This is a genomic window from Flavisericum labens (assembly GCF_045446075.1).
GTDB lineage: Bacteria > Bacteroidota > Bacteroidia > Flavobacteriales > Flavobacteriaceae > Flavisericum > Flavisericum labens.
Genome location: NZ_JBJJBQ010000002.1, coordinates 57,672 through 173,014, shown reverse-complemented (window position 1 = coordinate 173,014; position 115,343 = coordinate 57,672). Strand labels below are relative to the sequence as shown.

The following is a 115,343-nucleotide window of genomic DNA, read 5'->3' as shown; positions in this document are numbered from 1 at the left end:
AGCGCAAGTCTCGAGCTTTTATTTCTGTTAAAAAACGTTAAATATCAACATGTTATGCAATAATTTTGACTTTTTTACGTCTAACAGTTTAAGATTCTTCACATTAGTGTTAGTTGAAGTTGATTAATAGCTAGAGAACCCCAAAATTCAAAAGTTTTTGGGGTTTTCGATTTTTTAATGATAAACACCTGTTAGCTCCACTTTATTATGGCACTGGCCCAAGTGAAACCGCTACCAAAAGCGGCAAGAACTACATTGTCACCAGATTTAATTTTACCCTCTTCCCACGCTTCGGTAAGTGCAATAATTACCGATGCCGCGGTAGTGTTACCATATTTCATAATATTATTGAATACTTGGTCATCTTTAAGTCCAAATTTTTTCTGAATAAACTGTGCAATTCTTAAATTGGCTTGGTGAGGAATAAGCATATCAATATCGTCCTTTTGCAACCCATTTTTCTTCAGGCCTTCAACAATCACTTCACTAAAACGAACCACGGCATGTTTAAATACAAATGTTCCATCCATATACGGGAAATAAGAAGTATCCTCAGGGTTTTCTAAAATTTCAGGTACCCAATGTGCAATGCTTGGTCCTTCAACCATCAATTTATCGGCATATTTCCCTTCACTGTGCAAATGTGTAGACAAAATACCTTTGGCATTATCTTCTTCTCTTGAAAGCACACATGCCCCAGCACCATCACCAAATATAACCGTAACACCCCTACCACGGGTTGTTTTATCCAAACCGTTACTGTGGTATTCTGCACCAATTACAAGTACATTTTTATACATGCCCGTTTTTATAAATTGGTCGGCTACAGAAATGGCATAAACGAATCCAGAACATTGGTTACGAACATCTAAGGCACCAACTGTTGGCATATCAAGTAGATCCTGAACTTGGACACCACAGCCAGGAAAATAATAATCTGGGCTCAAGGTAGCAAAAACAATAAAATCAATGTCATCTTTGGTCAATCCCGAGCGTTCAATGGCTATTCTTGCCGCTTTAGCGCCCATAACAGCCGAGGTATCTTTACTCCCTTTTTCAATCCACCGGCGTTCCTTTATACCTGTCCGCTCTTGTATCCATTCGTCGTTGGTATCTATCAACTTGGACAAATCATGATTAGTTACGACGTTATCAGGCAAATACTTGCCTAAACCTATAATTTTAGAATTATACATATTAAACTCACCTTTTTTTGTGTATACAAGATAACCATATTTAATAAAATCAAAAAACAACATCATTTAAAAAGAGTAAATTGAGCTATTTAACTTTCCTTTAGTAACTATTGCTTTTATATTTATATAAATTTAGCTACATTAAAAAGTCAATAAAATGAAAAAAATATTTCTTTTTGGCTTTCTGTTGAGTGCTATGTTCCTGCCTTCACAGGAAAATTTAACTTACCAAAAGCCTTCCAATGAAATTTTAGAACTGGCTGAAGCGCCACTAGCACCATCAATAAGGATTGACAGTGATGGGAAAAACATTGTGTTTTTATACCGCAGTAAATTTAAAAGTATTGAAACCCTATCAGAAAAGGAAATGAGACTGGGGGGCCTTAGAATCAATCCAAAAACCAATATAAATAGCAGGCAACGTTATTACAACAATATAAAAGTGCGATTGGGGCGAAAAGGAAATGAAACAAATGTTTCTGGTTTACCAGACAATCCACGATTGGCCAATTTCTCTTGGTCGCCCAACCAAAAAATGATGGCTTTTACCAATACTACGCTAAATGGTGTAGAACTTTGGATATTAAACATTGAATTAAAATCAGTGAAAAAAATCACAGTTGATAACCTTAATGCCAATACTGCAATCCCCTTTTACTGGTTTAAAGACAATAATTCATTACTTATAAAAACCCTTTCGAAAGACAGAAAAGAGCTTATTGACACGAAAACTGCTGTACCGGTTGGGCCAACTATTTCAATAAGTGAAGCTGGAAAAAAAGCGCAAAATAGAACTTATCAAGATTTATTAAAAAACAAAACCGACGAGCATAATTTTGAACAATTGGTACTCTCAGAATTGCAAAAAGTAGATTTAGATGGAAATTTAACGCCTTGGATGAAAAGCGATTTGTACAGCAACGTTTCATTTTCACCAGATGGAAATTATATTATGGTTACCACCATTGAAAAACCGTTTTCCTATTTGGTGCCTTATTCAAGATTTCCTTCAAAAACCAATATATACAATACGAACAGCGACTTAGTAAATGCATTTTTAGAAGTGCCTCTAATTGAAGATTTACCTAAAGGCTTCATGTCTGTTAGAAAAGGAAAGCGGGCTGTATCTTGGCGCGACGATAAACCCGCTACCCTAGTTTGGACTGAAGCTTTGGACCAAGGTGATGCCGAAAAAGAAGTACCATTTAGAGATGAAATATTTCAATTAGAAGCACCTTTTAACGGAAAACCCGAAGCTTTGTTTAAAACTATCAATCGCTTTTACGAAATCCAATGGGGCAATGAAACAACGGCAATTGCCTACGATTATTGGTGGAATACGAGGAACCTAAAAACATATTTATTTAACCCTTCGGACAGCGAAAAAAAACCTGAAATTATTTCAGACAGAAACTACCAAGATGTTTACAACGACCCAGGACGTTTTGTTACCGAAAGAAACGAGTTTGGTCGTTATACTTTAGACATCATTAAAAACAACGCCTATTTAATTGGTGATGGCTATAGTGCCACGGGGAAGTTCCCTTTTGTTGACCAAATGAATTTAAATACCAAACAAATTTCTCGATTGTATCAATCAGCCTTAACCGATAAACTTGAAGATATTTCAATGGCGTTGAATATGAAAAAAGGTGAAATATTGGTCAGAATAGAATCTAAAAACGAATTCCCCAATTATTATATTAAAAACATAAAGAAACGTATTGCTCCATTGCCATTAACTCAATTTAAAAATCCGTTTAAAAGCATACAAGACGTTCATAAAGAAATTATAAAATACAAACGTGATGATGGTTTAGAATTATCGGGCACACTCTATTTGCCTACCAATTATAAATCTGGTAAAAAATACCCAATGATTATGTGGGCATATCCCGAAGAGTTTAAAGATAAGAGTAGTGCTGGCCAAAACACAAAAAACTCTAATGAGTTTACCTACCCATGGTACGGCTCTCCAATTTATTGGGTTACCAAAGGTTATGTGGTTTTAGACGATGCCTCTTTCCCCATTGTGGGCGAAGGTGACGAAGAACCTAACGACACTTTTATAAAACAACTGGTTTCTAACGCTAAAGCAGGCATTGATGCCGTCGATAATTTGGGCTATATAGACAGAAACAAAGTTGCTGTTGGTGGTCATTCGTATGGTGCATTTATGACAGCAAACTTACTTTCTCACTCCAATTTATTTGCCGCAGGCGTAGCTAGAAGCGGCGCCTATAATCGCACGCTAACGCCGTTTGGATTTCAAAGTGAAGAACGAAATTACTGGGAAGCTCCAGGGGTTTATTACAACATGTCTCCTTTTATGCATGCAGATACCATGAAAACACCACTTCTTTTAATTCATGGTGCGGCCGATAACAATTCTGGAACTTACCCCCTACAAAGTGAGCGCTATTTTAATGCCTTAAAAGGTTTGGGCGCCCCGGTTAGGTTGGTAATGTTACCAAATGAAAGTCATGGATATGCCGCAAAAGAATCCGTATTGCACATGCTTTGGGAACAGGATCAATGGTTTAAAAAGTATTTAAAAAATACGGAAAGCAAAGATTCAGACACAGATTAAACCATCTTACAAATTAATTTCAAAAGCCATTTTTTAAACAGAATGGCTTTTTTAATGCCACTTTGTCATTTTTCCTAAATTGGCATTTTTGTTGCCCTATCACGACCGTATCATAAACAATAATAAAACATTATAAATCATGACAAAAGGAAACATTAATGTATCGGTAGAGAATATCTTTCCACTCATTAAAAAATTCTTGTACAGCGATCACGAAATCTTTTTACGTGAGCTAATCAGTAACGCTACAGATGCCACGCTTAAACTAAAACACTTAACCAGTATTGGGGAAGCTAAAGTTGAATACGGCAATCCCAAAATTGAAGTTAAAGTAGATAAGGAAGGCAAAAAACTGCATATTATAGATCAAGGTGTTGGTATGACTGCCGAAGAGGTTGAAAAATACATCAACCAAATTGCATTCTCCGGTGCCGAAGAGTTTCTGGATAAATATAAAGACTCAGGAAAAGACACGGGTATTATTGGGCATTTCGGATTAGGTTTCTATTCCGCATTTATGGTGGCCGATAAGGTTGAAATCATTACCAAATCTTATAAAGGCGAACCAGCTGCCCATTGGTCATGCGATGGCTCACCAGAATTCTCTTTAGAAACTGCCGAAAAAACTGAAAGAGGAACAGAAATCATTTTACATATTTCGGAAGATGAAAAGGATTTCCTTGAAGAGACCAAAATCCGTGAACTTTTATTAAAGTATAATAAGTTTATGCCTATTCCAATTAAATTCGGAACCAAGGAAATAAACGACCCAGAACACGAGCCAGCAACCATTACCGATAAAGACGGTAAGGAAACCAAAGAACCGCACAAGAAAATAACGGTTGATGATATCATTAACAACCCAAACCCGGCATGGACCAAGCAACCTACCGATTTAAAAGATGAAGATTACAGCAGCTTTTACCGTGAGTTGTATCCCATGCAGTTTGAAGAGCCCTTATTCAACATTCACTTAAATGTTGATTATCCGTTCAACCTAACAGGTATTTTGTATTTCCCTAAGCTGTCTAACGACATGCAAATACAAAAGGATAAAATTCAATTGTACCAAAATCAGGTTTTTGTAACCGATAATGTGGAAGGCATTGTTCCTGAATTTTTAACCATGTTGCGCGGTGTAATTGATTCGCCAGACATTCCGTTGAACGTTTCACGTTCGTACTTACAGGCTGATGGTGCGGTTAAGAAAATTTCATCTTACATCACCCGAAAAGTGGCCGATAAACTTAAATCACTTTTCAACAACAATCGTGAGGATTTTGAAGCCAAATGGGACGACATTAAAATCGTTATTGAATATGGTATGCTTTCCGAAGAAAAATTCTTTGAAAAAGCGGATGCTTTTGCTCTATACCCGTCAGTTGATGGTAAATACTACACTTATGACGAACTATACAATAAAATAAAAGCGAAACAGACCGATAAGGATGATAAATTAGTTATTCTTTATGCTTCTGATAAGGATGCGCAACATAGTTACATTGAAGCGGCCAAAGCAAAAGATTACGAGGTATTGTTATTAGATTCGCCAATTGTATCGCATCTTATTCAAAAACTTGAAAGCAGCAAGGAAAATATTTCGTTTGCACGTGTTGATGGTGACCATATTGATAATTTAATCAAGAAAGACGAAAACACCATTTCAAAACTTGATGACGACCAAAAGAAAACCTTGGACGAGCTGTTGAAAGAAGTGATTCCTTCTGAAAAATTCATGGTGCAGTTAGAGGCTATGGACAGCAATACCAATCCGTTTATTATTACGCAACCTGAATTTATGCGCCGTATGAAGGAAATGCAACAAACCGGTGGTGGCGGTGGCATGTTTGGCATGGGCAATATGCCAGAAATGTACAACTTGGTGGTAAACACAAACCACGAATTGGTAAGTGAAATTTTAAACACTAAAACCAAAAAGAAACAAGAACGTTTAATAAACCAAAGTTTGGATTTGGCACGCCTATCACAAGGCTTATTGAAAGGTGAAGAGCTCACTAACTTTATTAAGCGCAGCTACGATATGATAAAATAGAACGTCATTGAGAGAAAGCAGTCTGCACTGAGCGCACTCGAAGTGCGGCAATCTCACTATATACAATCTATTTAATTTTAAGACTAAAAACCACTTTGCTAAAAACAAAGTGGTTTTTTTGTCAGAATCATTTTTTATGATAATCTTAACGCAACCAAACAATGAATTAATCATCTATGATAAAACCTAAAATTATAATATGAAAATTATCAAATCGCTATCTATACTATTTATCGCCGTCTTAATAACCGTATCGTGCAATTCTGAAAATACCGTAAAAACAGCAACCTATTGGGTTAATAGTTTTAAAACCGAATGCGACGCCGGAGCTGGAAAAGCGCAATGTCTTCTAGTATTTAACGGAGAGGGCTTAAACAATGAAAACTGGAATCTTTTTTATGCCGTCATCGAAGGTTTTAAATTTGAGCCAGGGTATATTCAGAAAATTGAAGTTAAAGAAACACAACTTGACCCCAAAGATGTTCAAGCCGATGCGTCTTCCATAAAATACGAACTCGTTAAAGTTTTAGAAAAAATGCAAGACAAGAAAATATTGCTCAATGATGTTTGGGCGGCGACACATATTAACGCAGAAGAAATCAACACCGATGACGCTAATCGCACGCCTACTTTAGAAATCAATTTATCAAAAATGCAAGTATTTGGTTCAGACGGGTGCAATAACTATTGTGGAAGTATTAAAAGTTTAGATTCTAACAAAATTGTTTTTGGCCCATTGGCATCAACACGCAAAATGTGCCTTGATATGACATTTCCAGACCAATTTAATCAAGCCATTACTCAAACTGCAAGTTACAAACAAGAACAATTAGCGCTTTATTTATACAATGAAGCGGGCCAGGAGCTCCTACGCTTAAAAAAAGTAGATTAAGCTAATATGAAGTATTCTATAACAAACCCTAAACTAAAACCAATGAAACACCTTTTAATAGCTGCCCTAAGTATTTTTATTCTTGCATCTTGCTCTAATGACGACGACAGAACACAAGTAGATTATTCGGCGCAAAACGATGCTGATATACAAACATATATTGAAGAAAATGATTTAAACGCCACCAAAACCGAATCTGGTCTTTATTACGTTATCGACGAACAAGGCGAAGGCGCACAGCCCACCGTAAATAGCGATGTGAACTTAGCCTACAAAGGCTATTTCTTAAACGGAGCCGTATTTGACCAAAGTGATGCCGAAGGCATTACATTTAATTTGCGACAAGTTATTGGCGGATGGACCGAAGGTATTACCTATTTTAACGAAGGTGGCAGTGGTACATTATTGGTTCCCGCCCATTTAGGATATGGCAGTTACAATTACAGAAGCATTCCCGGTGGTTCGGTATTGATTTTTGATATTGAATTGATTGCAGTTAATTAACCACAGCCATTAAACCATTAACTAAGCCACTTATTAACGAAGTGGCTTTTTTATGTTGCATAATTGAATTTGTGATAAATTTCGGGTATTTTCGTTTAAGCTTGAAAATAAATCTTAATGAATAGACCACAAACAATACAAATATTTCTACCAGATGGCTCGCCAAGAAGTGTAAAAATTGCAGAAATAACAAACAGAGTTGTAAAAGCAATTTTAGTTCCTAGAAATAAACTAGAATATGTATCATCTAGAAATGAACTAAACAATGTTGGAATATATTTTCTGTTTGGAGAATCTGTTGAAAAAGCAAAACCAATTGTTTATATTGGGGAAGCCGAAGATTGTCTAGACCGCCTAAAACAGCACAATAGATCGAAAGAGTTTTGGAATTATGTAGTTGTTATGATTTCTAAAATTAACGCATTTACAAAATCCCACGCAAAATACCTTGAACACATAGCTATCGACCAAGCCAGAGATTCAAATAGATATGAAACAGAAAATTTAACTGCACCTAGCAAACCATTTGTTACGGAATCAATGGAAGCTGATTTACTAGACAGCTTTGACACAATAAAAATTTTACTATCAACCCTAGGTTTTCCTGTATACGAAAAAGTCGGGAAAGAACAGACAACATCAAAGGAGCTATTAATTCTAAAAGGACGAAATATAAATGCTGAAGGAGATTTAATTGACGATGGGTTTGTAGTCTTTAAGGGTTCGCAAGTAAAAAAAGACACCGTTCCATCTTGTCATGAATATTTGATTAATTTAAGAAAAAAACTAATTCAAAACCAAATACTTGTTGAAAGAAATGGAAACTTCGAGTTTACGCAAGATTATGTTTTTAATTCTCCAAGCACAGCTGGAGGCGTTGTTCTGGGACGTTCAACCAACGGTTGGACTAAGTGGAAAAACAAGGAAGGGAAAACACTGGACGAACTAAAAAGAAAATAAAAATTGTAGTAGTTGATACAAAGAAACTAATACCCAATGCAAATCACCTCCACCAACATAGCAAAACCAGCCACCATCATCTGGAATGGCAAAAAAGTGGTTACTGGTATTTACAAAAAACCGACCACTACACCTATTTATTTGGGAAAAGATGATGTAAAACATGATGAAGTTACAGATAGAAAATACCATGGCGGTGAATTTAAGGCCTGCTATTTATTTTCTGAAAACCATTATTCCTACTGGAAAAACCTGTACCCAAATTTAGAATGGAATTGGGGCATGTTTGGTGAAAACCTAACAATTTCAGGCTTAGACGAAACCCAACTTTTTATTGGCGATATATACAAAGTTGGCGATGCACTCGTACAAATAACCCAACCGAGGGAACCTTGTTTTAAACTGGGTATAAAATTCGGATCTCAAAATATTCTTAAACAGTTTATTGAACATGGGTATTCTGGAACATATGTACGTGTATTAAAAGAAGGTTTTGTTAAAGCTGGTGATATTCTAGAGCTGGTAGAGCAAAATAGAAATAGTCTAAGCGTTTATCAATTCAATAGCTTGTTGTTTTCGCAAGAAAAAAACAAAAACCACCTAAAGTTAGCTATTGAAAACGAATCTATTCCTCTCAAAAAAAGGGAATGGCTTATTAATTTTTTAGATTAGACATTTTTATTTCTAATTCAAAATCTGTTTCATTTCAAATTCATTTTTTTGTATATTTAGGTTATGCGAACACTCATTGAAAAGTTAAAACTTAAAAAGTGTGACGATTTGTACATTCTGAATGTACCAGATAATTTTACGTCTGTTTTTAAAGATATCGAACATTCTGAATCTTTAGTCACTACCTCTTGTGTGCAGTGTGCCATTGTATTTTCCAAAACCAAAGAGGAATTTATTAATCAAATGCTCACCCTATTCCCCAGATTAATGGAAGGCTCTGTAATGTGGGTGTTCTATCCAAACGAGACAACCAAGGGCGAAATTTCAAAACTTCATTTAGAATACGACTGGGATTTTTTAGGCGATTACCGTTTAAAACCGACCAAACAAATTAATGTAGATGAGCAGTGGAACGCTATGAAGGTGAAACCTATTCGTACTTAAATTTGCAGTACCTTTGCCCAAAACAATTTAAATGTCCTTTAAAGACCTTCTATTAAACAAGCCTATTCTACGCGCCGTAGCAGAGTCGGGCTACGAAAACCCTACTACCGTTCAAGAAAGTGCTATTCCATTAATTTTAAACCATAAAGACCTTGTTGTCTCTGCACAAACGGGCACCGGAAAAACGGCAGCTTTTGCTTTGCCCATTTTACAATTGTTGTTTAACAAACAAGACAGCTCAAAAAAAGCAAAAAAAATAAAGGCTCTAATCGTTAGCCCCACAAGAGAATTGGCTATTCAAATTGAAAACAATTTTAAAACCTATGGAACATACACCAACCTAAGAACGACTGTGGTTTTTGGAGGTGCATCAATAGAGCCACAAAAGGATGTTTTAAAAAAAGGTGTTGATATTTTAATTGCCACACCCGGCAGGTTACTAGATTTACACAAACAAGATGTCGTAAACCTCGACTATGTCGAGATTTTAGTTTTAGATGAAGCCGACCTTATGCTAGATATGGGTTTTATTGACGATGTTAGAAAAATTGAGCGCCTTTGTACACGAGAAAAGCAAGTTCTATTGTTTTCGGCTACAATGCCACATAAAGTACAATATCTAGCCAATACCATATTAAATAACCCAGAACGTATTGAGGTAGAGCCCCACTCATCAACTTCAACTAATGTTAACCAACTGCTATTTTATGTTCCTAAGCGGAATAAGATTGAGCTTTGCCTCCATCTATTAAGGAATACTATAAAAGGGAACATGATTATTTTTAGACGTACAAAATTTGGTGTTGACAAACTTGAAAAAACACTGATTAATAATGGCTATAAAGTAGATAGCATTCATGGAGACAAAAGTCAAACCGGGAGACAAGAAGCGTTAGACCTCTTTAAAAAAGGGGAAATTAATATTTTAATAGCGACCGATGTCGCTGCCCGAGGCATTGATATTGACGAATTGGACGCCGTTATAAACTTCGATTTACCAAACATACCAGAAACTTATGTACACCGTATTGGCCGTACTGCGCGTGCCGGAAAAAAGGGAACGGCCTATTCGCTTTGTTCAGCGGATGAAAAAAGTTATGTAAAGAGTATTCAGGAGCTCATCGAACTGCAGATTGATGTGGTGGAAAACCATCCATATCCATTAGACCCAAAAGCCAAGCCCATAGTGCACAAGTCAAAAAAAAAAGGCAGCAAGCACAAAAAAGGCCGAAAAAGTGAAGCCTCAAAAAAGAAAAAGAAACGCTGGTATTAAATCTTATTCAACTGGAAAATCAAAATAAGTTTTTGGAAAAGGCTCACCTCGTAAGGTAAAATGCCACCATTCTTTTGGGTAATTTCTAAAGCCATATTTCAACATTATTCTTTGCAATAATTGACGGTTAGCTTTTTGTCTTTCGGCAATACCTTGATATGCCACCCAAGATTCTTGGCCAAAAAAATCATAGGGGCTACCCATATCTAAAGGCTCTCCTGTATTACCATCAATTATAGTTAAATCGACCGTACTGCCTTTACTGTGTCCCGATCTAGAAGCAATATATTCTTCCTTAAACAAGTTTTTCTTTTTAACATTTGGGTAAAATCGATGTTTATTTATAGTATCATTCCAATCTCTCGCCCAACGAATAAAATGATCTACAGCACGTTGTGGTCTATAACCATCATAAACCTTTAAACACAGGTTTTGTTCCTGTAACGCTTCATGAACTTGCTTTAAAGCTTGGACTGCAGCAGCGGTAAGTATTAATTTATTGGCATGATAGCCTTCAACAGGCTTTCCTACAAAGTTGTTAGAACCGTAATAGCGTAATTCTACATCTAAATCTGGAATAGAATCATTCACATAAACAAAACCTTCAGGCAACTGTGCCATCGCGCCGGTGAAAACCAATAAAAACAAAAACCTTAAAGTATGCTTCATTTTAAATTTGAATTATGCTAATTTAGAAAATAAAAGGCAATGCGATTGACTTCTGAAATTAATTTGAATTTAAAAGATGGTGATGCCTATTACTACCATAAATTCTTCAATAAACCAGAAGCCGACACTTTTTTAAAAAATCTTTTGACCGAAATAAAATGGAAGCAAGATAATATTAACATTTTTGGAAAAACTTACCCACAACCTAGGCTTACTGCTTTTTTTGCAAACAACAATCAACCCTACAGTTATAGTAATATCAAAATGAAGCCAAAGGATTTTATGGGTGATTTATTAACCATAAAACAAATTCTTGAAACTGAAATGGATATAAAATTTACTAGTTGTTTGGCTAATTTATACAGAGATGGACAAGACAGTAATGGTTGGCATGCCGATAACGAAAAAGAACTGGGCATTAACCCGATTATAGCTTCTATTTCTTTCGGAGCTGAACGCTTATTTCATTTAAAACACAAAAAAGATAATACACTAAGGACAAGAATTATTTTAGAACACGGAAGCTTATTGATTATGAAAGGAGCAACTCAGCATAATTGGCTGCATCAAATACCTAAAACGAAAAAGGATATCGAACAACGAATTAATCTAACCTTTAGAATTATAGCATAAAAAAGCCGGGTTCCCTCAAACCCGGCCTTTTTTCAATTTGCTTTTTAATATTATGAAGTCAGATTTGGGGTCTTCCATATCAACAACATAATGCAAATATTAATTAATTAATCCATTGAACTAAAAAGTATGTTATTTAGTACACTCCAAATATATAATTATTAAATATTTTACACCGATAAAAAACATATAAAATCGATGAAATACACTTTTTTTTAACAATTTAAGACGAAATATTACTAAATATCGATGAAATACACTTTTTTACATCTTATAAAAATCAAAATACACATTATTCCAAACCAAAAAAAGCACCCAAAATAGGGTGCTTTTTTACTAACTAACCAACCAAAATATGGAATACAATTCCTAAGTTTAAAGTAACTACTCAATAAACTATTTAATAGAATGTATCTGAAATTAGAATTGCAATTCTTGTGCCAAACTTTAGTACAATGTTTCTTTTTACCACTTCTTTAACATATTAAAAAATGAAAAGCTATTAGCTTATAACGTATAATTATAAGATATTTGTTCCCTTTAATATTTATTACTTCATGAGAAAAATTTCAGTTTTACTTCTATCCCTAGTTATAATGGCTTGTGGCAATGAACAGAATAATTTAATTGTAAAAGGAAACATTAAAGACTTAAAAAAAGGAACTGTTTACCTTAAAAAAGTTAGGGACACCAATCTGGTTACTCTAGACTCCATGGTTTTAAATGGAAACTCTGCTTTCGAATTACATAGCACTTTGGAAAGTCCTGAGGTATTCTTCCTATATCTTGATAAAAACAGCGCTGTTGAAGACAGAATTTCTTTCTTTGCAGATAAAGGTGTTACAGAAGTAAATACAACGCTAAAAAACTTTGTTTACGATGCTAAAATTATTGGTTCTGAACAACAAAAAACCTTTGAGGAATACAATAAAACTATTTCTCAAATTAACAATAGAAATCTTGATTTAATAAAGGCAGCATTTGAAGCGGAAAAAGCAGGCGACTCTGTAAAACTAGATTCGGTAAACAAAGAATCCAAAAGCCTTTTAAAACGCAAATACCTCTATACTGTAAATTTTGCTATAAATAATCGAGATAGTGAAGTCTCCCCATATTTAGCACTCTCTGAAATTTATAATGCCCGATTGGATTTATTAGATACCATAAATAAATCGCTCACTCCAAAAGTAAAAGCTTCTAAATACGGTATGGAACTTGATGAATTTGTTAAACAAATAAAAGAGACAGAAGGAGATTCAAAATAATAATTTTAGTATAAAAAAATACCTTTCAAAAAATGAAAGGTATTTTTTTTGAGCCGATAGAGGGACTCGAACCCACGACCTGCTGATTACAAATCAGCTGCTCTAGCCAGCTGAGCTATATCGGCGCTTACTTAACGGGTGCAAATATAATCTCAAAATTCATATTTGCAAGCTATACGCTAAAAAAATTATCCCAGATTGTTCACTTTTTCTATTAAAGCCCTACCTCTGCTCTCTAGCTCGTTTCTTACATCGTTAAAATGCGATTTAGGGTTTTCAATAGTTTTAGAGTTAACCTTTGCCATAAGTTCATCGAAAGTCTCAATAGACTCATCAATAATTGCTTCGCTTTTCTCTGTGCCTTTGTCTGTGTTTGAGAACTCCCAAACATATACAGCTTCAATAATATCACCTAAAACATAATTTATATCTTTTTTTAGGTCTCTAACATTTGCCATTTTTATATTATTTAAAATTTAAACAAAAATAGTTAATTAATTAACAGGATAGTTATGGTTTAACTTAATAATTAAAGTATAAACTTGAATGGTTTGAGGCTAGGTTTATCTATACATATACCTCTAATAATTTAGCGCGTTCGGCCTGTATTTCATAATCCTTTATTACTGCCGGAAGCAGTAATGTTTCGCCTTTTACAATTTTTTCAGAAAAACCGTTGGCTGTGATGCTAGCTTCGCCACCAACACAAATGTAAATATAAAACGAATCTTGCGTATTTTGCTTTTTTAGAAGTTCAGATACATCCAAATAATTGGTTGTAAAATACGGGCAGCTCACCATTTCATTGGACTGGTTAGGCGTTTTTGAATAATTTACCCTAAAGTTATCTGGCATATCAAAATTTATGGCATCGATGGCCAAATCGTTATGGAGTTCGCGTTCGTTACCTTGGTCGTCAACACGGTCCCAATCATAAACACGGTAAGTAATATCACTGGTTTGTTGTATTTCGGCGACCATTACCCCGGCACCTATGGCATGTACCCTACCTACTTCAATAAAATATGTATCTCCCTTTTTCACCTTATCGAAGTTTAGAATTTCGGTAAGGGTTTTATGCTCAAGATGCTTTAAATATTTTTCTGGTGTCACTTTTTGGTTGAAACCAACTATTAAATTAGACCCTTCATCGGCCTGAAACACATACCACATTTCTGTTTTCCCGAAGGAATTATGGCGTTTTTCTGCCAACTCATCGTTGGGGTGTAATTGAATGGATAAATCTTGTTTAGCGTCAATGAACTTAATTAAGAGCGGAAATTTATTACCAAAAACTTTATAATTCTTTTCACCTATTAAGTTGCCTTTTAATGTTTCTAACAGTTCCTTTAGTGATTTCCCTTCAAATTTACCATTATTAACAATCGAGGTATCACCCTCAACATCACTTATTTCCCAGCTTTCTCCCATATTTGGTAAATCTGCTTTTTTATTGAGAATGGTCTTTAATTTTTGACCACCCCAAATTTTATCTTTTAAAATAGGGTTAAATTTTAATGGGTATAATTGATTTGGCATAATACTATTTTTTACTGTTCTCCCGAAAAGGTTACAAAATTTCGAGGTGTTTCGTAAAGCGTTATTTCAAGGTCTAACTGTTCCTTTAGTTTTGGTTTTATTTTATTATATATCACTACGGCAATATTTTCGGCCGTGGGGTTTAAAGTCCTAAACTCTGAGACTTCGAGGTTTAAGTTTTTATGATCAAAGGCATCTTCAACTTCAGATTTAATAATGTCCTTTAAAATCTTCATATCGATAACGTAGCCAGTTTCTTTATCAATTAACCCCGTTACGCTAACAACAAGCTCATAGTTATGGCCATGATAATTGGGGTTGTTGCATTTACCGAAAACTTCATCATTTTTTTCATGGCTCCAATCTTTTCGATATAACCTATGCGCCGCATTAAAATGCGCCTTTCTACTCACCGTAACTTTCATGAATTTATGTTTATATGTTGGTAGAATTTATCAAAAATAACTTTAAACCACGCCGTATAGTGCTGAGGATTCTCAACAATATCGGTTTTAACATCATCTAGAGTTACCCAATTCCAGCTAGCTACTTCATCTGGATTGATGTTGGGTTCTCCATTGTACTTTCCCAATAAAATATGGTCATACTCATGCTCTGTTAAACCGTTATCAAAAGGCGCTTTGTAAATAAATGAAATGGATTCTTCCAAATCGGTTACAAACCCCATTTCTTCCATTAAGCGGCGTTTTCCGGCTTGAATATTACTCTCACCATCTCTTTGGTGACTACAACAAGTGTTGGTCCATAAGCCTGGAGAGTGGTACTTGCCCAATGCCCGCTGTTGAATCATCAATTCATTTTTATCGTTAAACACAAACACTGAAAATGCGCGATGTAAAAGCGCCTTTTCGTGCGCTTCCATTTTGGGCATTAAGCCAATTTGTTCATCCTTTTCGTTAACTAATATTACTTTTTCTTCTGTCATAGTCAAACAAAAATACCAAGTAAATTTTTAAAACCCTTATTTATAATTAGAAAATTAAAATGATGGTATAAGTTATATTTCTTAATGAACTATAAATATTATCTTTGCAACCCATTTGCAAAAACATTATGAACTTTTTAAAGGAAATACAACGTAGACGAACTTTTGGTATCATTTCGCACCCCGATGCCGGAAAGACCACACTTACCGAAAAACTATTACTTTTTGGTGGTGCCATACAAGAGGCAGGTGCTGTAAAAAGCAATAAAATAAAAAAAGGTGCCACCAGTGACTTTATGGAAATTGAACGTCAACGTGGTATTTCGGTAGCGACTTCCGTTTTGGCTTTTGAATATGACGGCATAAAAATTAACATTCTCGATACGCCTGGCCATAAAGATTTTGCTGAGGACACCTTTAGAACACTTACGGCTGTTGATAGCGTTATTGTTGTTATTGATGTTGCGAAAGGGGTTGAGGAACAAACGGAAAAGCTCGTTGAAGTTTGCCGTATGCGTAATATCCCCATGATTGTTTTCATTAACAAATTAGATCGGGAAGGAAAAGACGCTTTTGACCTGTTAGATGAAATTGAGCAAAAGTTAGGATTGAAAGTCGTTCCTTTAAGTTTCCCCATAGGTATGGGTTACGACTTTAAAGGCATTTACAATCTTTGGGAGAAAAACGTTAACCTATTTAGTGGTGACAGCCGAAAAGACATTGAAGAAACCATTGAGATATCTGATTTATCATCATCAGAACTTGATGATTTAGTTGGAGAAAAAGCAGCTGACACATTAAGAGAAGAAATTGAATTAGTTGAGGGTATTTACCCTGATTTTAATAAAGATGAGTATTTACAAGGAAACCAACAACCCGTATTTTTTGGTTCGGCATTAAACAATTTTGGTGTTAGAGAGTTATTGGATTGTTTTGTGGAAATCGCTCCTAAACCCAGACCAAAACAAAGTGAAGAACGACTGGTTGAACCCAACGAAGATAAGTTTACTGGCTTTGTTTTTAAAATCCATGCCAATATGGACCCTAATCATCGCGACCGATTGGCCTTTATAAAAATAGTATCTGGAAAATTTGAAAGGAATAAGCCTTATTTGCATGTTAGGCACAACAAAAATCTTAAATTTTCAAGCCCAAATGCTTTCTTTGCAGAAAAAAAAGAAATTGTAGATGTGTCTTATCCCGGTGATATTGTAGGTTTACATGATACAGGGAATTTTAAAATCGGTGACACCTTAACCGAAGGAGAGGAAATAAATTACAAAGGAATCCCTAGTTTTTCGCCAGAGCATTTTAGATATATCAATAACGCCGATCCGTTAAAATCAAAACAGTTAAATAAAGGCATTGACCAATTAATGGATGAAGGTGTGGCGCAATTGTTCACCTTAGACCTTAATGGTCGTAAAGTTATAGGTACGGTGGGAGCGCTTCAATATGAAGTCATCCAATATAGATTAGAACACGAATACGGTGCTAAATGCACGTATGAAAATCTAAACGTTTATAAAGCCTGTTGGATTGAGACTGAAGACGAGAAAAGTGATGAATTTAAAGACTTTTTGAGGGTAAAGCAGCGTTTCTTGGCAAAAGACAAAAGAGGTCAGCTCGTTTTTTTATCTGATTCGCCATTTTCTTTGCAAATGAGCCAACAAAAATACCCAAGTATAACATTTCATTTTGTTTCGGAATTTAGTTAAAACCAAGACGTATTTCATCGAAATTTATACTTTTCAACCATTTTTTTTGATTTTTAAACGATTTTTTGATTTTCTAATTGAAAGTGTGATTAACTTTAGATACCAACTAAATCAACCCCCAAATTGATTAAACTATGAAAATTAATGCGAAAAAATTTAGTAATGAAGAAATTACTGTAACCTACGACCCAATCGTTTGCACACTTTCTTGTAAATGTGCCAAAGAACTTTCTGAAGTATTTATGAACTCAGTAATACCTTGGGTAGACCTTAACGGAGCTTCAACCGATAGAATAAAGCAACAAGTGAAACGATGCCCCTCCGGTGCTTTAAAGTTTCATTTAAAGAAAAAACTAGAACTTAGTCTAGTCAGTAAATAATAAAAAGCCTTTGTTTAAACAAAGGCTTTTTATTATTTTTTTAAGCTTGACCAGTTGGACCAAAATTTAGTGGTATTGGTGGCTGCTCGTAATCTTTAATCTCACCATGAGCATTTTCAAACCTAGAAACATTATCACTCAAAGCTTTTAATAAACGTTTAGCGTGCTGTGGTGTTAATATTATTCTAGACTTTACCTTATTTTTAGGTACGCCAGGCATAATATTTACAAAGTCAACCACAAACTCTGAAACTGAATGATTAATGATAGCCAAATTGGAATACGTTCCCTCAGCTACCTTTTCGTCAAGTTCTATATTAATTTGTCCTTGCTTTGGTTTTTCTTTTTCGTCTGCCATAATTCTAATGTTTTAATATAAAAAAGCCTTCAAGTAAAATATACATGAAGGCTTTTATTTTAAAGATTCCTGCCTTCGCAGGAATTAGCATTTTTAGTTATAATTCAACTCTTGTTTAACCTGCATCATTTCATCAAACTCTTCTTTTGAGCCGACAATAATATCAGAATATCTTCTCATTCCTGTACCTGCTGGAATTCTATGACCAACAATTACATTTTCTTTCAAGCCTTCTAAAGTATCAACCTTACCAGCTACCGCTGCTTCGTTAAGTACTTTAGTGGTTTCCTGGAAGGATGCCGCAGAAATAAATGACTTGGTTTGAAGCGATGCTCTCGTAATACCTTGCAGTATTGGCGTTGCCGTTGCAGGCTGGGCATCTCTCGCTACCACGAGTTGCTTATCTTCTCTACGTAAAATAGAGTTTTCATCTCTTAATTCGCGAGGCGAAATTATTTGACCAGCTTTAAGATTTTCAGAATCACCAGCATCCTCTACTACTTTCATTCCGAAGATATCATCATTCTCCTTAATAAAATCTGCTTTATGAGCTAATTGGTCCTCTAAGAAGATGGTATCGCCAGAATCAATGATTCTAACTTTACGCATCATCTGTCTTACCACAACCTCAAAGTGCTTGTCATTGATTTTTACACCTTGTAAACGATATACTTCTTGTACTTCGTTAACTAAGTATTGTTGTACTGCTGAAGGTCCCTTGATATTCAAAATATCGTTTGGCGTAATAGAACCATCAGATAAAGGCATACCAGCTTTTACATAATCATTCTCTTGAACAAGAATTTGATTAGATAATTTTACCAAGTATTTTTTAACCTCACCTAATTTAGATTCTACAATTATCTCACGGTTACCTCTCTTAATTTTTCCGAAAGAAACCACACCGTCAATTTCACTTACTACAGCAGGATTTGATGGGTTACGTGCTTCGAATAACTCTGTAACACGAGGTAAACCACCAGTAATATCACCAGCTTTAGCAGATTTACGAGGTATTTTTACTAAGATTTTACCAACTTTAATTTTTTCTCCGTCATCAATCATTAAGTGAGCACCTACTGGTAAATTGTACGAACGTATGGTTTCTCCCTTAGAATCTTCAATATGAAGCGTTGGGATAAGCTTTTTATTTCTAGATTCTGAAATTACTTTCTCTTGGAAACCAGTTTGCTCATCAATCTCTACTTGGTATGTTACACCTTGCTCGATATTTTCATATTTTACTTTACCAGCAAATTCTGAAATAATTACACCGTTATAAGGATCCCAAGTACAAACAACATCTCCTTTTGATAATTCTTGTCCATTTTTAATATGTAAGAAAGAACCATAAGGAATGTTATTGTTACTTAAAACAATACCTGTTTTCTTATCTACCAGTTTAAGTTCAGAAGTTCTAGAAATAACGATTTCTACCTCATTCCCGTCACCGTCTTTACCTTTAACTGTTTTTAAATCTTCTATTTCGGCAACACCGTCAAACTTAACAACCAACTTGTTATCTTCTGAAATGTTTCCTGCAATACCACCTACGTGGAACGTACGTAATGTAAGCTGTGTACCTGGCTCACCAATAGATTGAGCAGCCACTACTCCAACAGCTTCACCACGTTGTACCATTTTACCTGTGGCTAAGTTACGTCCGTAACATTTAGAACAAATACCTTGTAAGGCTTCACAAGTTAAAGGAGAACGCACTTCAACTCTATCTAAAGGAGAAGCTTGGATGTTTTTCGCAATAGTATCACTAATTAATTGACCAGAAGAAACCAATAATTCATCAGTTAATGGGTTGTGTACATCATTTAATGATACACGACCAACTATTCTTTCTTGTAAAGTTTCAACAACTTCATCATTCTTCTTCAATGGCTCAACTTCAACACCTCTCAATGTACCACAATCTTCAGAATTGATAATAACATCTTGAGATACATCAACCAAACGACGTGTTAAATAACCCGCATCGGCTGTCTTAAGTGCGGTATCGGCAAGACCTTTACGTGCACCGTGAGTAGAGATAAAATATTCTAAAATTGAAAGACCTTCTTTAAAGTTAGAAAGAATTGGGTTTTCAATAATCTCTCCACCACCAGCATTAGATTTTTTTGGTTTTGCCATCAAACCACGCATACCGGTAAGCTGACGAATCTGTTCTTTAGATCCACGAGCTCCAGAATCAAGCATCATAAACACCGAGTTAAATCCTTGTTGGTCTTCACGAATACGTTTCATTGACAATTCCGTCAATTCAGCATTTGTAGAAGTCCATATATCAATAACCTGATTGTAACGCTCGTTGTTAGTGATAAGTCCCATGTTATAGTTTCCGGTAATACCGTCAACTAAACCATTGGCTTTATCAATCATACTTTGTTTTTCTGGTGGAATAATAATATCACCTAAACTGAATGAAAGACCACCTTGGAATGCGAATTTAAAACCTAAGGTTCTAATCGCATCTAAGAAATCTGCTGTTTCTGGTACAGAAGTTACTTTTAAAATATCTCCAATAATATCGCGTAACGATTTCTTATTCAACACTTTATTAATGAAACCTGCAGCTTGAGGCACGTGTTGGTTAAATAAAACTCTACCAACCGTGGTTTCAACAATCATTCTATCAAGTTTGCCTTCTTCGTTAATATCAATAGTACGAACCTTGATACTTGCATTTAAGTCAACACGCTTTTCGTTGAAAGCAATTTCTACCTCTTCTGGAGAATAGAACGTTAAGCCTTCACCTTGAATTGACACTTCAGGTGTAGATTTACGCTCTTTAGTCATATAATAAAGACCAAGAACCATGTCTTGAGAAGGTACCGTTACAGGAGATCCATTTGCTGGATTAAGGATGTTATGAGAAGCCAACATTAATAATTGACATTCTAAAATAGCTTCCGGCCCAAGTGGTAAATGTACCGCCATTTGGTCACCATCAAAATCGGCGTTAAATGCTGTACACACTAATGGGTGTAATTGAATAGCTTTCCCCTCGATTAACTTAGGTTGGAACGCTTGTATACCCAAACGGTGAAGCGTAGGCGCACGGTTTAGCAATACTGGATGTCCTTTAAGAACATTTTCCAAGATATCCCAAACCACTGGCTCTCTTTTATCTATAATTTTCTTTGCAGATTTTACCGTCTTAACAATACCTCTTTCAATTAACTTTCTAATTACAAAAGGTTTGTAAAGCTCGGCTGCCATGTTTTTGGGCAATCCGCATTCGTGTAATTTTAATTCTGGACCAACAACAATTACCGAACGCGCCGAATAATCCACACGCTTACCAAGTAAGTTTTGACGGAAACGCCCTTGCTTACCTTTAAGTGAATCGGATAACGATTTTAACGGTCTGTTAGAATCGGTTTTTACCGCTGATGACTTACGAGTATTATCGAATAAAGAATCCACAGACTCTTGAAGCATACGTTTTTCATTACGTAAAATTACTTCTGGAGCTTTTATTTCAACCAATCTTTTAAGACGGTTGTTACGGATAATCACACGACGGTATAAGTCATTTAAATCTGAAGTTGCAAATCGACCACCATCTAACGGCACTAACGGACGCAATTCTGGTGGGATGATAGGAATAACCTTCATAATCATCCACTCTGGTCTATTTTCTCTATTTTGATTAGACTCACGTAAAGCCTCCACCACTTGTAAACGTTTCAACGCTTCTGTTTTACGTTGTTTAGACGTTTCAGTGTTTGCCTTATGACGCAACTCGTAGGACAATGCCTGCAAATCGATTCTTTCCAATAACTCGATTAAACATTCAGCCCCCATTTTAGCCAAAAACTTGTTAGGGTCTGAATCATCTAAATATTGGTTCTCTTGCGGTAGGGATTCAAGAATATTTAAGTATTCTTCCTCTGTAAGGAAATCCATTTTTTGCAACGGATCACCTTCTTCATTTTTAGCATTACCTGGTTGAATTACTACATAACGCTCGTAGTAAATAATCATATCTAATTTCTTAGATGGTAAGCCCAATAAATAACCTATTTTGTTTGGTAAAGAACGGAAATACCAAATATGCGCTACAGGAACTACTAGATTTATGTGCCCAACTCTATCTCTACGAACTTTCTTTTCGGTAACCTCTACTCCACAACGGTCGCAAACAATACCTTTATAACGAATTCTCTTGTACTTACCGCAAGCACACTCGTAATCCTTTACAGGACCGAATATACGCTCACAGAACAAACCATCGCGTTCTGGTTTGTGAGTACGGTAATTGATAGTCTCTGGTTTTAAAACCTCACCTCTTGACTCTGCTAAAATAGACTCTGGTGATGCTAAACCAATTGAGATTTTATTAAACCTCTTTACTGTATTTTTATCTTGTTTTCTTGCCATTTTCTTAAGTTTTCAGTCTCAGTCTCAGTATTCAGTATCTAACATAAACTGCTAACTGCGACTGCTTACTATTTTTTACTCCTCTAACCTGATGTCTAAACCTAAACCTTTCAATTCGTGCATTAATACGTTGAAAGACTCTGGCAATCCTGGATCTGGCATTGGTTCGCCCTTAACAATACTTTCGTAAGTTTTAGCTCTACCAATAACATCATCAGATTTTACAGTTAAAATTTCGCGTAAAGTACTTGATGCTCCATAAGCCTCAAGTGCCCAAACTTCCATCTCACCAAAACGCTGACCACCAAATTGAGCTTTACCACCCAATGGCTGTTGTGTAATTAATGAGTAAGGTCCGATAGAACGCGCGTGCATTTTATCATCAACCATGTGTCCTAATTTCAGCATGTAAATCACACCTACAGTTGCTGGTTGATCAAAACGTTGACCAGTTCCACCATCATATAGGTAAGTATGTCCGTATCTTGGAATACCTGCTTCATCAGTAAGCTCGTTGATTTGATCAATGTTCGCACCATCAAAAATAGGTGTTGCGTATTTACGTCCTAGTTTTTGTCCAGCCCAACCTAATACGGTTTCATAAATCTGACCAATATTCATACGAGAAGGTACACCAAGTGGATTTAATACGATATCAACAGGGGTTCCATCTTCTAAGAAAGGCATATCTTCCTGACGAACGATACGAGCAACAATACCTTTGTTACCGTGACGCCCTGCCATTTTATCACCTACTTTAAGCTTACGTTTTTTAGCAATATAAACTTTCGCTAATTTGATGATTCCTGATGGTAATTCATCTCCAACTGAAATAGTAAACTTCTCGCGACGTAATGCCCCTTGCAAGTCGTTTTCTTTAATTTTATAGTTGTGGATTAAATCGGCCACCAAACTATTGGTATGATCATCAGTTGTCCATTTTCCAGACACTAAATGTGCGTAATCATCAACAGCGTTTAACATTTTAAGTGTAAACTTTTTACCTTTTGGTAATACTTCTTCACCTAAATCATTAAAGATACCTTGGGCTGTTTTACCATTTACTATTGCAAATAGTTTTTCAACTAACACATCTTTTAACTCGTCAAACTTTCTATCGTATTGCGCTTCTAAAGCTAAAATATCATCCTTATCTTGAGCTCTTTTACGTTTATCTTTTACCGCTCTAGCGAATAATTTCTTTTCAATTACAACACCATGTAATGAAGGTGAAGCTTTTAAAGATGCATCTTTAACATCTCCTGCTTTATCACCAAAAATGGCACGTAGTAATTTTTCTTCAGGTGTTGGATCAGATTCACCTTTAGGTGTAATCTTTCCAATAAGGATGTCACCAGGTTTTACTTCAGCACCAACGCGGATCATTCCATGCTCATCTAAGTCTTTTGTTGCCTCTTCTGAAACGTTTGGAATATCGTTAGTTAATTCTTCGTTACCTAATTTAGTATCTCTAACCTCTAATGAATATTCATCAATATGAATAGACGTAAAGATATCTTCACGAACTACTTTTTCAGAGATTACAATAGCGTCCTCAAAGTTATACCCTTTCCAAGGCATAAAGGCTACTTTCATATTTCTACCTAAAGCAAGCTCTCCTTTTTGAGTTGCATAACCTTCACATAAAACTTGGCCTTTCGATACTTTATCACCTTTAACAACAATTGGTTTAAGGTTGATGGAAGTACCTTGGTTTGTTTTTCTGAATTTTACTAATTGATATGTTTTAACATCAGAATCAAAACTTACTTTAGCTTCATCTTCTGTTCTATCATACCTTATTTTAATCTCATTAGCATCTACATAAAGTACTTCTCCTATTCCTTCAGCATTAATTAATACTCTAGAATCTGAAGCTACTTGACGCTCTAACCCTGTACCAACAATTGGTGCATCTACTCTTAATAAAGGCACAGCCTGACGCATCATGTTAGACCCCATCAAGGCTCTATTGGCATCATCATGCTCTAAGAACGGAATTAAAGAAGCCGAAATCGATGATATTTGGTTTGGTGCTACATCTGTATAGTGCAAATCAGTTGGTTCAATTACAGGGAAGTCACCTTCCATTCTTGCAATAACCTTATCATGTAAAATTTTGCCATCTCCATCAACTTCAACAGTTGCTTGAGCGATTAATCTATCTTCCTCCTCTTCGGCACTTAAGTATGTTGGTTCATTTTTTATATCAACAACACCATCAGTTACTTTCCTATATGGTGTTTCAATGAATCCCATAGAGTTCACTTTAGCAAAAACTGAAAGTGAAGAAATCAAACCAATATTTGGTCCCTCCGGTGTTTCTATAGGACATAAACGACCATAGTGCGTATAGTGAACATCACGAACCTCAAAACCTGCTCTCTCTCTAGATAAACCTCCAGGTCCAAGAGCCGATAGACGACGCTTATGAGTAATCTCCGCTAATGGATTCGTTTGATCCATAAACTGAGATAACTGGTTAGTTCCAAAAAACGAGTTGATTACAGAAGATAAAGTCTTCGCGTTAATCAAATCTATTGGCGTAAACACCTCGTTGTCACGAACATTCATTCGCTCACGAATGGTACGAGCCATACGCGCTAAACCAACACCAAACTGAGATGATAATTGCTCACCAACAGTACGTACACGCCGGTTAGATAAGTGATCAATATCATCAATCTCAGCTTTAGAATTGATAAGCTCGATTAAGTATTTTATGATGGTAATGATATCTTCTTTGGTAAGCACTTGCTTATCCATACCAATATCAAGACCCAGTTTTTTATTCATTCTGTAACGACCTACCTCTCCTAAAGAGTAACGTTGGTCACTAAAGAACAATTTATCGATAATACCACGAGCGGTTTCCTCATCCGGCGGCTCGGCATTACGTAATTGTCTATAAATATGCTCAACAGCTTCTTTTTCAGAGTTTGTTGGGTCTTTTTGAAGCGTGTTGTGAATAATGGCGTAATCACCTTGTTCGTTCGATTCCTTGTGTAAAAGAATGGTTTTTACATCAGCTTCAAGAATTTCTTCTATGTTTTCTTTGTCTAAAACTGTATCACGATCCAATACAATTTCGTTACGCTCTATAGATACAACTTCACCAGTATCTTCATCAACAAAATCCTCATGCCATGTATTAAGAACACGCGCTGCTAATTTTCTTCCTAAATATTTTTTTAACCCAGTTTTTGAAACTTTAACCTCTTCGGCTAAATCAAAAATCTCTAAGATATCTTTATCACGCTCAAACCCGATAGCACGGAAAAGTGTTGTAACAGGTAATTTTTTCTTTCTGTCAATGTAAGCATACATTACCTGGTTAATATCTGTAGCAAACTCAATCCATGATCCTTTGAATGGAATAACCCTTGCTGAATATAATTTTGTTCCATTAGCATGGAACGACTGCCCGAAGAATACACCAGGCGAACGGTGTAATTGAGATACTACTACACGCTCGGCACCATTAATAACAAAAGTACCACTTGGCGTCATGTAAGGTATAGTTCCTAAGTACACATCTTGAACAATGGTCTCGAAATCCTCATGTTCAGGATCCGTACAATATAACTTTAATCTTGCCTTTAGCGGAACGCTGTAAGTAAGTCCTCTTTCAATACACTCTTCAATGGCATATCTTGGCGGATCTACGAAGTAATCTAAAAATTCTAAAACGAATTGATTACGTGAATCTGTAATTGGAAAGTTTTCCATGAAGGTGTTATAAAGCCCTTCATCACCTCTTTCTTCAGATTTTGTTTCTAATTGGAAAAAATCCTGGAAGGATTTAATCTGAATATCCAAAAAGTCAGGATATTCCGTTCTATTTACAATAGAGGAGAAATTTAATCTTTCAGCTTGTGTTGATAACATCAATGGACGGAATTTTGATTAAAAAAATAGTGAAAGCATATATAATCATTATATACGCAAAATGGTTTAGGTCTTAGAGATTGCTCTCCAGACCTAAACCCTAATGTTTTTGAGTAATTAAGCTTACTTAAGCTCAACCTCAGCTCCAGCCTCTTCTAATTGGGCTTTAAGAGCTTCTGCTTCATCTTTAGCTACACCTTCTTTGATTGGAGATGGTGCGTCATCAACTAAACCTTTAGCTTCTTTTAATCCTAATCCAGTTAATTCTTTAACTAGTTTTACAACAGCTAGTTTAGAACCACCTGCTGCTTTAAGGATTACATCAAACTCAGTTTGAGCTTCTTCAGCTTCACCACCGCCAGCAGGACCAGCAACTGCAACTGCAGCAGCAGCAGCAGGCTCGATGCCATACTCATCTTTTAATATAGTTGCTAACTCATTTACTTCTTTTACAGTAAGGTTAACTAATTGTTCTGCGAAATCTTTTAAATCTGCCATTTTTCTACCGTTTTAATAATTTTTGTAATAATATAATTGTAATAAAGTGCGTACTGCTTTGTACTATCCTTCTTTTTCGGATAGTGTTTTAATAAGTCCAGCTAATGTACCTCCACCCGATTTAAGTGCAGAAATAACATTTTTGGCTGGAGATTGTAGTAATCCTACAATTTCTCCTAACAATTCGTCTTTAGATTTAATCTCTACTAAAGTTTCTAATTGTTCATCACCAATGTAAATAGCTTCCTCAATAAATGCACCTTTTAATAAAGGCTTTTCTGATTTTTTTCGGAAGTTTTTTATCAACTTAGCTGGTGCATTGCCTGCCTCGGCATACATCACTGATGTATTTCCTTTTAAAACTGAAGGAAGCTCTCCAAATTCTTTATCTGAAGCTTCCATCGCTTTTGCAAGTAATGTATTTTTAACAACTGCCATTCTTACGTTAGCCTTAAATGCGGCACGACGTAAATCTGAAGTAGCTCCTGCGTTTAATCCTGAAATATCGGCTAAATAGATATTTGGGTTCTCGGCTAATTCTGCAGTTAAGTCCTCAATTACTTGTGATTTTTCTTCTCTTGTCATAATAAAAGTTTTAACTTAAATTAACCAATTTTAGGATCAACAGCTATACTAGGACTCATGGTAGAAGACATAAAAATGCTCTTTACATAAATACCTTTTGCAGTTGTTGGTTTTAATTTAATTAATGTTTGTAATAATTCATTTGCGTTTCCTGCAATTTTATCAGCACTGAAAGATGCTTTTCCAATAGCAGCGTGAACGATACCGTATTTATCAACTTTAAAGTCAATTTTACCAGCTTTCACCTCGCTAACTGCTTTTGCAACATCCATAGTTACTGTACCAGTCTTTGGGTTTGGCATTAAGCCACGAGGGCCTAATATACGTCCTAAAGGACCTAATTTACCCATAACACTTGGCATAGTAACGATAACATCAACGTCTGTCCATCCGCCCTTGATTTTTTCAAGGTATTCGTCTAAACCAACGTAATCTGCTCCAGCTTCTTTAGCTTCGGCTTCTTTATCTGGTGTTACTAATGCTAATACTTTCATGTCTTTACCAGTACCGTGAGGAAGTGAAACAACACCTCTTACCATTTGATTAGCTTTACGTGGATCTACACCCAAACGTACCGCCAAATCAACTGATGCATCAAACTTTGCATTGGTAATTTCTTTAACTAAGGCAGATGCTTCATCTAATGAATACACCTTCCCATTTTCAATCTTCGCTAAAGCCTCTTTTTGCTTTCTTGTTAATCTTGCCATTTTTTAATGCTTTAATAGATTAAGAAGGAAATTTTCCTGTTACGGTTATTCCCATCGATCTTGCTGTACCAGCAACCATTTTCATAGCAGAACCAATTTCAAATGCATTTAAATCTTGCATTTTGTCTTCTGCTATGGCCTTAACCTGGTCCCAAGATACTTTAGCTACTTTTTTTCGGTTTGGTTCACCTGAACCTTTTTTCACCTTGGCCGCTTCTAATAATTGTACTGCAGCTGGAGGAGTTTTAATAACGAAGTCGAAAGACTTGTCTTTATAAACAGAGATAACTACCGGTAAAACTTTACCAGCCTTATCTTGGGTTCTAGCATTAAATTGCTTACAGAACTCCATAATGTTAACTCCAGCAGCACCTAAAGCGGGTCCAACCGGTGGCGACGGATTCGCAGCACCTCCCCGAACTTGTAACTTAACTACTTTACCTAATTCTTTTGCCATTTTTAATAATTTAGTCTGATACGCTTTCCATTGGAAGCAAAAAACATATCAATTTATATAGTGTAACAATTATTATACTTTTTCAACCTGCATATAACTTAACTCCAATGGTGTTTTTCTTCCGAAAATCTTCACCATTACTTCAAGCTTACGCTTTTCTTCGTTTATTTTTTCGATTGTTCCATCAAATCCATTGAATGGCCCATCGATAACTTTTACTGTTTCTCCTTTTGTAAACGGTATGGCCACATTCGCACTTTCCTCTACGGCTAGCTCATCGACCTTGCCTAACATTCTGTTTACTTCAGATTGTCTTAACGGCACCGGATCCCCTCCTTTTGTTTCACCTAAGAAACCAATAACGTTTGTTACCGATCTAATTATATGAGGAACTTCACCTGTTAAATTAGCCTGAATCATAATATATCCAGGAAAAAACACTTTTTCTTTATGGATTTTTTTTCCGTTACGGATTTGAACCACGCGTTCTGTAGGCACTAATACTTGGTCAACATAATCCTGCAAACCCAATCGTGCTATTTCATTTTCGATGTAGGTTTTAATTTTGTTTTCTTGACCACTTACAGCACGAACTACGTACCATTTTTTTTCACTTACTTCAGACATAAATTCTTCTTTTTTCTGCTTGTTTTAACCAATCCATTGAAAGTAAGCTGCAATCACTTTACTGAACACAGTATCTACGCCCCAAATAGCAAGAGAAAATATAATTGAAAAAACAGCCACTAAAACCGTTAAGCTTTGTCCCTCTGCCCATGTTGGCCAAGTCACGTTGTTTTTCAGTTCTCCGAATGATTCTTTAATATAGTTTACAATTCCTGCCATTTTATTTTTGTTTTATAAATTGAAAAAAAAGAGTTCAACTTATTATCGCACGGGTTGAGAGACTCGAACTCCCGACACCTGGTTTTGGAGACCAGTGCTCTACCAACTGAGCTAAACCCGTAAATATAAGTCAAGGTATTCCGTTTTCCGGAATACCTTAACTTTTATATTTAATTAAACTGTATTAGTCTAATATTTCAGTTACCTGACCTGCACCTACAGTTCTACCACCTTCACGGATTGCAAAACGTAAACCTACGTTCATTGCAATTGGTTGAATCAATTCAACAGTGATAGTTAAGTTATCTCCAGGCATAACCATTTCAACTCCATCAGGAAGAGAAATGTTTCCAGTTACATCAGTTGTACGTACGTAGAACTGAGGACGGTAGTTATTGTGGAATGGAGTGTGACGTCCACCTTCTTCTTTTTTAAGAATGTAAACCTCCGCTTTAAATTTAGCGTGAGGAGTTACAGATCCAGGCTTAGTAATAACCATACCTCTAGAGATTTGAGTTTTCTCAATACCTCTTAATAAGATACCAGCATTATCTCCAGCTTCACCTCTATCTAATATCTGACGGAACATCTCGATACCAGTAATAGTAGAGTTTAATTTCTCAGCACCCATACCAATAATCTCTACAGGATCACCAGTTTTTGCAATACCCGTTTCGATACGGCCAGTTGCTACAGTACCACGACCAGTAATTGAGAATACATCCTCGATAGGCATTAAGAAAGGCTTATCCATATCACGTACAGGCTCTTCAATCCATGTATCACATGCTTCCATAAGTTCCAATACAGTATCCACCCATTTTTGCTCACCGTTAAGTGCGCCTAAAGCAGAACCAGAAACTACAGGACCATTGTCTCCATCGTACTCGTAGAAGTTCAATAAATCTCTAACTTCCATATCAACAAGCTCTAAAAGCTCTTCATCGTCAACCATATCAACTTTGTTTAAGAAAACAACGATACGAGGAATACCTACTTGACGACCTAATAAGATATGCTCACGAGTTTGTGGCATAGGACCATCAGTAGCAGCTACCACCAAAATAGCACCGTCCATTTGAGCAGCACCAGTAACCATGTTCTTCACGTAATCCGCGTGACCTGGACAGTCAACGTGCGCATAGTGACGATTTTGTGTTTGATATTCTACGTGTGAAGTATTAATTGTAATACCTCTTTCTTTTTCTTCTGGTGCGTTATCAATTTGATCGAATGATCTTGCTTCTGAGAAACCTGCATCAGCTAATACTTTAGTAATAGCAGCAGTTAAAGTTGTTTTACCGTGATCTACGTGTCCAATTGTACCAATATTTAAGTGTGGTTTTGAACGATCGAAAGTTGCCTTTGCCATGTTTTTAAATAATTTTTAATCTTAGTTATATAATAATATTAGTGTATCCTAATTTCTAATCAATAGAGCCAATGACGAGATTTGAACTCGTGACCTCTTCCTTACCAAGGAAACGCTCTACCCCTGAGCTACACCGGCATTTTGTGTTTCAGGTTTTGTATTCAAAGCTTCAAGTTTTGATCTAAAAACTAGCTTCTTATACAACTTGAAACCTTTAACTTCAAGTTTTGAGTGGGAGACCGGGTTTACTTCGACTCTGCTCAGTATAAACTTCCCACCCTACTCGTTAATACAATATAAAAACACCTTATTTTAAGTGTTCTTAAATTTGAATGAACTTTTTGAGCGGGAGACCGGGTTCGAACCGGCGACATTCAGCTTGGAAGGCTGACGCTCTACCAACTGAGCTACTCCCGCAATATTTAATTTTTATAAGTTTAATGTGGGGAGAGCAGGATTCGAACCTGCGAAGTTAAAAAACAACAGATTTACAGTCTGTCCTCGTTGGCCGCTTGAGTATCTCCCCGATAAACTTAATTTCAATTTTTTAAAGAACTTGAGCCGATGGAGGGACTCGAACCCACGACCTGCTGATTACAAATCAGCTGCTCTAGCCAGCTGAGCTACATCGGCATTTTTTATACTTTTGAGCATAAAAAAAAGCCCGTTATTTCTAACGGACTGCAAATGTATAGATTTTTTATTTTATTCAAAACATTTTTAAAGAAATTTTATTATAAATGTGTTCTTAATTTTTCTTTTCGTTTTTTAAGCTGTCTTTCTAGGGATGCAACAGCCATATCAGTACCCTCTTCAAAACTTTTACATTGTTTTTTTACCACAAAACTATCACCAGGAACACTCACTCTCGCTTCAAAAATTTTATTTTCTTTTTGACTCGTATTTTCAACCTTTAAAAACACATCTGATTTTATAACCTTATCATAAAACATATCCAATTTATCCATTCGCTTTTGGATAAAGTTTATCAATTTCTGGTCTGCATTAAAATTCACTGATTGCGTGTTTACTTTCATACTAATACTCTTTTTGGTTAGACAATATACATCGCGCTACTTTTTGCTTCTTGGGTGCGCATTAACATGTACTTTTTTTAATTCTGCTATACTATTATGGGTATAAACCTGGGTAGCAGCTAAGCTAGAGTGCCCTAAAAGTTCTTTAACAGCGTTTAAATCTGCACCTTGGTTTAACAAATGCGTGGCAAAAGAGTGCCTGAGTATATGCGGACTCTTTTTTACTTTTGACGATGCCAAACTAAAATAATCATTTATTATTCTGTACACAAGCGTTTCATATATTTTAACTCCCTTTTTCGTTAAAAGCAAATTATTCTCATCTGAAATACTTGGAAGATTAATCCTTTTCTCTAAATAATCAAACGCCGTTTTAACTACTGAATTTAATAACGGAACGATGCGTTCTTTATTTCGTTTTCCTAAAACTTTTAAGGTTTTATTATCAAGATCTAAACTTGACAGCTTTAGCTCTACCAGTTCTATCCTTCTTATACCCGTTGAATAAAAGAGCTCTATAATGAATTTGTTACGTACGCTATCAAAATCATCTCCAAAATTCAAATCGTCCAAAACTGTTTTTATTTCGGCTTCTGAAAATGGCACCTGCACTTTTTTACTGGTTTTTAATGCCCGGTGCTTTCCCAATGGATTGAGATCAATGTCACCAACCTTTAAAAGAAATTTATAGTAGGTGCTTAATGCCGACACTTTTCGGTTAACACTTCTATTGCTCACACCATTTTCTACCAATTGAACAATCCAACTTCTTATCTGCTGATAATTAATCTTTTGGATGGATTTGGTCCCATATTCAGCTTCAATAAATTCCGAGAAACTCTCAATATCCGTTTGGTAAGCCCTAACGGTTAATTTAGAGTAGTTCTTTTCTAACAACAAATAATCTATAAATGGATTTAAGGACATAAAACGTGATAAAGGTTTAAAGTTAAAAGTTTAAAGTGCAACTCACAACTTTAATTTGATTGTGTTCTAATCTGATAATTTGAAGCAAAAAAAATCCCGCTCAAGGCGGGATTAATATTATTCAAAAGATAAATTTATATATCTTCTGCATCTCTTAACTGTTGGATGTACTGTGCTTTTTGAACTTGAGCTCTACGTAAAACAGAAGGCTTATTAAATTGCTTGCGAGACTGCAATGCACGTTTTGTTCCGGTTCTATCGAACTTTCTTTTAAAACGCTTTAACGCTCTATCTATATTTTCTCCTTCTTTAATGGGTATTATTAACATAGTGTCTTAACCTCCTCTCTTTTAGAATTTTCAGGCTGCAAATATAAAAACTAATTTTAAATCTACAATTAAACATTATTTTTTTATAGAAAAAATTAAATCCAGTTTTCACCAAAGGCTTGACAAAGAAAAATTTATACCCTATATTATGTTTATGTTCAACTTGTTTTACCCCCTCACTACTTATAAGTAATAATCTAAGAAATGAAAATAAATATTGCAATCAAATTAATCATAGCCTGTTTTTCATATTTCAATTTTTATGGACAAAACTTGGAAACCCATAAATGGAAGCACAGAATAGTGATTATAAAAGCATCAGAAATAGATTCGAATACATCTCAAAAACAACTTCAAGAGTTTAGGAATTCAACTAGGGAACTAATTGATAGAAAAATAGTAATGTATAAAATTACTGGGGACAAATTTCAATATATTGATTATTCAAATAGTAAGTTAAACCATTCTGGCAAGATATCTGAAACATTGACCAAACGAGTATTGAACAAAAATATAAAGTTTGAAGTACTTCTAATCGGGTTGGATGGAGGAATAAAACTTCAACAAAAAAAGGTTTTAATCAAAGAAAAACTCTTCGAAATAATCGACTCGATGCCCATGAGACAGGCCGAATTAAAAAAACGAGGTTAATTGCAGACGCTTTAAAGAGCTCTACCTAAGTCGCTGGCTTAAACTCCTTTTTATAAACAATAATTTCGGCTAATAATGTTATAACATTTTCGCCAAAACAACAATCATCTTACTTTGTAGCTGGTCGATATTCTTTCTTATCGATTATGATTTTAGCGATAATTTCACGTAAAATTTCTGATGTTCCACCACCAATTGGCCCTAATCGGCTATCACGGAACAAACGAGCCATAGGGTAATCTTCCATATAGCCGTAACCGCCCAAAAATTGCAAACATTGATAAATAACCTCATCGGCCATTTTCGTTGATTTGAGTTTAGACATAGTAGCTTCCTTCACCACATACTCTCCCCTATCCAACCTAAAGGCAACGGAATAATTAAAAGCTTTACAAACCTCCATTTCGGTATATAAGTCCGCAATCGTATGCCTTAAAGCCTGAAACTTATCAATTGAATGACCAAAAGCATGGCGTTCGTTCATATATTCCAGAGCGTACTCTAAAGCATATTCAGCACGGGCATGAGCATTAACTCCCATAATTAAACGCTCTAATGAAAAGTGCTGCATAATATAAGAAAAGCCCTTACCTTCTTCTCCCATTAAATTGTCACTCGGTATTTTTACATTATCAAAAGCTATTTCACCAGTATCAGAAGCACGCCAGCCCAACTTATCCAATTTCGTGGCAGATACCCCTTTGGTTTCCCTATCAATTAAAAATATACTTATACCTTTATTGCCCAACTCTGGGTTTGTTTTGGCAGCTACTACCAAATAATCGCTAATCACCCCGTTAGTGATAAATGTTTTTGAACCATTTATAATGTAGCCGTCGCCATCTTTAACCGCCGTAGTTCTCATTCCTGCTACATCGCTTCCGCCGAAAGGCTCTGTAATGCACAAGCAACCAATTTTATCTCCAGTGATACTTGGTGCTAAATAGTTTTGTTTAATGTCTTCACTTCCTTCTACATTTAAATGCGTCATAGCCAAATAAGCGTGCGCCCAAATAGCGGCAGCAAAACCACCTGAGTTTATTTTTTGAAGTTCTTCAAGTAGAATTACGGTGTAAAACAAATCCAGATTCATTCCTCCATAGGCTTCTGGATAGTTGATACCGAAAAAGCCCATATCGCCAAATTTCTTCCAAATAGAACGGTCGATATTTCCTGTTTCTTCCCACTTTTCTATATGAGGCACCACTTCTTTATTTAAAAAATCTTGTAGGCTTTTTCTAAAAAGACCATGCTCTTCGGTGAAGTACATACTATTCATCTATTTTCTTTTTCAAGATGCAAATATAATTCAATTATCTTTATTTTATTTGAAGGAAAGTTTTTTACTTTATTTAATTCGTCCATTGTTTGAAAGCCTTCGCGCAATTTACGCTGTTCTAAAATATCGGCAGCTAAATCATAATCAATATGTGGAACAGTAACCAATTGATTAACGTTGGCCGTATTTAAATCAATTTTTTCAATATTACCTGGAGTTTTTACTGTAAAATCACTTGTTATTTTCTGAATGACCTCTGGGGTTAAACCGTAAACATCATAAAGCTGAACATCGGCAATAAAACCACCTCCAAGTTTATTTCTAAACTTTAAAATACGCTCTGAAAGCACTTTGCCCAAACCATTTACTTTTTGAAGTTGTTGAGCTGTTGCCTTGTTAAGGTCTATCTTTTGGGCATATGTTTTTGGCTTGTTACTATAAGTTGAATAGTTTGATGTTCGTTTGGGATTGGCTACCCAATCAGGAAATTTAAAATATGGCGAAATAACTGCTAATAAAGAGTCTGAAATTTGAGTAACTTCTTGAAATTGTTCAGGAGAATTAACCCATTTATCCTGTTTTCTAAATTCCAACAACCTATCAATTTCTTCGTTGCTCATTCCTAAAGTTGAGCCTTTAAAATCTGTTATAAAATTGGGGTTAAACGGATAGATTTTTGGCTTGCTCTCTTCTATTTTCACTTGTTTGAGCGAATCTATCTCTTTGATGAATTTTGATAGTTCTTTTTGGTCAACTTGAATGTCCTCAGAAGAAAAGTCGACAAAAAAACAAACACACTGAAATACAATGATAAGGAAGAGCAATAAAAAAATCCCATTTCGCTGTTCTTTAGAAAACTTGAAATGGGATTTCATAATATATTTAGTTTAGTTATTACATATGCTTAGTAAGGTCTTCAGCACCTTCCTCCATAGCTTCTTTCTTTACATTTATGGCTTTCATGTACTTTTTGAGTTCCTTGCTAATAACTGGCGATAATACAACAACGCCGATTATATTCGGCACTACCATGGCAAAAATCATAGCATCAGAGAAATCTATTACTGCTCCAAGACTAATGGATGCTCCCACAACTACAAAAAACAAAAACAGTATTTTATATGCTAAATCACTAATTTTTCCTTTTCCGAACAAAAACACCCAACCTTGCATACCGTAATAAGACCAAGATATCATGGTAGAAAATGCAAATAGAATAACTGCTATGGTCAATATGATTGAGAAATGTGGTATTACCGAATCGAAGGCTGATGCCGTAAACTCAACACCTTCTTTTATTGGGACACCGTATTCCATAAACTGGCCATCAAAATTGGTGATTACAATCACTAAAGCAGTCATGGTACAAATAACCACCGTATCAACAAAAGGTTCCAAAAGTGCCACAATACCCTCACTAGCTGGGTATTTTGTGCGAACGGCAGAGTGTGCAATGGCAGCACTACCAACCCCTGCTTCGTTAGAAAACGCGCCTCTTCTAATACCTTGAATCATCACACCAACCAATCCGCCGGCAATACCTAATCCTGAAAAAGCACCTTCGTAAATCAATCCGAAAGCATCATCAATTAAGTGCCAATTTGCACCCAAAATTATCAATGCCGCCAATACGTAAATACCAGCCATAAATGGCACTACTTTTTCGGTTACCGAGGCAATTCTTTTTATACCTCCTATGATAACGATAGCTACAAAAAAAGCCATTACAATACCAAAATACATGCCTGCGTTTGCACTTTGAAAATCAAACAATTTGATAAATTGCGCCGCTGCTTGATTGGCTTGAAACATATTTCCGCCGCCAAATGACCCTCCAATAACAAAAATGGCAAATAATACGGCGAGTACCCTACCGAAACCTTTCATGCCTTTTTCACCAAAACCTTTGGTTAAATAATACATAGGGCCACCATAAACAGTACCATCGTCACCAACATCTCTATATTTTACACCTAAAGTACATTCGGCAAATTTTGAAGCCATTCCCAAAAGCCCCGCCATTATCATCCAAAATGTTGCGCCTGGGCCACCAATAGATAATGCCACGGCCACACCTGCAATATTTCCTAAACCTACGGTTGCAGAAAGCGCTGCCGTTAAAGCCTGAAAGTGCGATACTTCGCCTTCTACACTTTCATCTCTTATCGTTTCAAAAACATCTCCGCCAGGAGTTTGGTCTCCATATAGGCTATCAACCCCATGCTTTTCGATATCTTCATATTTGCCCTGAACTACACGTATGGCCGTTCTAAAACCAGTAAAGTTTATAAACCTAAAATAAAGCGTAAAAAATACTGCTCCACCAACTAGAACAATTAAAACCCAAGGAATTTGATAGGTTTCTGAAAACGGAACTTCGTAAAAAATAGCATCTACAAACCAACCAGTGTAATCTTTAAAAATCCTATCGATTTTTTCAGAGGTTGTTTCTTGCGCAAAGGTTAAAAATGGAATTAATATTGAAAATATAGAAAGAAGATATTTCTTCATAAATTGTATAATTAGTAAATTATATTTAAAGATTTATTTTAAAAAGTAGCAATATGCTAAAAAAAAATGATCTGTTAAAACTAGTTCTGTTAAAATAGGCAATCCGCTAATCTATGTCGTACTCCGAATTTAGAGCTTCTATTTGCTCTGGGCGACCCAACACAATAATTTTAGAATTTGGAGCTAATCTTAATTCAGCCTCGGGGTTCACAATATATTCACCATTTTCGTTTTTATAACCTATAACAGTACAGCCCGTTTTTCTTCTTAAGTCTAAATCCTTTATTGTTTTGGGTTCTTTGGTGTTGTATAGTTTTTCTACGGCAACCTCTTCTATATTAATATTTGATTTACCAACGATGGACAAATTATCAATAAACTCCATTAAACCGGGCACGACAACTAAGGATGCCATGTGGTCTCCCCCAATTTTATCAGGTAAAATTACATTGTTGGCTCCTGCAAACTTCAACTTCTCATAAGATGATTCATTTGATGCTCTGCTTATAATGCTTATCGACTTATTAAGTTGTCTAGCAGAAAGTACCACGAACAAATTATCAGCATCATTTGGCAAAGCTGAAATAAAACACGAAGCCCTATCTACCCCCGCCATGTTAAGCACCTCATCTTCATTGGCATTTCCAATAACATATGGTACATCGTCAAGTTGAAGACGCTCTTCCACCTCTTTATCCTTTTCAATTACAATAAACTGTTTGTTGTAAGCTCTAAGTTTTCTAGCGGCCTGCTTACCGTTTCTTCCATATCCGCAAATAACAATATGGTTAATATAACTATCTATTTGTTTTTGCATTTTTTTGTATTTTAATTCTTCAATATCGTTTTTGCTTAAAATGTATTCGGTAATAATAGACAGGGCATAACCTACAATAACTACGCTTGCTAAAATTAAGAAAATCGTAAAAATCTTGGATGTATCGTTAAGCGGAACCACCTCGCCAAAACCTACGGTAGTCATAGTAATAACAGTCATGTATAGGGCATCTACCCAAGAATACCCAGAAATCATTTTATATCCGGCAACACCAATTAACAAAATGATTCCAAGTAGAAATACAGCAGTGTAAATTTTGGTTCTAAAGAATCTAATTAGTGGGTTCATAAAGATTACAAATCAAATACCGATGAGCGTTTTGTGTAAACCAAATCTTTTATGCGCATCCAGAAAGCCAAAAATAAATAAAGCGCAAACCCAAAACCAAGTGTTACAAAGGTTAAATACATAAAAGAAGTTCGCACTACTTTTGCCCGAATACCCAATCTATCAGCGATACGCTGACAAACATAGTACCCATGCTTTTGAAAAAACAATAATGGTTTATAGATGTTTTTCATGCTGCAATTTAATATTTAGTTTATTGCTTTAAAAGTTTATTTGTTTAAAAGTTGATTGCCTACAGCACACTGCAAGCATTTATGTTTATCACAATAGCTTGTTTTAAGTTGAATAAGCGCTTGTGAATCGAGTGCAGATTGCGAAATAGAACGTAACCCATTAAACTTTTCTACAATACTATTTTTTTCAGATTTTATGGCTGATGCTACTTTAACTATAGCATCCACTTTGGACTCACCTTTATGTTTAGCATAGCTAAGTTTTAAAGGCAAAATGGTATTGATGACTAATAAATCAATAAATGATTTTGTTAACTTCTTTTCTGAAGATTTGGATTCTTTTTTAAAGGTGTAGTGGGTTTTCCAAAAGTCGGAAGTTGACACATTGAAAATATCATAAAAGTCATCTAAACATTTGGCCTCATTAACTTTTGAAAACAAATTTTGGTGCTCATAGTATAAATTTGCCAATTGAGACAAGCGGATGGTTGGAAAGTTTGGAGGACGCAATCTAAAAAACTGCACGGGGGCAACTTGCCTGTTATTCAATTTAAATTTTTGTTTTAAAAAGTTGTATTCATCCACCAAACTTTTATGGTAAGTTCCTTCGGCATCAGTACTTAACAAGTCGGATTGACCTATAAACAAGGCTTCCAAGGTCAGTAAATTTGATTGTGTTTTCCTAAGAATAGAAAAATCAAATGATTGTGCCATGCTCATAAACGGTTCTCCGTTTACTTTTAGTCCAAAATTTTTGGCTAACATTTTAAACAATACTGCTTCCCAGTCATTTTTTGATGCATCCAGTAATGTTTTAATAGTTTCCGATTTTCTTTCCAAACGTTCAAAAAACAAACGCTCCTTCCAATGGCTTAGAACAAAATCATCAACAGAATTAAAATCATTTTCGCAATTAATCCATCTGTTTTGTCTTGAAAATAACTTATTGTAATTGTCTAAAATGTCATCATCTACATAATCCTTTAACTGGAGAGTTGGAATGGGCGTATTGTCTTTTCTAAACACTTCAGTATCATGCTCCCAAACCACATGTAAAATCACATTATCGTATATAGGGTCTTGCTCGTGGTTATGCAAAAACCAATCGGACGATTTTACATGAATTTCAACATTACCAGCCCACAGTTGGTCATCGATTTTTAATTGGGCATTAAAAAAATCTGGTCCCGAATTAAAATTATGTTGCCCTGTGGAAACCACAGCAATATACTCTCCAGAAGTGGTATTGAAGTTACTAATTTGAAATTTCCTATGTTTCCAAATATAATGTAGGAAGTCTTCTTGCATGTCACTAAAATAGAAAATATTGGGAGTTTTACTTTGAAGTTCTCTAAATTTGAAGAAATTTTTATAATGGAACAACTCACCTTAACCACGCCAGCACTTTTATTTTCGGCCATTTCGCTAATTATGTTGGCCTACACCAATAGATTTATTGCCTATGCAGCTGTTATCAGGGATTTACACGATAAATACTTGAAGAAAAAAGATGAACGGTTAATAAAACAAATAAGGAATTTAAAGAAACGATTGTATTTAACACGAAGCATGCAAATTGCGGGCATTAGCAGTTTGCTTTTGTGTGTACTCACCATGTTTTTAATTTATATCGAGCAGCACATTGTTGCTATTTGGGTATTTGGTGTGGCACTCATTTTACTAATTTTTTCTCTAGCCTTATTAATAAAAGAAATTCAGATTTCTGTAAAGGCCTTGGAACATCATATTAGTGATATTGAGAACGGATAGAATCCCTGTTGTCAAATTGAAGTTAGCATTCGGTATTTATAGATTGGGCCACCAAAGCTAAAAATTCAAACCTAAATAAAATTATTTTATTTTTTCCTTCATGGCCTCAACGATGTTAAAAGCTGCCGGGCAAATGGCCACATTCTTTAAAGTTAAATTAGAAATTTGCTGAAACTTTTTTCGGTCGGTATGAGGAAACTCACGGCATGCCTTTGGCCGCACATCGTAAATGGAGCAATAATTATCCGCTCCTAAAAACGTACATGGCACGCTTTGCAATACATAATCGTTTTCGTCATCAACTCGTAAATAATGCTCAATAAATTGCTGCGGCTTTAACCTAAAGTGTTTTGCAATACGCTCAATATCTTTATCGGTAAACAAAGGCCCAGTAGTTTTACAGCAGTTGGCACACTCCAAACAATCGGTTCGCTCAAATTCGTCGTCATGTAACTCTTGCATCACGTAATCCAAATTTTTGGGTGGTTTCTTTTTTAGCTTCGCGAAGAATTTTTTGTTTTCGTTATGTTTATCTTTGGCGAGCTTTGGGAGATTTTCTATGAAGTCCTGCATGGCACAAAAATAGCACTTTATATGAGATGCTGAAACAAGTTTAGTTTTACAAATTATGAAAGACCTTTTCGGAAAAGCACTGCTCGATTACCAAAACGGAAATTACACCGAAGACATCGTAACCTCAACCAGTATATCGGATGAAGACGAATTGCCCCTGCCCTATTTATTTCGTAATTTTTCTGAAATGCCTAAAATTGAACAGAGAGCGTTAAAACTTTGTAAAGGCTCTGTGTTAGATGTGGGTTGTGGTACAGGAATCCACAGTTTGTACTTACAGGAAAAAGAGCTTAAAGTAAAAGCGATTGATATTTCTGAAGGTGCCATTGAAGTTGCCAAACAACTTGGTGTTTTAAATACTGAAAACATTTCAGTTTTAGATGAAACCGAAACTTTTGACACCATTTTATTACTCATGAATGGCACTGGCATTTTTCAGGAATTAAAGCAAGTTTCAAAATATTTAGAGCATTTAAAAAGCCTTTTGAATACTAGCGGACAAATTTTAATAGACTCGTCCGACATCAAATACATGTACGAAGATGAAGATGGCGGCTATTGGATGGATATGAATTCTAGTTATTATGGCGAACTCGATTATTTTTTAAGCTATAAAGGCGAAAAAGAAACCCCAATGAAATGGCTGTACTTAGATTTTGATACTTTAAAGCTAGCTTGTGAAACCGTTGGACTGAAATGTGAGCTCATTACCAAAGGAGAGCATTTTGATTATTTGGCGCAGCTGGGTTAATCTGTCATTCCCGCGCAGGCGGGAACTAGAAATCAAACTTATAAGTTGCTCCAGCTAAAAACTGAATGCTCTGCACCGGGAAATTCTGCCATTTTTGGTAAGCTTTGTCCGCTATATTATTCACTTTTGCAAAAATGGAAAATTGCTCGTTTATGTGGTAGCCCACATGTGCATTGGCATCAAAATAACTATCTAAAACTGTTGGCTCAAACGAAGTTGGCGTTAACCCCTGCAACTCTAAAATGTCTTTGCGTTCGCCAATATAAAATAAATTAGCTCCAGCAAACCAGCTTTCGTCAATTTGATAATCCATAAATAACGAACCTTTAAAATCTGGCAGGTTCCACGCTTCGGCTTCACCATCGGTGTCATAAGCAAAATACTCAGCCTTTAATCCTAATTTAAAATTTCGATTCACATCAGCACTAATTTCTCCCGAAACACCAAAGGTATCCACATTATCATAAACAATTCCAAATGAATTTCCGTAGTCATAATCGTTTTCTGGGGCAACATCCTTTATTACATTGGTTTTATAAAGCGCTTTATTTCTTTCGGAAATATATTTTCCAGCAATATTATAGCTCATGTTACTAGAAATCTTACCCTTTAAACCTACATAAGCGTTGTAAAGTTGATCGGTAGGCATTATAAACAAGGTTGGCGAAACAAACGAATTTGCATTAGCAAAACCATGATAAGAATTTTGAATTAAATCCCCTTGAATACCGCCGTAAGCAATTAATACATTGCTCACCAAACGATACGATGCTGTAATATTTGGATAAATATAAAACTTGCTTTCACCAGAAGGCCTATCGTTTAAATAGGCTAAAGACACACCCAAATTAAGCGTTAAATCGTCTTGCTTTATTTGATAAGTTGGTGAAAGGTTTATGGTGAAATTACCATATTCCAAAGTTTCATCAAATGTATAACTCCTATCAAACTCGCCACCCAAATAATCAATTTTTAATTCGGTTGAAATTTCTTCATCATTGATAGGCACATCTACTTTTCCTTTTAAAACCAACCTATTTTCACCAGAGCCCTGGTTATCGCTAAACCGTCTAAACAGAAAACTTCCGGAATTAATATATGTATCTTCAAACGAGATATCGCCACCAAAATGGGCATCAAAAAACGAGTGTCCAACATCAATGTCATTTGTCTGTGCTTGAGTAATTTGAGATTCAGGAACACCATACCAATTGTACATTTGGTGTTGAAACCCTACCTCGGCATTCCATGACAAATACCTCAATCTGCTCGAATAATTTACGTTTACCTTTGAATTTGAAAAATTATCTTCAAACTGAACACCTTCAATGTCTCCGCCAGACGAATGATGACTCACATAACCGCCAACACTTTCGTTTCGGCTTATGGCATGGTTCAAATATACTTCGCCCAAAAGAGTGGTATAACTGCCCAAACCGAGGGTGGCATAATTATCAAATAGTTTAACGGGTTTTACTTTTTCAACCACTGCTGCTTTTCCTTTTGCTGGCGTAAAGGTTGATGCTACTGGAAACGAAAAAATGTTATACTTAACGTCCTTTTTTGTTTCGGTGGTTTCGTCATCCAATGATGGGGTTTCCTTTACCTTAAAGGCATCCGAAATGGTTGGCGTATATGGTTTTACCACGTCGATAACGCCAGTTTCTAGTGTATCAGAGGCTTTTCTTTGGGAAAATGCCAAAACGACATTTAGTAAAAAAACAACGGTAAATATATGTTTTGGGTACTTGCGCATACTTTATTTTTTAATCTTAGGATTGATGAATTTTTCTATTATTTAGATTCCAAGAAAACTAATCTTGTGGTTGGATTGATGAATTGGTTTTGGCTTCCTCTGTTTTTATTTTATTTAATTCGGTTTTGGCTTCGGCCACTACTTCATCAAACTCTGGAAAATTTTGAATAACACTTTCTAAAATATAAGTGGCTTGAAAAGCGTCATTCAACGCATAAAAATTCTTAGCCATAAGTACCAAACCTTTAGCACTGTAATATTTATATCCTGAAAAATCTTTAGCTAATTTTTGAACTGTTGCATTTGAAGTTTCATATTCCCCTTCCTTATTTTTATAGTAAGCATTGAAGTATAAGGCTTCGGCAGCAGTTTCACCTGTAGCAACTTTTTCAACTTGCGTATAGGCATTTTTCGCTTTAGACTCATCACCCGTTTTCATGGCAGAGCGTGCTATAATGATGTGAGCGTCACCTTTTATCTTGTTATCTATTTTTGAACTTCCCAGTACTTTTTCGGCATAAGAAACCGCTTCAACATAATTTTCCGATTGGTAATGGGCTTTCATCATGTTAGATTGCGCAAATATCACATTTTGAGGAAAATTGGCCTCTCCCTCCAATCTCCGTAAGAGTGGCATGGCTTTTTCCCAGCTTTTCTTTTCTAAATAAAACTGCGATAGTCGGGTTAAGGCTTCCTCGGTATATTCACTTTGCGGTGCATCAACGATGTACTGGTAATGTGGCGCGGCATTTTCTTTCAATCCTTTTTTATAATAAAGTTGCGCCACATAGAAGTGAGCATTTAAGGCGTGCAGACCATTTGGAAATTGGCTTAAATAGCCATTAAATTGTTTGATGGCCTTATCGGTATTGTTATCCAAATATTGTTTTTCTGCAGCTTCGTAGGTGGTATCGTCCAACTCTTTATCGGTTACCTCAACATAATCCAAGGTTTTTACCCATGCAGCATAATCGTCCACCCAACCTAAATCAATATAAATTAATCGCGCTGTTGAAACGGCTTGAACCGCTTCAGGTGAACCCGCATAATCCCCAGCCACTTTTTTAAACTTGGTTAAAGCTCGCTCATTTTCGCCACCGTTATAGTAAACCAAACCTTGGCGCAATAACGCTTTGGGCACAAACGAACTCATACTATATTCGCTGGTCAATTGGTCGTAAGCCTGCATAGCCTTTTGGGTTTCATTGGCTTTCACATAAGAGTTCCCCAATTCATAAAGTGCATCGTCACGTAATTTCGATTTTGGATAATCTGAAATAAAACGCTGTAATTCATTAATTTTTTGGGAAGATTGCCCTGTATAGCCCACGCTAATGGCCTTTTGAAAGGCTGGGTAATCAGATTCTATTTCGCTAAGCTGAATAGCATTTTGATAGGCTGAAACGGCATTTTGGTATTGGCTGGACACAAAATAGGTATCGCCCAAACGCAGGTAAGCATCGTTTCGTCTTAAGTTATCGCCTCGTTTTTCTGTAATAAATTGATTGAAATGCTCGATAGCTTTTCCATAATTTTTCAATTTGAAATAGGTGTAAGCCAAATTATAATCTAAATTTTCAAATTCAGATGCTGATGAAGCTTCCGTTTGCTGCTTAAACTGCTTAAAACCGATGAGAGCGTCATCGTAATTAGTTAAATTATAATCAGTTTCTGCTTTCCAAAATGTTGCCCGTGCCGTATAAATAGCATCTTGTGGTTCACTTAACGATTCATCAAAAAGTGCTTCTGCTTCTAAAAAATCGCCTTCGTTATAAAGTTCCAGTCCTCTGTAAAATGCTACTTTTTGGTAAGCCACTTTGTTATCAAAACTCTTTTTGTTTTTTAAAAGGTTTAACGCTTCCTTATAGTTTTTTGAAGTGATATACGAATCAATCAGAAGTGTTTCAACTTCTTCTTTATAAGCAGTATTGGGATATTTCTCTAGATAGCCAGCCAACACCTGAGGCGCTGGTTGGTAAGGGTTGCCAATCTCGTAACTTATTTTTGCGTAATTGAGCCATGCATCCTCTTGAATTTTTATATTGAAATCCATTTGAGAGGCATTTCTAAAGGCATTTAATGCTTCTTGCTTTTTATCTAAATTAATATAACTTTCTCCCAAATGATAGTAGGCATTTTGCGCAATGGCATTGGTACCACCCACTATTTTATTGAATTCTGAAATAGCATTTTCGTAATCTTTTTGCTTGTAACAGGCATAACCCAGTTGGTAGTAATCGGTGTTGTTCCATTTACCGCTTCGGTCTCTGGCTCCCTTTTTTCCTTTATATTCCTTTAAATACGGAATAGCCTCGGCATATTGCTCTAAATTGAAGTAGCTTTCTCCAATAATCTTTGAGAGTTCTGAAACTTCGTTTTCGTCGCTTTTATTTAATTGCGCTTTGGCCAATTCAATGGCTTTTTCAAAATTTCCGAGTTTAAAATTTAAATCGGCTTGGTAATAGGACAGTTTTTCTTTGTATCGCTCCTGGTCTCTTACTTGATCAAAATACTCGTTAGCTTGCTCATAATCATCCCCCTCATAGGCCATAAAACCAATATAATATTTAGCCTGCGAACCATATTCTTGTGAACTTTCAACACGGCTTAAATACTTTTGTGCGTCTTTATATTGCTTCGTGGTGAACGCTGTGTAGCCATTATTGAAATAGAACTTTTCCTTTTCTTTTCTGCCTAAACCGTTTTCATCTACCTTATCGTACCACTTTCTGGCGTACGCGTATTTTCCGTTGGCAAAATAATAATCGGCCACATCTACATAAGCCGTATTTGTTTTAGTACTTGTTGGGTACTCTTCAACGAAATCTTCAACCAACTGGTCGGCATTTTGCTGGTTTAAACGTACAGCACAATTCGCAATGTAATAGGCACAATCTGATTGTAAATTGTTTTCCTTAGTGGTTTTTTTTACGTTTTTGAATAGGGTTTGTGCCGCTTGGTATTGCTGATTATTGAAAAGCGACAACGCCTTTTGGTAATCTACCAAGTTACTGGTATATACAGCAGACTTCTGGGCTATTATATGAAAACTAAAACTGATTATCGCTAGAAACGATATGATGCTTTTTTTAGCCATTAATGATTTTATTTTTTATTTGAACCAAAGATAAATTAATCTGAAATCTATAACGAAAGAATCGTGCCATAATTATAAAACGAAATTTTAAATATTAATTTTTGAGCAAAAAATAAACCAAAGTTTTGTGCGTTAGCTTTATGGTTTAACATTTTAGTAATACATTTACACAGCTTAAAATCAAATTATTTATCACATGTCCAATCCGATTTTAAAATTAAAAGACGCATCTATTTTTCAAGGTGATAGCTTGGTGCTTTCCAATGTTAACGTTGATGTTAACAAAGGCGATTTTGTTTATTTAATTGGTAAAACGGGAACTGGAAAAAGTAGTTTTATGAAAACCCTTTATGGGGATTTACCTTTAACTGAAGGAGAAGGCCATATTGTTGATTTTGATTTAAAAAATTTAAAAGAAAAAGACATCCCTTTTTTACGGCGTAAATTAGGCGTAGTTTTTCAAGATTTTAAGTTACTTACCGATAGAACCATAAACGATAATTTACTTTTTGTTCTAAAAGCTACTGGGTGGAAAGATAAAGAACAAATGAACACCCGTATTGAAGAAGTTCTAACCAAAGTGGGCATGAAAACCAAAGGATTTAAGTTTCCCCATGAACTTTCTGGAGGTGAACAACAACGTGTTGCCATTGCGCGAGCATTACTCAATAATCCAGAACTTATTTTGGCCGACGAGCCCACTGGAAATTTGGACCCGCAAACCAGCGTGGAAGTTATGGAAGTTCTTCAAGACATCAACAAAAATGGCAATACCATACTCATGGCAACGCACGACTATGCTTTACTGCTAAAATACCCAAGTAAAACCTTAAAGTGTGACGACAATCAAGTTTATGAGGTCGTGCAAAGAAAAGCATAAGGTATGTACAATTCTTTAAAAAAAACATTAAAGGCCATTGTGCCGAAAAAGTTTTTATTTAAAAATGAAATGGTTTTAAGGAAGTTCTATGGCTTTTTCTATTTAGGAAAAAACCACCAATGCAATATTTGCGACCATAAACTAAAAAGCTTCATTGTTCTAAAAAATGGAGACCTACTATGTCCATTTTGTGGAAGCTTATCTAGAAATAGAAGGTTATGGGCCATGTTAAATCAGAACAACAAAAATGGCAATTGGCTACATTTTTCACCTTCTAGAAGTTTATACAGAAAGTTAAAGGCAAATTCAGAAATTAATTATTTCAGTACCGATTTTGAAGATGAATTTTTAGCTGACTTTAAATTCGATATTACTAAAATTGACCAAGAAAATGAAAAGTTTGATAGCATTATATGTTATCATATCTTGGAGCATATAGAAAATGACGATTTGGCCATGAAAGAACTTTATCGCGTTTTAAAACCAAACGGGAAAATTTATATTCAAACACCTTTCAAAGACGGCGAAATCTATGAAGATAAAAGTATCATAACACCCAAAGCACGCGAGAAACATTTTGGTCAGAATGATCATGTTCGGATTTATTCGGTAGAAGGGCTTAAAAAAAGACTAGAAAGTAATAATTTAATAGTAGAAGCAATCACTTTTGAGGAAAACGATAGCGATCTTTATTATGGACTTGATTCACCAGAAACGATAATAATTGCAAGAAAACAATAATTACTTTATTTTCCGAGTACTTAAAAAAGTGAAAATTTAATGCTTTCCATATTAATTCCAACATACAACTACAACGTTTACCCATTGGTTTGCCAGTTAGAAAAACAAGCTAGTGAAGCCAATGCTGTTTTTGAAATCATATGCATCGATGATGGCTCAAATTCAGAATCTAATCGAGAAAACAATAAAATAAACACACTATCTTCATCGCGCTTTATAGCAAACACAGAAAATTTAGGGCTAAGCAATAACAGAAATTTATTAGCCTCTAAATCAAAATATGAGAACTTGTTGTTTATTGACGGTGATTCTTTACTGCCAAATAATGATTTCATCAAAAATTATTTAGAAGCATTAAAACAAAAAACTCAAGTTGTTTATGGAGGAAGAGTTCACCCAGAAACGGTTGAGCCATCCAGAAAATTGCGCTGGAAATATGGAAGGTTTCGTGAAGACCAAAGCGCTGTTCAAAGAAATAAAAACAAATATAAGTGTACCCTATTCAACAACACATTGGTAAAAAAAGTACTTTTTGAAAAAATTGGTTTTGAAAAAAAAATTACTGAATACGGACATGAAGACACTATTTTTGCTTATGAACTAAGTTTAAGAAAAGCCAGAATTTTACATATTGACAATCCCGTTTTACATGGTGATGTAGACTATAACGAAACCTACTTTATAAAAACAAAAAAGGGTCTTCAAAACCTCAACTATATTTATAAAGCACAATTAGTAGACCCGTCTTTTATTACTTTTTTAGTATATTTTGAAAAGATTAAAAAAGCTAAAATGAATTATGTGCTATCCTTTTTTTACAAATCATTTTCTGGTCTTTTAAGAAAAAATTTAATTTCTAATCAACCTTCATTGCTTGTTTTTGATATATTTAGACTAAGTTATTTTTGCAGTATAAACCTAAGAAAATAGATGCCGTATTTTTCTGTTGTCATACCTTTATATAATAAAGAAAAATTTATTGAAGACACCCTTAAAAGTGTACTAAATCAAACTTTTAATGATTTTGAAGTTATAATAGTTAACGATGGCAGCTCAGATAATAGCTTATCCATAGTAGAGCAATTTAAAAGTGAAAAAATAAGACTTTTTACTAATAAAAACCGTGGCTTGTCTTACACAAGAAATTTTGGAATAAAAAAGGCAAAATCCCAATACATTGGGTTTTTGGATGCAGATGATTTATGGGCTAACGATTTTTTGGAAACTGTTTACAACTCTATAAAAGAACACCCACAAATTCTTGTTTACGCAACAAAAGTAAAACCTTTTCGTAACGGCAAGGACGTTTTAACTACAAAAAAAAATAAGTTTACAAAGGATATTGTTATTTCCGATTTTGCATCTCACATAAAATTTCCTCTAGGATTAAGTTCGTTGGTTGTCAAAAACACAATATTTAAAGAAGTTGGTTTTTTTGATGAGACCATAAATTATGGTGAAGAACATGATTTTTTTATAAGATGCTTTAAAAAGCACGATTTAGTTTACATTAACAATTGTAATTCGTATTATAGAATAGGTATAGATAATCAACTAACAGCTCCCAACAAGAATTTTAAACGCATCATTCCAGAATATGAATCGTACTTAATAGATAATACCAAACCAGGGCTTAAAATATACTTAGATAATATTCATTATCTTTTTATGGTTCTTTTTAAAGCAGAAAGAAGTAAAGAGAAAGTTCTTTTTTATAAAAAGAAAATAGATGTAAAAAACTTAAGTTTTGTTCAAAAAATAAAATACTACATACCTACTTGGGCATTCTATTACAGCAAAAGAATTTATATTTGGTTGCGAAAATGTTTGTTTTAAACTCAGCTTCAACAAGTTAATGAATACACCGCCTTTACTTTCCGTTCATGTATTAACCTATAATAGTGAGAAATATATTGAAGCTACCATCTGCTCTATTTTGATGCAAAAAACATCTTTTAAATTTGAGATTGTAATTGGCGACGACAATTCTACCGATAATACACCTAACATATTAACAAAGTTTTCAGAGGAACACCCTAATCTTATTAACTACAAACGTAACAAAGAACAATTAGGAATTCTTAAGAATTTTAAAACAACATTGGATCGGTGTAAAGGAAAATATGTTTTCGATATTGCAGGCGATGATTTATTAAAACACCATTACTCGCTGCAAAAATTTGTGGATGTTTTTGAAAAAGACAGTAGTTTGGGTTTTGTTGATAGTGGTTACGATGTCTATTTTGAAAAAACAAAAAACACAATAGTCTTTGCTAATAAATCGAATATTATTTGTTCAAAAAACGACTACAAAAATTTATTGCTTTTAGGAAGGATAACCCCCGCGGGCACATGTTATAAAAAACAGGCTCTGTATGACTTCGTTGAGTTTGATAAATACATTCGAAACGAAATAGCCTTTGAAGATTACCCCATATTGGTCGATCTTGCTATGAACACGAATTTTCACAGAATAAACGAATCATTACACATCTACAGAACACATAGCGAATCAGCTACGAACACCAAAAACTTTAATCATCAGGTACTTCTTAAAGACCAATTGCTTGAATTGGCTACATATTTTAGTAAAAAATACCATCTCCCACCAGATATTTTAAACAATCACAAAAAGGGATATTATCAGGGGATGTTATATTTAGCCGGACGATTTGGAAAAAGAAAACTAGGAAAAAAAATGTTTTTGAATCTTAAAAGGCCTTTAAACATTATGTTTTGGGGATATTTCTTGTGCAGCCAATTTAAATTAATTAGAGCCATAGCTGCTAGATTTAGAAAAATTTAGTCGATATTTTAAATTGAAATGTCCTTATATTTTAAATAATCATCAAAATCTCTTATATAGTCACTTTCATCAAAAACCTCGGAAGCTAAAACCAGACAAACAGCCCCAGATGAAAAATTTTTAATTTCCCTCCACACCCCTTTTGGAATTTGCAAGCCTTCATAAGGTTTGTTTAAAGTTATTACAGATTTACGCTCGCCATCATGTAAATAGACATCGAAACTCCCCGATAAAGCCACAAGAAACTGTTGCAGTTTTTTATGCGCATGCCCACCTCGTTCGGCTCCTGCAGGCACATCATACAAATAATACACGCGTTTAATATCAAAAGGAATTGTATCATTTTCAATAACTGAAAGGTTTCCTCTTCGGTCTTCTACTTTAGGTATTTGTATTAATTTATTTATCATTTTAGCTTTTAGCCCCATCAATGTTTGACTTACGGAGTTTTGATGTTTAATTGATCATTTTAAAAAACAAATGTATTCATTTTTATTTTGACAAACTTTGAATAAATAGGCTTTACCATGTTAAACAAAAACGGTATCTGATAAATAAAAAACAAAACGATATACTTTACATTAAAGGTTTTTACCGCCAAGAGTATATTTCGAGAAATATAAGCTCTAGTCAGTACATTTTTTTTAAAATCAACCAAAAAGTCCTTAGTTTTTTCCTTTTCCAATTCTGAATTGAAAGGGAAGAATTCCTGAATAGCAGAATACCCAAAATGGCTTCTAAGTAATTTTTCTTGTTCCTTGAAAACGTGCTTTTTAGGAATTTGATTTTGGTAAAGCAAATCGTATAATTTTTTGGACGTATTCAGAACATAAAAATTTTTAACCGAAAATGTTTTGGTTATTGCACTAGCGTTATCCTGTCTATAAAAGAAAACTCCTTCACTGAAAACTACTTTATTGCTCTTAAAAAAAAGTTTTCTGGTTATATACTCATCAGAATCAAAGGCGTCCTCTGGAAAGAATTCTCCTTTGACCAAAGTTGACCTAAATAGAGCGAAACCATGTATATTCCAATTTAACGATTCTACTAATGCTTGTTCACCAGTTAGTTCTTTCTTACGATTAAAATTTAAACCAACAATCCTTTTATTGCCCGACTTATTCTCGTGGTAAAACTCCATGTCTGGCAAAACGGTATCAGCTTTTGTCTCCATTTGTCTTATTACCATCTTTTCAATCAGGTCTTCAGAAAAAATATCGTCTTGGGAAGAATAATAAAAATACGCGCCTTTAATATATGGCATAACAAAATTCATTGTTTTGGGCACCATACCACCGCGTTCCTTCGAAAAAACCTTAAAGCGCTTGTCGGTTTGGGCGAACTTATTTAAAATGAGGAGACTTGAATCTGTTGATGCATCATCAACCAACAATACCTCTATGTTGGCATAAGTTTGTTCCTTTATAGATTGCAATGTTTTGGACAAGTATTTTTCTCCATTATACACGGGCATAACAATTGAAACTAAAAACGCCATACTTACGAAATATTCTTTTCTTTCTTTTTGAAACTAATAATCAAAATAATAATTACCATAATAAAATATAGAATATACCTAACAAAATTAGCTATAACTATACCCTCTGTTCCAGAAATATTAACTAGATAAATTCCTAATAAATAAAAAGTAACCACAGAAAACAACTCAGTAAATACAAAGGCTTCAACCATTTTCTTGGCCAAAAATTGAAACGCAATAATCATTGAAGCCAACCGGATAAAATCTGCTAAAAGCTGCCATTTAAACAAAGGCTCAACGCCTTTAAAACCGGGATAAACCAACTCAATAATTGTATTTCTAAAAACATAAACCAATACCAATCCAACCGCAAATAATGGTAATAATGTTTTATATATATAAAATACTTCCTTTTTAAAATCGCTAGCGGTTTTTAGACCTGCAAACTTGGGCAGCACATATATGGAAAAAATACCAGACGCAAATATCATATAGTTTTTAGAGAGGTTGGTCATTGCCGTCCAGTAGCCAGCCTCTTCTATATTAAGCTTTTTTATTATAATGTTTCGCAAATCTATTTCTACATAATTGAAAAGGATATGCCCTGAAATAGACATAACCGAAAACCCCAAAAGCGATTTAAAAAAAGGAGCCCTTAATGGAAAAAGATTGAATTTAGTTATGCGTTTTATAGCCTTTCCGTAAACACATAGCAAAACAACTAAATAAAAAAAGGGGCCAACGGCTATTGCTAAAAACACACCTTCTAAACTGTATTTAAGCAATGCTAAAACTAATATTATGCCCGTCAACACATAAGCTATTAACTCTGATATGGCGTAAACTTTATAAGCTATTAACCCGTTTACAACCCCCGCGCAAATGCGATAAAGCGCCATAAAAGGTACAACCAAAGCCACTAACTTTATTGCGTAGGCGTAGGTCTCTGTATTGAATAATTTTTCTGAAAAAAATGATGCACCAAAAAAAAGAACTATCATCGAAGTAAATGACGCCAAAACGGCAAAAACAAAGGTTGTTGAGAATAACTTTTCTAGCGTTTTTGAATCGTCCTTAGATTCCGATACATATTTTATGATACCGCTAAACGTACCCAGCGTTGAGAAGCTAGCAAGCATATCCATTAGGTTTCGTAGCTGACCTATTTTTGCAATACCGGCTTCGCCAACCCAAATAGCTAAAAGACGCTGAATGAACACCGAAATAGCCAGCTTAACCAAAATAACAACCGAATTTAACGACGTTATTTTTAGTACAAGATTATTGGATATAAAACTAGGTAGCCTCATATTGATTTAAAAAGCGTTAACCGCACTAATTATTTTGGACACCTCGCCTTCTGTTAACGCACTGTTGTTTGGTAAACTCAACACTTCTTGATGAATTTTTTCGGTAATAGGCAGCGATAAAGAATTCCATTTTCCTAAAGCATTTTGCTTGTGTGGCGGAATGGGGTAATGAATCATAGATTCAATATTATTCTTTAGCAAATGTTCTTTTAATTCATCTCTGTTTTGCGAACGAACTACAAACAAATGAAATACATGATTATCTGCCCCATTCACTCGAGGTAATATAATTTTATCATTATGTATTTCGGATAAATAGCGTTTAGCTATTTGTTTTCTTGTATTGTTTTCTTGGTCTAAAAATGGAAGTTTTTCAATTAAGAATGCTGCTTGAATTTCATCTAATCTAGAATTTAAACCAATGTATTCATTTTGGTATTTTCTAACCGTACCATAATTGCTCAGTTTTTTAACAGTTTCGGCCAATTTTAAATCGTTGGTTACAACCATGCCCCCATCACCAAGAGCACCTAAATTCTTCCCAGGATAAAAACTATAAGCCTTTGGGTTACCATGCTTTGCTAAAAGGTTGTTATGCTTTAAACCATGTGCTTGGGCTGCATCTTCCACCACTAATAAATTATGCTTCTGAGCAATGGCATTAATACTATCCATTTCGCACATTTGGCCATATAAATGAACAGGTAAAATAGCCTTTGTTTTATTTGTTATGTGCCCTTTTATCAATTCTGGATTAATGTTATAGGTTTCCAATCTGGGCTCAACCAAAACAGGAACTAATCCAGCATTTAATACAGCAATTATAGAAGCGATAAAAGTATTAGCTGGCACAATTACCTCATCGCCCTTTTGTAATTTACCGAGTTCTATATAAGCTTTAAAAATCAAGCTGATGGCATCAAGTCCATTACCTACACCAATTCCAAACTTATTACTGCAATACTTAGCAAAATCGGTTTCGAAGCCACTAACCTCTTCTCCCAATATGTAATTTCCGTTTTTTAAAAACTGACAGAATTTTTTCTGAAATTTTTCTTCAAAAGGTTGATTTAGTTTTTGCAAATCAAGAAACTTGATCATATTATTACAGATTTTAGCTTTTTGTAATTACCAACTTCCACACTATAAAATTCTTGCACAATAGATCTGGCTCCAAACCCCTCTTTCCAGAATTGCAAACCAGTATTTATCTTTTTACCGTTGTCTTCGTTTGATGAACCAAAATCAAAATACAATTTGTTTTCAAAAATATTTTTAATTAGATGCTCAAACAAAAAGTCTAAACTACCTAAAGTGTTTTTATCTGAATTACCTGAAATATATTGGCAATGCGCAACATTTTCAGTTAAAAACATAGTTGTTCCGGCTACCAGTTTTTGATTATGATACACATTGAATTGTTTAATGTTTTCTGGAAATTTACGCTTTAAATCTGATATTTCAGCTAGAGAATGTACGGGCGACACGTTGTGCTTTTTACTTAAATTTGGAATTAAAACTTCATTCCAAAACCCTTCAAAAGTATTTTCTTCAACAATCTTCAATTCGTTTTTGGCACCTCGTTTAACGCCTTCTAACCTATTTTTTGATATCTGCAAAGGGCTTTTTCTATCAATTACAGAAAGTACTTCTTTTTTTACTACTAGAGCATCCAAAATAAACAAGATATAATTAATCTCTTGAATAGGAATATTCGAATACATTTGGGGCAATAATTTTAATTCAAAAACGTCCTTTCCTTGTTGGCTTAAATGTTTAAGCAACTCATAAAAAACATAAAGTACGTCTTTAAACTTTAGGTCGCTTTTTAAAACTACCCCCCCGTAGCTTAAACCTTGGTGTGAATAAATGGTGTCTCCTTTTTGGTTTGCTGGAAGCACGGCAACTAGCTTATCTTTTTTATAAACCATTAAAGAACTATCCGTAAACCTGTCGCTATGGTAATCCATAAAATCTCTATGGAACAGAAATGTAGCATTTTTGGTCACCTTCAAAAAATCGTTCCATTTGTTATAAAAATCTGGAGTATACCTTACAACTTTATATGTGCCCATCCTTTTATCTTTCTATCTTTTCGTTAACAACATTTCCTTTTTCATCAATTAATTTATAGACAGACTTTCCTAAAGCACCCTCTATGCGCAATTGGTAACTGCCATCTTCTTCCAAGTGCTGTAAATATGACTTATTTTTGCTTAAAGCAGAAAACAATACCCTAAATAAATTGACGTTACTTTTTAATTTTTTATCAAACTGCGAATTTTCAATCCCGTTCCATTTAATGGCACATAGTGTACTGAAAATAGAATTTACAAGAACTTCATTAGAAGTAGAAAAAAAATCGTTGTAATTCTCTATGCCTACCCAGCCTCCATGATCGGCGGCAATAATAATTACAGCACTTCGATCTTTTTCATTAATGAGGTTTACCATTCTTTTAACAGACGTATTGGCTTGGTTTATTCTATTTAAATAATCTTTACGATCTGCTTCTATAGATAACTCAAAATGAACATGGTGTGGCATTACCTTTTCAATAAAAAAAAACTTAGGCTTACCCTCCGTAACGCCTTTATTGAGCACACTTTCTAAATCTTTGTAAACATCCTTCTTAATGTTTTCACCAGTACTAAAATAAGAAATGCTTTTTGAAGGTATATTTTGAAAATCATATTTATTCTCGACCAAGTTTACCTGAAAGTACTCATCTTCAACAATAAAATAATTTATATAACCATTGTCTTTCAGGATTTCAACAACACTGTTTTTCCCGCTTATTATCACCCTTGCCCTAGGCATCTCTATGGATGGGAACAAAGCATCGCCAAAATAATGCTGCTTCATTGAAAAGATAGAAGAGTTGGAAATCAACGAAGCAGAGTAGTTGCTCCTAAAGTTATCATACACTTTAAAACCATTATCTTCCAGCCAATCGTATAAAATACTGGTAGAGCCATAAAGTTGATTCTCTAACGTCTTTTTATTTACATAACCGTCTGGCTGGATAAAATAAATATTTGGTTTTTCTTTAAGCTTTACAGAAAGGATATCATCCGGTAAGTTAGTCCAATTATCATTTGTTAAAAAATGATTATACAAATCTGGAACTAATTTTGGAACGACCAGAAGTGCCATTAATAACTGGAAAACTATAACTTTTTTAAGATAGTTTTTTAATAAAAAGCTAAAAATTGTAGCAATCAAGGTACCTATTAATAAACTTTCATTTTTTATGCCCCAAGTGCTTATTATGATCAAAAAAGTGAAAAAATTAAAATTGATGAGCGTAAAGAATAAATCTTCGTGTTTTTTTACATCATTTAATTTAGCGCCTATAATTTTGATTAAATATGATACAAAAATGGGCAATAACAAAAACAATAAAACAAACACCACAAAATGGCTTACCGAATCCCTAAGTGTGAAATTAGAATTATAGTATTTCAAAAGAGGATAGGCACCAGCCGATAAACCTATCAGCCATGGTATATGTTTCGAATTGCTAAGAAAGTTTAAAATATATGTTCTTATTTTCTCAAGCATTTTTAACTTTTAGTAAATACATGACACGTTCTGAATCGTTAATTTCAACCTTTTCAACAATACTAAAATGCCCTGTATAAACTTCTTCAAAAGACTTAATATTGTAAAAATCAAAATGCTCCTTAAACTCTCTTTTGGAATTTAACAATCGTTTTACCCAAGAATCGTCCCTTTTTGGGAATTCGATTATTAAATATTTAGAAAATGAAGCAAAAAATTTGGCAGACATCTCAAATGGAATATTCCCCGACAAAGACATATGATGAATAACGGCCAAAGCCATGGTAAGCTCTGGCTTAAAAGCCTTTATTCTTTCTAAAAAAGACTGACGTTCCTTATTGTTAAAACCAATGGCCGGTGACGGACTAAGCACATCTAAGACAAAAGGTGTTATATGAGTTTCACCATTTGCCTTCAAAGTATTATAGTTGAAGTTTACCGCATTATTGTCTATATCACAAACTAGTACTTGATCTAAGTCACTGCTAATTTGCCTAACAAAAGTACCATCGTTACCTCCAATATCAATTAATGTTTTAACGTTTAAACTTTCTACCCAACTATTTATGATTTTTGATTTTTGAATAAAGGCAGATTCTGTATAATTAACTTTACTGTAATAATCACCCCATTCAGACGATTCTTTCAAGTCTATTTTCTTTATGAAATTATACAGACTTTTTATAATGTTTAATTGCGATTTTTTTGATAATGAAGAGGTTTTTGTTTTTCCTTGGTAGTCGTCTTTAAAATTATTTTCGTACTTGGCTAACAAGTGTACATTTGAATAAATAAATGGATTGATCTTGGTTTTGGAGGGTAACATAGAAGCCAAAACTTTAACTGGTATTCCATCAATAAAGGCACTCATCAACTGTAACATAGGTGCACCATGATATTTTGCAAGAAGAAGTGGCCCGAGAAAATGTGAAACAAACTGTTTAAATGCGCGCCATGGCTCATTTTCATGATAAAAATCAAAAGACAAGGTATCTATAAAAGTGGCTTTCCCATTGTGGAATGTAACATTAAAAGCCGAAGCATCTTTTAAAGACATATCATTATCCAAACAAAATTTTTGAATTCTTAGGGTTAATAGTGCAGCTTCCTTGTATTGATTCAAACTCCACTCATATGGATAAGTTATGAACGGAATCTGCTCGGGCTGAATAATGATTTCTGTTGAAGTTGAATGAAGCTCATTATGTTCCACCAATAAACCAGCTGAAAACAATTTCTTATAAAGTCCTCTTTTTTTTAAGGCCTTATATTGATCAAAATAAATAGGTTCTATTCGGCGTTTAACGACACCATTATCAACAAAAATATATCCTGATGGATCTCTGAATGAAGAAGAATGCTTTTGCTTATTTATCACTTTTAGATTCATTTTCCAAATCAGTATCCGGTATATCTATATCCTCATAAAAATCATTTTTCTTGGCTATACCTAAAAACACTTTTATTTTAAAAAATAAATTTTTTGAAAACAATAAAACCCCAGCCACACCAGCCACAATGGCCTGAACTATCATGGCTCCCAATCCTGGGTCAAAATAAAGAAATTGCATAGATTCTGTTTTGTTACAAAAGTAATCAAATTTAGTTTACAACCAGTAAACTAAACTCTTATGAAGAAAGTAAATAGATTACTAAGTTGCTTTATCACTGCTAGTTTCCACCCCAAAAAGCGAACTACCAAATATGAGAAGTATAATTCCAAAATACATTAAATAGCTAACGAAATGGGCTATTACAGCGCCTTTAGCGCCATCAATCAAATTAATAAAGTAAATACTGGTGGTATAAAGTATAATAACTAAAAAGGCCTCGGTTAAAACATAATGCCAAAACATTTTTTTTGCCAAAAATTGGTAGGCTATTACAATAGAAAGCACTTTAACAAAGTCCCCAAGTAACTGCCATAAAAACAAATCTTCAACAGGTTCAAATTCATCAGTAAACACGGTCAAAACGATATAATGCTTTAAAAGATAAATAATTAATAGCCCAACAAAAAGCAAAGGAACAATGGTTTTATAAAAGCTGAACACCTCTTTTTTAAATTCCTTCGTGCTATCAATTTCAGCAAAACGTGGTAACAAGTATAATCCTATCAGGGAACTGATAAGCATCAAGTAATATTTTGATATTCTGGTCATGGCTTCCCAAAACCCAGCATCTTTAAATCCAATATTTTCAATAATATATGTTCTAATAGCAATGGCTACAAGAGGCAATAATATAGCTGAAAACACAGCCATTAAAGAGTAGGCACCCAACTTTTTCAATAAACCAAAACTCAAATTATTCGCTTTTATAAGCGGCACCAAACTACGCCGGTTAATAATTCCAACTAAGGTTATTAAAAATATTAATGATTCAGCAATTACGACAGATATTAAAGCGCCATCAATCTTGTTTTGATAGATTAAAAGTAAAGCTATCGAAACACTTAAAACCTGACCAATAATATTGATGATTATAAGAATTTTATACTTCGAAAACCCGTTCATTATGGCAAACGACAACAAGTTTAAAGAATAAAAAGGAAGAACTATAGCAAAGATTTGGATGACATATGCATAGTCATTATACGTAGGAAATATGATATTATTTATCCATTCAGCTTCGAAATAACAGAAAAAAGATACCAAAACGGTTAAAATAAAACCAGTATAGTATACAGTAGAAATGGTTTTACTTAACTCATGAACATCATCCTTAAATTCTGAAATATATTTTACAGATCCTCTATAAAACCCGCCTGTTCCAATAGTTTGAAAAGCACTAACAAAATTACGCAAGTTACCAACTAAGGCTAATCCTACCGGACCTATAAAAACCGCAATCGCTTTAGATGTTAATATACCAGCTATAATTTTGGTGATTACCGAGGCAATCTGCAAGGATGCCATTTCAACTAAAACCTTGCTATTTATATAATTTATTAATCTTCTCAATTAATATGAAGTTTTCCCGTTGCTTATTAAACAATTTAAATCAATAAAACACTCAATTGTAACACATATTTGAGCTGTTTATTATTGCTCACTTTTTAGAGGAATCAAATATACAAAATGATTTAACCTTTAAGGTTTTGTTTGGATGAAACACACATTGAAACGATAGAAAAATCTGCAGAAGATTTTATTTTTTAAAAAGATAATATAAGTTAATGCCCAAGATAGCCACATTGGTAATTATTATAGGCTTTGAAATTGGAGTAAGCACAAAGCCATAAAACACAAATAGTAAACACCCAAAGGCATTTACTATTCGTAATTTATTAACAGATTTCATTAAAAATGAAACCAAAACAGTAGCCATGGCAGTATAACCCACCCATTCTACCCAAGGAATTCCTAAAAACTCCATTTTAAAATTTATATCGATTTGTTTCGCTTACGATCTACCTCTTTTAAATAGATTTTACGTAATCGCAAGTGGTTAGGCGTCACCTCAACATACTCGTCTTTTTGGATGTATTCTAAAGCTTCCTCTAGCGAAAATTTAATAGCTGGAACAATTTTAGCCTTATCATCAGCACCAGAACTACGTACGTTACTCAACTTTTTGGTTTTGGTAACGTTAACGGTCATGTCATCACCACGTGAGTTTTCACCAATGACCTGCCCTTCGTAAATATCTTCACCCGGATCGATGAAAAACTTGCCTCGTTCCTGCAACTTATCAATTGAATAAGGAATGGCCTGACCATTCTCCATAGAAACCAAAGAACCATTTTGACGCTCTGGAATTCCTCCTTTTAATGGTTGATATTCCTTAAAGCGGTGTGCCATAATAGCCTCACCTGCAGTTGCAGTAAGGAGTTGATTTCTCAATCCAATAATTCCTCTTGACGGAATTATAAACTCGCAAACCATACGCTCACCTTTGGCCTCCATGCTAAGCATTTCACCTTTTCTCATGGTTACCATTTCAATAGCCTTTCCAGAAACTTCTTCGGGTAAATCAATGGTCATTTCTTCAACTGGCTCGCATTTAACACCATCAACTTCTTTTATAATCACCTGTGGCTGACCAATTTGAAGTTCGTAACCCTCGCGGCGCATCGTTTCAATTAAAACCGATAAGTGCAATACACCACGGCCAAAAACCATAAATTTATCTGCACTATCCGTTTCTGAAACTCGTAAAGCCAGGTTCTTTTCCAGTTCTTTGGTCAAACGCTCTTTAATATGGCGAGAGGTTACATATTTGCCGTCCTTACCAAAAAACGGCGAATCATTAATGGTAAACAACATGCTCATGGTCGGCTCGTCAATAGCGATGGTTTTTAACCCTTCAGGGTTTTCCCAATCGGCAACCGTATCACCAATTTCAAATCCTTCCAATCCAACAATAGCACAAATATCTCCAGCTTTTACTTCATCTACTTTTAATCGGCCCAAACCTTCAAAAGTATGAAGTTCCTTTATTCTTGATTTTACAATACTACCATCTCTTTTCACTAATGAAATGTTTTGTCCCACTTTTAATTCACCTCGGGTTAAACGCCCAATAGCAATTCGTCCGGTAAACGATGAAAAATCTAGTGAAGTAATCAACATTTGAGTGGTTCCTTCTTCAATTTTTGGTGCTGGAATATGTTCAATAACCATATCTAAAAGTGGCTCGATATTTTCGGTTGGTTTTTGCCAATCCTCACTCATCCAATTGTTTTTAGCCGAACCATAAACGGTTGGAAAATCCAATTGCCATTCTTCTGCACCCAATTCGAACATTAAATCGAATACTTTTTCATGCACCTCATCTGGCGTACAGTTTTCTTTATCAACTTTATTTACCACCACACAAGGTTTCAAACCTAAATCAATAGCTTTTTGAAGTACAAAACGAGTTTGTGGCATGGGGCCTTCAAAGGCATCAACTAACAATAAAACACCATCAGCCATGTTCAAAACACGTTCTACTTCTCCTCCAAAATCGGCGTGACCAGGGGTATCAATAATGTTAATTTTTGTGTCCTTATATTGTACAGATACGTTTTTTGAGGTAATGGTTATTCCACGCTCACGTTCCAAATCGTTGTTATCTAAAATTAAATCACCCGTGTTTTCATTCTCACGGAATAACTGACAGTGGTACATAATTTTATCAACCAAGGTTGTTTTCCCGTGGTCAACGTGTGCAATAATTGCAATGTTTTTAATATTAGCCATAATTATAGTGCCTTATTTTAAGCCTGCAAAGGTAGGTGTTATTCGTTAAATAAATGTTATATTTAAAGAGTATTATAATTTAAAATTTGTGTTTTCGTTAATTTTATAAATAATTGATTTTCAAACAGAAAAGATTAAAACCATGCCGACTTTAATCAATAAATACACAAATTGTATTCCGTACTTATATTTTATTGCCATCTCTGCTTATTGGTTTACGGTAATAAATAGGGCTGACGGCATTACCGCTTATCCCATTTTGTTTTTTGCCATTCCCTTTTTATGGCAAATTATAAAGCCAAATAAAAAATTAAACTTTACACTGGGCATCACTTTTGTTTGCATATCGTCATATCTTATTTTGGCGTTTTTATCCGATATGCTAAAAATTATATCCATTTCTTATCCTTTAAACCAACTTACACTTTATGGTGGACTTATTCTTTTCGCCAATTTAATAATGGCCTTATGGATTATAAGAAATAGTTTAAAAGGATACATTTAATGTGTAACTTTACGCATTAAATTTTTTTCCAAATGAAACTTTCTGAAATACCCAAATTAAAACATACCAACTCCAATAATTTCTTTTTGTTATGCGGCCCATGTGCTATTGAAGGCGAAGACATGGCTTTAAGAATTGCCGAAAAAGTTGTTGAAATAACCAATAAACTGGAAATTCCTTATGTTTTTAAAGGAAGTTTTAAAAAGGCCAACCGAAGTAGAATTGACAGTTTCACAGGAATAGGTAATGAAAAAGCACTGAAAATTTTAAGAAAGGTTTCTGAAACTTTTGATGTACCAACCGTTACAGACATCCATGAAGTTAATGATGCTGCAATGGCGGCTGAATATGTTGATGTGTTACAAATCCCCGCTTTTTTGGTTCGACAAACCGATTTAGTGGTCGCTGCAGCAGAAACGGGAAAAGTAGTGAATTTAAAAAAAGGACAGTTTATGAGCCCTGAGGCCATGAAACATGCCGTACAAAAGGTGAAAGATTCAGGTAGCTACAAAGCTTGGATAACAGATAGAGGAACCATGTTTGGTTATCAAGATATGATTGTTGATTTTCGTGGCATTCCCACAATGAAGGACTATGCTCCAGTTGTATTAGATGTCACTCATTCCCTACAACAGCCCAACCAATCGGCTGGAGTTACAGGCGGAAGACCAGACATGATTGAAACCATTGCCAGAGCTGGTATTGTTAATAACGTTGATGGTTTATTTATTGAAACCCATTTTGAACCTGCCAAAGCAAAAAGCGACGGTGCCAATATGCTGCATTTAGATAATTTGGAAAAACTGCTTACCAATTTGGTTGCTATTAGAAAAACGATTAACAGCCTAACCTAAATAAACCACGCTTTTTTACTTGCTTTTAACAGCTTGGAAGCAGCATTTAATAACGCCACAAAGTTTTCCTGATCTAAATCTTCCAAGGTTTTCAGTTGGATGGAGCGCACTTGCTTTCTGTTGTTATCATTCTTTAATACGGGAAAGTCTTGTTCTAGAAGAACCCCTTGCACAAAAGCCACATCGACATAATCTTTACCATTTAGAACATTTAAATAAACCATGGGCTTTTTGCCAATATTATAAAACGGAATTTTGTAACTATACCGTTCATTTACTTCTGGCAGCGTATTTAAGATAACACTGCGCACATACAACATAATAGATTGAAATGGTTCTTTTTGGTTTATAAAATACTGGTCAACTGGTTTCACGATATTGACTTTATTTCAAACTTAACAAAAAATTATGATGCAAAATTAAAAATTATTTATTTACTTTGTATTTCAAAGTACTTTCATATGGAATCAAAAGATTATTTAAAAGACATCAGCGAGATAAAGGATTTAATGAACAAATCGTCTCGATTTATATCACTTAGTGGTTTATCTGGAATACTTGCAGGTGTTTATGCGCTTATTGGAGCTGCAATAGCCTATTGGCTGGTAACAACTTCAGTTAAAGGTTATTTAATATTGGATGGGCTTATTTTCAGAATTTGTTTATTAATCCTATGCATGGTAGCTCTATTAAGCATTATAACCGCCATTGTTTTAACAACAAGAAAAGCAAAGAAACATGGCGCAAAAATTTGGGATGCAACATCTAAACGCTTAGTAATTAATTTTTTTATTCCTTTAATTTCTGGAGGTTTGTATATACTAATTATTTTAAGTCAAGGAAAGTACGGCCATACTGGTGGTTTAATGCTTATTTTTTATGGTTTGGCTTTAGTTAATGCATCTAAGTATAGTATAGGAGACATTAGATACTTAGGCTACATTGAGATTATATTAGGGTTAATTGCGGCTTCGTTACCTGGTTACGGATTTTGGCTATGGGTTTTAGGGTTTGGAATCATGCACATCGTGTATGGCACTTGGATGCATTTTAAATATGATAGAACATAAGTTTTTACTGAGATTAAAAGTCGCAAGGGAAATGAAGACTGCAAACTGAATACTGCCTACTGAACAGTGAAATCATGAGCATAATAAACAACATTAATAAAGTATTTGACCACCGTATTAGACTCGGTATTATGTCTGTTTTAATGGTTAACGAATATGCCGATTTCAACACGTTAAAAGAACTTTTGGGCGCTACCGATGGTAATTTAGCCAGCCACACCAAAGCCCTTGAAAAAGCTGAATATATTAATGTTGAAAAACAATTTATTGGGCGTAAACCGAATACCCGCTACTCGACTACCAAATTGGGCGAACTGGAATTTAAAAAGCATATTGAAGCGCTTGAAAAATTAATTAACAAGACATAAATAGGATGGAAAATTTTGTAAATCAACATTCAATAGTCAGAAAAATTTGGAGTAAAAGTGATACCATTCTTTTGGTATTTGCTGGTGCATCCGCTGAGTTTGCACTCAATAAATCTGTAGACTGGCTCTATTTCACGGGAAAATTACCAAAAGACCCTATGGGCAGACTCTTTTCGACTGTTAATTATGCTAGGCGCATTGTTTTCTCTGAATATAAAACAGCCCTAAACGCGATAGATAATATTTCAGCAATACACAGCACTGTTGAGCACAATCGTGGTAAAGCTATTCCAGATTGGGCTCATAAAGATGTCCTATTTATGCTCATCGATTATTCCATAAAATCCTTCGAAGTTATTGAAAGACCTTTAACTTTTGAAGAAAAACAAGAAGTCTTAAATGTGTTTAAAAACGTTGGTGAGAGAATGGGCTTAAATAATCTTCCTCCTACTTACTTTCAATTTGAAATCGCCCGAAAAAATCATTTGGAAAAAAACCTGCATAATGGCAAATACACAAAAGATCTTTATAGGCAATACAGAAAACATTTGGGTGTTTTTAGATATCACCTACTTATTGAAACCCAAATTCTACTATTACCCAATGAGGCACGGAAATTATTAAAGTTTAGGAAGCGTTCTGTGCTGAAACCACTGGTAACCATCTATAAAATTTTTAGAAGTTTTAAATTAGATTGGGCGATAAAAGAAGTATTACTGCCTTCCGAATATAAAAGCGATATTAAACGCCTAAACATCATTTCAAAATAGAATAAAAAAATTTTAATCTTTTACTTTGAAAAACAAAGTACTTTAAATAAAATTAATATGAAAAAAGCATCACTAATTATCTCAGCATTAATGTTTAGTTCTCTTTTTTACGATAAAACCATCGGAATAAACCTATTACTATTTAGCCTTATCACCATAGCTATTATCTTCTTGAACAATAAAAACAGTTTTAGGAACAAGAACACTATTCTTTATTCGACCATATATCTTATTACCGGCTTAGCCGTTTTTTTCCATGATTCAATACTTACCATTATTGCCAATCTTGTATCTTTTTTGACTCTCATTGGAATGGTTTCTAAAACCAGGTCGTCTATTTACATCAATTGGATTAATGGTCTATACAGTACTATTGCAGGAATGTTTCATCGGAAATTTTCTGAAGAAGAAAAATACAAAGAACAGAAGGCTGATAAGGCCGTTGATTACATCCATCTCATAAAGATTATTGGCATACCGATAATTGTTGTCATAATTTTTATTGTTCTGTACAAAAACGGCAACCCACTTTTTAATGGTCTTATTGAAAAAATCGACTTTAGCTTTATCAATTTACATTGGCTATTCATGGTAGGTTTGGGTTATTACTTATTTTCAAACATTCATAAACCCGTAAATGTAGAACCAGCTACAGAACTCGATCTAAAAACTGGCAATTCACTATTTAAAAGTGATAAGTTTTCTGCAATCAAACTGCAAAAAGAAAATCAAATGGGTCTTGTTCTCATCAGTCTTTTAAACGCCCTAATCATTATATATCTCATTACCGATATTATGTTCTTAACTAATAATATGGATTTGAGAGCCTCGGTTTTTTCAATTCAGGTCCATAGCAGCATTAATGCTCTAATCGTTTCCATTGTTATAGCAATTGTTATACTGCTCTATGTCTTTAGAGGCGATCTAAATTTTTTCAAGGAAAACACAACTTTAAAGCAGTTGGCGCTATTATGGATTATACTCAATACTCTATTAGTCATCAGCATTGTTATTAAAAACGGACAGTATATCTATTATTATGGACTTACTTACAAGAGAATTGGTGTCATGGTTTACTTAGCACTTTCTCTCATAGGCCTTATTTCCACCCTAATTAAAATAACTCAATTAAAAAACACCTGGTATTTATTTAGACTTAACGTGAAAACGGTTTTTATCGTTCTAATTGCTTGCAGTACAATTAATTGGGATTACCAAATAACCAGTTACAATTTCAAGTACGCCCAATCCTTAGATTTTAACTATCTGGTTAAACTATCGGACAACAATACATTTTTGCTCAAGGAACTGACAGAGACAAAAAATATGGACAAAAAATCAATTTCCATAATTGAACGAAAATATGAGCGCTATATAAAAAGATTAAAATCTAACGCTTGGCAAGAACTGCTATACGACAATTTAAAAATCAAAGAAAACTAAAATGGTTGTACTGATTCTTGTTGCCTTTTCTGTTTTGTGTATAATTCATTTTGGAATACTTAGACTTAGTATTTCATGTATCTATTGGTTCTCGAAAAAACCAAATGACAAGCAAAGTGCTTTTAAACTATACTTTCCCTATTACATCATGACGCTTTTTTCATTATGTGTGCTATGTATTATAAAATTTGGTTTCTATATGGTTATCATTTATTACTTCGTTTCGGTTTACTTTTCTGCATTGTGCATTTGGTTTATTGATTTGAAAAAGCACATAAAAAATCAAGAAAAATTAACCCAATAGTCAAAAAACAAAACCACCAGTTTACCATGACCTACTTCTTGTTACAGAAAATAAAATCGCTGCGGAAACAACTTATTATTTTTCTCTTTAAGCACTCCCAAAAAATATACACCAATATGTTCAAAAACCATAATTCTTGGAATATCACAAAAGAAGATTTACTTAAATTCCCAAAACCAACCTTCGGCAGACATCTTGGGGCATTTCTACACGAAAACAATTTTGAACTTATTCCAAAAGTAGAACGCCACGACTGCTATCATGTACTTTGCGGTTATAGCACAAATGTTGAAGATGAAATTGCCCTGCAATGCCTTTGTTTCGGCAATGGTAAGCGCAGTATTTATCTATATGGCGCAATAGTTTTGGGTATTATTATTTTACCTGATTACATAAGGTACTACCACAAATCATATTGCATCGGAAAAAACGCCAATAGTTTTCATCATTATAATTACAAAAAACTCCTTGAGGTTTCTATTGATCAATTCCGAACCATTATTTTTTCTCGCAAACAAGTTGCACATATTAAACATTTGTCATAATGCTAAACAAGAAGCACTTTAAAAAAGTAATTTATTTAATCCTATTCGTAACAATCTATAGCGTTTGTTTGAATTTCTGGATAACCTATCAAGCTAAAAATTCAATCTATAACAATGTGGATAAAATCCCCAAAAACAAAGTTGGCCTTATTTTAGGTGCTAATAAATTTGCTGGTTCTGGCCGAATTAATCTCTACTATAAGTACAGGTTAAATGCCGCCATTACATTATATAAATCAGGTAAAATTGAATACATTTTAATAAGTGGCGATAATAGTCGGAAAGATTATGATGAACCCTCGTTTTTTATAAATGATTTAATCGAAAATGGCATACCAGAGAACAAGATTTATCTTGATTTCGCGGGGTTTAGCACCCGAGATTCTATGGCTCGAGCAAACAAGATTTTTGGATTAAATAGTCTCACGATTATTTCACAAAAATTCCATAACGAGCGAGCCATATACCTTGCCAAACATTCTAAAATAAAAGCTATTGCCTTTAACGCAACAGACTTAACTGGTCGCTACGGCGTTAAAACAAAACTTCGTGAGCATTTGGCAAGAACCAAAGCTTCAATTGATATTCTCTTTAATGTAGGCCCTAAATTTTTAGGCGAAAAAATAGATATAAAATGATTCTAAAACCTAACACACCTTACATCATCATCACGTTCTTGATTTTCACTACAGAGATACTAATAGCAACCTACCTAAAAACCGGCTTTATACGCCATACGTTTGGCGACTTTATGGTAGTTATTCTCATTTATACGTTTATTAAAAGTTTTTTAGATATCGAACCTTTTAAACTGGCCGTAGCCGTTTTAGTATTTGCATATTCCATTGAATTCCTTCAAATGGTAAACCTATTAAAAATACTGAATCTTCAGGATAGTAAGGCTGCCAATCTCATTTTAGGCAGCACCTTTCAAATTACAGATTTAGTAGCTTACACCCTAGGTGCACTAACGGTTTTAATTATAGAACTCAAACTCCAAAAATCATGAACGACATAAAATATCTCATTCTAAATAGATATAAAACAATCTCCATATTAACCACAACAATGGGGTTTAGCATTATTTTGCTAATGATTAGAATGAAACTCACCCATTCATTTTTCTATTTGTTTTTGGTATGGAACTTATTTCTTGCAATCATACCTTTTGCTATTTCAAGCTATTTGATGTGTATTCCCAAACCGTCAAAAGTTAGTCTAATTATTTGGCCTGGTGCATGGCTGCTATTTTTACCAAATGCCCCTTACATTATTACCGATTTATTGCATTTAAAAATTAGTAACACCCATTTACTTTGGTTAGATATTTTGGTTGTATCATCCTTTGCGCTTAATGGCATGTTAATGTTCTATTGGTCTGTTTTAGACATGGAGAAGCTGCTAAAGCTATTTATTAAAAAATCAATTGTTAAGCACTGTTTTATTTTCCTTTTCTTTTTTACAAGCTTTGGGGTTTATCTGGGCAGATTTTTAAGGTACAATTCTTGGGAAATTATTAGTAATCCCAAATACCTTTTAGCCGATATCGTAAACATTACCCTAAAACCCATGGCAAACTTTGAAGCATGGTTGTTCACATTACTATTCGGAACATTTTTAAGTATTGGCTTTTGGGTGTTTAAAACGCTTTCGACAAAAGAAAACTAAACAAATCAAAACGAGCTTTTAACCTACACCTTCTTTAGATTTTCGGGGCAATACTTCTTCTGGGAAAGGGAATAAAATTGTGGAATTCTTTTCGGCAGCAATATTAGATAGAGTTTGATACAACCTCAATTTAATTGCAGATGGCGATTGGTCAATAAGTTTACCGGCTTCCAAAAGCTTTCCAGCCGCTTGTTCTTCGGCCAAAGCCAAAATAATACGTGCACGTCTAGAGCGTTCAGCCTCGGCTTGATTTGCCATCATTCGCTTCATGTTTTCGGGCAGTTGAATATCTTTAATCTTCACATCTATAATATCTATGCCCCATTGTTTAGTTTCAACCTCAACAATCTTTTTTATATTGTTACCCATTTCTTCACGTTTTGATAAAATGGTGTCCAATTCAACCTTACCACAAACATCGCGCAAAGCCGCCTGGGATAACTGAGTTATAGCAAACGTATATTCTTCAACTTCCAACACCGCCATTTCTGGGTCTACAACCTTAAAAAAAACAACACCGTCAATACTACACGGTACGTTGTCTTCGGTCATGACTTCTTGGGAAACCACATTTATAGTTATAACCCTTATATCTACTATCTGTATGGTCTCTACTAAAGGAATAACCCATCTAAAACCCGGCTGTAAAGTTTTTATGTGTTTACCGAACCTAAATTTTAAGGCTCTTTTGTACTCAAAAATTATACGTATGCCTGATAACAGAAATACGACAATTAAAACCGTAAAAATTAATGGAGGATTCATGACACATATCTTTTAATTAACGACCAGTGAATTACCTTATAAGATAGTGCTTTTTTAGAAATTATAAAAGAATATTAATCAAAATAAATTGGCTATAATAAGCACAGAAATATCTGATTAATTAATTTTAGTCGGACAAGCTAAAAAGGGGTTATTATTCCTTTTCTCTATTTTTTTCCTGGATTTTTCTAACAATTGAAGTTGCCGCTTTCCGGGTTACCAACCTCGGAATTACGGCCAAGAATTTATTAAAGCTCCCAGGAATGGCATAGCTTTTCCCTCTTAACATAGCATTATACCCATATAACGCAACTGATTTAGCAGAAGCCATATTAAAAGTGATTCTATTATCGCGTGTATCGGAAGATACCGTTTTTTGAAAAGCGGTTTTTGTTGGCCCTGGACATAATGCCGTTACCGTAACGCCTGTGCCTTTAAGTTCATTGGCAATGGCCTCTGAAAATGACAACATGTACCCTTTTGATGCATAATAAATTGACATGAGTGGCCCGGGCTGGAATGCCGCAAGTGAAGACATATTCAAAATTTTACCCGAACCGCGTTTTACCATACCCTCTAGTACTAACTTGGTTAAATGAGTAGTTGTCAAAATATGTACGTGCAGCATTTCAGATTCGCGTTCCCAATCGGTGTCTACAAAAGAACCAAACAGACCAAATCCAGCATTGTTTATCAAAACATCAACAGGCTGGTTATTAATGTCGTCCATTATCTCTTGAGCTACATTTTTCCGGCTCAAATCTTTAACTATCGTAAAAACTTCAATTTTAAAATTATCTTGAATTTCGGTTTTAACTTTTTCTAACCGAACAGCATCAATATCAACCAAAAACAAGCTGTAATTGTCTTTCGCCAGTAAAAAGGCTAGTTCGTAACCCAAACCAGATGCCGCTCCTGTTACCAAAGCTTTTTTCGTCATAAATCAATTTAAAATGGATTGTTAGGCTACAAATTTATTCCTTTTCATCAATATAATCCTGCAAATACGAAAAACGTTTGGTAAGTTGCCCATTTTCGGTGATTTTTGCTCGATGTAGAACACCATCTTTATCGCCATTAAAAAAAGCAGGAATAACGTGTTGTAAAAACTGTTCTCCAAAACCTTCACTAGCATCTCTTGGCAGTTCACATGGCAAATTATCTACGGCCATTACGGTAATAGCCTTGTCATCTTGATGATCTATTTCGGTTTCGTTTTGTGGGTCGTAACCATAAATAGGCTTGGCAATAGTTGAAGCCCGAAGCGTTGTAGCCACTGGACCATTAATATCACAACTAATATCGGCCACTACTTTTATATTAAAATCAGGTGACTTCACATCATCACGTGTGTACAAATATGGTGCACCATCGCCATAAAAATGTCCAGCAATATAAAAATCGGTTACTTTGGCAAACCGCATAAAGTTAGAATCGTACGCCTCAGGATGGTTGAAAAAATCGAATACATCGTCAACTATTTCACCGTTCTTACGTTTGTTATAATCCAGAACATCAATTTTACAATACACCGGCTCATTAAATGTTTTATTGAGGTAATCTTTAACAATAACAGATTTTACCCCCATGGCATCCAACATTTCTTGCGCACCATTTGATACTTTGCCGCTTCCAGTTAATAATATTTTTATGTTTGGTAATTTAATACTCTTTAACTCTTTTATTAAAGCGGCTTGGTTGGGTAACGGCCCCGCTTTGGGCAAATCCCATGAATTGTATTTTAAACCCCATGCTCTAAATCCATTATATGTCCCTACTATGCCAGCGTATCGTCCAAAACCAATTAACCGGAAACCTTCTTTGTTTACAATGGTTTCATGATCGTAAAGCTCAATGTTTTTTTCCAATATAGCTCGTAGTAACTTGCGATTGTAAGGTTGTTTTTTTATGGTATGGGAAAAGAAAAAGTATTTCTTATTGGGAATCAAAGCCTCAATAGGAACTTCCTTGACGCCAATCATGATATCGCAATCTGAAACATCTTGGGTTACTTCAAAACCGGCTGTTTTGTATTCTTCATCTGAAAAAACTCGAATATCGGAAGATTCTACCTTAAAAACAGCTTTGGAAAACTGCTTTTGTGCTTCTTTTAATTTTGATGGTGAAAATACCACGCGGCGGTCGGGCGGATTTTTACGTTCTTTTATTATGGCAAATTTCATAGGTCTAAGCGCCCAATAAAGGCAAATGTTTTATTTTATGATAGGTTAATGCTAATACAATACAGTGTTTTAATGCTTCTTCTGGAAAGTTTTCATTCAATTTGAATACAATGGCTCGGTTGCCTTCAAAATTAAAGGTGTTTTTATAAACAGTTTTGAAGGTTGAAACAGGTCTTGATGTACATTGAAAATACATGGCATATTGTTCTGGGTATTTGGGTTTCCAATCCATTCTTAATGTACTGCCATGTTTTGTTACGTAACTGGGCTCGCCCCATTTTAGGGTTTCTTCTATTTTGGTAATCCCATCAATTGTTGATGCGACTTTAAAAACCAGTTCTCTTAAATGCAATATTTGCCCTTTTACCGATTTGGGATTATTGTTGAAAACATCTTCAACTTTTGGGTTACTGACAATTTGCATAAATATTGAAACTGGAATAATTATTGCTTTAAATTTACAGGAATTAAAACGAATTACAAACTTTTTGATACCTTTGCTACCCGCGTTAAGGATTGAGGCATTTGTTGGAGCTACTCGCAGAGAGCGACTGCCGAAAGCCTGACCCGACAGGGTAACGCCAAGTAAAATTGATGAGTTCCTGACATCAAAGATGCATGAATACCTTAGTTGAAATTAGGATTTATGAATAAACAAATTCAGGATGAATTCAATTACTTAAATTAAAAATTTACTATTTCATTAAGGGGTCGACTGGTTTTGACAGCGAGATTAATTAAACGGTAAGCACGTCGTGTAATGGTTTTGAGACACGTAAAAGGCTAGACCAAATTTTAAACGGCGAGAATAACTACGCTTTAGCTGCGTAATCTGAATTATAGTAGGATTGGCCTCGGTACACAAGGTGTACAAGCTAAATGTCTCCGGAAAGCCTTAGTTAGTGGCGTTCCTTTTTGAGGCATCGTAAAAATTAACTAAGATATGGTAGCGCTTTGATGCCATTTCGAGATTTAGAAGCTAAGTTGTAAGTAGGTTGTCTTTAACCAGCTTGCAATCGAAAAACCAAGAAAAGAATAAACGTGTAGAAGGCTCTTTGGTTACTTGTTTGGACGAGGGTTCGAATCCCTCCGACTCCACAGAAATTAAAAAACCCGTATAAATTAACATTTATACGGGTTTTTCGTTTAGAAGGAATTAAGTGGACTAACTAACTCGTTGCTTGTCTTTCATTTTTTCAAGCAGCATTAATTCGCGCTGTATTTCTTCTTTTCTTTTATTGAACTTTTCAACTTTTTCGTCGACAGTAGCTTGATGAGCCAAACGCCTTAGACGTCTCGCTTCTTGTTTCTCCTGCTCCTTCTTTTTCTGCTGTTTCTGACTCATTTTTTCTCGGTAAACCGATAGATACGAATACCCATACATACTTAAAAATAGCAGGGCTATTATTCCTAAAATCACGAATCCGCTTTCCATATTTTTTAAAATTATTAATTTAAAGACTTTGATAACTGAAAATATGTCAAAAATCATTTAAGTATTTTGCTGTTAATTAGTAAATGTTAAATAAAATTAAGAAATATGCACCCTAACCTAAAATAAAAAAGGTGAATTACTGAAAAAGTAGTTGAATGTTAATTACGCCACAAATTTACAGTAAAAAAAAGGTTTAGTTTAACGAGAAACTTTAAAACCTTTTGATTCCCAGTTTTTAATTCCGCCGTCCAGACTGTATATTTTACCAAAACCAAGTTTGAGGAATTCTTCAATACTTTTACCGCTTCGTTTTCCTGAACGACAATACAAATAAACTGGTTTTTCTTTGCTTAAAGAACTTATAAGTTCAACGAATTTCTCGTCAAAAAAATTGTAGTTCTTAGAGCCTTCTATATGCGACACTTTAAATTCTTCTGGAGTTCGGACATCAATAAGTTGAACACTATCCGACTCCGATAAAGTATCGTTAAGTGTTTCAGGTTCGATTAAGTATTCTTTATCTACTGCCGATTGGCAATTCATAATAAAAACTGACAGAAATGCAAGAAGCCAGACCCGTTTCATAAGTTTTAATCTTTATCTACAACATCACCTGTCCAGTCCAATATACCACCTTCTAGGTTATATGCATTTTCAAAACCTAATTGTTCCATAATTTGACAAGCTTTACCACTACGGTTTCCAGAACGACAATACACATAATAGTTCTTGTTTTTATCAAGGTCTTCAATCTCGTTTATAAATTCTTGACCTTTATAAATATCTATATGAATGGCGCTGGGGATAATTCCATCAGCAACTTCAGCATCTGTTCTTACATCCAAAACAACAGCATTATCATCGTTTGCCAATTGTTCCGCCCATTCTTCTTGAGTTAAATCTTCCATGTATTTTAAAATATTATTTTCTGCAAAATTAGTACATCTCTGTCTATAGACGAAAAAAAAACATATCAATTACACTTGCCAATTGCCTTAATAATGTATTAAAACTTTTATTTCTTTATGAATTAAAAAAATAAATCGTTTTTAGTTCTTCCATCATAAAACCTGATTTTAATCGTTATTTTTGCGACAAATATTTTATCTTTTGAAAACATTCTTCCGTTTATACTTTTTGGCAATTATTAGTTTTGTTTCAATAACAATCTCACATGCCCAAGAAAAAAGAAAAATAGAAATTAAGTATTCGGGTTTTTTAAACACCGATGAAGAGCAGTATCCTGGAGCAAAAGTCTTAACACGCGATGATTCCCAACAAGTTCATATTGAGCATAGCGGAACAGACATGTGGTGTGACAAAGCCATTCATTACAGCAAAGAAAATTTCATCGAAGCCTATGGCAACGTCAAGATAAATCAGGGCGACACTATAAATATGACATCCAAATACGTTGAATACAGCGGTATTACAGAATTGGCTTTTGCACGTGGCGATGTGGTTTTAACCGACCCGAATTCTGTTATTACATCAGACACCCTATATTTTGATAAATTAAACGAGCAAGCCTTTTATAAAAGTGGCGGTACTGTTGTTAAAGACACTACCGTTACTATTACCAGTAAAATAGGAAGGCATTATATGAATATGAACAAGTTTCAGTTCGTTGATGACGTTGTTCTGGTTAGTGAAGAATCTACTATAAAATCAAACTTTTTTGATTTTTATTCTGATACTGGTTACGCCTACTTATTTGGCCCATCAACCATTATAACCGAAACTAGTGAAACCTACTGCGAAAAAGGTTTTTATGATACTGAAAACAGTGTAGGATATGCCCTTAAAAATGCTGAAATAAATTATGACAACCGCATTATTGAAGGCGACAGTTTATACTTTGATGATGCTAAAAGTTTTGCTTCGGCAACTAATAATATTAAAATTACAGACACTATAAACAATAGTATAGTAAAGGGCCACTATGCTGAGGTTTTCAAGGAAAAGGATTCGGTCTTTATCACGAAACGAGCTTTGGCCATTACCGTTCAAGAAAACGATTCCATTTATATACATGCCGATAAAATTATGGTTACCGGCAAACCAGAAAACAGAATAATCAATGCTTATTATAAAGCGAAGATGTATAAATCGGACATGAGCGGAAAGGCAGATTCTATTTATTCCAATCAAAAAACGGGTATAACGAAATTTATAAATATTCCGAAGTTTTCAACGGGCGACAAATTCTCGGTGAAACGAAAACCTGTATTATGGAATTTGGAAAACCAAATGACTGGCGATACCATTCATTTAATTTCCAACAACGAAACTGAAAAAATTGATTCTTTATTGGTATTTAATAATGCCTTCATTATTAGTCAGGATACCATAAGCAAAACAGGCTACAACCAGATTAATGGTATGCGACTAGTTGGCTTGTTCAATGATGAAAACCAGCTACGAAAGGTTGATATAATCAAGAACGCACAATCTATTTTCTATGCACGTAACGACAAACAAGAACTTATTGGAATTGATAAGGCTAAATCCGGTAGTATTGAAATACTATTCTCCAATGGCGACATAGATGAGTATTCTAGATTTAACCAAGTGGATGGTAATTTGTACCCTGAATCGAAATACCCAGAAAACCAAAAATTACTTAAAGGATTCGATTGGCGTGAAGAAGAACGACCAAAAAGCGTAGAAGATTTATTTAGGGACGACGAACCTTATAATATGCCCGTTATAAAAGGGCTGGACGATTATGTGCCTCAAGACGCCTTTTTCAATGAAGCCATGATGGAACGTATTGAACAGGCTGGAAAAAATAATTTTGAAAATAAGGCGGCGCGGAACGTTCCCGCAATAGACTCTACACGAATTAACTTATTAAAATCATATCAAGATTTAAGTTTAAATGACTGGAAAAAAACCAATATTAGAACTGAAAAAATTGTTTCGCCACAACCTACTAACCAACAAAACGCTATAACAAAACTTACTTCTACAATAGAAAAAAATGGTTATATCTATTTGAAAGATATTGAGAGTGATATCAATATAAAATTTTCTATAATAGCCAGGGGAAAGGGAAACATCAATATTATTATTCGTGATAATGAAAATCAACAATCCAATATTACAAATCAAAACTTTAAGCTTACTCCATTATGGAAAACGTACTCAATAAAATGTAAAAAAACAAACCCTCAAAATAAAATAACTATAGTTATAGGTGACATCGACCAGGATGAAGACGTTTTTGTACAAGGTCCCGAATTAATTGAATTTTCTGAGGAATAAGATGAAGGAAGATTTCCTAAAATACCAGGCACAAACTACGCCACACCCGTTGGCCATGGAAATCTCCCATGCTGAAGGCTCTTTTATTTATGACTCTAACAACAAAGCGTATTTAGATTTTGTCGCTGGCGTATCGGCCACGCCATTGGGGCACAACCATCCCAAAGTGATTAATGCCATAAAAGCACAATTGGATAGGTACATGCATGTTATGGTTTATGGTGAATACATTCAAAAACCTGCTGTTGATCTAACTAAGCTATTAGCACAACATCTTCCTTCTTCTTTAGAGAAAACATACTTAACCAACTCGGGTACCGAGGCCATTGAAGGTGCTTTAAAACTAGGAAAACGTGCTACAGGCAGAAGTGAAATTATTGGGGCTAAAAATGCCTATCACGGTAACACGATGGGATCGATGAGTGTTATGGGGTACGAAGAACGTAAACAAGCTTTCAGACCATTGCTGCCTGATGTAAAGTTCATTAATTTTAACAATGAAAATGAGATTGACCAAATTACTAAAAAAACAGCCTGTGTTATATTAGAAACCATCCAAGGAGGTGCTGGTTTTATTGAGCCTAAAAAAGGCTATCTTAGAAAAGTTCAAGAGCAATGTACTAAAGTTGGGGCTCTTTTTATTTTAGATGAAATCCAACCAGGTTTTGGGCGTACAGGGAAACTATTTGGTTTTGAAAACTACGATTGCATTCCGGACATTTTAGTTACCGGAAAAGCTTTGGGTGGCGGCATGCCCATTGGTGCATTTACAGCTTCCAGCCAACTTATGGATTTATTGAAAGAACATCCTAAATTAGGACACATCACTACTTTTGGCGGTCATCCAGTAATTGCCGCTTCGGCATTAGCTACACTGACCGAAATAACAGAAAGCCATTTAATTGAAGAAACGCTTACTAAAGAAAAATTATTCAGAAAACTTTTGATGCATCCTTTAATTAAGGAAATACGAGGTAAAGGCCTTATGCTTGCTCTAATTTTACCTTCAGCCGAAATAACAAATCAACTCATTTTAAAATCCCAAGACCTTGGGTTAATACTTTTTTGGTTGCTTTTTGAGCCAAAAGCAGTAAGAATAACTCCACCTTTAACCATATCAAATAGCGAAATTGAGCAAGGTTGCCGTATAATTATCGATGTTTTAGATGAAATACATCAGCAAAAATAAACACATAACCTATTGATTTTCAATTGAAAAACTCTGAAAAAACATATAATTGGCACGAGTGTTGATTACTTTGTTAAAAACATTTGTTTAAATTTTAAGCAAAAAGCAAATAGAACGTTAAATTTATTCGAGTAGAATCCCACAAATGTGCGTATGGAGTTTAGTCATAACGACAACAACAATTTACCGCTTACCAAGTTTGAATCAATGTTGAAAACAAATCATGTTTTGTTCTTTGATTCAGAAGAGTTTGAAAACATTATTCACCATTACCTCAATCAAGGTAAAACAGCCTTGGCTAAAAAAGCCATTAAGCTAGGTTTGGGTCAACACCCTACTTCAGTTAACTTAAGGCTATTTAAAGTTGAAGTTTTTGTTTTTGAGGATAAATTTAATGAAGCGAATGACTTACTAAATGAGTTGTATAGCATTGACCCAAACAACGAAGAAATTTACATCCAAAAAGCCAATATTTTTTCTAAACAAGACAATCACCAAAAGGCCATTGATGTACTGAAACAAGCATTAACACTAACGGAAGATGTAGTGGATTTATACTCGCTAATTGGGATGGAATATTTGTTCCTTGATGAATATGAAAATGCAAAAGGCTATTTTATGAAATGCTTAGAGGCTGATATTGATGACTATTCTGCCCTTTATAACATAATTTATTGCTTCGAATTTTTAAACCAACATGAAGATGCCATTTCATACCTTAATATCTTTTTAGATCAAAATCCTTATTGCGAAGTGGCTTGGCACCAATTAGGTAAGCAATATTTAACCCTAAAAGAACACAAAAAGGCTTTGGCTGCTTTTGATTTTGCCATAATATCTGACGACACCTTTGTAGGCGCCTATCTTGAACGAGGCAAAGTTTTAGAAAAATTAAAACGCTTTGAAGACGCCATAGAAAACTATACCGTTACGTTAAAATTAGACGACCCCACCTCATTCGCGCTATTACGTATTGGCCACTGCCATGAAAAGTTACAAAATGATGAATTAGCCTTACAGTACTATGACAGGACAGTTCACGAAGACCCATTATTAGATAAAGGTTGGATTGCCATTACCAAATTCTACAACAAAAAAGGTAATCTGCAAAAAGCGCTGTACTACATCAATAAAGCTCTAAATATAGATTCTGAGAATGTAATTTATTGGAAACTGTATTCGCAAATCAACCAAAGACTGAATTTTTACGAAGAAGCTGAACGCGGTTTCAAGAAAACATTGGAATTAGGCAATTACGAACTAAACACTTGGCTATCTCGCGGAGATTTACTCATTAAATTAGGTGAAATAGAGGCTGCTATCTTTAATTTCGAACAGGCAATGGACTTCTATCCAGAAAATGCGGAAATCGAATACCGTTTGTCCGGCGCATATTTCACACTTAACCAAGACAACAAGGGTACATTTCACTTAAAAAATGCTTTGAAAATTAACGGAGAATATGCGTTTATTCTAGACGAGCTTTTCCCGAATATCATCAATAAAACAGCGGCAAAAAACTTACTTAACACAAAACTTTAACTAAACGTTTAATTAAAATACATACCTTTGGTTTTTGCTAAAAAACCTATGATGCAAAGACGTTTAAAAGACTACCTTATTATATCATTTAAAGGACTGGCCATGGGTGCTGCCGACGCGATTCCAGGAGTTTCAGGAGGGACAATCGCCTTTATTTCTGGCATTTATGAAGAATTGATAAACACTATCAGCAACATCAACATTTCACTGATAAAAGCCCTTTTCAAAGAAGGCATAAAACCATTTTGGCAACAACTTAACGGCAACTTTTTATTAGCCTTGTTATCGGGTATAGTAATCAGTTTTGTTTCATTCATGAGGCTGGCCAAATACCTCTTGGAGTATCATCCTATTTTAATTTGGTCGTTCTTCTTCGGACTTATTGTAGCCAGTATTTATTTTGTTGGGAAACAAGTCACCAAGTGGAACATGGCAACAGTTATATCTTTTGTTATTGGCGCTGTAATCGCATTTTACATTAGTAAATTACCTTCATTGGGCACAAACGAAAGTTCTTGGTTTTTATTCTTGGCCGGTACTATTGCTATTTGCGCCATGATTTTACCGGGTATTTCAGGCTCGTTCATACTCATTATTCTCGGGGCATATAAAACACTAAGCAACGCCATTCATGATATTGACATAAGAAAATTACTTATTTTTATTTCAGGCGCAGTAATTGGCTTACTTAGTTTTAGTCGCGTTCTAAAATGGCTATTTAAGCATTTTCATAATGCGACATTGGCTGTTTTAACCGGGTTTATCTTTGGATCATTAAATCGGGTTTGGCCATGGAAAAACACCATTACTTGGCACACCAACTCTAAAGGATTAAAATCACCTTTGATTCAGGAGAGCGTTTCCCCAATGGCGTTTGAAGGGAATAACCAATTAGTATTTGCCTTTATTCTCATGATTTTGGGTTTTTTAACTATTTTTATTCTTGAAAGACTAGGTTCCAAAAAATAAACATGCAAAGTACCAGAACATTTAGCGATAAACTTTTTTTAATCCTTAAAGGATTAGGTATGGGGGCTGCTAATAAGGTTCCTGGGGTTTCTGGAGGCGTTGTAGCTTTTGTTGCTGGCTTTTATGAGGAGTTTATTTATTCGTTAAAAAAAGTAAACGGTAAAGCCTTCAAACTACTTATAAATGGGCGCTTCAATAGTTTCTATCGCTATATTAACGGAAGGTTTTTAGGATTACTTTTTCTAGGCATGGTAGTTAGCTATTTTAGTGTTTCGAAAGCCTTAGATTACCTAATTAAAAACTACGAACTTTATGTTTGGAGCGTTTTTTTCGGAATGATTATTGGCTCAATATATTACATTAATAAAGATTTTAAGGATTGGAATTATAAAACCTATACCGCCATAATCGTAGGTATTATATTGGGTGTAGGTATTAGTTTTTTGAATCCTGCTAAGGAAAACGATAATTTATGGTTTGTTTTTTTCTGCGGAATTATTAGTGTATCAGGCATGACACTTCCAGGGTTTTCAGGGTCTTTTATCCTAATTCTTTTAGGAAATTATGTATTGCTTTTGGTGGATTCGGTGAACGCCCTTTACGATACGTTTTCAGATATTTTTAGTGGGGATTTCAGCTTTATTGAAAATACCGAGCGCATTAGAATGCTAACCGTATTGACCGTTTTCACCATAGGCTCCGTCACTGGCCTGGTTACATTTTCACACCTGCTAAGTTATATTTTAAAACATTATAAAAGTATTACCCTAGCCTCTATTATTGGATTTATTATTGGATCGCTAGGCGTCGTTTGGCCATGGAAAAAAACTATTTTTAAAACGGGAAACGACGGTGGTTTTATATTAGATTCAACAGGACAAAAAATCGTAAAAAACTACCAGCGCTTTTTACCAGAAGTAAATACAGAAACCTATTATGCCATCGGATTTGTAATTTTAGGCATTGCCATTGTTTTGGTATTAGAGTGGTACGGACAAAAAACTAGAAGAATAAAATGAACAAATTAGGACTTTTAGGAAGAAACATTTCATATTCATTTTCAAAATCTTATTTCAAAAAAAAATTTGAAAATGAAGGTATTCAGAACACTTCTTATGAAAACTTTGATATTGAAAACATCGATTTATTTCCATCAATCATAAAAAACACTGAAGACATAAAAGGGCTTAACGTTACTATTCCGTACAAAGAACAAGTGATACCTTTTCTTGACAAGATTAATAAAAAAGCAAAAGCTATTGGCGCTGTCAATACCATAAAAATGACTAAAAAAGGTAAATTGGTGGGCTATAATACCGATTGTTATGGTTTTAAAAAATCATTAAAACCACTACTAAGAAAACATCATAAAAAAGCACTGATTTTAGGAACAGGAGGCGCAAGTAAGGCTGTGGCTTATAGTTTGGACGAACTAGGAATTTCATACCACTATGTGTCGCGTACTCTAAAAAAAGGCGTAGCATTTAGTTACGACACATTAACCGAAGACGACGTTAAAAATCACCAAATAATTATTAATTGTTCGCCCGTTGGCACATTCCCAAATGTTAATGATTGTCCAAGCATTCCTTACCATTCAATTACCGAAAATCATATTTTATACGATTTAATTTACAATCCTGCAGAAACCCTATTCTTAAAAAAGGGAAAACAACATAATTCAAAAACCATTAATGGCCTGAAAATGCTAGAGTTACAAGCAGAAAAAGCATGGTCTATTTGGAACTTGGAATAAAATTAGCTCAAATCAATTAAAACTTTTTTATACCCTTTGTAAATACTTTACTTGTTAGTATCTTTAAGGTTCTTATATAACGAACCTTAACATTTTTTAAAATGTCTGATATTAACAAACCACAAGACGCAGAAGAAGTTGATAAAACGAGTTCAAACGAAAATTTATCTGAATTGGATACCACCCAAATAAATGATAAAACTTCGAATGTAGAATCTGAATCTAAGGAAGAAACCAAGCCTATTTCCGAGGAAAATAATGCAAAAAACCCTAGCGATTCAACTGATTCTGATTCGAATGAAGACGACAAGGTTTTGAATGAAATTGACGAATCAAACGCTGAAGATGCCGAAGACGAGGGTAATAAAGAAAGACATACCATAGAAGTTAAAGCCTACGATACCATGTCGTTGGAAGCACTCGCTATTGAATTGGAAAAATTGTTGAAAAATGAAAAAGTTCAAGCGATTCGTAACCACGTTAGCCAAATAAATTCAGAATTCAAAACAAAGTTTCAAGCGCTATTAGACGAGAAAAAGGAAGATTTTGTAAATGACGGCGGAAACGAAATTGACTTTTATTATTCTTCACCGGTTCAAAAAAGGTATAAAGATGCCTATAGAGAATACAGAAAGAAACTCAATGATCACTATCAAAATTTAGAAAAAAATCTAAAACAAAATTTAGCCGATAAACTCGAAATTATAGAGGAGTTGAAGGGCTTAATTAATGTTGAGGAAAATATAAACACCACCTACAAACACTTTAAGGAACTACAAGAACGTTGGCGAAATACTGGGCCTATTCCAAGGGACAAATACAACAACGCTTGGAATAGTTACCACCACCATGTAGAAATATTTTACGACTTTTTACATTTAAACAGAGATTTGCGCGATCTGGATTTTAAGCACAATTTAGAAAAGAAACTACTTATTATCGAACGCGCTGAAGAACTGGCGAAAGATGATAACATACAAAGGTCTTTTAGGGAACTTCAAGAATTGCACAAAATGTGGAAAGAAGAGCTAGGTCCAGTTGCGAGAGAACATCGTGAAGAAATTTGGGAGCGTTTTAAAGCTGCAACCAAAATAATTAACGATAAACGCCAGCTGTACTATAAAGAAATAGATAAAGTTTACGAAAAAAACTTAGAGAACAAGTTAGATATTATTGACAAAATCCAAGCCGTATCCTCCCAAGAGGGGAATACGCATGGTGCTTGGCAAAAAAGAATTCGCACTATTGAAGGACTTCGGGAAGAGTTTTTTAACGCCGGTAAAGTTCCTATAAAAGTCAATGAAGATACTTGGTCCAAATTTAAAGAAGCGGTAAGAACGTTTAACAGGAAAAAGAATGCTTTTTACAAAGGGCTAAAAAAGGAACAGTACAAAAACCTAGAATTAAAACTCGATTTAATTAAAATTGCCGAAGACAATAAGGAAAGTGAAGATTACGAAACCGTTACACCTTTGATGAAGAAAATACAAAGCGAATGGAAAAAAATTGGGCATGTACCAAGGAAAGACAGCGACAAAATCTGGAAACGCTTCAAGGCCGCCTGCAATCACTATTTTGATAGGATTCATGCCAAAAGAAATGCAGCCAGCAAAGAACAACTTGACGCTTTTAAAAGCAAGAACGACTTTTTAGCTTCGTTGAAAGATTTAAAATTACCCGACGACAAAGAAAAAAGCTTAAACCTTGTGAAACAACAGATTGCCGAATGGCAAAGTTTTGGGAAGGTACCCAACGATAAGCGCTACATAGAAGGCAAGTTTCAAAAAACCATTGACCAACTTCTTTCCAATTTGAAAATTTCTAAGAACGAAATTGAAATGATTAAATTCGAAAATAAATTGGATGTTCTCAATGCTTCTGACAATAATAGAGACTTGGATAATGAGCGTTCATTTATTCGCAAGAAAATTGATGAGGTGAAAAGTCAAATCAACCAACTTGAAAACAACCTACAATTCTTTACCAATGTTGACGACGATAATCCTGTGGTTAAAGAAGTTCGGGACAATATTAAATCGCATAAAGAATCTCTAAAAATTTGGAAAAACAAGCTGAGTAAAATCAAGGAATTGTACTAAGCTATTTTGGTCATCTTATCAAACTAAAATGACCACGATAGGTTTTCATTTCTCCAGAAATTTTGATTAACTCGGCTACAAACCAGTAATCTGAGTTTGGCAGGTATTGACCCTTAAATGTGCCATCCCACGAACCATTGGCTCTAAATTGTTTAATAAGTTGTCCGTAGCGATTATATATAGTAATCTTTGAGGCGTTAGTATAATCTGCTCCCAAGCCTTCAACTTTCCAAATATCGTTTTGACCATCATTGTTTGGCGTAAAAAATTTAGAAAAACCCAATATATATATTTCAATAGGAGGAGTTTCGCCACAGCCATTTTTATCTCTAACGTGAAGTATGTATTCTCCTGGTTTCAATTGATTAAAAAATGGGGAGTCTTGATAATTGCCACCGTTTAATGCAAATTCATAATCACCAATACCCAAATTATTATTCGTATTGTTTATAGAGATACTGTTATTTTCTGAGGCATCGGTAATGGTAACATCATCCAAATCTATATTTGCCCTTGCAGATTCTTTTACAGAAAAATTAACCGGCTCAGATTTACAGCCTAAACTTGAGGTTGCCAAAACACTATATTGCCCCCCCGAGGAGACCTCAACATAAGGCAAGTCACTTATAATTTGTCCGTTGGAATCAAACCATTGATAGGTGTAATTTTCAGCTTCATTATAGGTTGTCAACAAAACAGGACCTTCTTCCGTGCAATACGTCTCACTATTATCAACTTCAAACTTCGGTTCTTTATAAACAGTTAAATGTAAGGCAGGGCTAATACCAAAACAATGGCCATTATCTTCACTCTCTATACGAACATAAATTTCTTGATAAAATGCCTCTTTATTGATGTATGAACTTGGCTGTACTATTTCATTTACTTCCAATTGAGCATCCTGGGCATTTTCAAAATAACGTACACTTAAATTTTGACCTGTCGGAAATTGAGCCAAAAATGACGAGGAAATTTGCGTTAAATCAAATTCATGAAATCCATCAAAAATACCGTCGTCATCACAAGTATTTAATTCTTCAAAATAACCGATTGGGAACGAGGTTGTTGAAACCTTTAGATTAATCGTAGAAACTCGATAACATCCTTTGGAATCTTCAACCCGCGCATACACAGGGTTATTTTTTTGATTATTAACTGATGATGTCATAGGGTCATTTCCAATTTCGGCATCATTAAAAGTTGGATGATAGGAAATAGTAACATTTGATTCTGATGTGATATAGGGCGTTATTTCAGATAGATTAAACTCGGCAAAGCCATCCGCGACACCATCCACATCGCAATTTTTAAAATCAATCGAAGGTTCAGCAAAAGGCGGTTCATCTACTACAATGTTAAAAGAAGTTTCTGTGAGGCAGGAATTATTCATGGTATTCACAATTTTCACATAAATTGTTTGTCCACCTGCCACGGTGTTTATAAAATTATTTGGATTAGGTATAGGACTACTGTAAATGTCGTCTAAAAAATATTCAAAATAAAAATCTGATGGATTATTGCCGTTTAACAAATCCTGTTCATTAGTAGTTAAATCGAAATTGGTACGACCATTGGCATCGTTACCATCACTTAAATCGTCACATTCTGAATCCGTTAAAACAGGTGATAAAGGTGACACCACAGCCAAAGCATACAAATTTGTACTGGTAGATATATTTATAACTGGATCACCAGGCATGCCACCGTATTCTACAATGTATCCCTTCGGGTTATAGGGTCCTGGTCCATCTCCTGCTATTCTCAGGTCATTCCATGCTCCAGGTCTCCCAATAGAAGGGTCGGTAATATGTAAATAATCTTCACCTCCTCCTCCCCAGGCATTGTCAGGCTGATTAACGTTCCAATTTGCATAATTTGGTGATGACCCCATATTCCCTCCATTCCAAAAAACGGTTCCAGCTTCTGGTCCTGTCACCCATTTCCAAACCCCTTCTGTCTCTAAGTCTGTAGCGCCCAGCCATCCTGCTCCCGAGGCTTGCTCTCCAGCTAATTGATCTTCCTCAGGATAAAGTATTGTCGCCAAATAACCTTGTAATCCAAAATAAGTTCTGGCTTCTGCTTGTAGTTTTGCATCGGGCCACGAAATACCATTACTTGGCACAAATTCATAATAATGATCTGTTAGCGGCAAATAATTAGCATCACCAATAGTTATTGAAAATACTTTATCGTTTGGTTGAATACTAGAACTTTGAAAAACAATATCCTTTACGGCCGCAATCAAATCTACATACCCAACAGGGCTGGAAGCTATACCGCGTAATGTTAACTTGCCTTCTACTGCGCTCCATGAGGTCGTAATATTAGGATGCCCCGCAGGAAGCTGCAGTATATCATTACCTTGTTCATATCCGGTTGAAATCTGTATATATAATGCTTCAATTTCGGTATCATCAGGATCTACAATATTGAAATCTGTAACAATATTAATCTGGTTTTGTGGACAATAAGGCTGGTTACCCGTAGCTGTTAATATTGGCGCTATATTCTGAGACCAAGCACATTGGATTAACAAAATCCACAATAAGAATTGAAAAATGGAAAAATATGTTCGTTTGATAAACAACTGCTATTAATTTGCCTAAAGAAAACAAATATTTATTAAATACGGTACCAATTGGAAATGTTTAAGGCGAACAACAAGAATAGTACGATTAAGAGCCTGTTTAAATTTTTATGATAATAGCCCTAAAGGCTTTTGGCTTCTTCCCAAAACACATCCATTTCGGCCAATGTCATATCTTTTAATGGTTTATTGAGGCTTTTAGCCTTACTTTCCAAATATTGAAATCGTTTTGAGAACTTTTTGTTCGTTCTTTCTAAGGCGTTTTCTGGGTTTACATTCAAAAACCTAGCATAGTTTACCATGGAAAACAATACGTCGCCAAACTCGCTTTCAATGGTATCGGCATTACCACTTTTCACCTCAACCTTAAATTCGTTTAGCTCCTCTTCTACCTTCTCCCAAACTTGGCTAGGTTTTTCCCAATCGAAACCAACACCAGCTACCTTTTCCTGTATCCTATTCGCTTTCACCAATGCGGGCAAACTTTGTGGAACACCTTCCAGAACACTTTTTTTGCCCTCTTTAAGTTTTAAGTTTTCCCAATTTCGCTTTACGTCGTCTTCGTTTTCAACCTTTACATCGCTATAAATGTGTGGATGCCTACTAATCAATTTATCGCAGATACTGTTACAAACATCGGCAATATCAAAATCATTGGTTTCGCTGCCTATTTTCGAATAAAAAACAATATGCAGCAACACATCGCCCAATTCCTTTTTTACTTCTTCCAAATCATTATCTAAAATTGCATCGCCCAACTCGTAAGTTTCCTCTATGGTAAGATGGCGAAGTGTTTCCATGGTTTGTTTTTTGTCCCATGGACATTGCTCTCGAAGTTCGTCCATGATGGTTAACAATCTGTCAAAAGCTTTTAATTGATCGGCTCTGGAATTCATGATGAAGTGTTTTGGCAAAAATACAATTATTAATTGCTTTTTAGATTTACGCAAAATAGAAAAAGGCAGCCTAAAAATCAGCTGCCTTTTTGTAATTAACATTTACTATAAATTACTTAAAGAAATTCATAATATTTTCAATTTCATTTTCATCTATGTTGGCTTTTTGCATGGCATTTATTAAGGTTATCATTTTTTCGGGATTCATACCGTCTCCCAGAACCCTAACAATTCCAAAACCCAAATCTTTAGAATTACCGAATACCACAACCTCATCAGCTTCATCATCACCTATATATTTCACCACAATCCTGTTGCCCTTGTCATTAAATTCCATCAAGTCATTATACTTACTATTGCTTAAAATGGTTTTTACTTTGGCAAGTTCAGTGTTATAGGATTCTAAATCAGTTTCGCTGACTTTATATCCTAAAAAATTCAATTTATCAACCGATTCGTAAGCTTCGTTCTGTTCTGGCGTGAAATTAGATTTATCTATGTTTACCATAGACAAAGGAAAATCTTGCGATATAAAATTTTTGTTTTCTTGGTTATCTACATAATAACGCTGCAAACTCACCTCATTACCGCAGCTTAATAATAAAACTGCGGTAAATAATGTGAATACTAAATATAAAACTGTTCGTTGCATGATTGACGATTATTTATTTTTCTCAAGGTGCTGACCTCCAGGAATGTTCATTTTATCGGTAAGTTTTGATATTTCATTTAAATCGATATCGCCTGTTAACGATACAACTACTGTTTCGATTTTACGCTCCTTACCGTTAATTTCAATTTTATCATCCATAACCTTGTCTATACCGTTAACGAAAATTAAAAGCTCCTTAACATGGTCGGCATCTTTACCTTCCTTCACGTAGAAGTTTACATTGGTGCCGTCATCCCTAACTTCCATCAACTCCTCTAAACTACTTGAGCGTGATTTCACCCATTTGGCTATATCGCCAGAAATAGACTTGCTATCTGTTACAATAGTCTTAAAACTGGTGATGCTTTTTACCATGTCCATATAAGCCTTGGCTTCGGCATCATCGGTATCGATACCTATTTTGGCTATCATCTGGAACATTTTGGGTTTGATGTTTACATAAGTCACATCGTTGTTGTCGCTGTATTTTTCAAAAATATCCTTTTGTGCCAATGCCGTTAATGGTAGCAATAATAGGGCCATTGCGATTATTAATATTCTATTTTTCATGATTCTTGTTTTTAAGTGATTTAATAATTTCATTATTTTTTTTAATGCTCTAGTTTTTAAAAATGATACTTGTTGTGTTTTCAATCTCGTTAAGATAACCTAATGTTGAAGTACCTTTATTAACTTCATTTAAATATCCAACGGTTGAAGCGCCTTGGTTAAATTTTTCAGAAATCATTTCCATAGATTTTGAAAATTCATTGAAGGCTAATTCTGGGTCTTCATAGGTTCCTAAATTGTCACTATTTGACGATTTACTTATAAAAACCCCCAACATGATTACGGCTACGGCTGCGACACTAATCCATTTGTAATCATATTTACGTGTGGTTTTTAATGGAATGTCTTTAGTAAACTGTTCTTGTTGGTTTACCGAAAAATACGCGAACATGGGCTTGTAAACTTCTAAATGGGGTGCAACAGTGTCACTTGCAAAATAGTTTTTCAACACTTGCTCTTCCTTTAGCGTGGTTTCGCCGCTCTCGTACTTTTCAATTAGATTTTCTATATTATCTAACACCATAATTGTGTGTTTTAGTTAATTTTTCTCTTATCGTTTTTCGTGCTCTCGATAATGCTACTCGAATTGCCGTTTGGTTCATATCCAGCATTTTTGCAATCTCGTCATAATCATATTCTTCAATATCTCGTAATTGAATAATCATACGCTGTTGTTCGGGTAACTCTTCTATTATTTTGGCTACCCAGTTTACACTATCATTTAGCTCAACCTGTTTTTGTAATGCCGTTTGTTTGTCTTCGTAATTACTGTGTACCAATTTTAAATTTTGAGCTTGCTTCGATTTTAATTTATCGAAACAGTAATTCTTTGTCATCGTCATCGAAAAAGCTTCTACATTTTTATATTCTTGAATCTTTTTCTTGTTTTTCCATAATTTCAACAAAACTTCCTGCGTAGCATCTTCAGCTTCCTCGTTGGAAACCAACAAGCGTTTGGCCAGCCGGAACACCTTATCTTTAAAAGGCAAAACAATATTTAAAAACTCAGTTTGAGTCATTTTTTGGTTTGGTTTTATTAAAATAGCTTAGTTACGGCTATTTGATATTACGACGAACCACTTTCTGTTTTGTTACATACCACATAAATTTATTACCACAAAACATTAAATTATTAGTGTTTATGAGCCATAGATTCCCGTTTTCACGGGAATGACAACTTCAACTGAAACTTAAATTGAAAATTTAAGAGTGTATTTTAATTTTTTATTGAACAATAATGTAAGTAATTTTAGAGTTTTTTAGACTACATATTTTAAACTGTTATATGAAAAACTTTAAAACCCTAATTCTTCTTTTTGTCGTATTATTTGTTTCTGTAAGTTGTTTTGAAGACCAAGACGATGCACCTATTTCAACAGAAGAAATAAACGATTTTGTTTGGCGAGGCATGAACCTCTTTTATTTATATAAAGCCGATGTGCCAGATTTGGCCAATAACCGATTTTCGAGCGATGCAGAATACAATAACTATTTAAGCGGATTTCAATGGCCGGAAAACCTGTTTGAAAGCTTGATTTACGATAGAGAAAATGTAGACCGCTTTAGTTGGATTGTTGATGACTACATCGCTTTAGAACAATTTTTTGACGGCGTACTTAGTAGCAATGGTATGGAGTATCAACTTTTTAGATTTTCATCAACCAGCACCAACAGATATGGCGTAGTTACCCACGTATTACCAGGTACCAGTGCCGAAACCCAGGGAATAGAGCGGGGCGATATTTTTTACGGGATAGACGGAAACCAACTAACAACAACTAATGCTTCACAGCTTTTAAGTCAAAACAGCTATACCATTAATTTGGGAACCTACAACACAAATGGCACCGAAGAATTGAGTGACGATTCAATAGATACAACTTCAGAAGCCATTGCTTTAACCAAAGTACAATATACCGAAAACCCCATTTTAGTGAGTGATGTTTTGAATGTTAATACATCGAAAATAGCTTATTTAATGTACAACGGCTTTACAGGAACTGAACAATTCAACGCAGAGTTGAACGATGTTTTCGGTAATTTTAAAAATGCCGGGGCTACAGATTTGGTTTTAGATTTACGCTACAACCCTGGTGGTTCCGTTTACACCGCTATTGTGCTTTCCAGCTTAATTACCGGTCAATTTACAGGTGATGTATTTAGTACCGAACAGTGGAACGATGAGTTTCAAGAAGCCTATGAAAATGAAGATCCCGAGTTGCTAATCAATCGGTTTATTGACAATAATGAGGGCGCGCCACTAAATAGCCTTAATCTTTCAAAAGTATATATTTTAACATCCGGGAGAAGTGCTTCAGCTAGTGAACTGGTTATTAACTCGTTAAAACCTTACATTGACGTGGTTCAAATAGGAACCGCCACGGCCGGTAAATATCAAGCTTCAACGACACTGTACGATTCTCCTAATTTTAGGCGAGAAGGCGCCAACCCAAGTCATGCCTATGCTATGCAACCTTTAATATTTAAATCACTAAATGTCAATGGGGATACTGATTATTTTGACGGACTTACTCCAGATATTATATTAGGCGAACAAAATAACAATATGGGCATATTAGGTAATCAAAACGAACCACTTTTAGCAGAAGCTATAGCAGATATAACTGGGGCCGGGCGCTCCATAAATAAAAAAACGGAATATTTGGAAGTAACCCATGGCAGTGAAGATTTTGAACCCTTTGAAACTGGTATGTATATAAATAAAAATATTTCTGACCTCTTAAAACGTCCTGTTTTTGAATAAACATAAAACCTACTTCAACTGGAGCTCGGGCAAAGATTCTGCCTTGGCACTTTACCATTTGCTTCAAAACGAAAACTTTTTGGTAGACGAATTGGCAACCACAGTAAACAGCCATTACAATCGCGTTTCCATGCATGGACTAAGGAAAGACCTGTTGCTTGCCCAAACTAAAGCAATAAATATTCCCGCTAGTTTAATAGAATTGCCCGAAATGCCAAGCATGGAAGATTATGAAAGCATAATGAACCAAACCGTCTCCAAACTAAAAAGTGAAGGGTTTACCCACTCCGCCTTTGGCGATATTTTTTTAGAAGACCTTAAGGAGTACCGCGAAAACCAATTAGCAAAAGTGGGGTTGAAAGCCGTTTTTCCCATTTGGAAACGAAATACCAAAGAATTACTAAACGAGTTTTTAGACTTGGGTTTTAAGACCATTGTAGTTTGTGCCAACTCAAAATATTTTGATGAAGATTTTGTAGGAACCGTAATTGATGAAAACTTCATTGAAAACCTTCCCGAAGGTGTTGACCCTTGTGGTGAAAACGGTGAATTCCATACCTTTTGTTTTGATGGGCCTATTTTTAAAAATCCAATAAATTTTGCCATCGGCGAAAAAGTGTACCGAGAATACGATAATCCTAATACCGATGATTCCGTTTGTAAATCTGAAAAATATGGTATTTGGTATTGCGATTTAATTCCTATATAAAAATGCCCCCATTAAAGGAGGCATTTAAAATAAGTGGGAAGATTGGAGATGTTAATTTGTTCTACAAATTAATATTCAAACCTAAGTTTACGTTTCGTCCTTTGGTAGTATAACCCAAAATTTCAAAATAATCTTCGTTTAGTAAATTGGTTACACTTGCAAACAGCTTTACCTTTTGGTCAATTAATTTTTGGCTGAAATACAAATCCACTAAAGAAAAAGCACCTAATTCCTCGTTCATATAGGTCGCAAAGTTAGTATCGGTTCTACTACCTACATATTGATAGTTCAAAGAAGCAAAGGTGTTCTCACAAAAATCATATCCTATACTAGCATTCGCTTTATGCTTGGGTACTCTAAGGCGAACACCATCCTTTAACTCTGTAAAGGTATAATTGACATTAATCGATAGGTTTTCAACCAAGTTCATTTCAGCTTCAGCTTCCAAACCTTGCACCGTAGCATCCGTTGTAGTATTTTCATAAGCTGTGGTATAAACAACGGTATTCTCTTCTTTTCTATTGAAAAATAATCCGTTTACTCGAAAACCACTTTTAGTATTGTATTCTAAGCCAACTTCAATCGTTTTGTTTTCCTCAGGTTCTAAATCTGGGTTTGCTCCAAAAAAGCCGAACAACTGCGATAAGTTAGGCGCAATAAACGAAGTCGCATACGACCCAAAAACCTTGGCATAACCCATTTCAACAGGAATACTATACGATGGATTCAAACTATAAACAAAATGAGAACCATACTCGCTGTGATTGTTCAGTCTTCCTCCTACATTAATATTTAATCCAAAATCAGAAATATAAACGACATTCAAATAGGGGTCGGTGTTACTGAAACTTTCATCATTGGCAAAAACACTTTTGTATTCTCCATAATTTAAACCAACAACGGTGTGAAACGTTTCGTTAAAAATATATTTGTTGTATGCATCAACCAAATAGTTCTCTCCTTCGTTAACGGCACTAAAATCTGAAATGGTTTCTCGGTCTATTTTAGTGTAGGCCGCATTAACTTGAAAACTCCCATTTTTATATTTATACCGTGGAGAAACACCAACTCTTTTTTGCTGAGCCTTGTATATATCATCGGTATCTGCAAGGGTATAATTTGGTGGTGGAAATCCATCGATATCGGTTCTTAAATTATCGTAGCTTGCAAAAGCACTCAACTCAAAAGATTTACTGAATTCATACCCCAACTTTACACGGGTGTTGTTACGCGAAAATGGGTCTTTCTCTGGGTCATCTGATTTTGCTGCCGAAAGTCCATCGACATACCTATTAGCAAAACTAGCTACGTAATTAAACCTATTTAAACTACCATTAACGGTAACACTATTTGTAACATTAGAACCATTATAATTTTGGTCGTCTTGTGCTTGATTGGTGCCAACAACCGTTAAAAAACTAGCCGATATATTTTTATTAGAAGCTTTTTTTGTAACAATATTTATAACGGCGGTTGCTGCGGCATTTCCATAAAGCGTACTGGCCGCACCTTTTATGATCTCTATGAATTCAACAGTATTCAAATCCAATAATCTCAAATCAAAATCGCTGGACACAACCGATGGGTCATTTACCTGTACACCATCAATTAAAACCAAAACTTGGCGATTGTTACCGCCTCGCACATAATTTCCTAAATTTTGGCCATCTGTACTTCGGCTTCCATTAATTTCAATACCACTTTTGGTATTTATTAATTCTGAAATGGTACGCCCTTGATTGTTTTCAATTTCCTTGCTGGAAATTTTAATGACTGTTTTACCCGAATTTTCACGTTTTAGCTCAAAACGTGAATCTGAAATAACAACTTCATCCAGTTGTTCTACTTTTGTTGAATCTGCCTGATTTTGAGCAAACCCAACCATAGACATACACAGCATGCCTAAAAGACTTGTTTTTTTGTTCATTTAAATTAAAAAATTACTCGGAATCGCATGGATTTCATACGTAAACTTTTATCCCGAAAGTTCAACTTATTTGTTTTGAAAATGGCAGGTCTCCTGACTTGTTTTTATGTTACTTCACCTTCCCAGCACTTGGCCAGTGGTATTGTAGTTAATAACATCCTCTTAACGAGGTGCTGAAATGAATTCAGCATGAACTTACAGTTGCGGGAACAGTTCAAGAATGAAGAGTAACGATTTTTGATTTTTTGATTTTAGAATTTTTAATTCGTTAATCATCAACCTTAAATCATCAATCTTTTCACTTGATTCCCTTTTAATCCGTCCACGTGAAGTGTACAGAACCAAATATCGATACAAAAGTAATTTATTTATGAAAAGTGGCTCCTATTTAATCTATTTTTTCTTGTTCATTTTATAAATAAGGTAAATAAATCCGATAAGAAAATGAGCGATTATAACACCAGCTACTATATATATTGTTAAATTTGAACCGTCTCGCATAGGTATAATTTTAACCAAATTTAAACAACCACGGTATATTAAACCGTTATTATTGTTACATGGCATTTATGAAGCACTTTCTTCTTTACATAATCATTTTAATGTTAGGATATGGTTGTAAAAGCGAGCCGTCCAAACAATTGAAAGAAGACATCTTAGCCACCAACTTGAACCTAAAATACGCCAAAGGGTTTTCGGTTAAAGACTTTGGCACATATAAAATCTTAACAGTAGAAAAACCTTGGCCAGAGGCAAAAACCAATTACCGATTTGCTTTATTAAAATCGGGGTATGATGCTAAATTTTGGTCAACCGAAAAAGGACGTTTTGACGGCATCATTGAACTTCCTGTTAAAAAAATTGTGGTAACTTCAACCACCCATCTTCCGGCATTAAACCTCTTGGAAGAGACAGAAACTTTAGCTGGTTTTCCGGGTGTTGATTATATTTCATCTAAAAAATTTAGAGAGCGTGTCAATAATAAAACCATAAGGGAACTAGGAAAAAACGAAGGACTAAACACTGAAGTTTTGTTGGAATTAAACCCCAATGTTGTCATTGGTTTTGGTATTGATGGTAACAACCGTTCGCTCGAAACCATTAAAACATCAGGAGTTCCAGTAATTTTCAATGGCGATTGGGTGGAAGAATCGCCTTTGGCAAAAGCCGAATGGATTAAGTTCTTTGGCGCATTGTACAACAAAGAAAAAGAAGCCGATTCTATTTTCAACCATATTGAAAGCAATTATTTAAAAGCTAAAAAATTGGCTACTAACTTAAAAAAGAAGCCCACCGCATTAAGTGGTGCCATGCATAACGATGTTTGGTATTTACCCAACGGAACCAGCACCGAAGCCCAGCTTTTTAAAGATGCAGGAATTGACTATTTATGGAAAAATTCAAAAGGGACTGGCAGTTTAAAACTTAATTTTGAATCGGTTTTTGTGAAAGCTAAAAGTGCAGATATTTGGGTAAACCCGTCTAATTATTCCAGTTTACAAGCCTTAAAAAATGGTAATGAACACCATAGCATGTTTGATGCTTTTAAAAACAAACGAGTATATTCATTCACAAACACCACAGGAGATTCTGGTGGGGTACTATATTATGAATTGGGTATGACCCGACCCGATTTGGTACTAAAAGACCTTATTAAAATTTGTCATCCTGGTTTACTTGAAAATTACAAACCTAAGTTTTTTAAACCCCTGAAATAATTGCCTAAGCCAAATACATACAGACTTTCTTTTATTCTTTTAGTGCTCATACTGGCCGTTTGTTTTTTTGTGAATATTAGTTTAGGCTCAGTTTCCATTCCGTTAAAGGTTATTTTCAATAGCTTGATTGGAAACGCCACAGAGCCTGAAACCTGGCACCACATTGTAAAAAACTACAGGTTACCAAAAGCTTTAACTGCTATTATGGTAGGTTCTGGCCTTGGCATCTCTGGTTTACTTATGCAAACCTTATTTAGAAATCCATTAGCCGGTCCTTTTGTTTTGGGTATTAGCTCGGGTGCTAGTTTGGGTGTGGCTTTAGTTATTTTGGGGTCTAGCTTTTTTGGAGGTATTTTTGCAACACTTTTTGTTTCCAAGTGGGGTATTGTTATTGCAGCGAGTACAGGAAGTTTTTTAGTGCTATTGGCGGTTATGGCAGTATCCATAAAAGTGCGAGACACCATGGCTATTCTCATCATTGGGCTTATGTTTGCCAGTATCACCGCGGCCATTGTTAGTGTGCTTTCTTATTTTGGTTCTGCCGAACAATTACAACAGTACATTTTTTGGGGCTTTGGCAGTCTAGGTAATTTATCTTGGGAAGACCTATCTATCTTATGCTTTATTTTTGCTATTGGCATTACAGTAAGTGTTATTTCAATAAAATCTTTAAACTCATTATTGTTGGGTGAAAATTATGCCAAAAGTTTAGGGCTCAACATTCAAAAAAGTCGGCTGACCATCATTATAGCCACTAGTTTACTAGCTGGAACCATAACGGCTTTTACTGGTCCTATTGCATTTATCGGCCTGGCCATTCCGCACATCACTAGGCAAGTTTTTAACACTTCAAATCATAAAGTGCTATTACCGGCCGTTTTTTTATTTGGTGCCATTGTTATGCTTATTTGCGATGGCATCGCCCAGTTACCAAGCAGTGATTTCACTTTGCCCATCAACGCCATAACTTCGTTGGTTGGAGCTCCAGTAGTTATTTGGCTATTAATCCGAAAACGTAAAATGATATTTTAAATGACTCCAAAAGAAGAACATATCATTTTAAAAACCGAAAATCTTTCTGTTGGTTATACGTCCAAAAAGAAGACGACCGTTGTTGCTTCAAACATCCATATTGAATTAAAAAAAGGAGAACTTGTCGGGTTAATTGGTGCCAATGGCATAGGAAAATCGACACTTTTAAGGACGCTTACCAAGGTACAAAATCCGTTAGATGGATATATTTACATCAATGGAAAAGATACATCACACTATCCCCCCCTTAAACTGGCCAAGGTTTTAAGCTTAGTACTTACCGAACAAGTAGTCTCAAAAAATTTATCGGTTTTTGAATTGGTGGCTTTGGGCAGACAACCCTATACTAATTGGGTGGGAAATTTATCTGAAAAGGATATATCAATAGTTAAAAATGCTTTGCAACAAACCAATATTGAAGCATTAACAGACAAAAAATGCTTTGAACTAAGCGACGGCCAACTCCAAAAAGTAATGATTGCCCGCGCTTTGGCTCAAGATACCGAATTAATAGTCCTTGACGAACCTACCACCCATCTCGATATGTATCATAAAGCATACATTTTAAAACTCTTGCAAAAACTGGCTCAGGAAACTAATAAAACCATTCTATTTTCTTCACATGAAATTGATTTGGCTATTCAATTGTGCGATACATTAATTGTTATGGGCAACGACCAAGTGGTTTCCAACCAACCTTGCAAACTCATTGAAACAGGCGTTTTCGAAAATTTGTTTCCTAAAGATTTAATTGCTTTTGATAATAAAACAGGAAGTTTTAGGGTTAAAAAGTAGGCAAATAAAATTCTTTTGCCAAAAATTCACTATCTTTAATATCCGCTATCACCCCTGTATATCAACCTAATAAGCTTGCTATTTCAATTTTATCTCCTTAGAATTGACAACTAAAGGTTATGGTTATTTTAATAACTTAATTTTAAAATCATGAAAATTAAACTTGCCTTTCTAATAACCACAATTGTTGTCTTATTTACACTTATTTTTAAAGTATCACCCGATACAGCAATTGATTATTCAAAAAAAATTGGAGCGAACTCCATGAGCTGTACTCCTGCCAAGTTTTTGCTAAACGATGTTGATACCACAAAACAAATCGCTCCTTTATTTGAGAACTTAGGAAGCCATAGCTATAAAGTAACAACGAATAACACATTGGCCCAAAAGTTTTTTAATCAAGGGTTAAGGTTAACCTATGCCTTTAATCATGCTGAAGCACATCGCTCGTTTATGGAAGCCGCAAGGTTAGACCCAAATTGTGCCATGGCATTTTGGGGTCAGGCCTATGTTTTAGGTCCTAATATCAATGACCCATTTCCGGACGATGAACGCAAAACCAAATACAATGAGGCCATTGAAAAAGCCAAATCTTTAATCACAAAGGCTAATACAAAGGAGCGCGCTCTAATCAATGCTTTATCCCAAAGATACTCTACAAATTTGAAAACAGAAGTTGATTCATTAAACATGGCATACATGATTGCAATGGATGAAGTTGCTGAAACGTTTTCAACGGATGCAGATATTTTAACACTTTACGCTGCAGCCGTTATGAATACCGTTCCTTGGAATTACTGGGACAAGAAAGGTAATCCCTCACCTCATATTCCTGAGGCCAAAAATGCTCTAGAGCAAGCCATAAAAATAAATTCAAATCACCCAGGAGCACACCACTACTACATTCATATGGTTGAATTGCCTACGCCAGACTTAGCTGTGCCAAGTGCTGAAAAACTGGGAAGTTTAATGCCTGCAGCAGGACATATAGTGCACATGCCATCGCATATATATATTAGAGTGGGCAGGTATAAAGATGCCGTAACCGTAAATCAAAAAGCCATTTTAGCCGATGAGGATTATATTTCACAATGTTATTCACAAGGTATGTATCCGCTTGGCTATTACCCACACAATATTCATTTTTTATGGTCGGCATCGAGTTTATTAGGGGCAAGCGATATTGCTATAGAGGCGGCGAAAAAAACCGCTGAAAAAGTACCGGTAGGCGAGATGAAAGAACTTCATTTTTTACAAAATTTTGCATCAACCCCACTTTTGGCTTACACTAGATTTGGCAAATGGAATGACATTTTAACATTCCCTAAACCAAATGATGAGATAAAACATTTAAAACTTATTTGGCATTATGCCAGAGGCATTGCTTTTACGAGAAAAAACAACATCAAAGAAGCACAAGAAGAACTTGAAGCCATTGACAAACTCATCAAAGACCCAGAAATGGAAACGCTAATTGCTACTGGGTTCGATTCTGGAACTACCATAGCAAAACTGGCCTATGAAGTCGTTGCCGGGGAGATTGCCACAGCAAAAAATGATTTAGAATCGGCCATCTCCCATTTAGAAAAAGCTGTTAAAATGGAAGACTTATTAATATACAATGAACCTTCCGCTTGGCATATTCCTCCGAGGCAAAATTTAGGAGCGGTTCTTTTAAAAGCAAAAAAATATAAAGCTGCCGAGAGCATTTTTAAAGAAGATTTAGAAGTTCTTAGACAAAACGGATGGGCCTTAATGGGTTTATATAAAAGTTTAAAACTTCAAGGGAAATCAGGTGAAGCTGAAGGAGCCCTAGAAGAATTCCATGAAGCTTGGAAAGACAGCGACATAGAAATACATTCTTCAATATTGTAAATAACTTTTTCAAATTGATTTAGGATAGTGGCACTCATTATGGGCTAAAAATTTATCTTTGATATTATTTTTTCTGAATGAACGACAATCTTATTCTTATCCTATCAATTTTAATTTCGGCTGCCGTTGGCGGTTATTTAGGGATGCTTTTCACTAAATTAAAGAGCAAAAGTGAAAAAAGTACACTTGAAGAACGTCAAAATCAAATGAGATTAACCATTGATGATCTCAAACAAAATTTGAGCAAAATTGAATCTGAAAGAGAAGAAATTCGTCGTGAAAAAGACTTGTTGAATTCTGAATTGGCCACACGTAATGCAGAATACGAAAACCTTAAGCAATTAAATTTGCAACGCGATAAAGAACTGGAACAACGCCAAGAGCAATTACGAAAAGATTTTGAACTTTTAGCCAATAAAATCCTTGATGAAAAAACGAGTAAGTTTACCGAGCAGAACAAAGAAAACATCAAAAACATACTGAATCCGCTTCAAGAAAAAATAAAGACTTTTGAAGAAAAAGTGGATCTTACCCAAAAGGAAAGTATCAGTATGCATTCAGCCTTAAAGGAGCAGTTATTGGGGCTTAAAGACCTCAACCAACAAATGACCAAAGAAGCCACTAACCTTACGCGTGCTTTAAAAGGCGATAGCAAAATGCAAGGTAATTGGGGCGAATTGGTATTGGAGCGAGTCCTTGAAAAATCGGGGTTAGAAAAAGACCGTGAGTATTTTGTCCAGCAGAGCTTCACTCTGGAAAATGGTTCGCGTGTTTTGCCCGACGTGGTATTGCATCTTCCTGATGGTAAAATAATGATTATTGACTCGAAAGTATCACTTACCGATTACGAACGTTTGGTAAACGCCGAAGATGAAGAAAAAGCCCAGTTTCTAAAAGCGCACGTTAATTCTGTAAAAAAACATGTGGATCAACTATCTCAAAAAAGCTATCAGGATTTATATGATATAGAATCGCCCGACTTTGTTTTGATGTTTATCCCCATAGAGCCTGCTTTTGCAGTTGTGGTAAACGAAGATAATTCCATTTACAACAAAGCTTTTGAAAAGAATATTGTCATTGTTACACCTTCCACTCTTTTGGCAACTTTACGTACAATAGATACCATGTGGAATAATGAAAAACAACAACGAAACGCTATTGAAATTGCACGACAAGCCGGTGCCTTATACGACAAATTTGAAGGTTTAGTTATTGACTTAACTGGTGTTGGAAAGAAAATTGATGCTGCCAAAAGCGACTATTCTGCGGCCATGAACAAATTGGTTATAGGCCGAGGTAATATAGTAAGAAGCGTTGAAAAACTTAAAAAGATGGGAGCGAAAGCTAAAAAATCGTTGCCCGAAGCTATTATAAAACGATCTCAAGAAGAAGAATAAAATTTCACCCTAATATTATGTTTAAACACGCCAAAGAATCACAAGTAACAATAACACAATTAATGCTGCCTTCACACTCCAATTTTAGCGGAAAAATCCATGGAGGACATATTTTAAATTTAATGGACCAAATAGCCTTTGCTTGCGCCTCAAAACATTCCAGGAATTATTGTGTAACGGCATCGGTAAATCGTGTTGATTTTCTAAACCCCATAGAAGTTGGCGAATTGGTCACTTTAAAAGCATCCATTAATTATACGGGCAGAACCTCTATGGTAGTTGGATTGCGCATTGAATCTGAAAACGTTCAAACTGGAGATGTAAAACATTGCAATTCATCTTACTTCACCATGGTTGCCAAAGACGAAAACGGCAAAAATGTACCTGTTCCTGGCTTAATATTGGATAATGTACAAAGCGTAAGACGTTATGCCAGAAGTATTGCTCGCCAAGAGCAGGCAAAAACCAGAAGCACTAAATTCCATTCTTCAGAATTTAAAATTGAAGAACATTTAGATTTTATAAAAACTCAAAATGCGAAAATAGAACTTTAAGTTAAAAATGAATCCTAATGACCGCATTAGGCGTTATTTCTAGTGAGTATTGTTTGGTTTCAATAACACCATCACCACTTAACCTGTAAAAGTTATTGAGCTCATTTTTATTGCCCAAAACATTCCAGATTGACATACCAACCTTTGCTTTTGCTTTACCACTCAATTTAAACTTGTAAATAGCCGAAACATCTAAACGCATATAATCTTTTAAATTTGCGTCGTTAGTGGCTTGGTAGTTAATTTGGTTATTTACTATTTCATTACCCATTTGAGGTAATGTTGTTGGCTTACCTGAATGCCAATTGAAACCAGTAGAAATTTTTAAATTGGATAAGGCATAGGTTAAGCCAAAAGTCACAGTGTGAACAACATTATAATTACTCGGAAAGTAATCATCTTCTAAGGTTTTAAATAAATACCTATTATCAATGTATGAATAGCTTAGCCATGTATTAAAATTATTAAGATGCTTACGAAGTAAAAAATCAAAACCAATAGCATCATAACTTCCAATGGTCTTTAAAAATTCATATTGGTTTTGAAAACCTTGGCTTTGACTTGTAATACCGTCGACCAGCTTATAAAACCCATCTAAACCAGCCAACCAACCTTTGTTACTATAATTTAACCCAAAAGATATTTGCTTGCTTCTTAAGATAGGGATATCTTGATTATTAGATAGTTGCCACCTTCGTTTTTCTATTCCAAGAAAATCATTTTGAAAGTTAATAACCTGCGATGTGTTTTGGTTCTTAAACTCACCGAGCAGTTCTATTGAAAAATGATTAAGAAACTTATGGCTAATACTTAATCGGGGTTCCCAAATCGACTTTTTAAACTTATCAATATAATTGTACCTAAGACCCAGGTTTAAATTGGTATTTTTGCTTAAAGACAAAAGCTCTAATTGCGAAAAAACACCATGAGTTCTCAATACTTCTGAAATAAGCACCCTAAACAAAGGAACATCAACATCATCGAGATTAGTAACTTCGGTTTCAACAAAATGATAACCGCCCAAAAACTCTAAATGATTGGTTAATTTATACCTCGTTTTAAGCTTCATTCCTGTTTCAGAAACAATATTCTCCTGTAAAAATCGCTGTGAATCCAACAGATTTGCATTAATAGCCTTTAATTTATAATCGGTTTCGTAAACTTCAATTTTAGAATTCAATTTCTTATTCCAAATGCGGTTATAATGCAACGCACCTGCGATGCTATTTTGAGTTAAATTACTCTCTCGCGATTCAATATCACCATCTATTGTAGCATTTTCATTGAACTGAAGTTGATTGTGAACATTAATGAAGTTAAGTCGCAATTCTTCCTTGTCGTTTATTTTATAAATCCACCTCAAGGAGGTATCATAAAAATTAAAATCCTCATTAGTGTTAGTTATTGTAGCGGTGTTTGTCGCCACCTCTGTGTTCTGTGAAATTCTATCGAAAAAAGAGGTGTATGTAGGCGTTTCAACAAAATCGTTAATAGATTTTCTTGCGGCGACTTGTATAGAGGAAGATTTACCAATTGGTATATCTGCAAATCCACTTACATCTGTTAAATTAGCACCTATAACTCCTTTAAACTGATGACTTATAGCATGATTTGTTTGCATCATAATGGTTCCAGAAACACCATCGGTAAAACTAGCATCACTACCATTTTTGCGCAATGAAACTTTTTCTGTAATATATGGATTGTACATAGATATCAAGCCAAAAAAATGACCAGATTGATACATTTTAATGCCGTCCCAAAGTATTAAATTTTGGTCGTGGGTTCCGCCTCTAATATTAATGTTTGAGACCGTTTCATTTATGCTTTGTATTCCTGGGAATGCCTGAACTGATTGTAAAACGTCATTATCTATTAACCCTGGTAGTATATCAAAATCAGAAAAGTTTATTTCGTAAGAACCATCACTTATTTTGTTAATACCACTTGTAATATAGTTTGAAATCACCACCTTAGGCAATGACTGTAAATTAGGGGTTAAATAAATATTTGCGCATTCTTGATTTATAAACTCATTAAAAGACTTTGTTATGGTTTTATACCCTAAAAACCGTACCGTAAAGGCCTCATTTATATTTTCAATTTTAATTTGAAAATAACCTTTTTCGTCTGTAATTGTAGAACTATTTACTCCCTGAACAGTTGCCGCCGCCAACGATTGCATATTACTTTTATCCTTTACGTAACCACAAAAAAATAACTCTTTGGGTTTTATCAGCACAATAGTTTCGGTCATTTTTAAAAATGTCAACCCTGTTTTGGTTTCAAGATACAACATGACTTCCGTGAGCGACAAATCATTTGATGGAGGTATTACAAAAACGTTTTCAACGAGATCTTCTGCATAGTTAAATTGAACCCTATACTGTTTTTGCAGTGAGTCTATCACTTGAACTAACGATTCTTGTTTATGAGTAACTTGCGCATAAGTATTACATAAAACAAAAAATACTAAAATGAAAACTATATTTGTGCCTCTAAAGTTCCTTTCCATGAATAATTACCAAGTTTGAAGAACTCAATTCGTAGGTTATATTCATTGGCTGAGTTATAGCATTAAGGGCATTTTCAAGATTATCATGAGGAAATCCTCCTGTAAACAATCTGTTTTCGTCTGTATTTTCAATAGCAACTTCAATACTGTATTGTCTTTCAAGTTCAGATAACACCTCATTAATTGGAATGGCGTTAAACTCGCTCATATTATTCATCCATTTTGGTGACACATTTAAAGTATTTCCTTCGCTAAATTTACCATTGAGTATTTGGTAGGTATCTCCTGCCAACAACTTTCTAACAATAGTATCTGAGACCACTTTTACGACACCTTCAAAACACTTAACTTCAAAATAATTGTAGCGCTGCTTTACATTAAATTGAGTACCTATAACTGTCACCGTGCCACTAGAGGTTATAACATCAAAAACTTTCCCTTTAGCTACCTTAAAATAGGCTTCTCCTTTCAATTTTAAGATCCTATTGTTGGCCCAGTCTTTAGCATTATATTCTATGGATGACATGGCATTAAGCTCAATCTTGGACTTATCAGGCAGTTCTATAGAGGTTTTTTCCCTAGCTAAAGTTTCAATATAAGTGGTTGAGCTATAAAAAAATGTAAAACAAACCCCTAATGCTATTACAATAACACCGGCCATTTTTAAAAATGGTTTAAACCAACTTAATCGATTTGCACTATTTTCAGAAGACCTATATCTAGCTTTAAATGTATTAAAATCATCCAATTTGTTAAAATGAGATGCTTTAAAATGACTTGCATTCTCAATGATATATTTATTTAAGGAGGCATCATCTAGCTTATCGAAAATCTGTTTTTCGGATACAGTAAGCTCCTCATTTAACCATTTTTTTATTAAGTTTTCTCTATCCATCTATCCTTAACTTTATTATATAACAACTTAAAAATAAAATCTCCTCACTATTTTAATTTAAAACCTTCCAATTCTTTCTTTAAAATACTAAAAGCACTATATATTCTATATTCAACAACTTTTTGGGTTACCCCTAAAAACTCAGCAATCTCTTTATGTTTTTTTCCTTCAACTTTATTAAGTAAAAAAGCTACTCGCTGTTCTTTACTTAATTTTTCCAATATATATTGGTAACGCTGTAAAAATTGTTCTTTTTCTAAAAGAAACTCAGGCGTTTCGTTGTTATAACCTCTAGGTTTTTCTAAATGATATTTTAACACCACTTTTTGATGTTTTATTTCATTTAACATTAAATGATTCGCAACAGTAAACAAAAAAGATTTGGCTTTATTTAAACTTACCTTTTCACAATTGTTCCATAGTTTTATAAAGGCATCTTGCACTTTGTCAGTTGGGCTATATTGCGCTCCATACTTATAGTGTAAGAAGTTTTGCAGGTCTTGTGCATATGTATTATAAATATGCTCAAAAATCCTGTCTTCGCAAATGTTGTTATTAAGTTCTTTTGGCAAGGTTCTTATTTTTCAGGTTAAAGTTATGTAAAAAAACTTTAAAAAATTTCAGGAGTTTTTAGCCTATAGTTGTTTAATTATTAAAAGGCTCCTTAAGCTTTACAGACATGAATAAAATAATAATATTGTTTCTTAACTTATTAATTTGGACTTCATTTACTTCTTGTAGAACTGAAGAAAGCGAAATTATTGAAACTCCCGAAGAAGAGGCTCTTACCTCAAACTCAATCGTTGCTAATTTAATGCAAAAAACATCTACTAAAGATGGCTCTAACGATAATATTATTGATTTTGCCAATTGTTTCAGCATAAAACTGCCCGTTACGGTGACAGCCAATGGTCAAGAAATATCAATAAACTCTGAAGAAGATTATAAAATAATTGAATACATATTTGACGAAAATGACGACGATATAGATAGTATTAGCATTGCCTTTCCTATTACAATAATCTTATACAATTTTACCGAAGTTTCAATTAACAGCTACAGCGAACTTGTAAGTTATGCCAGTAATTGTAATGGAGAAAATGAAGCTGATGACGATATTGAGTGTCTGGATTTTAAATACCCCATAACTGCCTTTTTATATAATTCCAACAACGAAATAATTGATGCGGTAACTATAGATTCTGACAATTCCTTATACAATTTCATTAAAAACCTTGATAGCTTCGATTTAGTTACCATAGACTTCCCTTTAACCATAAACCTTTTGGACGGCACAGAAATAACAGTTAACAATTTAATCGAACTAGAAAACACCATTAATGAATATGAAGATTTTTGCGATGAAGATGATGACTTCGACTATAATGATGACGACTGCAATAATTGTAATCAAAACGACCTTATTGATTATTTAGTTAACTGTCCTGACTGGCAAGTTGATAAGCTTGAACGTTATGGTAATGATTACGATGATTATTACAAAGGCTACACCTTTAACTTTAGCACTGAGGGAACCATTTCGGTTTACTATGCGGGCGTTACAGATTATGGTACTTGGTCACTTTCAGGTACAGGTCAAGACATGATAATCACAATAAACATCCCGAATTTACCCTACTGCAACAATGATTGGATTGTACATGAAATATCCCAATATTCTGAATCAAAAATAGACCTGAGAGTTGGAAGCGACGATAGAATTAGATATGAAAATAATTGTAATTAAAATCAAACCCTAAAAACTAAAACCTATGAAAACAAAATTTATTTATGTGTTTTTAATCATGCTATGTTTCTCATTAATGTCATTTAGTTGTTCCAATGATGATGACGATATTATGACAAATGACAATAGTACTGAAATTAATGAAATAAAAAACACCATTCAAGCCAACAGTTGGACAATAACTAGTTTTGTGGATTCTGGTGCAGACGAAACAAACCACTATACAGGTTATAGCTTCACATTCAATTCAGATGGAACATTAACGGCAAGTAATGGAAGTAAAACGTACAACGGAACTTGGTCTATTACTGATGATAGCAACAGTAACGACGACAGCATTAGTAGTGATGATATTGATTTCAACATATACTTTGCATCACCAGCCATGTTTAATGACGACCTAACTGAAGACTGGGAGTTAGTTACACACAGTGCAACAAAAATTCAATTAATCCATATAAGTGGAGGTAATGGCGGTACAGACACCATAACCTTCGAAAAAAATTAAGCTAGTAGAAATACTTTTTATGAAGAAGAAAAATTTCAAAAATCAATATTACTTTCTGAGGCAAGTAACATTTTTGGTTAGCTAGCTAAACTGCTCCAGTAATAATCTACTGGGGCAGTTTAAAAACTTTAAAAAAATGAAAAAGTGGGGTACATTAATAGTAATTGTGATTATCGGCATTTTAGCCTATAACTACATATACCAAAAACATAGGAATATAAAAACCGAAAAAGCTGCATATGCATTATCAGCTATAGAAATCCGCGATGAGTTTAGTGTAAACCCTAATCAATCTGAATCAAAATACCTCAACAGAACCATAGAGATAAAGGGAGAGGTAACTGAAACATCGATTAACAGTATCACCTTAAACAATACGGTGTTCTGTCAGTTTTCAAATGAACTGGACACCTCATTAAAAATAAATTCCCAAATCACAATTAAAGGACGGTTTATTGGCTACGACGATTTGCTAGAGCAAATTAAACTAGACCAATGTTTAATAATAAATTAACTCCTAAAACAAAAGAAGCAATGAAAAAAACATTACTATTACTCGTATTTACTGCGCTTGGCCTTCAAGCGCAAACCACGCACGATCTTAACTGGGAGGTAGGAGTTGGCAGTAACGTCGATTTAACCATAACTGTTGGAGATATTGTTAGATGGACATGGACAGACAGCCAACCGCATACTGTTGAAAGCGAAGCGGGAAGTACCGAAAGTTTTGACAGTGGCACCTTAACGGGAAACGGCTCTACGTTTTCCTATCAGTTTGACCTGGTGGGCACAAACCCTTATTTTTGCGGCATACACCCTGCCATGAGAGGCACTATTACAGTTGAAGAAGGATTGAGTATTGACGAAGTTGCAAATAATGATTTTTCAATTTTACCCAATCCTGCTAGAACTCAAATCTTTTTAAAACTTCCGAGTGGTGTAAACCCTGAATTGATTTCTGTTTACAACTTGGTAGGGCAAGAAGTTTTTTCAATTGGAAAAATCGAAAATTCAATTGATATATCTAGCTTAAACAAGGGGCTATATTTTCTTAGTATCAGGTCCGAAACATTAAACCACACTAAACGATTTATAAAACTATAAAAACAACTACTCAAAATTAATTAATATGAAACACCTACTTTTCTTTATTTTATTCACTCCTTTATTAACTTATTCGCAAGATGACCTATTGGATGAAATCGATATTGACTCAACAGGAGTAGAATATGTTGATGCTACGTTTAAGGGCTTAAAAATTGTAAATTTTGAGTCAACAAAACTAGTAGCTAAAAACAATTTTACGTTTATTGTTGCGCATCGCTTCGGAAGTTTAAAAAATGGGGTTGACAGCTTTTTCGGGTTAGATGATGCGGTGACGCGACTAAATTTCATTTTCGGGATTTCTGATGGTTTAAACGTTAGTTTTTCCAGAAGTTCTTTTCAAAAAATCTACGAAGCAGCAGCTAAATATAGAATAGTAAGACAAAAAAATAATGGGTTTCCTTTTACGGTAGTGGGTTACAATTCTATTTTAGTTAATACAGGGTATGAAAAAGATAATTTACCGCTTCTGGAATTTAAGCACCGAGTAGGATATACAGCACAAGTACTAATTTCCAGAAAAATAACCAGTGATTTATCAATAGAGTTAGCACCAACTTTCTTTCATGATAATTATGTTGTAATAAATGAACAGGATAATTCACAATACGCTTTGGGTATTGGAGGACGTTATAAAATAAGCAAACGTATGTCGCTAAACATAGATTACGGGTGGCATTTAAATAGAGCGGATAACTCCCCTTTTAAAAACCCATTGTCTGTTGGTGTTGATATAGAAACTGGAGGGCACGTATTCCAAATGCACTTTACCAACGTACAAGGCATGAACACCAATTCTTTTCTGGGTCAAGGCTCCGGAGACTGGAGTGATGGCAATATTTATTTTGGTTTTAACCTAAGTAGAACATTTTAACCCCCTTTATACTATGAAAAATCTTATTTTAATCTTGTTTTTACCCTTAATACTTTTCAATTGTACTAACGCCAGCGAGGATGATTTGGTAGATGCCACCCCTTTACCTACAATTATTACTTATACTAATGATGTAAAACCAATTATAGATAACAACTGTTTAGATTGCCATGGCAATCCAACCAATAATGGTGCCAGTATATCGTTGGTTACTTATGATAATGTAAAATCTGCCATTCAAAACAATAACCTAATAAGTAAAATTAATGGTGAGGGTCCGGGAGGACAAATGCCTTTAGGAAGACCTAAATTACCTCAAAACTCTATCGATATTATCGAAAAATGGGAAACTGATGGATTCCAAGAAAACTAATAATTTAAAAATTTTAAAACATGAAAACTTTAAGAATACTTTTTTTACTTATCCTTTGCGGATTATTATTTAACTGTTCCAGTAGTAGCAATGATGACGATTATAACACACCTGACCCTGACCCCACTCCTACACCGGATCCAGACCCAACACCTATGGATGAAGTAACCTACGATGCAGATATAAAAAGCATTATAAGCAATAACTGCTTACAATGCCATGGCAGCCCGACAACAAATAACGCACCTATGTCATTAACCACCTATGCTCAGGTAAAAAATAATGTTGATAACATAATTAGCCGAATTAATAGTTCAACAAACCCAATGCCTCCGTCTCCTAATAGTCCTTTGTCGGCTAGTGAGAAAAGCTTAATTCAACAATGGAAAGATGACGGATTATTAGAAAATTAAATAAAATTAAAGCCGTTAAATAAAATACTATGAGAACTTTATTTTTTTACATCATTGTATGCTTTACGCTACATACCTATTCCCAAAGTAAATATATTACCAAATCTGGAAGTGTTAGTTTTGAAGCCTCAGTGCCTTCGTTTGAGGAAGTGAAAGCAGTAAACAATTCTGTAACGGCAATCACCAATATTGAAAACAACGAATTTGCCGCATTAGTGCTCGTAAAAGGCTTTCGCTTTAAAAACGCACTTATGGAAGAGCACTTTAATGAAAATTATGCCGAATCTAGCACCTACCCAAAAGCCACTTTTAAAGGTAAAATAATTCAAAAAAATAACAAGAATGAAATTGAAGGTGAATTAACTTTTCACGGTAAATCTAAATACATTAAAGGTATTCCCATAACTTATATCAAGAAAGATAAGTATATTGAAATAGCAGGTCATTTTACAGTAAGTGTTTCTGATTTTGACATAAAAATTCCGAAAATAGTTCAAAACAAGGTTTCTGAAAGTGTTAATATTACCTTTGTTTTTGACCTCGAGTCAAAATAAAAAAAGCCGCAAACTGCGGCTTTTTTTTATTTACTACTTACTCAAGTACATTTTTCGTCTGGAGTACAAATCGTAAAATTGGTCATCCTTTAGGCTATCTATAAACAAGATGCTTTCTCCTGTACTCTTCATTTCTGGTCCTAATGTTTTATCTACATTCGGAAATTTATTAAAAGAGAATACAGGCTGCTTGATGGCATATCCCTCTAATTTTGGGTTGAAAGTAAAGTCTTTTACTTTTTTCTCACCAAGCATCAATTTAGTAGCGTAATTTACATACGGTTCTCCGTAGGCCTTAGCAATAAACGGCACTGTTCTCGATGCTCTTGGGTTTGCTTCAATAATGTAAACTGTATCATCTTTAATTGCAAACTGAATATTTATCAAACCAACTGTATTAAGTGCCAAAGCAATCTTTTTGGTATGGTCTTTAATTTGCTGCATCACAAACTCGCCCAAATTGAACGGTGGCAACGTAGAGTTACTATCGCCCGAGTGGATACCACATGGCTCGATATGCTCCATAATACCTATGATGTAAACCTCCTCACCATCACAAATGGCATCCGCTTCTGCTTCAATAGCGCCTTCTAAATAATGGTCTAACAACAATTTATTATTAGGAATGCTGTGCAATAAACTCACAACGTGCTTTTCCAGCTCTTTTTCGTTAATTACAATTTTCATCCCTTGTCCACCCAATACATAAGATGGCCTTACTAGTATTGGAAAGTCTAACTCTTTTGCTACTTCCAACGCTTCGTCGGCAGTTTCGGCAGTATCAAATCGAGGGTATGGAATATTGTTTTCCTTTAATAAAGTAGAGAAACTTCCACGGTCTTCAGCTAAATCTAACGACTTGAAGCTTGTTCCGATGATTTTTATACCGTAACGATCTAATTTTTCGGCAAGTTTTAATGCCGTTTGCCCACCAAGTTGTACGATAACACCTTCTGGTTTTTCATGCTTAATAATATCGTAAATGTGTTCCCAAAAAACAGGTTCGAAATACAGTTTGTCAGCTGTATCAAAATCGGTTGAAACCGTTTCGGGGTTACAGTTTATCATAATAGTTTCGTAACCACATTCGGCCGCAGCCAATACACCGTGAACACAACAATAATCGAACTCGATACCTTGTCCAATTCTATTTGGCCCTGAACCTAAAACGATAATCTTTTTCTTATCGGTTACCACACTTTCGTTATCCGCATAACGGTTACCATCAGCCGTCTCCATATCGCTTTCAAAAGTAGAATAGTAGTACGGTGTTTTGGCCTCAAATTCTGCCGCACAAGTATCAACCAGCTTATAAACTCGGTTAATCCCTAATTCCTCCCTTTTATTGTAAACTTGACTTTCTAAACATTTTAGCATGTGAGCTATTTGTCTATCCCCATACCCCTTTTGTTTCGCCTCAAGCAAAAGTTCTTTTTCAATCGTATCGATATTGAACGTTGAAATTTCTTTTTCAAGGAAATACAGCTCTTCATATTGTCTTAAGAACCACATGTCTATCTTGGTGATTTCGTAGATTCTGCTTAACGGAATTCCCATTTTTATGGCATCGTAAATAATAAATACACGATCCCACGACGCAAATGTCAACTTTTCTATAATTTGTTCATAATTAGTATTTTCCTTACCGTCGGCACCTAAACCATTACGCTTAATTTCTAAAGATTGCGTGGCTTTGTGCAAGGCCTCCTGGAATGAACGCCCTATACCCATCACCTCTCCTACGGCCTTCATTTGAAGCCCTAAAGTACGATCAGACCCTTCAAATTTATCAAAGTTCCAACGTGGTATTTTAACAATCACATAATCTAAAGTAGGCTCGAACAAGGCCGAAGTAGATTTTGTGATTTGATTGTTTAATTCATCTAAATGGTAACCCAATGCTAATTTTGCAGCAATTTTTGCGATAGGATACCCCGTTGCTTTACTCGCTAATGCCGAAGAACGTGATACACGTGGGTTAATTTCAATGGCAATAATATCTTCTTTTTCATCTGGAGATACAGCAAATTGCACGTTACAACCTCCGGCAAAATCACCAATACTACGCATCATGTGTATGGCCATATCACGCATACGTTGATATGTTCTATCACTTAAAGTCATGGCTGGTGCTACCGTAATGGAGTCTCCCGTATGGATTCCCATAGGGTCCATATTTTCAATAGAACAAATAATAACCACATTATCGTTGGCATCCCTAAGAAGCTCTAACTCGTATTCTTTCCAGCCTAGTAATGCTTTATCTATCATCACCTCATGTATAGGTGAAATCTCCAAACCATGGCGCAATAACTTGTCGAAATCCTTTTCATCATAAACTATCGCGGCACCAGCTCCACCTAAGGTGAAAGATGAACGGATACACAACGGAAAACCAAACTCTTGTGCTATTTCTTTTCCTTTTAAGAAAGAAGTAGCCGTAGCTTGTGGCGCCATAGCCACACCTATTTTTTCCATTAAATTTCTAAACTGCTCTCTGTCTTCAGTAATATTAATGGCATCAATATCAACCCCTATAAGTTCTACTCCAAAATCTTCCCAAATACCTTTTTCGTCAGCTTCAATAGCCAAGTTTAGAGCCGTTTGCCCACCCATGGTTGGTAAAACAGCATCAATTTGAGGATGCTCTTTTAAAATTTTAATTAGTGATTTAGTAGTTAACGGTAACAAATAAATATGATCGGCCATGGAGGGGTCGGTCATAATTGTTGCTGGGTTAGAATTTATCAAAATAGTTTCTACTCCATCCTCTCTTAACGACCTTAAGGCTTGAGATCCTGAATAATCAAACTCACAAGCTTGTCCGATAACAATAGGTCCCGAACCAATAATTAAAATAGATTTTAGTTTTGAATTTTTTGGCATTTTCTTCTGGTTATATGTTGTATTTCAAATCGTTGCAAAAATAGTGATACCTAGGTATAAAAAAAGGCGTTACACTTAAGTAACACCTTTTAATTATGAACAATTGTTAATCATTATTTCTTATGTCTAACTTCAGATGACACAGATAATCTTTTTCTACCTTTAGCTCTTCTACGTGCTAAAACTTTTCTACCGTTAGCAGAAGCCATTCTTTCTCTAAAACCGTGCTTGTTTCTTCTTTTTCTTTTAGAAGGCTGAAATGTTCTTTTACTCATTATCTTGTATCTTTAAAATCTGAATAGTAATTTTTAACTTTAGGCTTTCCTAAAAACCGAGGGCAAATATACAAAGCCTTTATAACTTTGCAAACCTTTTTTAAAAATATTATTGAAAATATTCTATAAAACAACCCACCT

Annotated in this window: 112 protein-coding genes, 6 tRNA genes, 1 other RNA gene and 1 riboswitch; of the genes, 54 read left to right on the top strand and 65 right to left on the bottom strand. The window is 34.8% G+C overall.

The genetic code is table 11. From position 1 onward, the window contains the following. Nucleotides 1-191: 191 nt before the first annotated feature. Nucleotides 192-1,196, bottom strand: coding sequence for a 3-oxoacyl-ACP synthase III family protein (locus ACIEHO_RS04340; RefSeq protein WP_406969032.1), 1,005 nt, complete (start codon nt 1,194-1,196; stop codon nt 192-194). Nucleotides 1,197-1,353: 157 nt separating this feature from the next. Between ACIEHO_RS04340 and ACIEHO_RS04335 the strand changes: the two genes are divergently transcribed. From ACIEHO_RS04335 to ACIEHO_RS04300, 8 genes are all read left to right on the top strand, one after another. Beyond that, nucleotides 1,354-3,786: an alpha/beta hydrolase family protein gene (locus tag ACIEHO_RS04335; protein WP_406969030.1), complete on the top strand. Its 2,433-nt coding sequence runs from the start codon at nt 1,354-1,356 to the stop codon at nt 3,784-3,786. 139 nt (nt 3,787-3,925) lie between these two features. Then, a complete protein-coding gene (htpG, locus tag ACIEHO_RS04330) occupies nt 3,926-5,839 on the top strand; it encodes a molecular chaperone HtpG (RefSeq protein WP_406969028.1) in 1,914 nt (637 codons plus the stop codon). A 199-nt stretch (nt 5,840-6,038) separates the two neighbouring features. Then, nucleotides 6,039-6,731 carry a DUF4377 domain-containing protein gene (locus ACIEHO_RS04325; protein ID WP_406969026.1) on the top strand — a complete coding sequence of 231 codons (693 nt, stop codon included), beginning with the start codon at nt 6,039-6,041 and terminating at the stop codon, nt 6,729-6,731. Nucleotides 6,732-6,773: 42 nt separating this feature from the next. Continuing rightward, on the top strand, nt 6,774-7,235 hold the full coding sequence (locus ACIEHO_RS04320; RefSeq protein ID WP_406969024.1) for an FKBP-type peptidyl-prolyl cis-trans isomerase: 462 nt from the start codon (nt 6,774-6,776) through the stop codon (nt 7,233-7,235). Nucleotides 7,236-7,352: 117 nt separating this feature from the next. Next, nucleotides 7,353-8,195: a GIY-YIG nuclease family protein gene (locus tag ACIEHO_RS04315; RefSeq protein ID WP_406969022.1), complete on the top strand. Its 843-nt coding sequence runs from the start codon at nt 7,353-7,355 to the stop codon at nt 8,193-8,195. A 36-nt stretch (nt 8,196-8,231) separates the two neighbouring features. Continuing rightward, a complete protein-coding gene (locus ACIEHO_RS04310; protein ID WP_406969020.1) occupies nt 8,232-8,867 on the top strand; it encodes an MOSC domain-containing protein in 636 nt (211 codons plus the stop codon). A gap of 63 nt (nt 8,868-8,930) precedes the next feature. Beyond that, complete coding sequence (locus ACIEHO_RS04305) at nt 8,931-9,311, top strand: hypothetical protein (RefSeq protein ID WP_406969018.1); 381 nt, start codon at nt 8,931-8,933, stop codon at nt 9,309-9,311. A gap of 31 nt (nt 9,312-9,342) precedes the next feature. Further along, the gene (locus tag ACIEHO_RS04300) at nt 9,343-10,584 is read left to right on the top strand and encodes a DEAD/DEAH box helicase (RefSeq protein ID WP_406969016.1); all 1,242 of its coding nucleotides are present in this window, start codon (nt 9,343-9,345) and stop codon (nt 10,582-10,584) included. Nucleotides 10,585-10,587: 3 nt separating this feature from the next. On the opposite strand, the gene ACIEHO_RS04295 is transcribed toward ACIEHO_RS04300, so the two are convergent. After that, complete coding sequence (locus ACIEHO_RS04295) at nt 10,588-11,253, bottom strand: M15 family metallopeptidase (RefSeq protein WP_406969014.1); 666 nt, start codon at nt 11,251-11,253, stop codon at nt 10,588-10,590. Nucleotides 11,254-11,292: 39 nt separating this feature from the next. On the opposite strand from ACIEHO_RS04295, the gene ACIEHO_RS04290 reads away from it, so the two are divergent. Next, a complete protein-coding gene (locus ACIEHO_RS04290; protein ID WP_406969012.1) occupies nt 11,293-11,886 on the top strand; it encodes an alpha-ketoglutarate-dependent dioxygenase AlkB family protein in 594 nt (197 codons plus the stop codon). Between the two features lie 557 nt (nt 11,887-12,443). After that, nucleotides 12,444-13,151: a DUF4369 domain-containing protein gene (locus ACIEHO_RS04285; protein ID WP_406969010.1), complete on the top strand. Its 708-nt coding sequence runs from the start codon at nt 12,444-12,446 to the stop codon at nt 13,149-13,151. A gap of 51 nt (nt 13,152-13,202) precedes the next feature. On the opposite strand, the gene ACIEHO_RS04280 is transcribed toward ACIEHO_RS04285, so the two are convergent. The 5 genes from ACIEHO_RS04280 to idi form a co-directional block, all read right to left on the bottom strand. Then, nucleotides 13,203-13,276, bottom strand: a tRNA-Thr gene (locus tag ACIEHO_RS04280). Between the two features lie 63 nt (nt 13,277-13,339). Further along, nucleotides 13,340-13,609: a hypothetical protein gene (locus ACIEHO_RS04275; protein WP_406969008.1), complete on the bottom strand. Its 270-nt coding sequence runs from the start codon at nt 13,607-13,609 to the stop codon at nt 13,340-13,342. A gap of 109 nt (nt 13,610-13,718) precedes the next feature. Next, complete coding sequence (locus ACIEHO_RS04270) at nt 13,719-14,690, bottom strand: type I phosphomannose isomerase catalytic subunit (RefSeq protein WP_406969006.1); 972 nt, start codon at nt 14,688-14,690, stop codon at nt 13,719-13,721. A gap of 11 nt (nt 14,691-14,701) precedes the next feature. Beyond that, nucleotides 14,702-15,115, bottom strand: coding sequence for a 6-pyruvoyl trahydropterin synthase family protein (locus ACIEHO_RS04265; protein WP_406969004.1), 414 nt, complete (start codon nt 15,113-15,115; stop codon nt 14,702-14,704). Then, the gene (gene idi, locus ACIEHO_RS04260) at nt 15,112-15,636 is read right to left on the bottom strand and encodes an isopentenyl-diphosphate Delta-isomerase (RefSeq protein WP_406969002.1); all 525 of its coding nucleotides are present in this window, start codon (nt 15,634-15,636) and stop codon (nt 15,112-15,114) included. Before idi ends, ACIEHO_RS04265 begins: the two co-directional genes overlap by 4 nt. Before the next feature lie 128 nt (nt 15,637-15,764). Here idi and ACIEHO_RS04255 point away from each other — a divergent pair, with 128 nt between their 5' ends. Continuing rightward, the gene (locus ACIEHO_RS04255) at nt 15,765-17,354 is read left to right on the top strand and encodes a peptide chain release factor 3 (protein WP_406969000.1); all 1,590 of its coding nucleotides are present in this window, start codon (nt 15,765-15,767) and stop codon (nt 17,352-17,354) included. Nucleotides 17,355-17,488: 134 nt separating this feature from the next. Continuing rightward, nucleotides 17,489-17,734 carry a (4Fe-4S)-binding protein gene (locus ACIEHO_RS04250; protein WP_406968998.1) on the top strand — a complete coding sequence of 82 codons (246 nt, stop codon included), beginning with the start codon at nt 17,489-17,491 and terminating at the stop codon, nt 17,732-17,734. A gap of 40 nt (nt 17,735-17,774) precedes the next feature. Here the strand turns inward: ACIEHO_RS04250 and ACIEHO_RS04245 are convergent, their stop codons facing one another. The 18 genes from ACIEHO_RS04245 to rpsU form a co-directional block, all read right to left on the bottom strand. Continuing rightward, nucleotides 17,775-18,092, bottom strand: coding sequence for a DUF3467 domain-containing protein (locus tag ACIEHO_RS04245; RefSeq protein ID WP_406968997.1), 318 nt, complete (start codon nt 18,090-18,092; stop codon nt 17,775-17,777). Between the two features lie 93 nt (nt 18,093-18,185). Continuing rightward, on the bottom strand, nt 18,186-22,487 hold the full coding sequence (gene rpoC, locus ACIEHO_RS04240; RefSeq protein WP_406968995.1) for a DNA-directed RNA polymerase subunit beta': 4,302 nt from the start codon (nt 22,485-22,487) through the stop codon (nt 18,186-18,188). Between the two features lie 75 nt (nt 22,488-22,562). Continuing rightward, complete coding sequence (rpoB, locus tag ACIEHO_RS04235) at nt 22,563-26,375, bottom strand: DNA-directed RNA polymerase subunit beta (protein ID WP_406969841.1); 3,813 nt, start codon at nt 26,373-26,375, stop codon at nt 22,563-22,565. 123 nt (nt 26,376-26,498) lie between these two features. Beyond that, nucleotides 26,499-26,873, bottom strand: a complete 375-nt coding sequence (gene rplL / locus ACIEHO_RS04230; protein ID WP_406968993.1) for a 50S ribosomal protein L7/L12 — start codon at nt 26,871-26,873, stop codon at nt 26,499-26,501. 63 nt (nt 26,874-26,936) lie between these two features. Continuing rightward, nucleotides 26,937-27,458: a 50S ribosomal protein L10 gene (rplJ, locus tag ACIEHO_RS04225; RefSeq protein WP_406968991.1), complete on the bottom strand. Its 522-nt coding sequence runs from the start codon at nt 27,456-27,458 to the stop codon at nt 26,937-26,939. Nucleotides 27,459-27,478: 20 nt separating this feature from the next. Then, complete coding sequence (gene rplA, locus ACIEHO_RS04220; protein WP_406968989.1) at nt 27,479-28,168, bottom strand: 50S ribosomal protein L1; 690 nt, start codon at nt 28,166-28,168, stop codon at nt 27,479-27,481. Nucleotides 28,169-28,187: 19 nt separating this feature from the next. After that, a complete protein-coding gene (rplK, locus tag ACIEHO_RS04215) occupies nt 28,188-28,625 on the bottom strand; it encodes a 50S ribosomal protein L11 (protein WP_406968987.1) in 438 nt (145 codons plus the stop codon). A 72-nt stretch (nt 28,626-28,697) separates the two neighbouring features. Further along, nucleotides 28,698-29,252, bottom strand: a complete 555-nt coding sequence (gene nusG, locus ACIEHO_RS04210) for a transcription termination/antitermination protein NusG (protein WP_406968985.1) — start codon at nt 29,250-29,252, stop codon at nt 28,698-28,700. 24 nt (nt 29,253-29,276) lie between these two features. Then, on the bottom strand, nt 29,277-29,471 hold the full coding sequence (secE, locus tag ACIEHO_RS04205; RefSeq protein ID WP_406968983.1) for a preprotein translocase subunit SecE: 195 nt from the start codon (nt 29,469-29,471) through the stop codon (nt 29,277-29,279). Between the two features lie 48 nt (nt 29,472-29,519). Then, a tRNA-Trp gene (locus ACIEHO_RS04200) sits at nt 29,520-29,592 on the bottom strand. 63 nt (nt 29,593-29,655) lie between these two features. Then, nucleotides 29,656-30,843: an elongation factor Tu gene (gene tuf / locus ACIEHO_RS04195; protein WP_406968981.1), complete on the bottom strand. Its 1,188-nt coding sequence runs from the start codon at nt 30,841-30,843 to the stop codon at nt 29,656-29,658. A gap of 66 nt (nt 30,844-30,909) precedes the next feature. After that, nucleotides 30,910-30,981: transfer RNA gene (locus ACIEHO_RS04190), tRNA-Thr, on the bottom strand. A gap of 206 nt (nt 30,982-31,187) precedes the next feature. Next, nucleotides 31,188-31,260 (bottom strand) — tRNA-Gly (locus ACIEHO_RS04185). Nucleotides 31,261-31,286: 26 nt separating this feature from the next. Continuing rightward, nucleotides 31,287-31,369: transfer RNA gene (locus ACIEHO_RS04180), tRNA-Tyr, on the bottom strand. 33 nt (nt 31,370-31,402) lie between these two features. Then, a tRNA-Thr gene (locus ACIEHO_RS04175) sits at nt 31,403-31,476 on the bottom strand. A gap of 101 nt (nt 31,477-31,577) precedes the next feature. After that, a complete protein-coding gene (hpf, locus tag ACIEHO_RS04170; protein WP_406968979.1) occupies nt 31,578-31,880 on the bottom strand; it encodes a ribosome hibernation-promoting factor, HPF/YfiA family in 303 nt (100 codons plus the stop codon). Nucleotides 31,881-31,916: 36 nt separating this feature from the next. After that, a complete protein-coding gene (locus ACIEHO_RS04165; protein ID WP_406968977.1) occupies nt 31,917-32,807 on the bottom strand; it encodes a tyrosine-type recombinase/integrase in 891 nt (296 codons plus the stop codon). A 134-nt stretch (nt 32,808-32,941) separates the two neighbouring features. Next, nucleotides 32,942-33,136, bottom strand: a complete 195-nt coding sequence (gene rpsU / locus ACIEHO_RS04160; protein WP_406968975.1) for a 30S ribosomal protein S21 — start codon at nt 33,134-33,136, stop codon at nt 32,942-32,944. A 204-nt stretch (nt 33,137-33,340) separates the two neighbouring features. Here rpsU and ACIEHO_RS04155 point away from each other — a divergent pair, with 204 nt between their 5' ends. Further along, nucleotides 33,341-33,787, top strand: coding sequence for a DUF4174 domain-containing protein (locus ACIEHO_RS04155; RefSeq protein WP_406968973.1), 447 nt, complete (start codon nt 33,341-33,343; stop codon nt 33,785-33,787). 109 nt (nt 33,788-33,896) lie between these two features. Here the strand turns inward: ACIEHO_RS04155 and ACIEHO_RS04150 are convergent, their stop codons facing one another. From ACIEHO_RS04150 to ACIEHO_RS04125, 6 genes are all read right to left on the bottom strand, one after another. Continuing rightward, entirely contained in the window at nt 33,897-35,066 is a 1,170-nt protein-coding gene (locus ACIEHO_RS04150) for an acyl-CoA dehydrogenase family protein (RefSeq protein ID WP_406968971.1), read from the bottom strand. Next, a complete protein-coding gene (locus tag ACIEHO_RS04145; RefSeq protein WP_406968969.1) occupies nt 35,063-35,941 on the bottom strand; it encodes a ComEA family DNA-binding protein in 879 nt (292 codons plus the stop codon). Before ACIEHO_RS04145 ends, ACIEHO_RS04150 begins: the two co-directional genes overlap by 4 nt. A 19-nt stretch (nt 35,942-35,960) precedes the next feature. Next, nucleotides 35,961-37,577 carry an alanine/glycine:cation symporter family protein gene (locus ACIEHO_RS04140; RefSeq protein ID WP_406968967.1) on the bottom strand — a complete coding sequence of 539 codons (1,617 nt, stop codon included), beginning with the start codon at nt 37,575-37,577 and terminating at the stop codon, nt 35,961-35,963. Between the two features lie 106 nt (nt 37,578-37,683). After that, nucleotides 37,684-38,703 (bottom strand): potassium channel family protein, encoded by a 1,020-nt coding sequence (locus ACIEHO_RS04135; RefSeq protein WP_406968965.1) that lies wholly within the window; start codon nt 38,701-38,703, stop codon nt 37,684-37,686. 5 nt (nt 38,704-38,708) lie between these two features. After that, on the bottom strand, nt 38,709-38,936 hold the full coding sequence (locus ACIEHO_RS04130; protein WP_406968963.1) for a PspC domain-containing protein: 228 nt from the start codon (nt 38,934-38,936) through the stop codon (nt 38,709-38,711). A 36-nt stretch (nt 38,937-38,972) separates the two neighbouring features. Next, the gene (locus ACIEHO_RS04125; protein ID WP_406968961.1) at nt 38,973-40,244 is read right to left on the bottom strand and encodes a DUF2851 family protein; all 1,272 of its coding nucleotides are present in this window, start codon (nt 40,242-40,244) and stop codon (nt 38,973-38,975) included. A gap of 66 nt (nt 40,245-40,310) precedes the next feature. Here ACIEHO_RS04125 and ACIEHO_RS04120 point away from each other — a divergent pair, with 66 nt between their 5' ends. Continuing rightward, nucleotides 40,311-40,706, top strand: coding sequence for a DUF2721 domain-containing protein (locus ACIEHO_RS04120; protein WP_406968959.1), 396 nt, complete (start codon nt 40,311-40,313; stop codon nt 40,704-40,706). Between the two features lie 81 nt (nt 40,707-40,787). Here ACIEHO_RS04120 and ACIEHO_RS04115 read toward each other — a convergent pair whose 3' ends face one another. Then, on the bottom strand, nt 40,788-41,279 hold the full coding sequence (locus ACIEHO_RS04115) for a YkgJ family cysteine cluster protein (RefSeq protein WP_406968957.1): 492 nt from the start codon (nt 41,277-41,279) through the stop codon (nt 40,788-40,790). 55 nt (nt 41,280-41,334) lie between these two features. Between ACIEHO_RS04115 and ACIEHO_RS04110 the strand changes: the two genes are divergently transcribed. Then, a complete protein-coding gene (locus tag ACIEHO_RS04110; RefSeq protein WP_406968955.1) occupies nt 41,335-42,030 on the top strand; it encodes a class I SAM-dependent methyltransferase in 696 nt (231 codons plus the stop codon). Nucleotides 42,031-42,055: 25 nt separating this feature from the next. Here ACIEHO_RS04110 and ACIEHO_RS04105 read toward each other — a convergent pair whose 3' ends face one another. Together ACIEHO_RS04105 and ACIEHO_RS04100 are read right to left on the bottom strand one after the other, a co-directional pair. Further along, on the bottom strand, nt 42,056-43,786 hold the full coding sequence (locus ACIEHO_RS04105) for a porin family protein (protein ID WP_406968953.1): 1,731 nt from the start codon (nt 43,784-43,786) through the stop codon (nt 42,056-42,058). 58 nt (nt 43,787-43,844) lie between these two features. Continuing rightward, a complete protein-coding gene (locus tag ACIEHO_RS04100) occupies nt 43,845-46,883 on the bottom strand; it encodes a tetratricopeptide repeat protein (RefSeq protein ID WP_406968951.1) in 3,039 nt (1,012 codons plus the stop codon). Between the two features lie 196 nt (nt 46,884-47,079). Here ACIEHO_RS04100 and ACIEHO_RS04095 point away from each other — a divergent pair, with 196 nt between their 5' ends. From ACIEHO_RS04095 to ACIEHO_RS04075, 5 genes are read left to right on the top strand one after another with little or no spacing between them, the layout of a single operon-like run. Then, a complete protein-coding gene (locus ACIEHO_RS04095) occupies nt 47,080-47,763 on the top strand; it encodes a cell division ATP-binding protein FtsE (protein WP_406968949.1) in 684 nt (227 codons plus the stop codon). A gap of 3 nt (nt 47,764-47,766) precedes the next feature. Next, nucleotides 47,767-48,504, top strand: a complete 738-nt coding sequence (locus ACIEHO_RS04090) for a class I SAM-dependent methyltransferase (protein ID WP_406968947.1) — start codon at nt 47,767-47,769, stop codon at nt 48,502-48,504. A 39-nt stretch (nt 48,505-48,543) separates the two neighbouring features. After that, complete coding sequence (locus ACIEHO_RS04085; RefSeq protein WP_406968945.1) at nt 48,544-49,434, top strand: glycosyltransferase family 2 protein; 891 nt, start codon at nt 48,544-48,546, stop codon at nt 49,432-49,434. Beyond that, nucleotides 49,435-50,340, top strand: coding sequence for a glycosyltransferase family 2 protein (locus tag ACIEHO_RS04080; RefSeq protein ID WP_406968943.1), 906 nt, complete (start codon nt 49,435-49,437; stop codon nt 50,338-50,340). Between the two features lie 19 nt (nt 50,341-50,359). After that, complete coding sequence (locus ACIEHO_RS04075) at nt 50,360-51,310, top strand: glycosyltransferase family 2 protein (RefSeq protein WP_406968941.1); 951 nt, start codon at nt 50,360-50,362, stop codon at nt 51,308-51,310. Nucleotides 51,311-51,318: 8 nt separating this feature from the next. Here ACIEHO_RS04075 and ACIEHO_RS04070 read toward each other — a convergent pair whose 3' ends face one another. The 11 genes from ACIEHO_RS04070 to typA form a co-directional block, all read right to left on the bottom strand. Then, on the bottom strand, nt 51,319-51,720 hold the full coding sequence (locus ACIEHO_RS04070) for a sugar 3,4-ketoisomerase (RefSeq protein ID WP_406968939.1): 402 nt from the start codon (nt 51,718-51,720) through the stop codon (nt 51,319-51,321). A 59-nt stretch (nt 51,721-51,779) separates the two neighbouring features. Then, nucleotides 51,780-52,808, bottom strand: coding sequence for a glycosyltransferase family 2 protein (locus tag ACIEHO_RS04065; protein WP_406968937.1), 1,029 nt, complete (start codon nt 52,806-52,808; stop codon nt 51,780-51,782). Nucleotides 52,809-52,810: 2 nt separating this feature from the next. After that, complete coding sequence (locus tag ACIEHO_RS04060; RefSeq protein ID WP_406968935.1) at nt 52,811-54,100, bottom strand: O-antigen translocase; 1,290 nt, start codon at nt 54,098-54,100, stop codon at nt 52,811-52,813. A 6-nt stretch (nt 54,101-54,106) separates the two neighbouring features. Next, nucleotides 54,107-55,201, bottom strand: a complete 1,095-nt coding sequence (locus tag ACIEHO_RS04055; protein WP_406968933.1) for a DegT/DnrJ/EryC1/StrS family aminotransferase — start codon at nt 55,199-55,201, stop codon at nt 54,107-54,109. Further along, nucleotides 55,198-56,175, bottom strand: a complete 978-nt coding sequence (locus ACIEHO_RS04050; protein WP_406968931.1) for a GNAT family N-acetyltransferase — start codon at nt 56,173-56,175, stop codon at nt 55,198-55,200. The genes ACIEHO_RS04055 and ACIEHO_RS04050 overlap by 4 nt, the downstream gene beginning before the upstream one ends. A gap of 4 nt (nt 56,176-56,179) precedes the next feature. Next, nucleotides 56,180-57,664: a sulfatase-like hydrolase/transferase gene (locus tag ACIEHO_RS04045; RefSeq protein WP_406968929.1), complete on the bottom strand. Its 1,485-nt coding sequence runs from the start codon at nt 57,662-57,664 to the stop codon at nt 56,180-56,182. Next, nucleotides 57,657-59,042, bottom strand: coding sequence for a class I SAM-dependent methyltransferase (locus tag ACIEHO_RS04040; RefSeq protein WP_406968927.1), 1,386 nt, complete (start codon nt 59,040-59,042; stop codon nt 57,657-57,659). Before ACIEHO_RS04040 ends, ACIEHO_RS04045 begins: the two co-directional genes overlap by 8 nt. Next, nucleotides 59,032-59,235: a hypothetical protein gene (locus tag ACIEHO_RS04035; protein ID WP_406968925.1), complete on the bottom strand. Its 204-nt coding sequence runs from the start codon at nt 59,233-59,235 to the stop codon at nt 59,032-59,034. Before ACIEHO_RS04035 ends, ACIEHO_RS04040 begins: the two co-directional genes overlap by 11 nt. Before the next feature lie 81 nt (nt 59,236-59,316). Next, nucleotides 59,317-60,627 carry an O-antigen translocase gene (locus ACIEHO_RS04030; protein ID WP_406968923.1) on the bottom strand — a complete coding sequence of 437 codons (1,311 nt, stop codon included), beginning with the start codon at nt 60,625-60,627 and terminating at the stop codon, nt 59,317-59,319. Nucleotides 60,628-60,814: 187 nt separating this feature from the next. Then, nucleotides 60,815-61,042 (bottom strand): uroporphyrinogen decarboxylase, encoded by a 228-nt coding sequence (locus ACIEHO_RS04025; RefSeq protein ID WP_406968921.1) that lies wholly within the window; start codon nt 61,040-61,042, stop codon nt 60,815-60,817. A gap of 8 nt (nt 61,043-61,050) precedes the next feature. Then, the gene (typA, locus tag ACIEHO_RS04020) at nt 61,051-62,850 is read right to left on the bottom strand and encodes a translational GTPase TypA (RefSeq protein ID WP_406968919.1); all 1,800 of its coding nucleotides are present in this window, start codon (nt 62,848-62,850) and stop codon (nt 61,051-61,053) included. Between the two features lie 142 nt (nt 62,851-62,992). On the opposite strand from typA, the gene ACIEHO_RS04015 reads away from it, so the two are divergent. Then, nucleotides 62,993-63,355 carry a hypothetical protein gene (locus ACIEHO_RS04015; protein WP_406968917.1) on the top strand — a complete coding sequence of 121 codons (363 nt, stop codon included), beginning with the start codon at nt 62,993-62,995 and terminating at the stop codon, nt 63,353-63,355. A gap of 32 nt (nt 63,356-63,387) precedes the next feature. Next, entirely contained in the window at nt 63,388-64,209 is an 822-nt protein-coding gene (gene kdsA, locus ACIEHO_RS04010; protein ID WP_406968915.1) for a 3-deoxy-8-phosphooctulonate synthase, read from the top strand. Here kdsA and ACIEHO_RS04005 read toward each other — a convergent pair. Beyond that, a complete protein-coding gene (locus ACIEHO_RS04005; RefSeq protein WP_406968913.1) occupies nt 64,206-64,583 on the bottom strand; it encodes a DUF1801 domain-containing protein in 378 nt (125 codons plus the stop codon). The two genes, kdsA and ACIEHO_RS04005, sit on opposite strands and share 4 nt — an antisense overlap. An 87-nt stretch (nt 64,584-64,670) precedes the next feature. Between ACIEHO_RS04005 and ACIEHO_RS04000 the strand changes: the two genes are divergently transcribed. From ACIEHO_RS04000 to ACIEHO_RS03965, 8 genes are all read left to right on the top strand, one after another. Then, complete coding sequence (locus ACIEHO_RS04000) at nt 64,671-65,279, top strand: hypothetical protein (protein ID WP_406968911.1); 609 nt, start codon at nt 64,671-64,673, stop codon at nt 65,277-65,279. 74 nt (nt 65,280-65,353) lie between these two features. Further along, on the top strand, nt 65,354-65,647 hold the full coding sequence (locus tag ACIEHO_RS03995; protein WP_406968909.1) for a winged helix-turn-helix domain-containing protein: 294 nt from the start codon (nt 65,354-65,356) through the stop codon (nt 65,645-65,647). Between the two features lie 5 nt (nt 65,648-65,652). Continuing rightward, nucleotides 65,653-66,417 (top strand): oxygenase MpaB family protein, encoded by a 765-nt coding sequence (locus tag ACIEHO_RS03990; protein WP_406968907.1) that lies wholly within the window; start codon nt 65,653-65,655, stop codon nt 66,415-66,417. Between the two features lie 57 nt (nt 66,418-66,474). After that, a complete protein-coding gene (locus ACIEHO_RS03985; protein ID WP_406968905.1) occupies nt 66,475-67,860 on the top strand; it encodes a DUF4153 domain-containing protein in 1,386 nt (461 codons plus the stop codon). 420 nt (nt 67,861-68,280) lie between these two features. Continuing rightward, nucleotides 68,281-68,709: a Coq4 family protein gene (locus ACIEHO_RS03980; RefSeq protein ID WP_406968903.1), complete on the top strand. Its 429-nt coding sequence runs from the start codon at nt 68,281-68,283 to the stop codon at nt 68,707-68,709. Continuing rightward, a complete protein-coding gene (locus ACIEHO_RS03975) occupies nt 68,709-69,347 on the top strand; it encodes a SanA/YdcF family protein (RefSeq protein WP_406968901.1) in 639 nt (212 codons plus the stop codon). The genes ACIEHO_RS03980 and ACIEHO_RS03975 overlap by 1 nt, the downstream gene beginning before the upstream one ends. Continuing rightward, entirely contained in the window at nt 69,344-69,718 is a 375-nt protein-coding gene (locus ACIEHO_RS03970; RefSeq protein ID WP_406968899.1) for a ribosomal maturation YjgA family protein, read from the top strand. The genes ACIEHO_RS03975 and ACIEHO_RS03970 overlap by 4 nt, the downstream gene beginning before the upstream one ends. Continuing rightward, a complete protein-coding gene (locus ACIEHO_RS03965; RefSeq protein WP_406968897.1) occupies nt 69,715-70,377 on the top strand; it encodes a DUF1361 domain-containing protein in 663 nt (220 codons plus the stop codon). Before ACIEHO_RS03970 ends, ACIEHO_RS03965 begins: the two co-directional genes overlap by 4 nt. A gap of 18 nt (nt 70,378-70,395) precedes the next feature. Here ACIEHO_RS03965 and ACIEHO_RS03960 read toward each other — a convergent pair whose 3' ends face one another. From ACIEHO_RS03960 to ACIEHO_RS03945, 4 genes are all read right to left on the bottom strand, one after another. Continuing rightward, nucleotides 70,396-71,142, bottom strand: coding sequence for a slipin family protein (locus ACIEHO_RS03960; protein WP_406968895.1), 747 nt, complete (start codon nt 71,140-71,142; stop codon nt 70,396-70,398). A gap of 154 nt (nt 71,143-71,296) precedes the next feature. Next, the gene (locus ACIEHO_RS03955; protein ID WP_406968893.1) at nt 71,297-72,082 is read right to left on the bottom strand and encodes an SDR family NAD(P)-dependent oxidoreductase; all 786 of its coding nucleotides are present in this window, start codon (nt 72,080-72,082) and stop codon (nt 71,297-71,299) included. A gap of 34 nt (nt 72,083-72,116) precedes the next feature. Further along, nucleotides 72,117-73,325 carry an NAD(P)-dependent oxidoreductase gene (locus ACIEHO_RS03950; protein ID WP_406968891.1) on the bottom strand — a complete coding sequence of 403 codons (1,209 nt, stop codon included), beginning with the start codon at nt 73,323-73,325 and terminating at the stop codon, nt 72,117-72,119. 4 nt (nt 73,326-73,329) lie between these two features. After that, nucleotides 73,330-73,749 (bottom strand): DUF1801 domain-containing protein, encoded by a 420-nt coding sequence (locus tag ACIEHO_RS03945; RefSeq protein ID WP_406968889.1) that lies wholly within the window; start codon nt 73,747-73,749, stop codon nt 73,330-73,332. Between the two features lie 283 nt (nt 73,750-74,032). Between ACIEHO_RS03945 and ssrA the strand changes: the two genes are divergently transcribed. Next, nucleotides 74,033-74,426, top strand: a transfer-messenger RNA (tmRNA) gene (gene ssrA, locus ACIEHO_RS03940). Between the two features lie 64 nt (nt 74,427-74,490). On the opposite strand, the gene ACIEHO_RS03935 is transcribed toward ssrA, so the two are convergent. The 3 genes from ACIEHO_RS03935 to ACIEHO_RS03925 all read right to left on the bottom strand — a co-directional run bounded on the left by ACIEHO_RS03935 (nt 74,491) and on the right by ACIEHO_RS03925 (nt 75,668). Then, entirely contained in the window at nt 74,491-74,760 is a 270-nt protein-coding gene (locus tag ACIEHO_RS03935; protein WP_406968887.1) for a hypothetical protein, read from the bottom strand. 198 nt (nt 74,761-74,958) lie between these two features. Continuing rightward, nucleotides 74,959-75,345, bottom strand: a complete 387-nt coding sequence (locus ACIEHO_RS03930; RefSeq protein ID WP_406968885.1) for a rhodanese-like domain-containing protein — start codon at nt 75,343-75,345, stop codon at nt 74,959-74,961. 5 nt (nt 75,346-75,350) lie between these two features. Continuing rightward, nucleotides 75,351-75,668: a rhodanese-like domain-containing protein gene (locus tag ACIEHO_RS03925; protein WP_406968883.1), complete on the bottom strand. Its 318-nt coding sequence runs from the start codon at nt 75,666-75,668 to the stop codon at nt 75,351-75,353. A 202-nt stretch (nt 75,669-75,870) separates the two neighbouring features. On the opposite strand from ACIEHO_RS03925, the gene ACIEHO_RS03920 reads away from it, so the two are divergent. From ACIEHO_RS03920 to ACIEHO_RS03890, 7 genes are all read left to right on the top strand, one after another. Next, a complete protein-coding gene (locus ACIEHO_RS03920) occupies nt 75,871-78,027 on the top strand; it encodes an OstA-like protein (protein ID WP_406968881.1) in 2,157 nt (718 codons plus the stop codon). Nucleotide 78,028: 1 nt separating this feature from the next. Further along, nucleotides 78,029-79,216: an aspartate aminotransferase family protein gene (locus tag ACIEHO_RS03915; protein ID WP_406968879.1), complete on the top strand. Its 1,188-nt coding sequence runs from the start codon at nt 78,029-78,031 to the stop codon at nt 79,214-79,216. A 153-nt stretch (nt 79,217-79,369) separates the two neighbouring features. Further along, nucleotides 79,370-80,758, top strand: a complete 1,389-nt coding sequence (locus ACIEHO_RS03910) for a tetratricopeptide repeat protein (protein WP_406968877.1) — start codon at nt 79,370-79,372, stop codon at nt 80,756-80,758. A gap of 51 nt (nt 80,759-80,809) precedes the next feature. Then, nucleotides 80,810-81,727, top strand: coding sequence for a DUF368 domain-containing protein (locus ACIEHO_RS03905; protein ID WP_406968875.1), 918 nt, complete (start codon nt 80,810-80,812; stop codon nt 81,725-81,727). Nucleotides 81,728-81,729: 2 nt separating this feature from the next. After that, nucleotides 81,730-82,746 (top strand): DUF368 domain-containing protein, encoded by a 1,017-nt coding sequence (locus ACIEHO_RS03900; RefSeq protein ID WP_406968873.1) that lies wholly within the window; start codon nt 81,730-81,732, stop codon nt 82,744-82,746. Then, nucleotides 82,743-83,483 carry a shikimate dehydrogenase family protein gene (locus tag ACIEHO_RS03895; protein WP_406968871.1) on the top strand — a complete coding sequence of 247 codons (741 nt, stop codon included), beginning with the start codon at nt 82,743-82,745 and terminating at the stop codon, nt 83,481-83,483. Before ACIEHO_RS03900 ends, ACIEHO_RS03895 begins: the two co-directional genes overlap by 4 nt. Nucleotides 83,484-83,584: 101 nt before the next feature. Beyond that, entirely contained in the window at nt 83,585-85,582 is a 1,998-nt protein-coding gene (locus ACIEHO_RS03890; protein ID WP_406968869.1) for a DUF349 domain-containing protein, read from the top strand. A gap of 10 nt (nt 85,583-85,592) precedes the next feature. Here the strand turns inward: ACIEHO_RS03890 and ACIEHO_RS03885 are convergent, their stop codons facing one another. The 6 genes from ACIEHO_RS03885 to ACIEHO_RS03860 form a co-directional block, all read right to left on the bottom strand. Then, the gene (locus ACIEHO_RS03885) at nt 85,593-88,118 is read right to left on the bottom strand and encodes a T9SS type B sorting domain-containing protein (protein WP_406968867.1); all 2,526 of its coding nucleotides are present in this window, start codon (nt 88,116-88,118) and stop codon (nt 85,593-85,595) included. A gap of 173 nt (nt 88,119-88,291) precedes the next feature. Then, complete coding sequence (mazG, locus tag ACIEHO_RS03880) at nt 88,292-89,065, bottom strand: nucleoside triphosphate pyrophosphohydrolase (RefSeq protein ID WP_406968865.1); 774 nt, start codon at nt 89,063-89,065, stop codon at nt 88,292-88,294. Nucleotides 89,066-89,177: 112 nt separating this feature from the next. Then, nucleotides 89,178-89,717, bottom strand: coding sequence for a DUF4252 domain-containing protein (locus ACIEHO_RS03875; protein WP_406968863.1), 540 nt, complete (start codon nt 89,715-89,717; stop codon nt 89,178-89,180). A 9-nt stretch (nt 89,718-89,726) separates the two neighbouring features. Then, complete coding sequence (locus ACIEHO_RS03870; RefSeq protein ID WP_406968861.1) at nt 89,727-90,287, bottom strand: DUF4252 domain-containing protein; 561 nt, start codon at nt 90,285-90,287, stop codon at nt 89,727-89,729. Nucleotides 90,288-90,336: 49 nt separating this feature from the next. Continuing rightward, the gene (locus tag ACIEHO_RS03865; protein WP_406968859.1) at nt 90,337-90,810 is read right to left on the bottom strand and encodes a hypothetical protein; all 474 of its coding nucleotides are present in this window, start codon (nt 90,808-90,810) and stop codon (nt 90,337-90,339) included. Beyond that, nucleotides 90,797-91,306, bottom strand: a complete 510-nt coding sequence (locus tag ACIEHO_RS03860; RefSeq protein WP_406968857.1) for an RNA polymerase sigma factor — start codon at nt 91,304-91,306, stop codon at nt 90,797-90,799. Before ACIEHO_RS03860 ends, ACIEHO_RS03865 begins: the two co-directional genes overlap by 14 nt. 266 nt (nt 91,307-91,572) lie before the next feature. Between ACIEHO_RS03860 and ACIEHO_RS03855 the strand changes: the two genes are divergently transcribed. Together ACIEHO_RS03855 and ACIEHO_RS03850 are read left to right on the top strand one after the other, a co-directional pair. Then, a complete protein-coding gene (locus ACIEHO_RS03855) occupies nt 91,573-93,051 on the top strand; it encodes a S41 family peptidase (RefSeq protein WP_406968855.1) in 1,479 nt (492 codons plus the stop codon). After that, entirely contained in the window at nt 93,044-93,760 is a 717-nt protein-coding gene (locus tag ACIEHO_RS03850) for a Dph6-related ATP pyrophosphatase (RefSeq protein ID WP_406968853.1), read from the top strand. The genes ACIEHO_RS03855 and ACIEHO_RS03850 overlap by 8 nt, the downstream gene beginning before the upstream one ends. A 61-nt stretch (nt 93,761-93,821) precedes the next feature. Here the strand turns inward: ACIEHO_RS03850 and ACIEHO_RS03845 are convergent, their stop codons facing one another. After that, nucleotides 93,822-95,687 carry a TonB-dependent receptor plug domain-containing protein gene (locus tag ACIEHO_RS03845; protein ID WP_406968851.1) on the bottom strand — a complete coding sequence of 622 codons (1,866 nt, stop codon included), beginning with the start codon at nt 95,685-95,687 and terminating at the stop codon, nt 93,822-93,824. A gap of 66 nt (nt 95,688-95,753) precedes the next feature. Further along, nucleotides 95,754-96,048: riboswitch (cobalamin riboswitch) on the bottom strand. A gap of 208 nt (nt 96,049-96,256) precedes the next feature. Here ACIEHO_RS03845 and ACIEHO_RS03840 point away from each other — a divergent pair. The 6 genes from ACIEHO_RS03840 to ACIEHO_RS03815 all read left to right on the top strand — a co-directional run bounded on the left by ACIEHO_RS03840 (nt 96,257) and on the right by ACIEHO_RS03815 (nt 103,058). After that, nucleotides 96,257-97,405 carry an ABC transporter substrate-binding protein gene (locus ACIEHO_RS03840; RefSeq protein ID WP_406968849.1) on the top strand — a complete coding sequence of 383 codons (1,149 nt, stop codon included), beginning with the start codon at nt 96,257-96,259 and terminating at the stop codon, nt 97,403-97,405. Next, complete coding sequence (locus ACIEHO_RS03835) at nt 97,406-98,437, top strand: FecCD family ABC transporter permease (RefSeq protein ID WP_406968847.1); 1,032 nt, start codon at nt 97,406-97,408, stop codon at nt 98,435-98,437. It begins immediately after the preceding gene. Continuing rightward, nucleotides 98,438-99,232 carry an ABC transporter ATP-binding protein gene (locus tag ACIEHO_RS03830; RefSeq protein WP_406968845.1) on the top strand — a complete coding sequence of 265 codons (795 nt, stop codon included), beginning with the start codon at nt 98,438-98,440 and terminating at the stop codon, nt 99,230-99,232. Nucleotides 99,233-99,382: 150 nt separating this feature from the next. After that, nucleotides 99,383-101,107, top strand: a complete 1,725-nt coding sequence (locus ACIEHO_RS03825) for a tetratricopeptide repeat protein (protein ID WP_406968843.1) — start codon at nt 99,383-99,385, stop codon at nt 101,105-101,107. A gap of 77 nt (nt 101,108-101,184) precedes the next feature. After that, nucleotides 101,185-102,504, top strand: a complete 1,320-nt coding sequence (locus ACIEHO_RS03820) for a DNA recombination protein RmuC (RefSeq protein WP_406968841.1) — start codon at nt 101,185-101,187, stop codon at nt 102,502-102,504. Nucleotides 102,505-102,521: 17 nt separating this feature from the next. Then, complete coding sequence (locus ACIEHO_RS03815; protein WP_406968839.1) at nt 102,522-103,058, top strand: acyl-CoA thioesterase; 537 nt, start codon at nt 102,522-102,524, stop codon at nt 103,056-103,058. A gap of 1 nt (nt 103,059) precedes the next feature. Here the strand turns inward: ACIEHO_RS03815 and ACIEHO_RS03810 are convergent, their stop codons facing one another. From ACIEHO_RS03810 to ACIEHO_RS03800, 3 genes are read right to left on the bottom strand one after another with little or no spacing between them, the layout of a single operon-like run. Further along, nucleotides 103,060-105,573: a TonB-dependent receptor gene (locus ACIEHO_RS03810; RefSeq protein WP_406968837.1), complete on the bottom strand. Its 2,514-nt coding sequence runs from the start codon at nt 105,571-105,573 to the stop codon at nt 103,060-103,062. Beyond that, nucleotides 105,557-106,468 (bottom strand): FecR family protein, encoded by a 912-nt coding sequence (locus ACIEHO_RS03805; protein ID WP_406968835.1) that lies wholly within the window; start codon nt 106,466-106,468, stop codon nt 105,557-105,559. Before ACIEHO_RS03805 ends, ACIEHO_RS03810 begins: the two co-directional genes overlap by 17 nt. 47 nt (nt 106,469-106,515) lie before the next feature. Then, nucleotides 106,516-107,040, bottom strand: coding sequence for an RNA polymerase sigma factor (locus tag ACIEHO_RS03800; RefSeq protein WP_406968833.1), 525 nt, complete (start codon nt 107,038-107,040; stop codon nt 106,516-106,518). 107 nt (nt 107,041-107,147) lie between these two features. Between ACIEHO_RS03800 and ACIEHO_RS03795 the strand changes: the two genes are divergently transcribed. The 8 genes from ACIEHO_RS03795 to ACIEHO_RS03760 all read left to right on the top strand — a co-directional run bounded on the left by ACIEHO_RS03795 (nt 107,148) and on the right by ACIEHO_RS03760 (nt 112,041). Next, nucleotides 107,148-108,215, top strand: a complete 1,068-nt coding sequence (locus ACIEHO_RS03795) for a hypothetical protein (protein ID WP_406968831.1) — start codon at nt 107,148-107,150, stop codon at nt 108,213-108,215. A gap of 25 nt (nt 108,216-108,240) precedes the next feature. Further along, on the top strand, nt 108,241-108,723 hold the full coding sequence (locus ACIEHO_RS03790) for a hypothetical protein (RefSeq protein ID WP_406968829.1): 483 nt from the start codon (nt 108,241-108,243) through the stop codon (nt 108,721-108,723). Between the two features lie 136 nt (nt 108,724-108,859). Beyond that, nucleotides 108,860-109,237, top strand: coding sequence for an OB-fold protein (locus tag ACIEHO_RS03785; protein ID WP_406968827.1), 378 nt, complete (start codon nt 108,860-108,862; stop codon nt 109,235-109,237). A gap of 20 nt (nt 109,238-109,257) precedes the next feature. After that, nucleotides 109,258-109,827 (top strand): T9SS type A sorting domain-containing protein, encoded by a 570-nt coding sequence (locus ACIEHO_RS03780; protein WP_406968825.1) that lies wholly within the window; start codon nt 109,258-109,260, stop codon nt 109,825-109,827. A gap of 25 nt (nt 109,828-109,852) precedes the next feature. After that, the gene (locus ACIEHO_RS03775) at nt 109,853-110,701 is read left to right on the top strand and encodes a DUF5777 family beta-barrel protein (protein ID WP_406968823.1); all 849 of its coding nucleotides are present in this window, start codon (nt 109,853-109,855) and stop codon (nt 110,699-110,701) included. A 13-nt stretch (nt 110,702-110,714) separates the two neighbouring features. Beyond that, nucleotides 110,715-111,074 (top strand): hypothetical protein, encoded by a 360-nt coding sequence (locus ACIEHO_RS03770; RefSeq protein ID WP_406968821.1) that lies wholly within the window; start codon nt 110,715-110,717, stop codon nt 111,072-111,074. Nucleotides 111,075-111,094: 20 nt separating this feature from the next. After that, the gene (locus tag ACIEHO_RS03765; protein ID WP_406968819.1) at nt 111,095-111,487 is read left to right on the top strand and encodes a hypothetical protein; all 393 of its coding nucleotides are present in this window, start codon (nt 111,095-111,097) and stop codon (nt 111,485-111,487) included. A gap of 29 nt (nt 111,488-111,516) precedes the next feature. Further along, nucleotides 111,517-112,041, top strand: a complete 525-nt coding sequence (locus ACIEHO_RS03760; RefSeq protein ID WP_406968817.1) for a YceI family protein — start codon at nt 111,517-111,519, stop codon at nt 112,039-112,041. Between the two features lie 33 nt (nt 112,042-112,074). Here the strand turns inward: ACIEHO_RS03760 and carB are convergent, their stop codons facing one another. Further along, nucleotides 112,075-114,927, bottom strand: a complete 2,853-nt coding sequence (gene carB / locus ACIEHO_RS03755; RefSeq protein WP_406968815.1) for a carbamoyl-phosphate synthase large subunit — start codon at nt 114,925-114,927, stop codon at nt 112,075-112,077. A gap of 113 nt (nt 114,928-115,040) precedes the next feature. Then, nucleotides 115,041-115,202: a 50S ribosomal protein L34 gene (rpmH, locus tag ACIEHO_RS03750; protein WP_406968813.1), complete on the bottom strand. Its 162-nt coding sequence runs from the start codon at nt 115,200-115,202 to the stop codon at nt 115,041-115,043. Nucleotides 115,203-115,343 lie beyond the last annotated feature (141 nt).

What these genes read in the sequence shown, in the direction of transcription:
- ACIEHO_RS04015 (WP_406968917.1), top strand. Translation starts at nt 62,993, where the DNA reads ATGCCGACTTTAATCAATAAATACACAAATTGTATTCCGTACTTATAT.
- ACIEHO_RS03770 (WP_406968821.1), top strand. Translation starts at nt 110,715, where the DNA reads ATGAAAAATCTTATTTTAATCTTGTTTTTACCCTTAATACTTTTCAAT.
- idi (WP_406969002.1), bottom strand. Translation starts at nt 15,636, where the DNA reads ATGACAGAAGAAAAAGTAATATTAGTTAACGAAAAGGATGAACAAATT.
- rplL (WP_406968993.1), bottom strand. Translation starts at nt 26,873, where the DNA reads ATGGCAGATTTAAAAGATTTCGCAGAACAATTAGTTAACCTTACTGTA.
- rpmH (WP_406968813.1), bottom strand. Translation starts at nt 115,202, where the DNA reads ATGAGTAAAAGAACATTTCAGCCTTCTAAAAGAAAAAGAAGAAACAAG.
- rpsU (WP_406968975.1), bottom strand. Translation starts at nt 33,136, where the DNA reads ATGTTAATAATACCCATTAAAGAAGGAGAAAATATAGATAGAGCGTTA.
- ACIEHO_RS04125 (WP_406968961.1), bottom strand. Translation starts at nt 40,244, where the DNA reads ATGCAAGAAGACTTCCTACATTATATTTGGAAACATAGGAAATTTCAA.
- ACIEHO_RS03915 (WP_406968879.1), top strand. Translation starts at nt 78,029, where the DNA reads ATGAAGGAAGATTTCCTAAAATACCAGGCACAAACTACGCCACACCCG.
- ACIEHO_RS04245 (WP_406968997.1), bottom strand. Translation starts at nt 18,092, where the DNA reads ATGGCAGACGAAAAAGAAAAACCAAAGCAAGGACAAATTAATATAGAA.
- rplA (WP_406968989.1), bottom strand. Translation starts at nt 28,168, where the DNA reads ATGGCAAGATTAACAAGAAAGCAAAAAGAGGCTTTAGCGAAGATTGAA.
- ACIEHO_RS04075 (WP_406968941.1), top strand. Translation starts at nt 50,360, where the DNA reads ATGAATACACCGCCTTTACTTTCCGTTCATGTATTAACCTATAATAGT.
- ACIEHO_RS04140 (WP_406968967.1), bottom strand. Translation starts at nt 37,577, where the DNA reads ATGAAGAAATATCTTCTTTCTATATTTTCAATATTAATTCCATTTTTA.
- ACIEHO_RS03875 (WP_406968863.1), bottom strand. Translation starts at nt 89,717, where the DNA reads ATGCAACGAACAGTTTTATATTTAGTATTCACATTATTTACCGCAGTT.
- ACIEHO_RS04000 (WP_406968911.1), top strand. Translation starts at nt 64,671, where the DNA reads ATGGAATCAAAAGATTATTTAAAAGACATCAGCGAGATAAAGGATTTA.
- ACIEHO_RS04065 (WP_406968937.1), bottom strand. Translation starts at nt 52,808, where the DNA reads ATGGCGTTTTTAGTTTCAATTGTTATGCCCGTGTATAATGGAGAAAAA.
- ACIEHO_RS03985 (WP_406968905.1), top strand. Translation starts at nt 66,475, where the DNA reads ATGAAAAAAGCATCACTAATTATCTCAGCATTAATGTTTAGTTCTCTT.
- ACIEHO_RS03765 (WP_406968819.1), top strand. Translation starts at nt 111,095, where the DNA reads ATGAAAACTTTAAGAATACTTTTTTTACTTATCCTTTGCGGATTATTA.
- ACIEHO_RS03790 (WP_406968829.1), top strand. Translation starts at nt 108,241, where the DNA reads ATGAAAACAAAATTTATTTATGTGTTTTTAATCATGCTATGTTTCTCA.
- ACIEHO_RS03900 (WP_406968873.1), top strand. Translation starts at nt 81,730, where the DNA reads ATGCAAAGTACCAGAACATTTAGCGATAAACTTTTTTTAATCCTTAAA.
- ACIEHO_RS04130 (WP_406968963.1), bottom strand. Translation starts at nt 38,936, where the DNA reads ATGAAAAACATCTATAAACCATTATTGTTTTTTCAAAAGCATGGGTAC.
- ACIEHO_RS03905 (WP_406968875.1), top strand. Translation starts at nt 80,810, where the DNA reads ATGCAAAGACGTTTAAAAGACTACCTTATTATATCATTTAAAGGACTG.
- ACIEHO_RS03965 (WP_406968897.1), top strand. Translation starts at nt 69,715, where the DNA reads ATGAACGACATAAAATATCTCATTCTAAATAGATATAAAACAATCTCC.
- ACIEHO_RS04290 (WP_406969012.1), top strand. Translation starts at nt 11,293, where the DNA reads ATGCGATTGACTTCTGAAATTAATTTGAATTTAAAAGATGGTGATGCC.
- ACIEHO_RS03955 (WP_406968893.1), bottom strand. Translation starts at nt 72,082, where the DNA reads ATGACGAAAAAAGCTTTGGTAACAGGAGCGGCATCTGGTTTGGGTTAC.
- ACIEHO_RS03810 (WP_406968837.1), bottom strand. Translation starts at nt 105,573, where the DNA reads ATGGAAAGGAACTTTAGAGGCACAAATATAGTTTTCATTTTAGTATTT.
- ACIEHO_RS04315 (WP_406969022.1), top strand. Translation starts at nt 7,353, where the DNA reads ATGAATAGACCACAAACAATACAAATATTTCTACCAGATGGCTCGCCA.
- ACIEHO_RS03925 (WP_406968883.1), bottom strand. Translation starts at nt 75,668, where the DNA reads ATGGAAGATTTAACTCAAGAAGAATGGGCGGAACAATTGGCAAACGAT.
- ACIEHO_RS03990 (WP_406968907.1), top strand. Translation starts at nt 65,653, where the DNA reads ATGGAAAATTTTGTAAATCAACATTCAATAGTCAGAAAAATTTGGAGT.
- ACIEHO_RS03795 (WP_406968831.1), top strand. Translation starts at nt 107,148, where the DNA reads ATGAATAAAATAATAATATTGTTTCTTAACTTATTAATTTGGACTTCA.
- rpoB (WP_406969841.1), bottom strand. Translation starts at nt 26,375, where the DNA reads ATGTTATCAACACAAGCTGAAAGATTAAATTTCTCCTCTATTGTAAAT.
- ACIEHO_RS04265 (WP_406969004.1), bottom strand. Translation starts at nt 15,115, where the DNA reads ATGAAAGTTACGGTGAGTAGAAAGGCGCATTTTAATGCGGCGCATAGG.
- ACIEHO_RS04340 (WP_406969032.1), bottom strand. Translation starts at nt 1,196, where the DNA reads ATGTATAATTCTAAAATTATAGGTTTAGGCAAGTATTTGCCTGATAAC.
- ACIEHO_RS04035 (WP_406968925.1), bottom strand. Translation starts at nt 59,235, where the DNA reads ATGCAATTTCTTTATTTTGACCCAGGATTGGGAGCCATGATAGTTCAG.
- ACIEHO_RS04150 (WP_406968971.1), bottom strand. Translation starts at nt 35,066, where the DNA reads ATGAATAGTATGTACTTCACCGAAGAGCATGGTCTTTTTAGAAAAAGC.
- ACIEHO_RS04060 (WP_406968935.1), bottom strand. Translation starts at nt 54,100, where the DNA reads ATGAGGCTACCTAGTTTTATATCCAATAATCTTGTACTAAAAATAACG.
- ACIEHO_RS04155 (WP_406968973.1), top strand. Translation starts at nt 33,341, where the DNA reads ATGAAAATAAATATTGCAATCAAATTAATCATAGCCTGTTTTTCATAT.
- ACIEHO_RS03960 (WP_406968895.1), bottom strand. Translation starts at nt 71,142, where the DNA reads ATGAATCCTCCATTAATTTTTACGGTTTTAATTGTCGTATTTCTGTTA.
- ACIEHO_RS03890 (WP_406968869.1), top strand. Translation starts at nt 83,585, where the DNA reads ATGTCTGATATTAACAAACCACAAGACGCAGAAGAAGTTGATAAAACG.
- ACIEHO_RS03895 (WP_406968871.1), top strand. Translation starts at nt 82,743, where the DNA reads ATGAACAAATTAGGACTTTTAGGAAGAAACATTTCATATTCATTTTCA.
- ACIEHO_RS04275 (WP_406969008.1), bottom strand. Translation starts at nt 13,609, where the DNA reads ATGGCAAATGTTAGAGACCTAAAAAAAGATATAAATTATGTTTTAGGT.
- ACIEHO_RS03855 (WP_406968855.1), top strand. Translation starts at nt 91,573, where the DNA reads ATGAAAAACTTTAAAACCCTAATTCTTCTTTTTGTCGTATTATTTGTT.
- ACIEHO_RS04080 (WP_406968943.1), top strand. Translation starts at nt 49,435, where the DNA reads ATGCCGTATTTTTCTGTTGTCATACCTTTATATAATAAAGAAAAATTT.
- ACIEHO_RS03950 (WP_406968891.1), bottom strand. Translation starts at nt 73,325, where the DNA reads ATGAAATTTGCCATAATAAAAGAACGTAAAAATCCGCCCGACCGCCGC.
- ACIEHO_RS04255 (WP_406969000.1), top strand. Translation starts at nt 15,765, where the DNA reads ATGAACTTTTTAAAGGAAATACAACGTAGACGAACTTTTGGTATCATT.
- ACIEHO_RS03780 (WP_406968825.1), top strand. Translation starts at nt 109,258, where the DNA reads ATGAAAAAAACATTACTATTACTCGTATTTACTGCGCTTGGCCTTCAA.
- ACIEHO_RS03840 (WP_406968849.1), top strand. Translation starts at nt 96,257, where the DNA reads ATGAAGCACTTTCTTCTTTACATAATCATTTTAATGTTAGGATATGGT.
- ACIEHO_RS04120 (WP_406968959.1), top strand. Translation starts at nt 40,311, where the DNA reads ATGGAACAACTCACCTTAACCACGCCAGCACTTTTATTTTCGGCCATT.
- ACIEHO_RS04095 (WP_406968949.1), top strand. Translation starts at nt 47,080, where the DNA reads ATGTCCAATCCGATTTTAAAATTAAAAGACGCATCTATTTTTCAAGGT.
- hpf (WP_406968979.1), bottom strand. Translation starts at nt 31,880, where the DNA reads ATGAAAGTAAACACGCAATCAGTGAATTTTAATGCAGACCAGAAATTG.
- kdsA (WP_406968915.1), top strand. Translation starts at nt 63,388, where the DNA reads ATGAAACTTTCTGAAATACCCAAATTAAAACATACCAACTCCAATAAT.
- ACIEHO_RS03970 (WP_406968899.1), top strand. Translation starts at nt 69,344, where the DNA reads ATGATTCTAAAACCTAACACACCTTACATCATCATCACGTTCTTGATT.
- ACIEHO_RS04045 (WP_406968929.1), bottom strand. Translation starts at nt 57,664, where the DNA reads ATGCTTGAGAAAATAAGAACATATATTTTAAACTTTCTTAGCAATTCG.
- ACIEHO_RS03935 (WP_406968887.1), bottom strand. Translation starts at nt 74,760, where the DNA reads ATGGAAAGCGGATTCGTGATTTTAGGAATAATAGCCCTGCTATTTTTA.
- ACIEHO_RS03910 (WP_406968877.1), top strand. Translation starts at nt 79,370, where the DNA reads ATGGAGTTTAGTCATAACGACAACAACAATTTACCGCTTACCAAGTTT.
- ACIEHO_RS03760 (WP_406968817.1), top strand. Translation starts at nt 111,517, where the DNA reads ATGAGAACTTTATTTTTTTACATCATTGTATGCTTTACGCTACATACC.
- ACIEHO_RS03805 (WP_406968835.1), bottom strand. Translation starts at nt 106,468, where the DNA reads ATGGATAGAGAAAACTTAATAAAAAAATGGTTAAATGAGGAGCTTACT.
- ACIEHO_RS04085 (WP_406968945.1), top strand. Translation starts at nt 48,544, where the DNA reads ATGCTTTCCATATTAATTCCAACATACAACTACAACGTTTACCCATTG.
- ACIEHO_RS04145 (WP_406968969.1), bottom strand. Translation starts at nt 35,941, where the DNA reads ATGAAATCCCATTTCAAGTTTTCTAAAGAACAGCGAAATGGGATTTTT.
- ACIEHO_RS04110 (WP_406968955.1), top strand. Translation starts at nt 41,335, where the DNA reads ATGAAAGACCTTTTCGGAAAAGCACTGCTCGATTACCAAAACGGAAAT.
- carB (WP_406968815.1), bottom strand. Translation starts at nt 114,927, where the DNA reads ATGCCAAAAAATTCAAAACTAAAATCTATTTTAATTATTGGTTCGGGA.
- mazG (WP_406968865.1), bottom strand. Translation starts at nt 89,065, where the DNA reads ATGAATTCCAGAGCCGATCAATTAAAAGCTTTTGACAGATTGTTAACC.
- ACIEHO_RS04335 (WP_406969030.1), top strand. Translation starts at nt 1,354, where the DNA reads ATGAAAAAAATATTTCTTTTTGGCTTTCTGTTGAGTGCTATGTTCCTG.
- ACIEHO_RS03825 (WP_406968843.1), top strand. Translation starts at nt 99,383, where the DNA reads ATGAAAATTAAACTTGCCTTTCTAATAACCACAATTGTTGTCTTATTT.
- tuf (WP_406968981.1), bottom strand. Translation starts at nt 30,843, where the DNA reads ATGGCAAAGGCAACTTTCGATCGTTCAAAACCACACTTAAATATTGGT.
- ACIEHO_RS03830 (WP_406968845.1), top strand. Translation starts at nt 98,438, where the DNA reads ATGACTCCAAAAGAAGAACATATCATTTTAAAAACCGAAAATCTTTCT.
- ACIEHO_RS04105 (WP_406968953.1), bottom strand. Translation starts at nt 43,786, where the DNA reads ATGCGCAAGTACCCAAAACATATATTTACCGTTGTTTTTTTACTAAAT.
- ACIEHO_RS04285 (WP_406969010.1), top strand. Translation starts at nt 12,444, where the DNA reads ATGAGAAAAATTTCAGTTTTACTTCTATCCCTAGTTATAATGGCTTGT.
- ACIEHO_RS04270 (WP_406969006.1), bottom strand. Translation starts at nt 14,690, where the DNA reads ATGCCAAATCAATTATACCCATTAAAATTTAACCCTATTTTAAAAGAT.
- ACIEHO_RS04050 (WP_406968931.1), bottom strand. Translation starts at nt 56,175, where the DNA reads ATGGGCACATATAAAGTTGTAAGGTATACTCCAGATTTTTATAACAAA.
- ACIEHO_RS03945 (WP_406968889.1), bottom strand. Translation starts at nt 73,749, where the DNA reads ATGCAAATTGTCAGTAACCCAAAAGTTGAAGATGTTTTCAACAATAAT.
- nusG (WP_406968985.1), bottom strand. Translation starts at nt 29,252, where the DNA reads ATGTCTGAAGTAAGTGAAAAAAAATGGTACGTAGTTCGTGCTGTAAGT.
- secE (WP_406968983.1), bottom strand. Translation starts at nt 29,471, where the DNA reads ATGGCAGGAATTGTAAACTATATTAAAGAATCATTCGGAGAACTGAAA.
- ACIEHO_RS04310 (WP_406969020.1), top strand. Translation starts at nt 8,232, where the DNA reads ATGCAAATCACCTCCACCAACATAGCAAAACCAGCCACCATCATCTGG.
- ACIEHO_RS04250 (WP_406968998.1), top strand. Translation starts at nt 17,489, where the DNA reads ATGAAAATTAATGCGAAAAAATTTAGTAATGAAGAAATTACTGTAACC.
- ACIEHO_RS04025 (WP_406968921.1), bottom strand. Translation starts at nt 61,042, where the DNA reads ATGGAGTTTTTAGGAATTCCTTGGGTAGAATGGGTGGGTTATACTGCC.
- ACIEHO_RS03785 (WP_406968827.1), top strand. Translation starts at nt 108,860, where the DNA reads ATGAAAAAGTGGGGTACATTAATAGTAATTGTGATTATCGGCATTTTA.
- ACIEHO_RS03775 (WP_406968823.1), top strand. Translation starts at nt 109,853, where the DNA reads ATGAAACACCTACTTTTCTTTATTTTATTCACTCCTTTATTAACTTAT.
- ACIEHO_RS04165 (WP_406968977.1), bottom strand. Translation starts at nt 32,807, where the DNA reads ATGTCCTTAAATCCATTTATAGATTATTTGTTGTTAGAAAAGAACTAC.
- rplK (WP_406968987.1), bottom strand. Translation starts at nt 28,625, where the DNA reads ATGGCAAAAGAATTAGGTAAAGTAGTTAAGTTACAAGTTCGGGGAGGT.
- ACIEHO_RS03995 (WP_406968909.1), top strand. Translation starts at nt 65,354, where the DNA reads ATGAGCATAATAAACAACATTAATAAAGTATTTGACCACCGTATTAGA.
- ACIEHO_RS03930 (WP_406968885.1), bottom strand. Translation starts at nt 75,345, where the DNA reads ATGAAACGGGTCTGGCTTCTTGCATTTCTGTCAGTTTTTATTATGAAT.
- ACIEHO_RS04090 (WP_406968947.1), top strand. Translation starts at nt 47,767, where the DNA reads ATGTACAATTCTTTAAAAAAAACATTAAAGGCCATTGTGCCGAAAAAG.
- ACIEHO_RS03870 (WP_406968861.1), bottom strand. Translation starts at nt 90,287, where the DNA reads ATGAAAAATAGAATATTAATAATCGCAATGGCCCTATTATTGCTACCA.
- typA (WP_406968919.1), bottom strand. Translation starts at nt 62,850, where the DNA reads ATGGCTAATATTAAAAACATTGCAATTATTGCACACGTTGACCACGGG.
- ACIEHO_RS04320 (WP_406969024.1), top strand. Translation starts at nt 6,774, where the DNA reads ATGAAACACCTTTTAATAGCTGCCCTAAGTATTTTTATTCTTGCATCT.
- htpG (WP_406969028.1), top strand. Translation starts at nt 3,926, where the DNA reads ATGACAAAAGGAAACATTAATGTATCGGTAGAGAATATCTTTCCACTC.
- ACIEHO_RS03865 (WP_406968859.1), bottom strand. Translation starts at nt 90,810, where the DNA reads ATGGTGTTAGATAATATAGAAAATCTAATTGAAAAGTACGAGAGCGGC.
- ACIEHO_RS04055 (WP_406968933.1), bottom strand. Translation starts at nt 55,201, where the DNA reads ATGATCAAGTTTCTTGATTTGCAAAAACTAAATCAACCTTTTGAAGAA.
- ACIEHO_RS03820 (WP_406968841.1), top strand. Translation starts at nt 101,185, where the DNA reads ATGAACGACAATCTTATTCTTATCCTATCAATTTTAATTTCGGCTGCC.
- ACIEHO_RS03975 (WP_406968901.1), top strand. Translation starts at nt 68,709, where the DNA reads ATGCTAAACAAGAAGCACTTTAAAAAAGTAATTTATTTAATCCTATTC.
- ACIEHO_RS04070 (WP_406968939.1), bottom strand. Translation starts at nt 51,720, where the DNA reads ATGATAAATAAATTAATACAAATACCTAAAGTAGAAGACCGAAGAGGA.
- ACIEHO_RS04135 (WP_406968965.1), bottom strand. Translation starts at nt 38,703, where the DNA reads ATGAACCCACTAATTAGATTCTTTAGAACCAAAATTTACACTGCTGTA.
- rplJ (WP_406968991.1), bottom strand. Translation starts at nt 27,458, where the DNA reads ATGACAAGAGAAGAAAAATCACAAGTAATTGAGGACTTAACTGCAGAA.
- ACIEHO_RS03845 (WP_406968851.1), bottom strand. Translation starts at nt 95,687, where the DNA reads ATGAACAAAAAAACAAGTCTTTTAGGCATGCTGTGTATGTCTATGGTT.
- ACIEHO_RS03980 (WP_406968903.1), top strand. Translation starts at nt 68,281, where the DNA reads ATGTTCAAAAACCATAATTCTTGGAATATCACAAAAGAAGATTTACTT.
- rpoC (WP_406968995.1), bottom strand. Translation starts at nt 22,487, where the DNA reads ATGGCAAGAAAACAAGATAAAAATACAGTAAAGAGGTTTAATAAAATC.
- ACIEHO_RS04100 (WP_406968951.1), bottom strand. Translation starts at nt 46,883, where the DNA reads ATGGCTAAAAAAAGCATCATATCGTTTCTAGCGATAATCAGTTTTAGT.
- ACIEHO_RS04325 (WP_406969026.1), top strand. Translation starts at nt 6,039, where the DNA reads ATGAAAATTATCAAATCGCTATCTATACTATTTATCGCCGTCTTAATA.
- ACIEHO_RS03815 (WP_406968839.1), top strand. Translation starts at nt 102,522, where the DNA reads ATGTTTAAACACGCCAAAGAATCACAAGTAACAATAACACAATTAATG.
- ACIEHO_RS03860 (WP_406968857.1), bottom strand. Translation starts at nt 91,306, where the DNA reads ATGACTCAAACTGAGTTTTTAAATATTGTTTTGCCTTTTAAAGATAAG.
- ACIEHO_RS04305 (WP_406969018.1), top strand. Translation starts at nt 8,931, where the DNA reads ATGCGAACACTCATTGAAAAGTTAAAACTTAAAAAGTGTGACGATTTG.
- ACIEHO_RS04115 (WP_406968957.1), bottom strand. Translation starts at nt 41,279, where the DNA reads ATGCAGGACTTCATAGAAAATCTCCCAAAGCTCGCCAAAGATAAACAT.
- ACIEHO_RS04295 (WP_406969014.1), bottom strand. Translation starts at nt 11,253, where the DNA reads ATGAAGCATACTTTAAGGTTTTTGTTTTTATTGGTTTTCACCGGCGCG.
- ACIEHO_RS04300 (WP_406969016.1), top strand. Translation starts at nt 9,343, where the DNA reads ATGTCCTTTAAAGACCTTCTATTAAACAAGCCTATTCTACGCGCCGTA.